Annotated in this window: 108 protein-coding genes, 2 pseudogenes and 1 riboswitch (1 of these 111 only partly in view); of the genes and pseudogenes, 10 read left to right on the plus strand and 100 right to left on the minus strand. The window is 47.3% G+C overall.

The annotated features are described in order from the left end of the window. Positions 1–113 precede the first annotated feature (113 nt). From ACYQ2N_RS05610 to ACYQ2N_RS05635, 6 genes are all read right to left on the minus strand, one after another. Positions 114–1,400: a YecA family protein gene (locus ACYQ2N_RS05610; protein ID WP_459998059.1), complete on the minus strand. Its 1,287-nt coding sequence runs from the start codon at positions 1,398–1,400 to the stop codon at positions 114–116. Between the two features lie 145 nt (positions 1,401–1,545). Continuing rightward, positions 1,546–2,463, minus strand: coding sequence for an EamA family transporter (locus tag ACYQ2N_RS05615; protein WP_459998060.1), 918 nt, complete (start codon positions 2,461–2,463; stop codon positions 1,546–1,548). Positions 2,464–2,521: 58 nt separating this feature from the next. Then, positions 2,522–3,403 (minus strand): UPF0280 family protein, encoded by an 882-nt coding sequence (locus ACYQ2N_RS05620; protein WP_459998061.1) that lies wholly within the window; start codon positions 3,401–3,403, stop codon positions 2,522–2,524. Then, positions 3,387–3,908, minus strand: coding sequence for a 3-isopropylmalate dehydratase small subunit (locus ACYQ2N_RS05625; protein WP_459998062.1), 522 nt, complete (start codon positions 3,906–3,908; stop codon positions 3,387–3,389). Before ACYQ2N_RS05625 ends, ACYQ2N_RS05620 begins: the two co-directional genes overlap by 17 nt. A gap of 17 nt (positions 3,909–3,925) precedes the next feature. Continuing rightward, positions 3,926–5,194 carry a 3-isopropylmalate dehydratase large subunit gene (locus ACYQ2N_RS05630; protein ID WP_459998063.1) on the minus strand — a complete coding sequence of 423 codons (1,269 nt, stop codon included), beginning with the start codon at positions 5,192–5,194 and terminating at the stop codon, positions 3,926–3,928. Between the two features lie 334 nt (positions 5,195–5,528). Further along, positions 5,529–7,250, minus strand: a complete 1,722-nt coding sequence (locus tag ACYQ2N_RS05635) for a sigma-54 interaction domain-containing protein (protein WP_459998064.1) — start codon at positions 7,248–7,250, stop codon at positions 5,529–5,531. Positions 7,251–7,490: 240 nt separating this feature from the next. Here ACYQ2N_RS05635 and ACYQ2N_RS05640 point away from each other — a divergent pair. Beyond that, positions 7,491–8,931 (plus strand): annotated as a pseudogene (locus tag ACYQ2N_RS05640) (IS4 family transposase). Positions 8,932–9,139: 208 nt separating this feature from the next. Here the strand turns inward: ACYQ2N_RS05640 and ACYQ2N_RS05645 are convergent. From ACYQ2N_RS05645 to iorA (ACYQ2N_RS05725), 17 genes are all read right to left on the minus strand, one after another. Further along, positions 9,140–9,916 carry a carbon-nitrogen family hydrolase gene (locus ACYQ2N_RS05645; protein ID WP_459998065.1) on the minus strand — a complete coding sequence of 259 codons (777 nt, stop codon included), beginning with the start codon at positions 9,914–9,916 and terminating at the stop codon, positions 9,140–9,142. 213 nt (positions 9,917–10,129) lie between these two features. Continuing rightward, complete coding sequence (locus ACYQ2N_RS05650) at positions 10,130–10,807, minus strand: isochorismatase family protein (RefSeq protein ID WP_459998066.1); 678 nt, start codon at positions 10,805–10,807, stop codon at positions 10,130–10,132. Beyond that, positions 10,767–13,496 carry a molybdopterin-dependent oxidoreductase gene (locus ACYQ2N_RS05655; RefSeq protein WP_459998067.1) on the minus strand — a complete coding sequence of 910 codons (2,730 nt, stop codon included), beginning with the start codon at positions 13,494–13,496 and terminating at the stop codon, positions 10,767–10,769. The genes ACYQ2N_RS05650 and ACYQ2N_RS05655 overlap by 41 nt, the downstream gene beginning before the upstream one ends. Positions 13,497–13,551: 55 nt before the next feature. Next, positions 13,552–14,271: an ABC transporter ATP-binding protein gene (locus tag ACYQ2N_RS05660; RefSeq protein WP_459998068.1), complete on the minus strand. Its 720-nt coding sequence runs from the start codon at positions 14,269–14,271 to the stop codon at positions 13,552–13,554. Positions 14,272–14,300: 29 nt separating this feature from the next. Next, the gene (locus ACYQ2N_RS05665; protein WP_459998069.1) at positions 14,301–15,074 is read right to left on the minus strand and encodes an ABC transporter ATP-binding protein; all 774 of its coding nucleotides are present in this window, start codon (positions 15,072–15,074) and stop codon (positions 14,301–14,303) included. A gap of 52 nt (positions 15,075–15,126) precedes the next feature. Further along, the gene (locus ACYQ2N_RS05670) at positions 15,127–16,098 is read right to left on the minus strand and encodes a branched-chain amino acid ABC transporter permease (RefSeq protein WP_459998071.1); all 972 of its coding nucleotides are present in this window, start codon (positions 16,096–16,098) and stop codon (positions 15,127–15,129) included. Then, a complete protein-coding gene (locus ACYQ2N_RS05675; protein WP_459998072.1) occupies positions 16,095–16,958 on the minus strand; it encodes a branched-chain amino acid ABC transporter permease in 864 nt (287 codons plus the stop codon). The genes ACYQ2N_RS05670 and ACYQ2N_RS05675 overlap by 4 nt, the downstream gene beginning before the upstream one ends. A gap of 73 nt (positions 16,959–17,031) precedes the next feature. Next, a complete protein-coding gene (locus tag ACYQ2N_RS05680; protein WP_459998074.1) occupies positions 17,032–18,270 on the minus strand; it encodes an amino acid ABC transporter substrate-binding protein in 1,239 nt (412 codons plus the stop codon). 323 nt (positions 18,271–18,593) lie between these two features. Next, positions 18,594–20,114, minus strand: a complete 1,521-nt coding sequence (locus tag ACYQ2N_RS05685) for an ATP-binding protein (protein WP_459998076.1) — start codon at positions 20,112–20,114, stop codon at positions 18,594–18,596. Positions 20,115–20,140: 26 nt separating this feature from the next. Beyond that, positions 20,141–20,863, minus strand: a complete 723-nt coding sequence (locus tag ACYQ2N_RS05690) for an HpcH/HpaI aldolase/citrate lyase family protein (RefSeq protein WP_459998077.1) — start codon at positions 20,861–20,863, stop codon at positions 20,141–20,143. Between the two features lie 636 nt (positions 20,864–21,499). Next, positions 21,500–22,894 (minus strand): LeuA family protein, encoded by a 1,395-nt coding sequence (locus tag ACYQ2N_RS05695; RefSeq protein ID WP_459998078.1) that lies wholly within the window; start codon positions 22,892–22,894, stop codon positions 21,500–21,502. A 323-nt stretch (positions 22,895–23,217) separates the two neighbouring features. After that, a complete protein-coding gene (locus ACYQ2N_RS05700) occupies positions 23,218–24,285 on the minus strand; it encodes a 3-isopropylmalate dehydrogenase (protein ID WP_459998079.1) in 1,068 nt (355 codons plus the stop codon). Next, positions 24,282–24,782 (minus strand): 3-isopropylmalate dehydratase small subunit, encoded by a 501-nt coding sequence (locus tag ACYQ2N_RS05705; RefSeq protein WP_459998080.1) that lies wholly within the window; start codon positions 24,780–24,782, stop codon positions 24,282–24,284. The genes ACYQ2N_RS05700 and ACYQ2N_RS05705 overlap by 4 nt, the downstream gene beginning before the upstream one ends. 16 nt (positions 24,783–24,798) lie before the next feature. After that, entirely contained in the window at positions 24,799–26,061 is a 1,263-nt protein-coding gene (gene leuC / locus ACYQ2N_RS05710; protein ID WP_459998081.1) for a 3-isopropylmalate dehydratase large subunit, read from the minus strand. Between the two features lie 14 nt (positions 26,062–26,075). Continuing rightward, entirely contained in the window at positions 26,076–27,422 is a 1,347-nt protein-coding gene (locus ACYQ2N_RS05715; protein WP_459998083.1) for a phenylacetate--CoA ligase family protein, read from the minus strand. 25 nt (positions 27,423–27,447) lie between these two features. Beyond that, positions 27,448–28,056 carry an indolepyruvate oxidoreductase subunit beta gene (locus tag ACYQ2N_RS05720; RefSeq protein WP_459998085.1) on the minus strand — a complete coding sequence of 203 codons (609 nt, stop codon included), beginning with the start codon at positions 28,054–28,056 and terminating at the stop codon, positions 27,448–27,450. Then, positions 28,056–29,810 (minus strand): indolepyruvate ferredoxin oxidoreductase subunit alpha, encoded by a 1,755-nt coding sequence (iorA, locus tag ACYQ2N_RS05725; RefSeq protein ID WP_459998087.1) that lies wholly within the window; start codon positions 29,808–29,810, stop codon positions 28,056–28,058. The genes ACYQ2N_RS05720 and iorA (ACYQ2N_RS05725) overlap by 1 nt, the downstream gene beginning before the upstream one ends. Before the next feature lie 537 nt (positions 29,811–30,347). Between iorA (ACYQ2N_RS05725) and iorA (ACYQ2N_RS05730) the strand changes: the two genes are divergently transcribed. Both iorA (ACYQ2N_RS05730) and ACYQ2N_RS05735 read left to right on the plus strand, forming a co-directional pair. Then, positions 30,348–32,075: an indolepyruvate ferredoxin oxidoreductase subunit alpha gene (iorA, locus tag ACYQ2N_RS05730; RefSeq protein ID WP_459998088.1), complete on the plus strand. Its 1,728-nt coding sequence runs from the start codon at positions 30,348–30,350 to the stop codon at positions 32,073–32,075. After that, positions 32,075–32,689, plus strand: coding sequence for an indolepyruvate oxidoreductase subunit beta (locus tag ACYQ2N_RS05735; RefSeq protein WP_459998089.1), 615 nt, complete (start codon positions 32,075–32,077; stop codon positions 32,687–32,689). The genes iorA (ACYQ2N_RS05730) and ACYQ2N_RS05735 overlap by 1 nt, the downstream gene beginning before the upstream one ends. A gap of 178 nt (positions 32,690–32,867) precedes the next feature. On the opposite strand, the gene ACYQ2N_RS05740 is transcribed toward ACYQ2N_RS05735, so the two are convergent. The 7 genes and pseudogenes from ACYQ2N_RS05740 to ACYQ2N_RS05770 all read right to left on the minus strand — a co-directional run bounded on the left by ACYQ2N_RS05740 (position 32,868) and on the right by ACYQ2N_RS05770 (position 37,892). Then, positions 32,868–33,173 carry a nucleotidyltransferase family protein gene (locus ACYQ2N_RS05740; protein ID WP_459998091.1) on the minus strand — a complete coding sequence of 102 codons (306 nt, stop codon included), beginning with the start codon at positions 33,171–33,173 and terminating at the stop codon, positions 32,868–32,870. After that, on the minus strand, positions 33,170–33,571 hold the full coding sequence (locus tag ACYQ2N_RS05745) for a nucleotidyltransferase substrate binding protein (protein ID WP_459998092.1): 402 nt from the start codon (positions 33,569–33,571) through the stop codon (positions 33,170–33,172). Before ACYQ2N_RS05745 ends, ACYQ2N_RS05740 begins: the two co-directional genes overlap by 4 nt. A gap of 183 nt (positions 33,572–33,754) precedes the next feature. Beyond that, positions 33,755–34,628, minus strand: a pseudogene (locus ACYQ2N_RS05750) (5-oxoprolinase subunit C family protein). A gap of 137 nt (positions 34,629–34,765) precedes the next feature. Beyond that, on the minus strand, positions 34,766–35,539 hold the full coding sequence (locus tag ACYQ2N_RS05755) for a LamB/YcsF family protein (protein ID WP_459998093.1): 774 nt from the start codon (positions 35,537–35,539) through the stop codon (positions 34,766–34,768). Continuing rightward, positions 35,536–36,258, minus strand: a complete 723-nt coding sequence (gene pxpB / locus ACYQ2N_RS05760) for a 5-oxoprolinase subunit PxpB (protein WP_459998095.1) — start codon at positions 36,256–36,258, stop codon at positions 35,536–35,538. Before pxpB ends, ACYQ2N_RS05755 begins: the two co-directional genes overlap by 4 nt. A 19-nt stretch (positions 36,259–36,277) precedes the next feature. Continuing rightward, positions 36,278–37,081, minus strand: coding sequence for a carbon-nitrogen family hydrolase (locus tag ACYQ2N_RS05765; RefSeq protein WP_459998097.1), 804 nt, complete (start codon positions 37,079–37,081; stop codon positions 36,278–36,280). 154 nt (positions 37,082–37,235) lie between these two features. Then, positions 37,236–37,892 carry a type II toxin-antitoxin system RelE family toxin gene (locus tag ACYQ2N_RS05770; protein WP_459998099.1) on the minus strand — a complete coding sequence of 219 codons (657 nt, stop codon included), beginning with the start codon at positions 37,890–37,892 and terminating at the stop codon, positions 37,236–37,238. Positions 37,893–38,179: 287 nt separating this feature from the next. On the opposite strand from ACYQ2N_RS05770, the gene tsaA reads away from it, so the two are divergent. Further along, positions 38,180–38,809 (plus strand): tRNA (N6-threonylcarbamoyladenosine(37)-N6)-methyltransferase TrmO, encoded by a 630-nt coding sequence (gene tsaA / locus ACYQ2N_RS05775; protein WP_459998101.1) that lies wholly within the window; start codon positions 38,180–38,182, stop codon positions 38,807–38,809. 160 nt (positions 38,810–38,969) lie between these two features. Here tsaA and ACYQ2N_RS05780 read toward each other — a convergent pair whose 3' ends face one another. Together ACYQ2N_RS05780 and ACYQ2N_RS05785 are read right to left on the minus strand one after the other, a co-directional pair. Further along, complete coding sequence (locus ACYQ2N_RS05780) at positions 38,970–39,482, minus strand: DoxX family protein (protein WP_459998103.1); 513 nt, start codon at positions 39,480–39,482, stop codon at positions 38,970–38,972. A gap of 17 nt (positions 39,483–39,499) precedes the next feature. Next, positions 39,500–40,300 (minus strand): manganese catalase family protein, encoded by an 801-nt coding sequence (locus tag ACYQ2N_RS05785; RefSeq protein WP_459998105.1) that lies wholly within the window; start codon positions 40,298–40,300, stop codon positions 39,500–39,502. A gap of 212 nt (positions 40,301–40,512) precedes the next feature. After that, positions 40,513–40,606: riboswitch (cyclic di-GMP riboswitch) on the plus strand. 156 nt (positions 40,607–40,762) lie between these two features. On the opposite strand from ACYQ2N_RS05785, the gene ACYQ2N_RS05790 reads away from it, so the two are divergent. Further along, the gene (locus ACYQ2N_RS05790; protein ID WP_459998107.1) at positions 40,763–42,037 is read left to right on the plus strand and encodes an ArsB/NhaD family transporter; all 1,275 of its coding nucleotides are present in this window, start codon (positions 40,763–40,765) and stop codon (positions 42,035–42,037) included. Here ACYQ2N_RS05790 and amrS read toward each other — a convergent pair. Beyond that, positions 42,034–42,972, minus strand: coding sequence for an AmmeMemoRadiSam system radical SAM enzyme (amrS, locus tag ACYQ2N_RS05795; protein WP_460000478.1), 939 nt, complete (start codon positions 42,970–42,972; stop codon positions 42,034–42,036). The genes ACYQ2N_RS05790 and amrS overlap by 4 nt on opposite strands. 83 nt (positions 42,973–43,055) lie before the next feature. After that, entirely contained in the window at positions 43,056–44,315 is a 1,260-nt protein-coding gene (gene amrA / locus ACYQ2N_RS05800; RefSeq protein WP_459998108.1) for an AmmeMemoRadiSam system protein A, read from the minus strand. A gap of 213 nt (positions 44,316–44,528) precedes the next feature. Between amrA and ACYQ2N_RS05805 the strand changes: the two genes are divergently transcribed. From ACYQ2N_RS05805 to ACYQ2N_RS05815, 3 genes are all read left to right on the plus strand, one after another. Then, on the plus strand, positions 44,529–44,858 hold the full coding sequence (locus tag ACYQ2N_RS05805) for a PadR family transcriptional regulator (protein WP_459998109.1): 330 nt from the start codon (positions 44,529–44,531) through the stop codon (positions 44,856–44,858). Positions 44,859–44,945: 87 nt separating this feature from the next. Further along, entirely contained in the window at positions 44,946–46,127 is a 1,182-nt protein-coding gene (locus tag ACYQ2N_RS05810) for an MFS transporter (RefSeq protein WP_459998110.1), read from the plus strand. A gap of 115 nt (positions 46,128–46,242) precedes the next feature. Then, complete coding sequence (locus ACYQ2N_RS05815) at positions 46,243–46,842, plus strand: Uma2 family endonuclease (RefSeq protein ID WP_459998111.1); 600 nt, start codon at positions 46,243–46,245, stop codon at positions 46,840–46,842. Between the two features lie 3 nt (positions 46,843–46,845). Here the strand turns inward: ACYQ2N_RS05815 and ACYQ2N_RS05820 are convergent, their stop codons facing one another. Both ACYQ2N_RS05820 and ACYQ2N_RS05825 read right to left on the minus strand, forming a co-directional pair. After that, positions 46,846–48,780: a sigma-54-dependent Fis family transcriptional regulator gene (locus ACYQ2N_RS05820; RefSeq protein ID WP_459998112.1), complete on the minus strand. Its 1,935-nt coding sequence runs from the start codon at positions 48,778–48,780 to the stop codon at positions 46,846–46,848. A 179-nt stretch (positions 48,781–48,959) separates the two neighbouring features. Next, on the minus strand, positions 48,960–49,880 hold the full coding sequence (locus ACYQ2N_RS05825; RefSeq protein WP_459998114.1) for an MBL fold metallo-hydrolase: 921 nt from the start codon (positions 49,878–49,880) through the stop codon (positions 48,960–48,962). A gap of 623 nt (positions 49,881–50,503) precedes the next feature. Here ACYQ2N_RS05825 and ACYQ2N_RS05830 point away from each other — a divergent pair. Beyond that, positions 50,504–50,848 (plus strand): hypothetical protein, encoded by a 345-nt coding sequence (locus ACYQ2N_RS05830; RefSeq protein WP_459998115.1) that lies wholly within the window; start codon positions 50,504–50,506, stop codon positions 50,846–50,848. Positions 50,849–50,935: 87 nt separating this feature from the next. Here the strand turns inward: ACYQ2N_RS05830 and ACYQ2N_RS05835 are convergent, their stop codons facing one another. The 7 genes from ACYQ2N_RS05835 to ACYQ2N_RS05865 all read right to left on the minus strand — a co-directional run bounded on the left by ACYQ2N_RS05835 (position 50,936) and on the right by ACYQ2N_RS05865 (position 57,234). Then, positions 50,936–51,655: an ABC transporter ATP-binding protein gene (locus ACYQ2N_RS05835; RefSeq protein ID WP_459998117.1), complete on the minus strand. Its 720-nt coding sequence runs from the start codon at positions 51,653–51,655 to the stop codon at positions 50,936–50,938. After that, on the minus strand, positions 51,639–52,430 hold the full coding sequence (locus ACYQ2N_RS05840; protein ID WP_459998118.1) for an ABC transporter ATP-binding protein: 792 nt from the start codon (positions 52,428–52,430) through the stop codon (positions 51,639–51,641). The genes ACYQ2N_RS05835 and ACYQ2N_RS05840 overlap by 17 nt, the downstream gene beginning before the upstream one ends. Continuing rightward, positions 52,423–53,415 (minus strand): branched-chain amino acid ABC transporter permease, encoded by a 993-nt coding sequence (locus tag ACYQ2N_RS05845; RefSeq protein ID WP_459998119.1) that lies wholly within the window; start codon positions 53,413–53,415, stop codon positions 52,423–52,425. Before ACYQ2N_RS05845 ends, ACYQ2N_RS05840 begins: the two co-directional genes overlap by 8 nt. After that, positions 53,352–54,224 (minus strand): branched-chain amino acid ABC transporter permease, encoded by an 873-nt coding sequence (locus tag ACYQ2N_RS05850; RefSeq protein WP_459998121.1) that lies wholly within the window; start codon positions 54,222–54,224, stop codon positions 53,352–53,354. Before ACYQ2N_RS05850 ends, ACYQ2N_RS05845 begins: the two co-directional genes overlap by 64 nt. 67 nt (positions 54,225–54,291) lie before the next feature. Further along, positions 54,292–55,476, minus strand: coding sequence for an ABC transporter substrate-binding protein (locus ACYQ2N_RS05855; protein ID WP_459998122.1), 1,185 nt, complete (start codon positions 55,474–55,476; stop codon positions 54,292–54,294). A 70-nt stretch (positions 55,477–55,546) separates the two neighbouring features. Then, positions 55,547–56,977 carry a phenylacetate--CoA ligase family protein gene (locus ACYQ2N_RS05860; RefSeq protein ID WP_459998123.1) on the minus strand — a complete coding sequence of 477 codons (1,431 nt, stop codon included), beginning with the start codon at positions 56,975–56,977 and terminating at the stop codon, positions 55,547–55,549. A gap of 47 nt (positions 56,978–57,024) precedes the next feature. Beyond that, positions 57,025–57,234: a hypothetical protein gene (locus tag ACYQ2N_RS05865; RefSeq protein ID WP_459998124.1), complete on the minus strand. Its 210-nt coding sequence runs from the start codon at positions 57,232–57,234 to the stop codon at positions 57,025–57,027. A 430-nt stretch (positions 57,235–57,664) separates the two neighbouring features. On the opposite strand from ACYQ2N_RS05865, the gene ACYQ2N_RS05870 reads away from it, so the two are divergent. After that, complete coding sequence (locus ACYQ2N_RS05870; protein WP_459998125.1) at positions 57,665–58,957, plus strand: transposase; 1,293 nt, start codon at positions 57,665–57,667, stop codon at positions 58,955–58,957. On the opposite strand, the gene ACYQ2N_RS05875 is transcribed toward ACYQ2N_RS05870, so the two are convergent. From ACYQ2N_RS05875 to ACYQ2N_RS06155, 57 genes are all read right to left on the minus strand, one after another. Continuing rightward, positions 58,933–60,147: a thiolase family protein gene (locus ACYQ2N_RS05875; RefSeq protein ID WP_459998126.1), complete on the minus strand. Its 1,215-nt coding sequence runs from the start codon at positions 60,145–60,147 to the stop codon at positions 58,933–58,935. The genes ACYQ2N_RS05870 and ACYQ2N_RS05875 overlap by 25 nt on opposite strands. 51 nt (positions 60,148–60,198) lie before the next feature. Continuing rightward, entirely contained in the window at positions 60,199–60,624 is a 426-nt protein-coding gene (locus tag ACYQ2N_RS05880; RefSeq protein WP_459998127.1) for a MaoC family dehydratase, read from the minus strand. Between the two features lie 45 nt (positions 60,625–60,669). After that, entirely contained in the window at positions 60,670–61,083 is a 414-nt protein-coding gene (locus ACYQ2N_RS05885) for a VOC family protein (protein ID WP_459998128.1), read from the minus strand. Positions 61,084–61,133: 50 nt separating this feature from the next. After that, on the minus strand, positions 61,134–61,910 hold the full coding sequence (locus ACYQ2N_RS05890) for an enoyl-CoA hydratase/isomerase family protein (RefSeq protein WP_459998130.1): 777 nt from the start codon (positions 61,908–61,910) through the stop codon (positions 61,134–61,136). Positions 61,911–61,976: 66 nt separating this feature from the next. Then, the gene (locus ACYQ2N_RS05895; protein WP_459998132.1) at positions 61,977–62,819 is read right to left on the minus strand and encodes a 3-hydroxyacyl-CoA dehydrogenase family protein; all 843 of its coding nucleotides are present in this window, start codon (positions 62,817–62,819) and stop codon (positions 61,977–61,979) included. Positions 62,820–62,891: 72 nt separating this feature from the next. After that, positions 62,892–64,031, minus strand: coding sequence for an acyl-CoA dehydrogenase family protein (locus ACYQ2N_RS05900; RefSeq protein WP_459998133.1), 1,140 nt, complete (start codon positions 64,029–64,031; stop codon positions 62,892–62,894). Positions 64,032–64,043: 12 nt separating this feature from the next. After that, positions 64,044–65,252, minus strand: coding sequence for a thiolase family protein (locus ACYQ2N_RS05905; RefSeq protein WP_459998134.1), 1,209 nt, complete (start codon positions 65,250–65,252; stop codon positions 64,044–64,046). A gap of 25 nt (positions 65,253–65,277) precedes the next feature. Then, entirely contained in the window at positions 65,278–66,054 is a 777-nt protein-coding gene (locus ACYQ2N_RS05910) for a glucose 1-dehydrogenase (RefSeq protein WP_459998135.1), read from the minus strand. Positions 66,055–66,098: 44 nt separating this feature from the next. Then, positions 66,099–66,881 (minus strand): enoyl-CoA hydratase/isomerase family protein, encoded by a 783-nt coding sequence (locus ACYQ2N_RS05915; protein WP_459998136.1) that lies wholly within the window; start codon positions 66,879–66,881, stop codon positions 66,099–66,101. A gap of 338 nt (positions 66,882–67,219) precedes the next feature. Then, positions 67,220–68,146, minus strand: coding sequence for a DUF4037 domain-containing protein (locus ACYQ2N_RS05920; RefSeq protein WP_459998137.1), 927 nt, complete (start codon positions 68,144–68,146; stop codon positions 67,220–67,222). Between the two features lie 17 nt (positions 68,147–68,163). Continuing rightward, positions 68,164–69,147: a tetratricopeptide repeat protein gene (locus ACYQ2N_RS05925; RefSeq protein ID WP_459998138.1), complete on the minus strand. Its 984-nt coding sequence runs from the start codon at positions 69,145–69,147 to the stop codon at positions 68,164–68,166. Positions 69,148–69,211: 64 nt separating this feature from the next. Next, positions 69,212–69,841: a DUF4125 family protein gene (locus ACYQ2N_RS05930; protein ID WP_459998139.1), complete on the minus strand. Its 630-nt coding sequence runs from the start codon at positions 69,839–69,841 to the stop codon at positions 69,212–69,214. 23 nt (positions 69,842–69,864) lie between these two features. Next, positions 69,865–70,854, minus strand: coding sequence for a glycyl-radical enzyme activating protein (locus ACYQ2N_RS05935; RefSeq protein WP_459998140.1), 990 nt, complete (start codon positions 70,852–70,854; stop codon positions 69,865–69,867). A gap of 43 nt (positions 70,855–70,897) precedes the next feature. Beyond that, positions 70,898–71,107 (minus strand): hypothetical protein, encoded by a 210-nt coding sequence (locus ACYQ2N_RS05940; protein WP_459998142.1) that lies wholly within the window; start codon positions 71,105–71,107, stop codon positions 70,898–70,900. A gap of 9 nt (positions 71,108–71,116) precedes the next feature. Then, on the minus strand, positions 71,117–72,031 hold the full coding sequence (locus tag ACYQ2N_RS05945) for a glycyl-radical enzyme activating protein (protein ID WP_459998144.1): 915 nt from the start codon (positions 72,029–72,031) through the stop codon (positions 71,117–71,119). 13 nt (positions 72,032–72,044) lie between these two features. After that, the gene (locus ACYQ2N_RS05950) at positions 72,045–72,263 is read right to left on the minus strand and encodes a hypothetical protein (protein WP_459998146.1); all 219 of its coding nucleotides are present in this window, start codon (positions 72,261–72,263) and stop codon (positions 72,045–72,047) included. A gap of 82 nt (positions 72,264–72,345) precedes the next feature. After that, entirely contained in the window at positions 72,346–74,910 is a 2,565-nt protein-coding gene (locus ACYQ2N_RS05955) for a pyruvate formate lyase family protein (protein WP_459998148.1), read from the minus strand. A gap of 31 nt (positions 74,911–74,941) precedes the next feature. Beyond that, positions 74,942–75,118 (minus strand): benzylsuccinate synthase gamma subunit family protein, encoded by a 177-nt coding sequence (locus tag ACYQ2N_RS05960; protein WP_460000479.1) that lies wholly within the window; start codon positions 75,116–75,118, stop codon positions 74,942–74,944. 436 nt (positions 75,119–75,554) lie between these two features. Continuing rightward, positions 75,555–76,391, minus strand: a complete 837-nt coding sequence (locus tag ACYQ2N_RS05965) for a HesA/MoeB/ThiF family protein (RefSeq protein WP_459998150.1) — start codon at positions 76,389–76,391, stop codon at positions 75,555–75,557. After that, positions 76,388–77,044 carry an acetate--CoA ligase family protein gene (locus ACYQ2N_RS05970; RefSeq protein WP_459998151.1) on the minus strand — a complete coding sequence of 219 codons (657 nt, stop codon included), beginning with the start codon at positions 77,042–77,044 and terminating at the stop codon, positions 76,388–76,390. The genes ACYQ2N_RS05965 and ACYQ2N_RS05970 overlap by 4 nt, the downstream gene beginning before the upstream one ends. A 3-nt stretch (positions 77,045–77,047) precedes the next feature. Beyond that, entirely contained in the window at positions 77,048–78,433 is a 1,386-nt protein-coding gene (locus ACYQ2N_RS05975) for an acetate--CoA ligase family protein (protein WP_459998153.1), read from the minus strand. Between the two features lie 150 nt (positions 78,434–78,583). After that, entirely contained in the window at positions 78,584–78,862 is a 279-nt protein-coding gene (locus tag ACYQ2N_RS05980) for a MoaD/ThiS family protein (RefSeq protein ID WP_459998155.1), read from the minus strand. Between the two features lie 45 nt (positions 78,863–78,907). Next, positions 78,908–79,894: an NAD(P)H-dependent flavin oxidoreductase gene (locus ACYQ2N_RS05985; RefSeq protein ID WP_459998156.1), complete on the minus strand. Its 987-nt coding sequence runs from the start codon at positions 79,892–79,894 to the stop codon at positions 78,908–78,910. A gap of 81 nt (positions 79,895–79,975) precedes the next feature. Continuing rightward, a complete protein-coding gene (locus ACYQ2N_RS05990) occupies positions 79,976–80,509 on the minus strand; it encodes a hypothetical protein (protein WP_459998157.1) in 534 nt (177 codons plus the stop codon). 20 nt (positions 80,510–80,529) lie between these two features. After that, positions 80,530–81,837: a TRAP transporter large permease gene (locus tag ACYQ2N_RS05995; RefSeq protein ID WP_459998159.1), complete on the minus strand. Its 1,308-nt coding sequence runs from the start codon at positions 81,835–81,837 to the stop codon at positions 80,530–80,532. A 104-nt stretch (positions 81,838–81,941) separates the two neighbouring features. Further along, the gene (locus ACYQ2N_RS06000) at positions 81,942–82,412 is read right to left on the minus strand and encodes a TRAP transporter small permease (RefSeq protein WP_459998160.1); all 471 of its coding nucleotides are present in this window, start codon (positions 82,410–82,412) and stop codon (positions 81,942–81,944) included. Between the two features lie 75 nt (positions 82,413–82,487). Continuing rightward, positions 82,488–83,546 (minus strand): TRAP transporter substrate-binding protein, encoded by a 1,059-nt coding sequence (locus ACYQ2N_RS06005; RefSeq protein ID WP_459998161.1) that lies wholly within the window; start codon positions 83,544–83,546, stop codon positions 82,488–82,490. Between the two features lie 24 nt (positions 83,547–83,570). Further along, positions 83,571–84,791, minus strand: coding sequence for a CaiB/BaiF CoA transferase family protein (locus ACYQ2N_RS06010; protein WP_459998162.1), 1,221 nt, complete (start codon positions 84,789–84,791; stop codon positions 83,571–83,573). Continuing rightward, entirely contained in the window at positions 84,781–86,016 is a 1,236-nt protein-coding gene (locus tag ACYQ2N_RS06015; protein WP_459998163.1) for a CaiB/BaiF CoA transferase family protein, read from the minus strand. The genes ACYQ2N_RS06010 and ACYQ2N_RS06015 overlap by 11 nt, the downstream gene beginning before the upstream one ends. Positions 86,017–86,052: 36 nt before the next feature. Then, entirely contained in the window at positions 86,053–86,805 is a 753-nt protein-coding gene (locus ACYQ2N_RS06020) for an SDR family NAD(P)-dependent oxidoreductase (RefSeq protein ID WP_459998164.1), read from the minus strand. A 37-nt stretch (positions 86,806–86,842) separates the two neighbouring features. Beyond that, positions 86,843–87,598, minus strand: a complete 756-nt coding sequence (locus tag ACYQ2N_RS06025) for an SDR family NAD(P)-dependent oxidoreductase (protein WP_459998166.1) — start codon at positions 87,596–87,598, stop codon at positions 86,843–86,845. 157 nt (positions 87,599–87,755) lie between these two features. Beyond that, on the minus strand, positions 87,756–88,910 hold the full coding sequence (locus ACYQ2N_RS06030; RefSeq protein WP_459998168.1) for a thiolase family protein: 1,155 nt from the start codon (positions 88,908–88,910) through the stop codon (positions 87,756–87,758). A 2-nt stretch (positions 88,911–88,912) separates the two neighbouring features. After that, positions 88,913–89,368 (minus strand): Zn-ribbon domain-containing OB-fold protein, encoded by a 456-nt coding sequence (locus ACYQ2N_RS06035; protein ID WP_459998170.1) that lies wholly within the window; start codon positions 89,366–89,368, stop codon positions 88,913–88,915. Positions 89,369–89,568: 200 nt separating this feature from the next. After that, positions 89,569–90,315 (minus strand): succinate dehydrogenase iron-sulfur subunit, encoded by a 747-nt coding sequence (gene sdhB, locus ACYQ2N_RS06040; protein ID WP_459998172.1) that lies wholly within the window; start codon positions 90,313–90,315, stop codon positions 89,569–89,571. A 26-nt stretch (positions 90,316–90,341) separates the two neighbouring features. Beyond that, on the minus strand, positions 90,342–92,093 hold the full coding sequence (gene sdhA / locus ACYQ2N_RS06045; RefSeq protein ID WP_459998173.1) for a succinate dehydrogenase flavoprotein subunit: 1,752 nt from the start codon (positions 92,091–92,093) through the stop codon (positions 90,342–90,344). 13 nt (positions 92,094–92,106) lie between these two features. After that, on the minus strand, positions 92,107–92,715 hold the full coding sequence (locus ACYQ2N_RS06050) for a succinate dehydrogenase cytochrome b558 subunit (RefSeq protein WP_459998174.1): 609 nt from the start codon (positions 92,713–92,715) through the stop codon (positions 92,107–92,109). A gap of 93 nt (positions 92,716–92,808) precedes the next feature. Then, positions 92,809–93,795 (minus strand): electron transfer flavoprotein subunit alpha/FixB family protein, encoded by a 987-nt coding sequence (locus ACYQ2N_RS06055; protein WP_459998176.1) that lies wholly within the window; start codon positions 93,793–93,795, stop codon positions 92,809–92,811. 91 nt (positions 93,796–93,886) lie between these two features. Beyond that, the gene (locus tag ACYQ2N_RS06060; protein ID WP_459998177.1) at positions 93,887–94,678 is read right to left on the minus strand and encodes an electron transfer flavoprotein subunit beta/FixA family protein; all 792 of its coding nucleotides are present in this window, start codon (positions 94,676–94,678) and stop codon (positions 93,887–93,889) included. 54 nt (positions 94,679–94,732) lie between these two features. Continuing rightward, positions 94,733–95,500, minus strand: coding sequence for an enoyl-CoA hydratase/isomerase family protein (locus ACYQ2N_RS06065; protein ID WP_459998179.1), 768 nt, complete (start codon positions 95,498–95,500; stop codon positions 94,733–94,735). 57 nt (positions 95,501–95,557) lie between these two features. After that, positions 95,558–96,760: an acyl-CoA dehydrogenase family protein gene (locus ACYQ2N_RS06070; protein ID WP_459998180.1), complete on the minus strand. Its 1,203-nt coding sequence runs from the start codon at positions 96,758–96,760 to the stop codon at positions 95,558–95,560. Between the two features lie 324 nt (positions 96,761–97,084). Next, on the minus strand, positions 97,085–97,663 hold the full coding sequence (locus ACYQ2N_RS06075) for a 2-oxoacid:acceptor oxidoreductase family protein (RefSeq protein WP_459998182.1): 579 nt from the start codon (positions 97,661–97,663) through the stop codon (positions 97,085–97,087). Positions 97,664–97,665: 2 nt separating this feature from the next. After that, on the minus strand, positions 97,666–98,472 hold the full coding sequence (locus ACYQ2N_RS06080; protein ID WP_459998183.1) for a thiamine pyrophosphate-dependent enzyme: 807 nt from the start codon (positions 98,470–98,472) through the stop codon (positions 97,666–97,668). 1 nt (position 98,473) lies between these two features. Next, entirely contained in the window at positions 98,474–99,616 is a 1,143-nt protein-coding gene (locus ACYQ2N_RS06085) for a 2-oxoacid:acceptor oxidoreductase subunit alpha (RefSeq protein ID WP_459998184.1), read from the minus strand. Then, a complete protein-coding gene (locus tag ACYQ2N_RS06090; protein WP_459998186.1) occupies positions 99,606–99,809 on the minus strand; it encodes a 4Fe-4S dicluster domain-containing protein in 204 nt (67 codons plus the stop codon). Before ACYQ2N_RS06090 ends, ACYQ2N_RS06085 begins: the two co-directional genes overlap by 11 nt. Positions 99,810–100,221: 412 nt before the next feature. After that, entirely contained in the window at positions 100,222–101,214 is a 993-nt protein-coding gene (locus ACYQ2N_RS06095; protein WP_459998188.1) for a glycyl-radical enzyme activating protein, read from the minus strand. A gap of 301 nt (positions 101,215–101,515) precedes the next feature. Next, on the minus strand, positions 101,516–101,911 hold the full coding sequence (locus ACYQ2N_RS06100; protein ID WP_459998189.1) for a pyridoxamine 5'-phosphate oxidase family protein: 396 nt from the start codon (positions 101,909–101,911) through the stop codon (positions 101,516–101,518). A 25-nt stretch (positions 101,912–101,936) separates the two neighbouring features. Next, complete coding sequence (locus tag ACYQ2N_RS06105; protein WP_459998191.1) at positions 101,937–102,320, minus strand: pyridoxamine 5'-phosphate oxidase family protein; 384 nt, start codon at positions 102,318–102,320, stop codon at positions 101,937–101,939. Between the two features lie 31 nt (positions 102,321–102,351). Then, complete coding sequence (locus tag ACYQ2N_RS06110) at positions 102,352–104,052, minus strand: vWA domain-containing protein (protein WP_460000480.1); 1,701 nt, start codon at positions 104,050–104,052, stop codon at positions 102,352–102,354. A 67-nt stretch (positions 104,053–104,119) separates the two neighbouring features. Further along, positions 104,120–104,977, minus strand: coding sequence for an AAA family ATPase (locus ACYQ2N_RS06115; RefSeq protein WP_459998192.1), 858 nt, complete (start codon positions 104,975–104,977; stop codon positions 104,120–104,122). 104 nt (positions 104,978–105,081) lie between these two features. Beyond that, positions 105,082–105,318: a benzylsuccinate synthase beta subunit family protein gene (locus ACYQ2N_RS06120; RefSeq protein ID WP_459998194.1), complete on the minus strand. Its 237-nt coding sequence runs from the start codon at positions 105,316–105,318 to the stop codon at positions 105,082–105,084. A 173-nt stretch (positions 105,319–105,491) separates the two neighbouring features. Further along, positions 105,492–108,080 carry a glycyl radical protein gene (locus ACYQ2N_RS06125; protein ID WP_459998195.1) on the minus strand — a complete coding sequence of 863 codons (2,589 nt, stop codon included), beginning with the start codon at positions 108,078–108,080 and terminating at the stop codon, positions 105,492–105,494. A 31-nt stretch (positions 108,081–108,111) separates the two neighbouring features. Further along, entirely contained in the window at positions 108,112–108,300 is a 189-nt protein-coding gene (locus tag ACYQ2N_RS06130) for a benzylsuccinate synthase gamma subunit family protein (protein WP_459998196.1), read from the minus strand. A 354-nt stretch (positions 108,301–108,654) separates the two neighbouring features. Next, positions 108,655–110,712, minus strand: a complete 2,058-nt coding sequence (locus ACYQ2N_RS06135) for a sigma 54-interacting transcriptional regulator (protein ID WP_459998198.1) — start codon at positions 110,710–110,712, stop codon at positions 108,655–108,657. Between the two features lie 349 nt (positions 110,713–111,061). Beyond that, positions 111,062–111,619: a Fe-S-containing hydro-lyase gene (locus ACYQ2N_RS06140; protein ID WP_459998200.1), complete on the minus strand. Its 558-nt coding sequence runs from the start codon at positions 111,617–111,619 to the stop codon at positions 111,062–111,064. Continuing rightward, positions 111,619–112,476, minus strand: a complete 858-nt coding sequence (locus tag ACYQ2N_RS06145) for a fumarate hydratase (protein ID WP_459998201.1) — start codon at positions 112,474–112,476, stop codon at positions 111,619–111,621. The genes ACYQ2N_RS06140 and ACYQ2N_RS06145 overlap by 1 nt, the downstream gene beginning before the upstream one ends. 364 nt (positions 112,477–112,840) lie before the next feature. Continuing rightward, entirely contained in the window at positions 112,841–113,041 is a 201-nt protein-coding gene (locus ACYQ2N_RS06150; protein WP_459998202.1) for a CopZ family metallochaperone, read from the minus strand. 94 nt (positions 113,042–113,135) lie between these two features. After that, positions 113,136–115,343: the 3' portion of a heavy metal translocating P-type ATPase gene (locus ACYQ2N_RS06155; RefSeq protein WP_459998204.1), read on the minus strand. The gene runs 255 nt beyond the window's last position; the window shows 2,208 of its 2,463 coding nt (coding positions 256–2,463); its start codon lies beyond the right edge, outside the window; the stop codon is at positions 113,136–113,138.

Consider the following 115,343-nt stretch of genomic DNA (forward strand, 5'->3'; position numbering starts at 1 on the left):
CTTCGGCCTTCACCGGAGGAGCTTGACTCCAATTCTAACAATGGCAACACGCGCCAGAAGTTCACATCTCTCACTCCGTCAACCACTCCCGAACTTCCTGCCTTTGTCTTTGTTCATATCTTTCCACAGCACCGCTTAAATTTCTTGCCGCTGCCACAAGGACAAGGATCATTGCGGCCAACCTTTGTCCGGGTGCGGAAATCAATCACATCTCCCGCCCCTTGGGCAAACTGAGGAATAAACGATTTCTGAGGAAGCGGCCGCAGAAATTTCTCCTCTTCCCGACGGATTTCTGACGGCGCATGCCCTTTGAGAATCCATTGCCGCGTCGAGTTCATGAACTCCATCAGGGCATTTATCATCTGTTGAAGGACATCGAAGGACGGAGATTCGAACTGAGAGGCAAAATACTCCACGACCTCAGTAGGCCTTTCAACGAAATTTACCATGGTGGCGCAATCCGCTATGATTCGATCAACTTCTTGCCGGGAAACGTCAAAGTTAGCCAAAATGGAATCAGCTAACCGCTGATAGGCGGAGGTCCGCTCAACATAGTCCGGCGAGCTGATTTTTAACAGTTGCTTTTTCGTAAACGGGTAATAATCGATGGATGGACGCGCATTCTGCTCCCGAACAACCCTCTCAGGATCAAAGACTCGAAAATCTGCAAATCCTAAGTACTCATGATAGCGGATACGGTCATAGTAGCGCGAAGCCTCGGTGAGAAGCAGAAGAAGTTCCCCGTGGTCCGGCTTTGAGCCGCACAGATTCTTGATCATCCCTGTCAATTGGTCGACGGAAAGAACTCCGTAGTAAAACAACAACCCATGGCTGATGTTGATCCATTCTGTGTTGCGTTCAACAATTCGCCTGAGTTCCGGACCGTCAACCGCCTGAAAAACCACCGACACCTCCTCCGGCATGGTGAGAATTCGCTGTCCCTGGTACAAACCGGAAAAGATCAGACCTCGTTTTCTCCAGTAGTTCACTTTATCGGAATCTAAATCGTCGGTCGCGATCAAGCCACCCTTGGCCGAGATATCCTGCATCAAGTCATAGCGTTCACGATCCAGCAATGGAAAAAACGACTCCAAGTCTTGCGACATGCGCCGTAGTAACTCATAGAGCAAGTCCTGTTTTTTCAAGGCACTGAGGCCGGAAAATTGCCAAGTTTGGCGAAGATCATCCAGTTCCGTTTTAGTCAGTCCCAGCAAAGCCTTTTCCATGGTCAGGGGAACTTCAATGTCTTGCCAGAGCCTGGCTTCTTCCTTCTCCCTCAACTCCAGCGAATATTGCTTCGCTGCGGATAATGCATCCTTCATTAGAGCCTCATTGTCAATGTCATGCTTGTCTCCCACCGTCATCACTCCGACTGATAACTCGTTCATCAAGGTTTTCACACATTAAATCCCCATACAGATTATTCCTCTTCATTATATCACCCTTGGCAACTCCTCGCCACATGGCGCGTGGAATACGCCGGGCGACTCCCCACAATGGCAGGTTTGGGATTGCGCCGTCGTCCGGGTACTAAAATCGCAGCTGCTACTTAATTATGATAATTAATGTCCCGGTTAAAATTAATAATGTACTAGCAGCAACTGTCCTGCTTACTTTACCTTCCCTCCCTAACAGCAACGGCCCTAAAATAATCGGAATCCACACCCTTATATTATAAAGAGAATTGACGATTACAACCGGAGCGTAACTTAAAGCTGAATTCAGGGAGAAAACTGCAAGCCCGCCAATGGTTCCACTGGCTGCCAGTTGCCCTAACGTTGTTCTCTTTAGGGTTTTAATTTCACCCCAGCCTTGGCGTGAGCTAACGATGATTATTTGTAAAAAGAGGGCTGCCAAACCGCCCAAGGCTGAAGTCAAAACCGCCGAAGGTAAGATCAAGACACTCATTTTGCGTGTTAAATCAGCCCCACTGTATGCCAAACCTGCAAACAAAGCGAATACTACCCCTAAGGACATGCGCTTATTGCCCGCAATATTACCAGAGGGGGAAAGATTACTCATGCTTTCCCTTTTTACTTGCTCAACAGACAACCAATAAACGCCGCCAACCATGAGACCCATGCCGAAAACAGACCAAAAATCCAGACTTTCCCTGAGAATTAAGACACTAAAGAAAAAGGAAAAGAGTGTTTGAACCAGGGAAAACGAGATTGCCCGCGCTGAGCCAATACGACGGACCGCCTGATAATTAAGGGTGCGGCCGATAATATTGCCGAACACTCCTCCGATAACAGCAAATAGTACCCCTAAGGGAGCGATCGGCGGCAACCCTGTTTTTCCGAATATCACTAAAATAAAGAGACCGTACACTATATTATTAAAGAATAACCCTATGGTTACCCCGGCGGAGGCACTTGCTTCTCTCATCCCGCGTTGGGCGATCATAATGCTGAGAGAGAAGCAAACTCCGGATATGATCGCTAATAATTCACCTAGCAACATATAATATTCGCTAATTCCTTTTGCATCGGTACACCTCCACTCTAACTTAAAGAAATCATTACCGTGAGACAGCAATCCCTTCTGGAAACATCATCATTTTGTCTTGGACAACTACAATTACCCCATGCAGAAGTCCAAGTTCAATAAATTCTCTCCCCTTGGCAATTCCCTGTCTTAAAGCCTTGTCGACTGATTCTGGTTTAAGTTGACCCACATAGGTTGTAACTCTTTGCCCACGAATATCAGTCAGCGGGTCAATCTTTTCCGCCAGTTCCTGTTCCACTTCCGGATCATTGATCAGAGTGGCATTCCCGATCAAAGTAGCACAGGCATCGGCAATACTCGCTGAAGGCCCGATCGCGACTGCTGCTGTTGCCACCCCTTTGGTGAAACTGCGTCCCCCTAAACCGCTGGTACAAATCCCGGCAATCCCTGATTCTCTTGAGACCGGAATAAAATGAGTGACTTTTTTCGTGATTATGTCAAGGGCAACACCCACTCGTAATAAACGATGATCTTCAACCTTCACTGCAATATCTCCGCCGTTATTAATAATTACTGTGGTTGCACCGGTGCGTTCGATCATGCTTTCCGCAACGACCTCAGCAATTGTTCCCGCGACCGCAATCATCGGCGTTACTGTTGGTTCCCTTGTCGCTCGAGCCGCCATGATTAAGCGGTTGAGAACAGGAGGGTAATCCTGGGAAGCCTGCACAGATTGGATTAACTGTGCGGCCAAGTGTTTATATACAGCCAAATTATCAAGAACATTTACAGCTTCCTGTGCCCCTTCCAAGGCTGCGGCTGTAAAGGGTTGCCCATGCATTTCGGCCTGAAGGTGCATACTGATTGGTCCGTATTCGAGTGAGACTTTTCCCGGTGCTTCGACTTCATAGGTAGCCGCTGCAATCGTTCCAATAATACTATCTAATCCCGGCATTGTGGGTACCGCTTTGAAATTGTTTCTTCAAATGCGGCACAAGCCCCCCTTCACTTAAAATTTCTAGTAAAAATTCCGGGAATTTATCGGCTTGCCAATTTTGTCCACTATTCACCTGCATTACATTCCCGGCAGCAAGGTCCACTATCAACTGTTCCCCATTTTGAACCGCTGCAGCCAGGCCCGGGCACGTAAGGACCGACAAACCAATACTCATGGCATTGCGATAAAAAATACGCGAGAATGATTCCGCAATGATTACACTGACGCCTGCATATTTTAAGGCCACCGGTGCTTGTTCCCGGCTGGAGCCACACCCAAAATTGCGTCCGGCGACAATCATATCACCGGCCTTCACGTTGTCAGCAAAACTAATATTTAAGCCTTCTAAAGCATGCGCTGCGAGATCATACGGATTAAGCAGCGGCAAATAAGGGCCTGGTAAAATAACATCTGTATCAATATTGTCCCCAAGCAACCATAATCTCCCACTAAGCTTTTGCATTTTGTTCCCCTCTTCCCTTATATAACCTTGACTAAAAGCTCTCTGGGATCTGTTATCTCTCCGGTTAAGGCACTGGCCGCAACCACAGCCGGTGATGCCAGGTATACTTTGCCATCCTTGCCCATACGCCCAACGAAATTGCGGTTAGAGGTAGAAATGCACACTTCACCGGGAGCAATTAATCCTTCATGACCGCCGCAACAAGGACCACAACCAGGATTAACGATTATCGCCCCCGCTTGAATGAATACATCTAGGGTTCCGTCCAACATAGCTGCCCTATAAACTTCCCAGGAAGCAGGAACAACTAACAGTCGCACTCCGGAATTAATTCTTTTACCACGCATTAGGGCAGCCGCTTCATGTAAATCCGACAACCGTCCATTGGTACAGGTACCAAGTAGCGCCTGATTTATTTTAATTTTTTCCTCATGGTTAATAGGATGAACATAATCCACACTAAATGGATGTGCAATAACCGGTCGCAACTCGACAGCCTCTATCTTAAGAACGGATTCGTAATTCGCATCTTCATCGGGAATTAATGTACTAACCAGGGTAATTCCTCGTTCAGCCAAATAGTTTAAGGTAACCGAATCAGCTGCAACCATACCCGCTTTTCCACCCATTTCGATGACCATGTTACAGAGCGTCATACGCTCCCCGATGCTTAGCTTGGAAATAGTTGATCCCGTGAACTCAACAGCTTTGTAGTTTGCCCCTTCAACTCCCAAACGTCCAATGATTTCCAGGATTAAGTCTTTCGCGCTAACTATCGGGGGCAACTCTCCTGTTACTTCTACCTTAATGGTTGCCGGTACGCGAAACCACAGTTTCCCGGTCGCCAGTACAGCCGCCATTTCTGTGGAACCAATACCCATTGCAAAAGCTCCCATGGCCCCTGCCGTACACGTATGAGAATCTGTCCCGACTATGATTTGCCCTGGCTGAACGTGCCCTTTTTCTACCAGTACCTGATGACAGACGCCGGCATTAATGTCATAGTAATTAGAAATTTGTTCACGCTTAGCAAAATCCCGCATGGTTCTCTGCAATTGGGCAGCATTGCTGTGTGGTGCCGGTACTAAGTGATCCAGTATCACAATTACTTTAGTTCTATCCCAGACACCTGGAGCTCCAATCTCCGTTAAAGCGGCTACAGCCTGCGGGCCTGTGGTATCGTGCATCATCGCTAAATCAATATCGGCTTGAACGATTTCTCCGGGACTCACGGCTTGCTTTCCAGATGCTTTAGCCAAGATCTTTTCGGCCAAGGTTGACCCCATACTCCATTATCCCTCCTCTATCTCCATACGAGAATTTATAGCAAAAAACGTGCCAAAATCGTAAACAAATGCTATAAATTATGCACATGCTAAAGAAAACTTGGCTTGCTCCCTTTAGCCGTGAAGGGCTAACGCACTTGTTAGCTTTAAGGCGCAGGCGGAAGGCTTAATTGCACTTATGCGTCCAGAAATTTGTACTTTCTGATTAGCTGAAAAACAGCCTGGAAATCGCCTCAGCAGTTCCTTCTTCAAACACTTCGAACAATAATAACTAAATGCTAAAAATCTATTTGTCGCTTTTTTGCGATTAGTTAGACTAAAAAGAAGCCCGGCATCATTTAGCCGGGTCAACTGATAATTCCTGTTGCTTGATTTTTTTAAGTTTGCGGAAGACAGTCGCACGATTGATACCTAAGATTTCGGCAACTTTCTCCGGACTTTTGTAGCGAGCCATTGCTTCATTAATCAACTGGCGCTCAGCCTCATCCAGAACCACTTGCAAAGGTAGAATTCCTTTAACTTTGATGTACGGTCCATTAGATTTCTTACCTGTAAATTTAGGTGGAATATTCTGTTCTGTAATTAAGTCACTGGTCGTGGTGACCATTAACCGTTCAACAATATTCTCAAGCTCTCTTATATTGCCTGGCCAGGGGTAATCGAGGAAAACTTCATTAACATCTGAGGCAAATTCTTTTTTTAAACGGTATTTGTGATTGAAGAAATCTCGAAAATAATGCAATAAAGGCATTATATCCTCTGTCCGTTCCCGCAATGTGGGCACATGAATGGGAACGACATTCAGCCTAAAGAATAAGTCCTCACGGAAAATCCCTTCCTTAACCATTTGCTCCAGGTCACGATTTGTTGCAGCTAGTATACGAACATTCAAGCGCCTCGATCGCACACCACCCACCCGCATGATTTCCTTTTCCTGCAAAACTCGCAGCAGCTTAACCTGCAATGGCAAAGAAAGATCACCGATTTCATCCAGGAAAATTGTGCCTTTATCTGCAAGCTCAAATAAACCAGGCTTACCACCCTTAACCGCTCCGGTAAAGGCTCCGGGCTCATATCCAAATAACTCTGATTCCATAAGAGTCTCGGGGATTGCTCCACAATTTACTTTGATAAAAGGTTCTTTGTGGCGGTCGCTTTGGTTATGAATAACTTTAGCAACAATTTCTTTACCCACCCCTGATTCTCCCGTAATCAGAACCGTGGAATCCACCTTAGCTACTTGCCACGAAACTTCCCATACCTTCTGCATGGCCTGAGAATTTCCAACAATTCCGTCTGTGCGTAAATTCTGAGCTCGCAATTCATCTAACTCACTACGGTAACGACTCGTTTGTTCTTTTGCCGTTTCAAGCTGAAATCTAAGTTTGGTCAGTTCACTCATATCCCTGACATTAATTACAATCCTGGCTACATTCTTATGCTCATCAAAAATAGGGCTAGCTGTAAAAAGCAAATGATTTTGAATCGGAGACAGAATCGTACTTACGGTATTTTTCTCTCTGATCACTTCATCAACAATTGAGAAAGTATATAGGCCCTCCTGAATTAACTCATTAAAGCTTTTACCTACAACCTGTTCCTGATTAAGGCCCCTTATCCTCTCATATGCTTTGTTTACCTGCAGAATCCTTCCATCTCCGTCAGTTATTAAAAAACCATCATACGAAGAATCCATGATCGCTTGCAGTTCCCGATACATGCCGCGGAAATAGTCGCGCTCTTGCGACGCATCTCCCTGAAAGGCCTGGAAAATTGCAACTCCCCCTCGGCCATTGTTTTTAGACCATGGTATATAATCAGCTATAATGTAATTTGTCCCTACGACAGTCTTCTTTCCGTACTCAGGTTCACCGGTGCGTACCACTTCAAGCAACTCAGGCCATGAGATTATTGCTTCAATATCTTGTCCTATAACTGCGGCTTCGTCATCACACCCAAGAATTTGTTGGGCATATTTATTCACTAATTTTACCTTGTATTGAGAATCTATTTCTATAAAGCCACATACCGAGCTTTCCGACAAGTATTGCCACATGATTCCACCTTCTTTGCTAGATACAAAATAATTATAAATTTTTTTCAATTATGAAGCAAGAAAAAATTAATTTTTATAAATATCCTTAAACCTTTGAATGTACCTTTGAAGTTTCGCACCCAATAAACAGCTGAAGTCTTGGTCCAAAATAGGCCAATAAAACAAAGAAAATCCGCATGAACACTGGGTTTTTGGTATAATTAAGTGTCAACCCAAATCAACCAAAAACGAGGTGTTATCATGCGGAAACCTGTCAAAGAAATTGAAAACGTCCTCCAAAATCATGGCTATTCGATTGACACTATTATATTTGATGTCATGAAAACCTTCAAGCTCAAAACACTATGCCGCCAAGTTGGCTTTCAAAAGCAGGAGGGCTATACTGCTTCTGAAATTATTATGCTCATGCTAATGCTCCCCCTGATGCTCCTGAAAAGTATCAACTCCTTCTATAAAAGCGAGTTCCAAAAGGTCACCGCTATGAAAAAAGATGCATTCTATCGCTTGAAAAATAATGAGAAAATGCCGTGGAGAGCGTTGCTGCTGGTTATGGCCAAACAGTTTCAATACTTGGTGAATCCTACGAAAGAAATCGCAGACAAATCCGCCTTTATTCTGGACGATACAAGTCAAGCTAAGACAGGCCGAAGAATTGAACAGATCTCTATGGTACATGACCATGTCGCAGGAAAAAAAGGTAACAAGTTGGGTTTTAAGAACCTGACCCTCGGTTTGTTCGACGGCAAAAGCTTTAATCCCCTGGATTTCAGTCTACATACGGAAAAGCCACTAAAAAAGGCAAGGCACCGCAAAGACCAGTATAAAAAAGAGCGGCATCCCCAATCCTCCGGGGCGAAACGTATCCGGGAATGCCGGGTCAGCAAAATTACGAACGGTCTCAACATGCTGAAACGGGCCGTCAAACAGGGATTTCGGGCCAATTACGTGCTTGTTGACAGTTGGTTTAGTAGCCACGAGTTTATTCAAACGGTTCGAGGATTAGGTAAAAAACCGATGCATGTGATCTGCGGAATTCGTCAGGATAAGCGAAAGTATACCTACAAAGGAGATTCCTTAGCTGCCCATAAATTGCTCGCGGTCTTAAAAACGGAGGGGGAGGAAAAACGTTGCCGTAAGCGGAATACTCGTTACTTCGAAGTTGTCGTCGATTATGAAGGGATAGGGAAAGTCAAACTGTTTTTTTGCCGGTTTCCTTACCAGAAGAAATGGAGGTTGTTTCTTTCAACGGATATATCCCTTGGGTTCTTGAGCATGATGGAGCTTTACTCCGTCCGTTGGACCATTGAAGTGTTTTTCAAGGAAGCCAAACAGCACCTAAAGTTGGGGGGGTGTCAATCGAGAGATTTTGATGCCCAGATTGCCCATATCACAACCTGTTATCTTCTCTATATTCTTCTGGCTTATTTTCGCCGAGTAAACGCTTATGAATCCATTGATGGTCTGTTTGCCGCGATCAAAGACGAACTTATCGAGAAAAACCTGGCTGAACGGCTCTGGGAATTATTTGAGGAATTGCTGCAGGTGGATCACAGGTATCGCTAAGTCGGGTTTTGTGGATATTTTGGAATTTAAGAATTCTGTTGAATATCAGTACTTAAAAGAGCTTTTCGAGAACTCTTTCTTAAATAATCAGCTCCAAAACATTGAAAAAGTGAGCTAAACGGCAACGAAACTTCATTTATGAGGAGAGTAGGCTAACAGAAAGTGCGTAAAAAACAACAACTCATGGGGTGCGAAACTTTAGGTACCTCTTTCAGACATTAGTGATAGCAACTAAGAAAATAGTTAAAGGGATTGCCCAAGGCATCCCTTTAACTATTTGAGATTTTGCAATAGCTTTTGCTACTAGGAAAACTTTCGTCTAGGTTTCAGTCAAATATTACTCTGTCTTTAACCGGTGGAAATATTTCACGTACTTGCTTTACTATTTTAGAGTCAATGTCTGCCGAGATAATACTTTCATGATCACCTGCAGCCGCCATGGGGGTCCCCCATGGATCTACGATCATGCTGTGTCCCAAAAACTGTTTGCCGTTCGTAACCCCTGCACAGTTAGAAGAGATAAGATAACATTCATTTTCAAGCGCCCGTACGTGATTGAGTTCCCGCCAATGATCGAGCCGGGGATAAGGCCACGCGGCAGAGACAAGAATAAACTCAACCCCTTGATCCAGCATTTTGCGGAACACTTCCGGAAACCTCAAATCATAGCACGTGGCCAGCCCCAAAATTCCAAATTCCGTGGGTACGGTAACCACTTGATTTCCTCTGGTTAAGATCTTGGTCTCATCTGAACCGAAGCCAAACAAGTGAATTTTACGATAAGTAGCAATTAACTCACCTTTGGGGTTATACAAAAAACTCGTATTGTATAATTTGCCATTATCCTTTTCTACCCAGCTGCCAGCCATTAAATAGGCATTTAATTCTTTGGCCTTTTCCGAGAGGAAAGTGGAAGTTTCCCCGACTTTTGTCTCACTCTCCTCCAAATAACGGCCAAAATTAAAATAGCCGGTATTCCAAATCTCAGGAAGAACAATCAGATTGGCGCCACGACAAGCATCAATCAATTCTCCCATTCTTTTTAAGCGATCATGCTTAGTTTCGGTATCCTTAATTTCGAACTGAATCGAGGAAACTTTCATGATATCCCCCCACTTACATCATTGTTAAACAGGTATTTCTTTTTCAACTCTCGCTTTATAAGGCTGAGATAGCGCCGCTGCAATTATTTTTCCGTAGGGAATACCCGTTACTTCTACCATTAGAAAAGCCGAAGAATCCATGCCTAGGGGCATACCATCCGTGTAATGTCTAAGCTACGTCTATTGGAGACCCCCAAATACCATTAATTTAGTTTATTTCACTGACTTACGCAGGTAGTCAACCACTTCCTGCTTTGCACAGATATTAGCATACTTTTGATCCATGTCAAAAAGCGCCACCTCGTGGGAGACTCGACCTCTGTCAGCCACGCACTCAATAGGGACCAACACTTTGAAATTATAGGAAAAGGCATCTACCACGGTGGCCCGAACACAACCGGAAGTAACCATCCCGGTTACAATCAGCGTATCAATCTTTTTATACACTAGCATGCTGATGAGCTGGGTACCGAAAAAAGCACTGGGCTTGGCTTTAGTAATTACCACCTCTCCCGGGACAGGTGTGAGCACGGACACAATAGTGTGAGCCTCCTCTGTTATCATTGGATCTAGTGTCCCGGGCTTAAGGGAAACCCTTTTATCTTCCCAGGCCCCATCTTCCAGTAGGCCACCTCCGGGGAAACCACGGGTGAAAAAAACTGGTACATGCAAGGGGCGTGCGACGTCCAGGACCTCGCGGATAGCTATCGCCGCCGGTAAGCCGGTGGAACTACAACCCATGGGAAATTCATCTTCCACGAAGCCCCTAGTCATATCCACCACCAGTATAGCTGGCGCGCTAGCGGGCATAACACGCCCGCCCATGCGTCCCTTTCTGAACATGGCAAGGTCATTTTCCGGTATTATTTCGGGCAGATATGGTTTCTGCACCTGTGTTCGCTCCCCTCGCTAAAAAATCACGCAAGTCCTTCCGGGATACTGGTAGCTCAGTGGGGCGGTAGCCACAGGCATCGAATATAGCGTTGGTGATAGCCGGAGCTAGAGCCACTGAGGCACATTCTCCGAGACCCTTGGCCCCAAAAGGCCCATTCGGTTCTGACCCGGTTACAAATAGGCTGATAATTTCCGGGGTTTCGCTGATGGACGGAATATGGTAATTACGGAAGTTCTCCGTAAGACCGGGAAGGAAGTTCTCCGTAAGGGCAAACCCTATTCCCATTGCCACCCCTCCTTCAACCTGACCTTCGGCAGCATCACGATTTATAGTGAAACCGCAATCATGCGCAGCTACGACCCTTTCCACAGTTACCTTGCCTGTTTCGATGTCCACGGCCACCTCAACCATCTCTGTGCCGTAAGTATATATCTCATAGGGAACGGTTGCATCAGAGGACTCACTGCGGCGGGTCGCGGTCGATTCGTAGCGATTGCGCCTGCGGATTTCTCCACCCTGGACCAGTGTTTTGAACTCCACTCTGATGTTTCTATCCGCCCTAGCCTCAACAGCGCCTTCCACCAGCACTAGTTCATCCGTTGGCATCCCCAGCTCCTTGCCCGCACTTTTCAGCAACTTCGTCTCTATTTCTCGCGCTACCGCAACCACAGCCTGGCCTGACATGTAAGTCTGCCTGCTGGCGCTAGTTGTGTCAGCATCAGGTGTGAGCAAAGAATCCCCAGTAGTCACCGTCACCCTTTTTAAGTCCTGGTTCAGAGCCCTAGCGGCGATTTGGCCCATTACCGTGGTACATCCCTGGCCCATCTCTGTAGCGCCTACAAAAACCATAATTTGCCCTTCTGCAGTAAGGGCGATTTCGGCCTCGCAGACATTGGGCGAGTTGGTGCGTCCTATGCCAAACCACATGGAGGCCACCCCGCGCCCTCGCAGGATACGCGGCGTATCTTCCCGAAACTGCGTCTTGCCTCGCCAGCCCTCCACAGCATCAAGGGTTTCCTTAAAACCTACATCTGCGCCCAAAACCTGGCTGCTTGCCGTCACGTCTCCACCCTTATATCCATTGCGTCGGCGGAAATCAATGGGATCAATGTTCAAGCGGCGTGCCATGATATCTATTTGGGACTCTAAGGCAAAGGCAACCTGCGGACCACCATAGCCCCGCATAGCGCCAGCCACAGGATTATTGGTGTATACCGAACGGCCATACACACGCACGTGAGGAATACGGTAAGGTCCAGTCGCGGTCAGCACTGCCCTGCTCAGAACACCCGGGCCGGCAGAGGCGTATGCCCCGGTATCGACCAGGACATCCATTTCCAACGCCATTAAAAGTCCATCACTGCTACATCCAGTCCTACAGGTAATTGTAAAAGGATGCCGTTTGGTTGTGGCCAGGAAGGACTCCTCCCTAGTATATACCATCCTGGCCGGTCTGCGGAGCCGATGAGTGGCTAGAGCGACGAAGCACTGTACGGACATATCTATCTTTCCACCAAAACCTCCTCCGATTACACTCTGACTCATACGCACTTTTTCTATAGGAAGACCTAGCACCTTAGCAATTTCCCGTTGGTCGTGGTGAGCCGCCTGGGTGGGGCCGTAAACCACAATGCAGCCCTCGCCATCCAAGTAGGAAATGCCTGCCTCGGGCTCTAAGTAAGCGTGCTCGTTAAACGAGGTACTGTAGGTTTCCTCAATCACCAGATCTGCCATCGCCAAGCCCTCTTGAACATCGCCCCGTTCCAGGCGTTGCGTGGCCATTACATTACCCCCCGGATGATGAATCGGCGCATCTTCGGCCAATGCCGCCAGCGGATCTAGCAACGGATTCAGAACCTCATAATCAACTTTAACTACCCGGGCCACCTCATTAGCAACAGCCTCTGTTTCAGCCACCACCACCGCCACTGGCTCTCCCCGAAATCGTACTATTTCCTCCGCCAGAACCGGCTGATCATCCCGCTGCCGCTTATAGCGGTTGACACCTGGAATATCAGCGGCAGTATATATTGCCAGTGCACCGGGTACTTCCAAGGCAACCGAGGAGTCAACTCTGACTATCCTAGCATAAGAATAAGGACTGCGTACTGCTTTGAGATGAACTGTGCCCGAAAATACTAGGTCTGCCCCGTAAATTGCGGTACCCGTAACCTTTGCTAATGCATCAGGGCGAATTGCGCATCCCGGCCGATGTTCTCTATTATTCACACGAACAGGATCGTCACTAATGTATTCAGACGCCAGTAAGACTGCATCAATAATTTTTACATATCCTGTACACCTACAGAGTTGCCCTTGTAGTCCGCGTAGGATTTCTGCCTTAGAAGGGTGGGGATTAACATCCAGCAACGCCTTCGCTGCCATAATCATCCCGGGAGTGCAAAATCCACACTGCACAGCGCCCGATTCGATAAAAGCCCGTTGGATAGAATGAGGGTTTTCCGGAGTACCGAGCCCTTCGATGGTTAAAACATGCCTACCCACAGTTTCGCCAACAGTAACCTTACAGGCCCGGCGCAACCTACCGTCGATAATTATTGTGCAAGTACCACAATGTCCTTTCCCGCAACCTTCCTTGGTACCGGTAATCCCCAGGTCGTTACGCAAAAAATCAATCAACCTTTTTTGGGGGTCTTCTCCCGCAGGCCTTAGTATTCCGTTCACAGTTATAAAAATATTTATCAGCCACCTTTCCGTTGTATGGAGGCAGATTAAAATTTTAAATCCCTAAAAATGCATCTTTTATGTTTTCATTTTTCAGAAGGTCATCTGCTATGCCTTCCATAGTAATTCGTCCTGTCTCCAACACATAAGCGCGATCGGAAATTTCTAGTCCCAGATGGACGTCCTGCTCAACCAGTAAAACCCCAATGTCGGTTTCATTTTTGATTCGCCTAATTATTTCTACTAGGCGATCTACCATAACAGGTGCTAGTCCCAAGGAAAACTCATCAATAAGCAGTAGTTTAGGTTTGCCCATCAGCGCACGACCGATAGCTACCATTTGCTGTTCGCCACCGCTTAAAGTTCCAGCAAGTTGATTACGTCGTTGCTCTATTCCTGAAAACAATTCATAAACCCATTTCATGTCCTGTTCTATCGATTCCGAGTCACGTCTTAGGAAGGCACCCATTTCAAAGTTCTCGTGAACAGTCATTCCCGGAAACAATTTCCTGCCCTCCGGTACCTGCAATATGCCCTTGCGTACCCGCTCACTAGGGGACATGTTAGTGACCGTTTCACCCTGGAAAGAGATACTGCCTGACTTGACCCGACCTAGCCCCGAGATGGCATTTAACAGGGTAGTCTTACCTGCCCCGTTAGCACCTACCATGACCACAGTTTCGCCTTCCCCCACTTCTAGGTCAATATCCCACATCACCATGAGATCACTGTATCCGGCAACCAACCCTTCTATTTTTAACAACGGTTTTGCCATCGTCTTCCCCCCCAAGTAAACTACTGAATTCAATTCCCGCTAGCTGATTTTTTCCCCGATATGTTAGCTACCCACCTTTCTCCTAAATATGCCTTGATTACTTCCTCATCCGTGACCACCTCCGCAGGAACGCCAACAGCAATCCTACGACCGTTCCGCAGTACTAAAATGCGGTGGCAAATACCCATGATTGCCTTCATTACATGCTCGATCATCAGTACCGTGACGCCTCTGGCGTTAATTTCCCTGACCATGTCCATCATTAATTCTACTTCCTTAGGGTTTAGACCGGCCATAACCTCGTCTAGCAGCAGTAAACTTGGGCGCATTGCTAGTGCCCTGGCCACCTCCAACCGCTTGCGGTCAGCAATCGTAAGCTGGCTTACATTGTAATATCTCTTACTAGACATCCCTAAACTTTCCAATGTGTTGTCGGCAATTTCCAGTGCCTGACTCAAATTCCCCTGGGCTTCCCGTTTCCGGCCAAAAAGCGCCCCAATAGCAACGTTCTCTCGTACAGTTAGACCGGAAAAGGGTTTAACAATTTGGAAGGTCCTGCCGATACCAAGGCGTGCTATAGCATTGGGCTTCAAACCGGAAATGCGTATCTTCTCAAAAAGCACCTCTCCCGCAGATAGAAGACACGTTCCACTGATACAATTCAGAATTGTGGTTTTTCCAGCTCCATTAGGCCCTATCAGACCGAAAACTTCTCCCCTGGGGACTTCAAAATCCAGGTTCTTGATAGCATCCAAGCCACCAAATTGAACATTTAAACCCTTTGCTTCAAGGATGTTAGGCAATATTCTCCGACCCCTTTACTTTGACCTCCTGTCCATGCCCCTGCTAGCATTTTTAGTCATCCTCAGGTGACTGCACAGCTGGTCTCCTTTTTATTCCTATAAATTTGCTCGGCATCTTAAATTGCGGCTTCAGGTTGGCAAGCCCCTGGGGTATGAACACGACTACTGCGATAATCACGAGACCCAGGATAAGGTAGTGCAGGTCATTATATTTCTCCCAGATTAATTCCGATAAAAGGTCAATAGAAAATGCCCCGATGATTGGGCCAAACAACGTTCCAGCCCCGCCGAAAATATACATTAAGAACATCTTTATGGACATGGATATAGAAAACACCGAGGGCGCCTCAATGAATGTCATCCAGTTAGCAAATACAGCCCCGGCCAAGCCAGTATAAAAAGCACTGATCGCCCAGGCCGCAATCTTATACCTTACTGTGGGCACACCCATTACCGCCGCTGCTTCTTCGTCAAATTTTATTGCCCTAAGACCGAATCCAAACCGGCTACGCCCCACTATCCAAAGGGTTACCACAGATAGTACAAGTACTCCCAACATTAGATAGTAGAAAAGGGCATAAACAAAATCAGGGGTGCCCGAGAATACCGGTAAATTTATGCCCATGCCACCGCCCGTGATCCGGAGCCTGGTAACAATCTCCCGGGTAAGCTCCAACAAAGCGATTGTAGCCATCAGAAAGTATCGACCATTCAGTCGCAAGATCGGGATTCCGATTATTACGGCGTATGCGGCACATCCTAGTCCCGCTAAAAATAATGCCACTGGCATTGATAACCCCACCTTGGCCATCAGAACGGCAGCAAGATAAGCTCCAGTGCCAAAAAAAACGACATTCCCCAGTGCTAAATAACCGGCATAGCCGGCAATGATGTTTACACTTTCAGCCAAGATAGCGTACATAAACATATTTGTCAGCACTCGCAGCCAGTAACCCTGTACAATTAAAGGCAGTAGTATCAGCATCATAAGGAAAATAAGACTGATAATAATTGGCCGTTTCACGTAAAATACCGCCTTCCCATCAAGCCTTGAGGCATTACAATGAGTACTACCAGGAGCAACACGTAGCCCACAATCTGCTGGTATTCCGGTCCCAGCAGAGCGGCACCTAGTGCCTCCGCCACCCCGAGGATAAGCCCACCGTAAACAGCTCCCGTGACATTTCCTAGCCCTCCCAATACAGCTATTGCAAAGGCCTTACCTAGAAAAGGGGCACCCATGAATGGGGTAATGCTGAACACTGTGCTGAACATGGCCCCGGCAGCCCCAGCAAGGGCGGCGCTCAAAGCAAAGGTTATGGAGTAGATACGCGAGATCTCAACTCCAGCCAACTGCGCCGCTTCTTTGTGCAAGGATGTTGCCCTGACAGCCTTTCCGTAGCGAGTGCGGTTTAGAAACAGGTAAGTAGCGATGGTAAGCACCACCGATATACCGAAAATAGCCAGGCCAATGTAAGGGATGGTAATATTTCCAATCTGTAGGCTCATGCCGGAATATGATGGCGACACCAGTCGGTATTCCGGTGACCATATAAGCAGCACTATGTTGATTAATACTAAGTCTAAACCAAATGTAAGGACCACAATCATGGTCAGACCATACTTAATAACCCGGTTAAGCACAAAGTACTGTAGGCCATATCCCAGTACAAACATAATCATCATGCTTGGAATAATAGCCAAGAAAGGGTCTATATGAAACTTTTCAAACAGGGTAAGTGCTATATAAGACCCGATCATTATGAAAGACCCATGAGCTAGGTTAATAATGGACATTACTCCGTAGACCAGTGAAAAACCAACACCGATCACCGAGTATATCCCGCCCAGTAGCAACCCGTTAATTAAAGACTGCAATAACAATAATGCCAATCCTCCCTTTCTAGGTGCAGTTTGGTAACTGGCGGGGAAATTAATCCCCCGCCACCCTTATCGCCTAGCGTTTATCCCAGGGTTGGAATGGGAAAACAGGGTCAGCATTCTTGAGTTTTTCCGGGTAGAGCACTACCTGTTTGCCATTTTGAATCTGTAAGACAACCGGTAAGCCTTTGACGTTAATTTGTGTCAGCCCATCCTCTGTGGTTCCGAATTGAGTCGGCATAAGCAGTGTTTCAAAGGTAGTATTCAGTAAAGCCTGCCTTACTTTCTCCGTGTCCAGAGATTGGGCCTTTTCAATAGCAAGTTGAAGTATTTCCGCTCCTGCGGCAGCGGCTGCTGGTCGGTAAGCAACCGTGGTCATGTTGTATTTTTCTTTGTACAGCCGAGCAAACTCCTGCGCGGACCCGAATAAGGGATCCTGGTATGGCACGTTTTCCCACCACCAGGCCGTACCCAGTAGCTGTTCAGCATCTTTTCCCAGGTTAGGTACAAAGTCGGGCATTCCCGGAGGATCCTGGAACCCCATTAGTTTGGGACTCACCTTCTGTTCCTTCATTTGGCGGATAAATTGGATTACTTCCTGGTAATCAGATGTCTGGAAAACTGCATCAGCGTTAATCCCTTTTACTTGGGAAACCACCGTTGACATATCCGTGCTGCCTTTGGGATATTTTATCACTGTAGCCTTGATGCCGTCTTTTTCTGCTTCCTTTTTAATACCCTCCGTGGTAGCCAGGGGAAAGAGGTCGTCAGGAGTAACAATTGCGACGGACTTGATGTCTAATTTATAATCCTTGGCCATACGTAGTATGGTGCTCATATTATCGCCCGCCCTGGGTAATTGTCCGAAGATATACTTGTACCCTTTCTTATATAGAGCTTCGGCATTTGCAATAGGTGCCACCATAATAGTCTTATACCGCTCAGCTATACTACTGGTGGCCTGTACCAGGCCACTAGTGGCAGTAGCCAGAAGGAAATTCACCTTATCTTCGGTTATCAGTTTTTCGGTCAGCTTTGTGGCCGTCTCGGGATCACTTTTGTCATCATACAGAAACAGCTTTACCTGGTAGGTGTCGCCGCCAACCTTAATGCCGCCTTTCTTATTGACGGTTTCGGACCATAGCTCATACCCTTGTTTATAAAGCGCACCTTCCGCAGCCAACCGTCCGGTTAATGGCACCGATGTCCCAATTTTGATTATCTTTTCAGTCGTGCCGGCCTGCTTCGAGGAAGAACACCCGGCGGCGCCCAGAAGGACCAGTGCTAGTAGGATAGCTAATAACTTCTTACCCATTTAGCGGATACCTCCTAATAAATTTATAGACTCTCGGCATTCGCCGAGTCTGATGGCACAAGGCTTTGCTTGAACCATCGATATTGAATTCCTCCTACTTTTCGGTAGGGGGATTTCATGGAAATTGATAGTGATATTAAGATTTCGCCCGATGGCATCCCGATTTGTCCCTGCGGAAAAAGAGCCTTGCGCCTCCTTTACTTAAGATAAGCTCCGCCGATATATCAGGGGCTTGCGTTTTGAAAAATACGGCTTAGAACTCCGTCCGGCCTCGGAGGAGTCTTCTACCCGGTACCTCATGGTAATAAAATACTTAATTTAGTCTATTCTCGCTTATACCACTGAAAACGTCCTTCCTGAATCACTTCCTTTAAAGGACGGATCGCCCTGATATGGCCGCCAATTTCTTCATATTTGTTACGCAATATCGTATACTCGATCGGGGCCACAATAGCCGGTGAGGTAGTGTAAGTAAAAGGTTGTGGCACCATTTGTTCGACATCTGCCAGAAATGTTATTCCTCCGCCAGGCATCACATAAGCAGGAGCTCCGGCAATACTCAGGACTGCATCCCCACGGTGGACTGCCTGAGTGAGTTTGATGGGATTTACCGTGACCCCTGCCCTGGCACTGCCACCAACTCCTGCATAATACATTGCCGATACTCTGCTGTCCTCGCAATTGTTCTCCAACATTTCCCGTAAACTCTCCATTTCGGGAGTAACTGAGATTCGAGATAACTCGCCATTATCATTGACCTCGAAGACAGCGATTTGGCGCCAAGTGGTTTCAGCGACTAGGACTTTCATGCCGGGCCGGGCAAATTCCAAATTTACGTCTTTAATGGCCTGGCGCGGATCTTCAATATTGGTTCCGCCCCAACCCGTGCCATGCTCAAAGAAATAGCGCCCTGTCGTAGCCAAACGGCCGACCGGAACAATCCCGCTATAGGGCAGAAGCTCGGCACCAGCCGGATGTTTAGTTAACAGACCGGTGATATGGTGATCCAAAATAACTGCCTCATCGACCACTTTGGCCAAGTGCTGGGCAAATAAGCCACAACATGCACCACCACACCCAACTCGCATTTTGGAATCTTCAACCCCGTTAATAATCGGCTTCTTACCTACTTCCAAATCAAGCGTGGCCCCATTTTCAATCTTAAGGCGAACCGGTTCTTTATTTCCTATTTCTTTAAGTGTTTTTACAACCGTGAGTCCGTTTGGCCCTTTAACTTTGTTAACTCCGCCTATGATCAATACGTGGGAACCATATTGCTCCGTCGTAACCATCCCAACGACTCTGCCATCTCGCCTGATAAGAGCACCTTCGTCGCCGATATGCTGGTTTGTATCGATCTTCACCATCATTGAACTATAGGAGACTGGGGCTTCCGTCACAACCGTGACAACATCGAGATCTTCTACCCTATCTTCTACAATATAAGGAGCCGGCTTATAATCAGGATAACTCGCACCTGCCCCTACCGCTGTAATTAATGGCTTGGACGTAGCGATCCTTTCATTGTTGATGTCCTCTCTCACCGGAATCTGCAAGGGACGGTTGCGCACCAGTTGCCCGTTTTCATTGCTAAACCGCTTGCATGCCCCCACAGCGCCGGACGGAACCTGGCAGCGCACCCCGCAGTTCGTACACAGAACGCTGTCAGCTTCGGGTTCGCCAAATGCTACAGCCTGTTTATTACAAACTTGCAGGCATACTCCGCAATGGGAACATGTATTCGCGACAACTGCTACTTTGTTTACCACTTTAATAGCACCTAGCGGACAGTTAAGCTCACATAGTTTGCAACCTATACATTTTTCTCCATCTACCTTGATCATTTCCGGTCTCCTTTTATCGGTCAAAACTACTTATTATCTTTCATTTTAGCATAAATTTCGTGAATAATCGGAATTTGTTCGGCACGAATCACGCCTTTTCCGTCAAATCCAAGGGTAAAACTTTCCTCTGTTTCTCTGACTAAACCTTCAACATCCTCACGGGGGTAAACCGTATCCAATGCTTGTACTCCAGCGGCCCTCGCTGCCAAAACTAAGTGGGATTTAGCATAGAATGTCTCGATCCCGGTTTTAGATTTAACTCCCCTAATATCTTTAATAAAATCTGAGGCCCCAATAGATATTGCCGTCACCCGGGAGCAAGAAGATGCAATCTCATAGGCTTTAAGTAAGCCGAGAGCACTTTCAATTGCCGGATGAATCCCAATAGTCCCTATTTCCAACCCTAAGAGCGCTTCACACTTACTAATGTCTTCATCCAGTTTTTTTATCTCTTCCGAACTTTCCGCTTTGGGAAAGAGAACTGTGGTTACCCGTTTAGTCAATAGTTCCAAATCAAGCGCAGTAAATGGTGTTGAATAATTATTAACCCGGATCATCATTTCTATCGTTTCAAAATTCGGGTTAGCCATCGTTTCTTTTGTCAGTCGTCGAGCTGTTTCCTTTTTATCAACAGGCACAAGATCCTCTAAATCAAAAATAATTGCATCCGTTCCAGAATTAAGAGCCTCCAATATCTTTTCTCTTTGGTGAGCAGCTACATAGAATCTACTCCTCCTTAAACCATTCAAGTTCCTTTCATCTCCTTGTTCATACATTTTCCATTCTAATACAACGAGGATTGCCGCTATCCAGACAACTCAGGACATTTATCGTCCGATCGTAATCTTTAATCCATCCAGCACATCCTTTCCTGTTAAAATCTTCTGACTCTTTTCTTCATCAATCTAATGCAACTAGCATGCCAACAGCTTGCTCAAGGCCTTTGAGTACAATAAATCGCTTTTCGCGCGCTTCGTTCTAATAAAGAAAACTCGGCTTGCGCTAAGCCTCTGGCGCAGGCGGAAGCCTTAGTTGCACTTATGCGCCCTCAAACTTATACTTTCTGACTAGCCAAGAAAGTCGCAATGACGAGACATTTACAATGAGTTAACCTTGACCATACGATTTTTGACACATTATCATCACATTAGCCCTTTTCCTTCGTCATTGGTTCTTGGTCGCACTATTGCAACAACTGTCGCAACTCAGTAACTATGAGCTGTTCTTAGGAGTAAAAAGCAAAAAAGGCCAGGAGTTGCCTAACTTTAGGTCTTACATTCCTAGCCTTTTAATCCATTCGTTTAGCGTAGTTACTCCTACTGGTTATTCTTTGGACTTCGAACCTAACTTGAATCGAACATCGAATATCAAATATCGAACCTCGATTATGCTCCCTGATTCAACTCTTTACTGATACGCACTGCTGTCTCAAACAGATCCTTGTCCGTCAGTCCGATTGAGTCCAGGGTTTTATGGTAAATATGAATAAGCTTTTGCAAAAGGTCTGTCGAGGCCTTCGCTTCGCGCAGGCGTTTCATTTCGACCGTTGCTTTGTCTATCAGTTCAGGGGTAACTTTAACTCCGGCATCATTGAGTTCTTTCTCCATCCGCTTTAAGGCAAACTCGATAATCTGGCCGCCGGAGTGTTTGCCGTAAACAAAACGCTGTTGCTGCCCGACTAGTTCAGACGGAATCGCCTCATAAATGCGGCGGTCGATCAAAACCCCTGCCGTATGGATCCCACTTTCATGCGTAAAGACCTGAGGTCCGATGATCGGGGCATGGGCCTGTACCGGAATACCGGAATAGCTTTCAACCAAACGGTACAGATCCTTAAGCAAATGATACTTGAATCCCGGAATCTCAATGCCATACAGGACTTTTAGAGTTACCACCACTTCATGCAAGGGGGCGTTGCCGGCCCGTTCCCCATAGCCGGCAACCGTAGTGCAAAAAGCCTTGGCCCCATTCTTGATTGCCGTAATGGTGTTAGAACTGCCGAGCCCAAAATCATTGTGGAAATGGACTAAGAGCGGGGCTTCCGGAACTGCCTTCACTAGGCGGGATGTATAGAATTCGCTGGCTTCGGGCGAGAGTGTACCCACCGTGTCCGGGAAGGATGGGCGGGTGCCACCTGCCGCCAGGCCGCGCTTGTGCAGTTCGATGATGTAGTCGATATCAGCGCGCGAGCCGTCTTCCCCGCCAAATTCAATGTATTTTACTCCTTTGGAGCGGGCATAGCTGATCGCATCTTCCATCATGCGGATATTCGCTTCACGATACCACTCAAGCGGTCGCTCCAGCCACTCATCCTCCGAGATGCCCTCGCGGTGAAGCAAGGTTTTCCCAATTTTATACTTGTTGTGGAGATCAGAGGCTGTGGTAAAGATAAAGAATGTGACTTCTTCCGCTGCAATGTTGATCTCCTGCAGCACCTCCAGGGTCGCATCAATATCCCGGTGATTGGAGCGGCACATCACCACGATCTCCAAGTCCGGCCGCAATTCTCCGCGACGTTTAGCTTCCATAATCAGGCGCAGAGCCTTTTGCTCAGAGGCAGACACTCCCGGGAAACCGATATCGATAATATGAACGCCGATCTCACTCAACATTTTAGTGATTTCCAGCTTTTGCTCCGGGGTGTAAGCCACCCCCGGCATCTGCTCCCCATCTCTTAAGGTTGAATCATAGATGCGCAAATCTTTCGGATCGGGAAACTGAATGTCCTTGGTAAATTCAAGCGGACCGTGGAGCAGTTGCTCAATGGGTTCACGCAGCATAATATAACCTCCTTTAGTTATCTCTCTCTTAAATAAACCTCCTCCAGCTGCTACCATAATTCGCTGCAACCTCATACCCCGGCATCGCCTGCCGGGATTTCTCCTACCGTTCTGCTGGCTGTATATCCTATTACTTCCGGAGTACTTCTGTTTGTTTCAGAATTCAGTACTCAGAATTCAGTAGGAGATTTCTTTGTACCCAAAAACTATTCTGACTCCTGCTCCGTTCGGCCGGGAGAATTTCTCTTGAGGTTGGCCGAACGGCGTTAGTCTCCACTGGAGACTAACGTTCCTGACTCCTGTCTCCTGACTTCTTATTTTTATTACCCTAACGCTTCTCTCACCATTTCTCCCACCCGGATAGTCGAGAGACCGGAGTCCGCTCCCAAAGACGGCACCTTGCCGGAGGATAAGAGTCCGCGCAAGGCCTGGTCAATTTTTCCTGCGGCTTCCGTTTCCCCGACATAATCAAGCATCATCCCGATGGCCGCGATTGACGCCATCGGATTCGCCACATTCTTACCGGCATACTTGGGCGCAGAACCGTGTATCGGCTCAAACATGGAGACCTTACCCGGGTGGATATTGCCGGAAGCGGCGATGCCCAACCCCCCCTGGATCATGGCCCCGATATCCGTGAGGATATCCCCGAACAAATTGCTCGTGACCACGACATCAAACCACTCCGGATTTTTCACCATCCACATGCAGGCAGCATCAATATAGGCATGTTCCCTCTCAATGTCCGGGTACTCTTCCCCCACTTCTTCAAAAGCGCGAGTCCAGAGATCCATGGCCCGGATAGCATTCGCTTTGTCTACAAGAGTTACTTTTTTCTGTTTATTGCGCTTGCGAGCCAGTTCAAAGGCATAACGGATAGCCCGTTCCGCTCCTTTACGGGTAAAGATCATATCGGCAATTGCCACTTCATCCGGTGTCCCTTTTTTGAAGATTCCACCGATCCCGGTATAAGCATCCTCGGTATTTTCGCGCACGACTACCATATCCACGTCTTCCGGTTTCTTGCCTTTGAGCGGGCAGAACTCTTCCGCATAGAGCTTGATCGGGCGCAAATTAATATAGAGATCGAGCCCAAAACGCAGCCCCATAATCACGGGCCTTTCAATAAAGCCGGGTTCAAGGCGCGGATCCCCAAGGGCACCGAGGTAGATAGCATCCATGCCTTTATACTCCTCGAGCACGGATTCCGGCATGGTTACACCGGTGTCAAGATAGTGCTGGGCTGACCAGGGATAATCCGTGATTTCGTACGTAAACCCAGATTGACGGGAAACATGCTCCAGCACCTTCAGCCCTTCGGCCACTACTTCCGGACCGACTCCGTCACCGCCGATGACTCCAATCCTGTAATTGCGCGGGGACTTATTCATGATTTACCCCCTCCTAAACGCTCGCTGGCATAATTCACAAGCCCCCCGGCTGCCATTATCTTCTCCATGAATTCCGGGAAGGGGGCAGCCGTGAACGACTGGGATGTGGACAGATTAGTCACCACACCGGTGGCTGGATCAATCCTGACTTTTTGGCCCTGTTCAAAGAACTTGACAATGTCAGGAATTTCAAAAATCGGGAGCCCGATGTTAATGGAATTGCGATAAAAGATGCGGGCAAATGAGGGGGCCACCACTGCCGACACCCCGGCGGCTTTCAGACACAAAGGCGCGACTTCCCTTGAAGAGCCGCATCCGAAATTCGAGTCAGCCACGATCACATCGTCGGGGACAAACCGGGAGGCGAAAGTGGGATCGAGGTCTTCAAACACGTATTTCGCGAGTTCTTTGGGGTCAGGAATATTGCAGTAGCGACCGGCGATAATGACATCCGTATCAATGTCCCGGCCGAACTTCCAGACAGCTCCTTCAATCATTCCTCTTTCTCCCTCCTTACTTGATCTCACCCGGATTCATGACTTTGCCGGCGAGGGCGGTTGCAGCTGCGACCGCCGGGCTTGCCAGGTAAATCTCGCTGGTTACATGCCCCATGCGCCCAACAAAGTTACGGTTGGTCGTGGAGACACAGCGCTCATTCTCGGCCATAATTCCCATATGCCCGCCGACACAAGGACCGCAAGTCGGGGTAGATACCACGCAATCAGCCTGGACAAATGTTTCCAAAAGTCCTTCTTTCATGGCCTGCATGTACACTTTCTGCGTACCGGGAATGATGATGCAGCGTACGTGCGGATGGATTTTCTTACCTTTTAAGAGCGCAGCCGCCACCCGCAAATCCTCAATACGACCGTTGGTGCAGGAGCCGATCACAACCTGGTCCACGGGAACATCCCCAACCTGAGAGATAGGCCTGGTGTTAGACGGCAGGTGAGGGAAAGCCACCTGAGGCTCAATCTCAGCCATATCGAAAACAATCGTTTGCGCGTACTCAGCGTCCGGATCGCTCCGATAAACGGTGTACGGTTTGTCAGTGGCGTTGTGTACATATTCCTCGGTTTTGGCGTCGACGGCAAAGATACCGTTTTTCGCGCCGGCCTCAATGGCCATGTTAGCCATGGTCAGCCTCTCTGCCACTGAGAGTTCGCTGATGGCTTCCCCTGTAAACTCAAGCGCGCTGTAGATGCCGCCATCCACGCCCAGACGTCCAATGGCATAGAGAATCATATCTTTGCCGGATACCCATGGCTGTTTTTTACCCCGGAATTCGATGCGAATAGTCGGTGGCACTTTGAGCCATACTTCGCCCAAAGCCCAAGCTACGGCTACGTCAGTCGAACCAACGCCGGTGGCGAAGGCTCCGATCCCACCGTACGTGCAGGTATGGGAGTCCCCGCCGATCACCAACATGCCGGGCCTTACCAATCCCTGCTCGGGCAAGAGCACATGTTCAATCCCCATGCGTCCTACTTCGTAGTACAGGGTCTCGTGCTTGCGGGCAAATTCGCGCACGGCCTTGGCAACTTTAGCGGACTGAATATCTTTGTTTGGCGTAAAGTGGTCCGGCACGATCACGATTTTACTGGGATCAAATACTTTCTCCGCTCCCCGGATTTTACCGAACTCTTCAATAGCCACGATAGCAGAGAGTTCATTGGCCAAAACCAAGTCCACCTTGGCATTGACGATTTGACCGGGACGCACTTCAGACAAGCCGGCGTGAGCGGCCAGGATTTTTTCCGTAATTGTCATGCCCATCTTCTCACCCCCGCTTAATTAATCTCGCGCAGGTCCACCACCCGTTTGGCCTTGCCCTCACTGCGCTGCAGAGTCTTCGGCCCCACAACCTTGATGCGGGCATTTAAGCCCAGAACCTGATGCAGTTCACGGCTTAAATGTTCCTGGGCCTCTTTCATGGCCTCAGAACCCCGATTGTATAAATCTTCTGAACACTCAACCAATACTTCTAGGTCATCCATATGGGAACTGCCCCGGTCAACCACGATCACATACTGTGGTTCAAGGTGCGGCACAGATAGGATCACACTCTCAATCTGGGAGGGGAACACATTGACCCCGCGGATGATCAGCATGTCGTCCGTACGCCCAGTCACTCTCATCATGCGAGCAGTGGTGCGGCCACAGTCACAGGTCTCCTGGTTAATAATCGTGCGATCCCTGGTGCGGAAACGCAAGACCGGGAATGCTTCCTTCGTGAGAGAGGTAATTACCATCTCCCCCGGGATCCCTGGTGGCAAGACTTCACCGGTCTCGGGATCAATCGTCTCGATCAGGAAATGGTCTTCACTGATGTGCAAGCCGTCATGGTACGGGCATTCTGAAGATACTCCAGGTCCGATTAACTCAGTTAAACCATAAATGTCAAAGGCCTCAATATTGAGTTTGTCTTCGATCTCTTTCTTCATCTCGAGAGTCCACGGTTCAGCACCGAAGAATCCTACTCTCAGTTTGAGGTCACGTGCTGGGTCGATCCCCATTTCTATAGCCTGTTCTGCCAATACGAGGGAATAGGAAGGGGTTGAACAGAGGGCATTGGCCCCGAAATCCTGCCACAGCATGACTTGCCTTTTCGTCAATCCTCCTGACACCGGGACAATCGTAGCCCCGACCTTCTCTGCGCCGTAATGGAAACCCATACCCCCGGTAAAGAGTCCGTACCCATAAGCGTTATGCACGATATCCGCGTTCGTTACCCCACCGGCAGTGAAAACGCGGGCAATCAGTTCAGCCCAAGTGTCAAGATCCTTGGCCGTATATCCGGCAACAACCGGCTTGCCGGTAGTGCCACTTGAGGCATGAAGGCGTACAACGCGCTCCATCGGTTCAGCGAACATCTTAAACGGATAGTTTTCTCTGAGATCATATTTGGTCGTAAATGGAAGCCTGCTCACATCTTTGAGTGTTTTAATATCTTCAGGCTTTACGCCCATCTCGTCCATTTTCTCCCGGTAAAAGGGTACGCGCTGGTAACAGCGTTCAACCGTGCGCTGCAGGCGCTCAAGTTGCAATTTTTCGAGTTTGGGCCGAGGCATCGTCTCATGCTCCCTGTCCCAAATTAGGCATTGCTTGGTCCCGGTAACTGGTTTTTTTACCCTCATCTCTCTTTGCCCCTCCTTTTTTTCATTAGGCACCGGCCGCTGCGGCCTGGGCCATACTCTTGCCGATCTCTACCCCCGCTTGGAATGCCTTAAGGTTAACGTCCAATAGTTTCGCCGGAATTCTTCTTTTAATCACGGCTTCCCAGGCTTTAGCCGACAAATCCAAGTGTGCCGACAACGCGCCTAGGATGATCAGACTGCTCACGCGGGGATTTCCTAATTCTTTGGCTTTGGCGGTAGCCGGGATTGATTGGAGGGCGAAGCCCTTATTCCCCAAAAATTCTATAATGCCGCTGGGATAGGGCTTATAATCTCCGATTTGCCCTGGCATTACTTCAACATCGTTGATCAGCATTAAACCGCCAGGTTTGACATAATGCCCGTAACGTACAGCTTCCAATCTTTCAAAGGCGACTAAGATATCCCCGGTGCCGGTACGTACGGTCGGGGAATAAACTTTGTCCCCAAAACGCAGGTGACTTACGACACTACCGCCCCGCTGGGCGACCCCGTGCACTTCCGTTTGCTTGACTTCCGCCTTTTCCTCGGCAGCAACCAAGGCTAAAACCTCGCTGGCCAGGAGCACTCCCTGACCCCCGACCCCGCAGAGGAGAATATTAGTTACTTGCGACATTACGCATCCCCCTTTAGCCCAATCGCATCGAATTTACAAGCCTGGGCGCACAGTGAACACCCGGTGCAGGCGACCTCGTCAATACACGGCTGCTCCCCGGGCAGGACGCCGGGGCAGCCGATGCGCTGGCAGGCACCACACTGCGTGCACTTATCCTCATTAATCACATACGGGGTCTTCGGCCTGGTTTTCTCACCGCGGGCGAAGATACAGGGTCTGTTGGTGATGATTACAGACGGGCCGTTATGATCAAGAGCTTCTTTAACTGATGCATACATTTCTTTTTGGTTAAACGGATCTGCCACTTGCACATGCTCAACCCCGATGGCTTTAACTAAACCTACGAGGTCAAGGCGCGGGGCCTCTTGGCCCTTTAGTGTCAAGCCAGTTGCCGGATGTTCCTGATGCCCGGTCATGCCCGTCGTTCTGTTGTCCAGGATTAAAGTAGTGGTGTTGCCCCCGTTATAAACGACGTCAATGAGGGGAGGGATCCCGCCGTGAATAAAGGTCGAGTCCCCTATTACCGCTGCCACTTTCTCCGTGCCCCCGATTTCAAAGCCGAAAGCGTTCCCAATCGAAGCGCCCATACAGAAGGATGTGTGCATAGCACCAAGCGGCGGCAGCGCTCCCAGGGTATAACAGCCAATATCCCCAGTAACCAGAACTCCGGCCTTTTTCAAGGCCAGGTAAGCCCCACGGTGGGGACAACCTGGGCACAACTGGGGTGGACGGGCAATAATGTCAAACTCTCCGGCAAAATCTGTCACCGGTTCCTCTTCGAAGAAAGCCTTAGCCAAGACGTCCGCACTGAATTCTCCCGTCCGGGGCAGGCGGTCTTTGCCTACGATATTGCCCACACCCCAGGCGCGGATCTGCTCTTCCATGAACGGTTCTAATTCCTCAATGACATATACTTGTTCGTGCCGGGCGCAAAAGTCGAGGATCTTCTGCTTGGGCAGGGGATAAGTAAGGGCGAGCTTAAAGACCGGGGCGTCAGGGAAGATTTCCTTGGCGTAGGTGTAAGAGGCACCACTGGTAATGATCCCGATCTTACCGCTCCCGTCTTCAATCCGATTGTACGGATAGGATTCAACGAACTCCGTAATTCTTGCTATTTTAGCGTCCAGTTTGGCACGCAGAGACTTGGCGAAGATAGGCACGACCCAATTCGGGACGTCTTTAACAAATTTTTTGTCACTTACGGACTCGGTGCGCTCACCCACGGTCACCATACCTTTGCTGTGGGAGACACGCATGGACGTCCGATAGAGCACCGGCGTGGAAAATTGTTCACTTAGCTCAAAAGCCAATTTCAGATAGTCCTTGGCCTCTTGCGGATCGCTCGGTTCGATCATGGGCACCTGGGCCAGGCGAGCGAAATAACGGTTGTCCTGTTCATTTTGGGAACTGTACATTCCTGGGTCATCCGCGGAAATCACCACAAACCCGCCGACGGTTCCGGCAAAAGGAAATACCATGAAGGAATCGGCAGCCACGTTAAGCCCGACATACTTCATGGAGCATAAGGCCCGTTTGCCGGACATTGCTACACCCATCGCTTCATCAAAAGCTACTTTTTCGTTCGCACCCCACTGCGCACGGATATCTGAATATTGTGAAATTATTTCCAATACTTCCGTGCTTGGAGTTCCAGGGTAACCCGAAGCAAAATACACTCCAGCTTCGTAAGCACCCTGGGCAATGGCGTTGTTTCCAGCCATCAGTATACGTTGGCCTGGACTTGGCAATGTCATTCTCTTTGCCCCTCCTCTGAGTCTTATCATTTGTGAGCACCCGCTGCAGCTACACCACTCGGCGCTCCTTTCCAGGGATTTGGGTATTGTTCCGTTCTGCGCGGCCCCCGCCGGCTATTCTTCCTCATCATCCCTGTTTAATGCTCTCCGACTCTGAACCGCACCTCCCCTTGTCCAGTTTCTTACAGTTCTGCTGTGTTGAGCTAATGATATCAAAAGATTCAGACATTTAGGGCGAGAATTCTCTCAAACGTCATTATTTTAACTTGGATGGGTGAAAAATATGGATAAACGGTTTTCACTCTCCTTTGTTCAACATTTTTTTCGACCCGAAAATTTACCCTCGAAAATTTTACCTTATCCTCTTTACTTCTTGATTTTTTTTGATACAATATGACCACATTGGTCCAAAAATTCAGAAAATGGCCCCCGCCATTATCCTTTCCTTTAAGTTTCAAAAGCCAAACTGTCTGATGATTCGCATTGTACAATATGTCTGCAGTTTCTGCTGTCTTAACAGGGAGGAGAGAAAGGGAAATGAAAACCTTAATGACAGGCAACGAGGCCATCGCCCGCGGTGCCTATGAGTATGGCGTGCGCGTTGCTGCCGCCTACCCAGGGACCCCGAGCACGGAAATCCTCGAAAACCTCGCCAAATACCCGGAAATCTACAGCCAGTGGTCCCCTAATGAAAAGGTGGCCATGGAAGTGGGTGTCGGTGCCGCCATCGGCGGAGCCCGCACCTTAGTCACCATGAAAATGGTCGGGGTCAATGTCGCGGCTGACCCGCTCTTTACCGTCGCTTACACCGGAGTTCGCTCCGGACTGATCTTAGTCTCTGCTGACGACCCGGGCATGCACTCCTCGCAAAACGAGCAGGACAACCGCTATTATGCCGCTTTTGCCAAAATCCCCATGCTCGAACCGTCAGATTCTCAGGAAGCCAAAGAAATGATCGGACTCGCCCTGGATATCTCGGAAGGGTTCGACACGCCGGTCATGGTCCGTACCACCACCCGCATTGCCCACTCCCAAAGTTTAGTCGAGCTAAACGATCCCGGGGAGCGGCCCTTAAAAGCGTATGAGAAAGACGCCAAGAAATACGTTATGATCCCGGCCTATGGGCGCGCCCGCCGGCTCGTGGTCGAAGAGCGCATGCACAAACTCGCCGAGTATGCCGAAACGGCCAAAGTCAACCGCCTGGAAATGAATGACCCCAAAATCGGGATCATCACTTCCGGCATCTCGTACCAATATATCAAAGAAGGATTACCTACCGCTTCTGTCTTAAAGCTAGGGCTCACTAACCCCTTGCCTGCCAAACTTATCCAAGAGTTTGCCTCTAAAGTAGAGAAACTCTATGTCATCGAAGAACTCGAACCCTACCTGGAAAAAGAAATCCGCGCCTTAGGCCTCGAAGTCACCGGCAAAGCACTCTTCCCTCCCTACGGGGAACTCTCCGCCAAAATGGTACGGGAAAAAATCCTGGGAGAAAAGAACGCTCAAATCCTGCCCTTCGAAGCCCCAGTGCGCCCGCCGGTCATGTGCCCGGGCTGCCCGCACCGTGGTCTCTTCTACACCTTAAAACAGCTTAAACTCACCGTCGCCGGGGACATCGGCTGCTACACCTTAGGCACCATGGCACCCTTAGAAGCCATGGACACCTGTATCTGCATGGGTGCCTCCATCTCCGGTGCCCTGGGCCTGGAAAAAGCGCACCCGGAAATGGCGGAAAAACTCGTCTCCGTCATCGGGGACTCCACCTTCCTCCACTCCGGTGTCACTGGACTGATGGATGTCGTGTATAACGGCGGCAATTCCACCGTCATCATCCTGGACAACTCCATCACCGCCATGACCGGGCACCAGGAAAACCCCGCCACCGGGAAAACCTTAATGGGCACGCCCGCACCTCAAGTAGACTTTATCGCGCTCGCCAAAGCCCTGGGGATCAAACGGGTAACCGAAGTTGACCCCTTCGACTTAGACCATGTCAAAGAAGTCGTAAAAACAGAAGTTGCGGCTAAAGAGCCCTCCGTCATCATCACCCGCAGACCCTGCGCCCTCATCGTTAAAACCAGCGAACCGCCGGTCGAAGTCCATGACTGCACAGCCTGCAAAATGTGTATGAAACTCGGCTGCCCGGCCCTTTCCTTTGATGAAGCAAACAAAACCGCGGTCGTTGATCCCTCCCTGTGCAACGGCTGCGGGCTCTGCGTCAACGTTTGTAAATTCAATGCCTTAAGCAAAGGGGGTGCCAACTAATGGCAAACTTAAACATCCTCTTAGTCGGAGTCGGAGGACAAGGAACCATCCTCGCTTCCAAAATCTTAACCCACGCTGCCCTCGCCCAAGGGTACACCGTTAAAATGTCTGAGATTCACGGCATGGCCCAACGGGGCGGCTCCGTCGTAACCCAGGTGCGCTTAGGGGAAGAAGTATACTCTCCGGTGATCGATGAAGGGGAAGCGGACATCATCATCGCCTTCGAACAGCTCGAAGCTTACCGCTGGGCTCACTTTTTACGCGAAGGCGGCGTCCTCATCGCCAATACTCAGAAAATCTCCCCGCTCCCGGTCTTAATCGGGGCGGCCACATACCCGGACACCATCCTCGCCAACTTAAAAGACAAAGTAAAACGTTTCGTAGAAATAGACGGGCTTAAGCTCGCAGCCGAAGCCGGAAATGCGAAAGCCACCAATGTTGTGCTCATGGGAGTCTTGGCCCGCTTTATGGATTTCCCACAAGAAGTGTGGCAGGATGCCTTAAAGGCGCGCATTCCGGAAAAGCTCTTAAGCCTTAATAAGAAAGCTTTTGTCCTGGGGTATGATTACCCTGGTGTCACTGCTTTGCTTGAGGCGGCGGTAGGAAGAGAATAAAAGCTAACAGTATTACACACCCCCCAAAAAAAGGGGGGTCCTTTGGGGAAATTCCTTACACTCTTGATGGCAAGAAAGTGGAATCGGCGGTGTAAAAAGCGATTAACGAGAAACTAATTCTTAACCAGGACGCCCTTCCTAATCCTGAAGTGCTTAAATTCTATAGAAACCTTGTGGCTCAGACTTCATAGAAAAAAACTCCCACTCTATCAATATGGTTTTTCAGTTCCTCATGAGTTAAATGCAAATAATCGACGATATCAAAGAAATAAGGCATAGGGCTTTCTTCTTCTAACATGGCTCGCAACCGCGATAATGTTGAAAAGGTAATATCCTTACCCCAAATGGCAATATCCACATCTGAACCAGGTTTATTTGTCCCTTTTGCCCGGGAACCAAAGATGGCTGCCTTTTCAATCTCGTCAAATCGGCGCATGGCATTAACCATAAACGTCAAATCTTCTTCTCGCAGATCGAAATTCATCCAAGTCCCTCCAAATAATCATAAAACTCTTGGAGCATAGTATAGTAGCTTGTGCGAATCAGCTGTTCCGCTTCATCTGTTAACCGTTCATCATACGTATGGGCCATAAGATTTCTTTTTTCCAGTGCATCAATCCAAATATGACCATTTTGTACTAATTGTACCTGGAATCCGGTTTGTATAGCCATGCGTGGGCTCATGACGTTTAAGCCTTGTTCCTCCAAATAGTCTTTCATGGTTTTCCATGCAAGCTCAAAAGTGTATTCGAAGCATTGAATCAAACCCTGTTTTTCAAATTTGTTTAGCTCTGGCTTCTCGATAAACTCTTTTAGTTGCTGTATTGCTTTTTGAAAGTTTGAAAACCTTTGTCGCCAACGCACATCCTCACCGTCTCCCATCACTACGCCCCCCTTTTCAATATTAATCACATATTAAACGCGTAATCTCCCATATCAAGAATGAATGTATTACCATATTATAACACCTTCATTCTGACCCCGCCAAGGGTTTCATAAGATGTCCTCAAGCAAATTGTCCTTTACCTTTTTTTTGAATAACATTGACCAAAACCGGCACGGATTCTATTTGACTTCGTTAGCGCTTGCCAAAACTCTGAGAAAGTTTTCCATGTTTATCCGCAAGCTTTCCGCTTGGGCGTAGGAAATCTCCTCGAAACGCACCCTTTGCTTGACGTTTGATTGTGCGACCAACGGATAATCTACACTGGCTACCACCGCAATGATCGGATACCCTCCTATAGTCTGTTCTGCTCCCAGGATAATCGGCTGTCCGTTTGGCGGCACTTGAATTCCCCCACGCACAACTGTATCTGAGACTCGGTTTCCTTTAAGTCCGGTATTTAAAACAGGTCCCTCGAGACGGCAGCCCATGCGGTCGCTTTGCCCGCTTACTGTATAAGTGGAAGAGTAAAAAGTATCGAGAGCCACTGATGCGAACATTTCGGCATCAATTCCTCTAACTACGCGCAAAGTGCACTCGCCGGAATAATCAGGGATATATCTCCAGGAAAGAGCCCGGGGAGTAAAATCACCTTCCCACAGAGGTTTCTCACTGGAATATTCCTCCCACACACACCCCTCAAGTATATCCCCCTTGACTAAGGCTCGTCCCTCCAGTCCTCCTAGTGCAGCCGGAATATAGGTAGAACAGCTTCCCAGAACTTGCGGGACCCTGATCCCCCCGGCAATTGCCAGAAGCGCGGCAGCCTTCCCGTATTATCCCAATATCTAACATATCACCCGGTTTAACCTGAATGCTCTTCCAATTCTCTATCAGCTGGCCATTTAAAGTGTTTAGTCCCTGACCCCCGGTTACAGCCACAATGTTACTGGTCAAAAACCGGATTCTAGCTCCGCGCATCGTCATTTCCAAGCCGGTAGTATTGCGCGGGTTTCCGACCAAGATATTCCCTACTTGCAGCGACCATGAATCCATCGCTCCCGCAACGGGAACGCCATATTGAGCATAGCCGACACGGCCAAGATCCTGCACAGTTGTTAAAGAACCGGAGCGCAGTATCTCGAGTATTTTCACTGTTCTTATCCTTTCAACCACAGTCTTTTCAAGGGACACTACTTAGAAATAATCTGATTCAGGGGCTTAATCCTAATTCCTTCGTCCTCCAGAACCTGCTTAATGCTCTTAACAAAAGTTACAACCTCAGGATTATCCCCGTGCAGACAAATTGTATCGGCCTCAAGCGGAATAACCGTTCCGTCTACGGCCTCAACTTTTCCCTCTTGTACCATCTTGACCACACGCCTGGCTGCTACAGAAGGGTCTTGTATAAATGCGCCCTGAGTTCCGCGCGCCACTAGGGACCCGTCAGGATTATATCCCCTGTCAGCGAACACCTCATTGGCTACACGCAAGCCAACTTTTCTGCCAGCTTCCGCAAATTCGGAACTCGCCAAAGCTACCAATATTAAGTTGTCATCAACCCGGGCAACTGCACGCGCAATGGCTTGCGCCAGCTGTTGGTCTTTAACCGCCATATTATAAAGCATGCCGTGTGGCTTCACATGTTGAAGTGTTGCGCCATAGGAGTGGGCGACACCCATTAAAGCGCCAATTTGATAAATAACATAAGCTTCCACTTCTCCCGGGCTTAATTTCATTTCCCGGCGGCCGAAGCCCATAAGATCGGGATAGCCGGGATGCGCCCCGATTCCTACTCCTCTTTCCAGAGCCAGACTCACTGTTTTCTGCATAACCATTGGGTCACCGGCATGAAAACCGCAGGCTATATTGGCCGAGGAAATTAAACTTATTACCTCCTCGTCAGTGGGGATCTTATAAGCACCGAAGCTCTCGCCCATATCACAGTTGATATCGATCGCGTTCATAGGAGCCCTCCCCTCACTAGCAGCCGTTGATATTCTTCATTATTAATGGGCACAAATCGTACCCTGTCTCCACTGCGCACGAGCGCAGGAGGATTTTGCTCCGCATTAAACATATCCAGCGGAGTGCGTCCGATTAACTGCCAGCCCCCAGGCGAATCCAAAGGATAAATCCCGGTTTGCTCCCCAGCAATCCCCACTGAACCTTTGGGTACACGTGTACGCGGCTTGCTCAGACGGGGCGTGGCCAATAAAGGGTCTAACCCTCCCATAAAGGGAAACCCTGGCATAAAGCCAAGCATGTAAACAAGATATTCGTTTTTAGTGTGAAGCGTAACAACCTCTTCAGGGCGTAGGCCTTGATACCGGGCCATAAATTCCAAATCCGGCCCGTACTCCCCGCCATAACAAACGGGAATTTCAATCAGCCTGCCGTGAAATCCGAATTCCGATTCTCCATTTTCTTCGTCCAAGTTAAGCCTGTGCACCCATTCAGACATTTCCGCATAAGTGGTACCCGGACCATAAAACAAAGTAACGGAGTGATATCCCGGTACAAACTCAATGATGCGCGCATCCTGGGCCAGCCGCACCCGCTCGCACAATGTCCATACCCGCTTAAACACCTCATCGCTAATTCCATGCCCGAACTGGACATGAATCGCTCCATCCCCGTACGGGAGCACATTGAATATGGTTGAAGATTTTTTGTCCTCCGCCATAGATCAGCTCCATTCCAACTTACTCGATCTCTACCCTGTCACTCACAGCCGGGAAAGTGTCCCGCGCTTTTTTAACTGTAGCGATATCTATGTCAGCGGTTAGCACTGTTTCCTCATCTCCGGCAGCCGCAATTACAACTCCCCATGGATCGACAATCGCACTGTGTCCCACAAACTGTTTCCCTTGGCTCGTGCCCGCAGAATTGGCTGAGATCAGATAACACTGGTTCTCTAAAGCCCGCACCTGATTAAACAGACGCCAAGCCTCAAGGCGGGGATAGGGCCAAGCCGATGAAATCAGGAGTATCTCCACACCTTGATCGAGCATTTTGCGGAACTGCTCAGGGAATCTTAAGTCATAACAGGTGGCCAGACCCAGAACCCCGATGTCCGTGGGTACTGTCACAACCTGGCATCCTGGGGTTAGAATTTTCCTTTCCTCAGACCCAAAACCGAAAAGGTGGATTTTTCTGTATGTGGCTCTAACGTCTCCCTGGGGACCGAGCAATACACTGGTATTATAAAGTGTAGGTCTGCCATCTTGGCCAGACTCATGATCCGAATCGTTTTCAACAAAGCTGCCGGCCATTATGTACGAATTCAGGCCGCGAGCCTTAGCAGCAATTAAAGACATGGTCTCCCCTGTAATCGTTTCGCTTTCCTCCGCATAGCGGTCAAAAGAAAAATACCCAGTATTCCAAATCTCGGGTAAAACTATAAGTTCCGACCCCTGGCACGCATTCAGCATCCGCGCCATGCGCTCTAGCCTCTGGCCCTTACTCTCACTGTCGCGAATCTCAAATTGAATGGAAGAGACTTTCAAGAATATACCCCCCTGTAAATGGTTAGTTCAATTATGCCAGAAAACCATACTTTATCATATAGGTATAACCACTCACCCAAACACTTTAGAAAAAAAAACCCTAAGGCCTAAACCCAGGGTTCCTAGAAATAAACCACTTCTTATCAAAGAAGTTTCACCCCATCCCTTTCATTCTTTCGTATATACTCTTACGTTCACCGATGAACAGAACCGTAACTAAGCTTTCACTTTCAAATACAGTATAAATTACGCGGTAAGACTGTCTGTGGAAAGACACCCGGTAAGTTTCATAGTAAGGGCCCTTCAGGCGTTTGAAACCCAAGGGATCTTCTTCGAGATTTTCCAGAACTTGAGGGATCTCTTTGAGAACCCCCTCTGACAATTTATAAAAGTCTCTTTCCGTACGCGGGGTCAGCATAACATGATATTTTCCTTTTTCTGCCTTGCCTATGCCCAGGTCAGAGAAAGCGGGGTTTTCACGCCATGTGTGAGTCTGCCCATGCTTGTGCGCGCGGCGGGCTTCCTCAGACATCCGGTCAAGTACCGTACTAAGCTGAAACTTCTTCTCCAACAATCTCTCTTTCAGGATATCGCCTGAACATCCATCGCAACGCAAATCGCCCAAAATAAGGTCTTCGAAAAAGTCAGACAGAGGTCCGGCTGAACGCTCAGCAGTCTGTACTAGAAAACGTCCTTCAGCATCAACATTCAGTTCCACCGTGTCCCCTGCCACTAATCCTAAGAGCTCGCGCAACTCAGGCGGCAATAAAATTGCCCCGTTTTCATTAACTTTTACCCGGTAGGTCTTCATTGTGAACCCCCCCTTTCCTCTTGCTTCCATTATATTGTGGATATAGAGGGGAGAGCAATGCTTTTCAAACCCTCTAACCTACTATTTAGGCTCGATTTGAGTCTTTCCGTATTTACAAATGAAAATGGTGTTAAAATACTCCAATATCGCGCGATTTCCTAAAGCCCAAACCTCTTGCGTAAAACCCTAAATACAATTATCCTTAGAAGAAAACAACTGGAACCTAAACGTGATAAGGTTTCGGTATTCGACCAATATAGATGTTAAAATTCTGAGGGAGGTTTACCATGGAGATCAAGTTAGAGCCTATCGGGACGATTTACACTCCGTACTTTAATGAAAACACGCCACATCAGCCTGTTCCAGATGCACCCGGTGAATTCTGGATTGAAGTTAATTCTGACTATGCGGATGGGTTAAAGGATTTGGAGAAATACCGCTATATCTACATTCTTTTTTATTTTGACAAAGCTGAGGGAAATGTGAAAATGACTGTCTCCCCCCCGTGGGCTTCAGGTGCAGAGGTCGGGCTTTTTGCCAGCCGCTCTCCTAACCGTCCTAATCCTATTGGCTTAAGTATTGTAGAAATCAAAGAGATAAGCGGAAATGAAATAAGCATCAGCGGGATTGATGTCTATAACGGAACCCCTCTTTTGGACATCAAACCCTATATCCATAGTATTGATGCCAAGACTGATGCCAATAACGGCTGGCTGGACGAGCTTGAAGACAAAGGACACCTTCTGGCTCACATGCTCGGACGTCCGCACGAACACGAGGAGAGTCACTCACATGCTCAGGAACATGGACATCATGAGCAAGATGGGCGTGAACACCCTCACGAGCATAAGCATCATGCACATTATCAACACGGGCACCACGTATCTAGAAACCATGTTCATAAGCAAGAAGATTAGTAATTTTTACGGTCACAAATACACGGGGCTATCCAAAAGAGTTATTACTTTTGGACAGCCCCAATACTTATGCGTTAAATCAATTACTATCTAAATCAAGCTACTCACATCTAGCTGCTCTAATCAAGCTACTGCATCTAGCTACTCTTATCCAGCCAGCTTACCCTTCGCCACGACCAAGTCGCCATCGCTTCCAACGCGGCAAGAACACGCGGTCAACTCCCCAGAAATAAGCCGCGGCCCCTGCCCATAATAAAACTGCCTGCCAGAAGAGCAGGATGGGGTTGGTGCTGATAGCTCCCGACAAAAGGTAACTCATATTCATAATAATCCCCGCTAAGAGCGCAATCGTAGTAAGGAAACCCAAAATAAGCGCAGCCCCGACCAGTAGTTCACCCCATGCTACCATATACCCAAATAGGGTTGCATTTGGCATCGCTACGTTCTGGATAAACCAGCCATACCACGGCTGCACATCCGGGTGCTGGCCGCCGGTCTTAGCTAAGGCTCCTTTGAGGAAACCGGCTACTGCCCCTCCTGCTTTTGGTCCCACCCAAGCAGCCGAACCAGGACCAAACACTTTGCCAAAGCCGGCGGTTAACCATTCCCAGCCGACATAGACCCGGATAACCGTCCAGAGAACTTGAGCCCAACTTGATTCTCTCCAAGCCATTTTTTAACTCCCCTTTCTTAGTGGGTTTGTTGTGGAGGCTGATTATAATTAGGATTGTTGCGGGTTTTGTCATTATAACCAGGAGCAACTTCCCTGTTACCGATAGGATTCGGGTCTTTACCGTATTGGGCCGGACCACCATACTTCTGATTAGGATCCGTTTCATACGAAATTTCATTTCCCAGATTCCATGGTCCGCGGCTATCCCCCTGACCGGTGGACATATTCATGTATTTCTTGGAGAAGTCCGAATCCCTGAAATCCTTATTTACCCCTATGCCTTTGAGGGTTTCAATGGCCTGCATGAAGGAGAAATTATGTGATTCCTCGCGGCTAAGAAGGAAACGGATCATATCCTTAACACCGGCGTCATCTGTCTGCTGCAGTAGACGCTCGTAAATTAACTTGGCTCTTAACTCAGCCCCGGCATTGGAAGACAGATCGGTGTAAATATCACCGTTGGAATTAATGTAATTAGCGGTCCAGGGCGCTCCTCCTGAATTGATTAATAAAGGTCCCCCGCCCAAGAGGGCTGAATGGCTGGCAGGGAAATCCTGTGGGGGTGTATCCACCGGCCCGATCAACATTGCCAGGGATTCCCCGACCATCTCGAGGTGACTTAACTCCTCCGCCGCAATGTCCTGGAGCAAGTCCCGGATTTTCGGGTCATTACAGCCAAGGCTCTGGGAAAAATATTGCATCGCTGCTTTTAATTCCCCATTACCGCCGCCGAACTGCTCCAAAAGCAAGACCGCAAACCTGGGATCCGGCTTGTCGACATGTACCGTATATTCCATATCCTTAATATGCTTGAACAAGATTAAAACCTCCTCGCGCGAATTCTTCCTGTTTAGTATCATGTAAAATAAATATTTTTATGCAAAAAAGCTTACTATCTAAGCTAATGCAAGACAATCAAAATATCTTAACAACAATTTGTACATAGCAATAATATGCAGACACTTGACTTGACTAAACTGAACAGTCAGTATAAAATGCCTTTTGTAGGTGCCAACTTAATAATGTTTTCATTGTGTTGGGGCAAACTTCGCGAAAGTGGAGGACGCTAAAGTCATGGGTCTAAAGCTTAATATGATTTAAGCTATGATTGCCAGACTACAAGGACTTGGAACTTCTCAGGGGAGAGTAGTTCGTTTTGAGCTGCTCTCTTTTTTGTTGTCCTAATGAAAATGACGCCCTTTTAATAATTATCTCCCTTTCAACTCACACTAGGAAAGATGGTCTAATTTTTCTTAAATCGACCAGGAGGTGCATAAAAAGTGATAACAATCTTAACCGGAATCGTGTTCTTGGCAACTTATGCTTTGATCGTAACCGAAAAAATCCCGCGGGCCGTTGCGGCCGCAGCGGGAGCTTCTGTGCTGGTTCTTTTTGGAGTGCTTTCACAGGAAACAGCGATTCACCACATTGATTGGAACACCTTGGGCCTGCTTACAGGTATGATGATTATCGTGGATCTCACCAAACGCTCGGGCGTTTTCGGATTTCTGGCTATCTGGGTAGCGAAGAAGGTTAAAGCGGACCCAGTGAAGCTCATGCTTGCCCTTTCCCTGCTGACCGCAGTTTTATCAGCCTTTTTGGACAATGTTACGACGGTGCTGCTGGTTGTTCCTGTAACCTTAGCGATTGCCGATACCCTTAAACTTAACCCAATCCCCTTACTGCTTACTCAAATTATGGCGAGCAATATCGGCGGTACGGCGACCTTAATTGGAGATCCTCCGAATATCATGATTGCTGGCCCAGCAGGCCTATCTTTTGGAGATTTTATTATTAACTTAGCACCCCCTGCCATCATCATACTTTTCGTTACACTTTATCTGTTTTATCTAATTTACCGTAAACAGTTACACACTACCGAAGAAGCCAAAGCGAATTTAATGCAGCAAAACGAATGGGAAGAAATTAAGGATTGGAAACTCCTGAAAAAGAGCCTTTTCGTCTTAGCCCTAACTATTCTGGGTTTTGCCCTGCACTCCATCATCCATGTTGAAACAGCAGCAATTGCTTTAAGTGGAGCTATGCTCCTGATGATTCTGGCCCATGAAGAACCTGAAGAGGTGTTCTTAGCGATCGAATGGCCCACAATCTTCTTCTTTGCCGGGCTGTTCGTACTCGTAGGCGGTTTGGTTGAAGTTGGAATTCTGGACCGTTTGGCCCAGATAAGCCTTGATCTGACAGGCGGGGATCTTATGACCATGGCCTTGTTGATACTCTGGCTGTCGGCGATTTTCTCCTCCTTTGTGGACAACATTCCGTTTGTGGCAACGATGATTCCGTTAATTCAGAAAGTTGCAGCCATGGGCGGTCTCAGTCCGGAAGCGGTAGAACCCCTGTGGTGGGCCCTCGCCTTGGGAGCTTGCCTGGGCGGAAATGGCACTATAGTCGGTGCTTCAGCTAACGTTATCGTAGCCGGAATTGCGGAGAAAAACGGTTACCGCATTTCTTATATGCAGTATTTGAAGAATGGTTTTCCGTTAATGATTCTTTCGATCATAATCTCGACGGGGTATATACTCCTGCGCTATTATTAAAGCCCCACTCCAAATATAACCTGTCCGCATTCCGGACACTTGCCATCGTGAAGAAAGTTTTCTACGTTATATGCGCGCACGATAACTCCTCGACCGCACTGCGGACAAAAAGTGGTGCTTCCCCCTGTGACATTGCCCAAATATACATATGGAAGGTATTCACGCCCGATTTGCCATAGTCTTTCCAAACTTTTAACTTCCGTAGGGGGAACACTCAAGCGATATGCGGGAAAATAGCGGCTCAAATGCCAAGGTACCGGGGATCCGAGATCCCTTAGCCATCGGGCAAGCTCCCGGATCTCCTCCGGCTCATCATTACCTCCTGGGATTACGAGAGTAGTGACTTCAACGTGCACTCTCCCGACAAGCCTCTCCACCGTGCTTAAAACCCAAGAAAGCTTACCCCCGCAATATTTCACGTAAAACTCTTCATTAAAAGCTTTAATGTCAATGTTTACCGCGTCCACCCAAGGAATAAGTTCTTCCAGGAAGCGTCCTTCGATCATCCCATTGCTGACTAAGACCACTTTTCCACCACATTTTTTCACAAGTGGCGCGGTATCCCGGATCATCTCAAACCATACCGAAGGCTCGGAATAAGTAAAACATAAACCCAAAGAATCCTTAGCCATGTGTGCAAGTTCTGTAGGGGTAACTTTCCTCCCAACTTCGCGTGTCTGTGAAATCTCATAATTTTGGCAAAAACTACAGCTCAAATTACAGCCATAACCCCCCACGGAAAAGATCATGCTCCCAGGAAAAAAATGATAGAGCGGTTTTTTCTCAATTGGATCCAGATGCCAAGCGGCTACTTCCCCGTATGTATGTGAAACAATTTCCCCTTCCCGGTTTCCCCGGGTATGGCAGCGCCCGCTTTGGCCAGGCTTGAGTTGGCAGTGCTGGGGGCACAAAAGACATGTCGCCGTTTTCTCCATCACCATCGCTTTTAGCTCCCTATTCTCTCACTTATCACTTATCACTTTGCAAACATCACTTTTAAGTTCTGACTCCTGACTCCTCACTCGTAATGCCTTTCCACCTCAAAGCGCCACATCTCTACCGGCTCGCCCGGGGCTAACCCAGCCTTTTGTTTGGCTATTCCTATCTGCTCCTCGACTGTGTTAACCCCTTCCAGATGCGGCAGGAGCAGGCCGCTGCGCCCGCGCGCCTTGACTACCACACCATAACGCCAAGGATCGAGCTCTTCTGTCTCTCTCACCCTTTCCAGTTCCCCGAGTACATCTACGGAAAACGTGATCTCCTGCAACTCCCCTTTTTCCACCGGCCAAAAACGCGGATCTTCCGTCCCCGCTGCACATGCGTTATGTTTAATTTCTAAGGCCAGGTTGTCCTGCCAACCCTGAGTTGTACCGATACACCCCCGCAGTTCCCCATTTTTCTTAAGGGTAACAAAACAGCCGCGGCGCACCTTAAACTCCGTTTCCGGCGGTAGTTCAAGGTCTTTTACATTTCTTCCTTCAAGATAATGGATAAGGCAGCTCCTCGCCCACTTGGCCAGCATCGACGAGCGGTAAAGTTCAGCCACCAAATACCCGACCCCGAACGGTCCCTCATAGGAAAGAACTTTCACTGCTCCCTCCTGGGCTGCCAGGGCAAAGCGTAAACTGCGAAAACCGCATTCTCCCGCTCTTTCCGCTAATTCGGGAGAGATAGCCTTCACTTGGGCGGCATCCCGGCGCAAAGCCGTGACGATGGCCCGGTCAAATTCCGGCCCGGCCGGATCAAACCCGTAAGGTCCATCCTCCCGCAGACGGTGAGAGAGATCTCCGCTTGCCACTAAAGCACAGGCTTTCGGATAGGCGCGCAAGATATTCCCCACTTTGATGCCAAAATCCTCTGCCTGCTCAAGGGGCATCCCCAGCACCACCACCGGTCCCCTCCAGCCGGCTTCGTGGAGAAAATACAGCGGCACCAAAGCACCGTGATCAAGTCTGCCGACACTTGGACGCACACCGGGCAAGACAGCAATTTTCTTAATTAACTCGGGTTCGTTCGGGAAAGATAATTCCAGTGCCGGAATCCCGAACGGCAGAAAATCCCCCACCAGAGAATCAGGGTTCAGAAAGGTAAAACCCTGCTCCAGCAGTTGAGCATGGGGGGAAACAATGACCACGCATTCGGCCCCGCTCGTTAAGATAATTTGAGCAAGATCACGGTAAGCGGCCAATGTCCTGGCACAGATTTGTTCCTGACCGCGCCCGATCTCCGGTAACAGAATCGGCGGGTGCGGCACAAACGCTGAATACACTAAGCTCATGCCCGTTCACCTCTTTCGAAACCTAAGTGTGCGCAAAAAAGCCTAAACAAAGCAAAATCCTTTCTTACCAACCTACAATCTCCGCTATCGATTCAAACAGCCGCAAAATGCCCTTGACGTTTATACTCTCCCGTACTACTGTATTTAACATCATACTGTTTATTGCAGCATGGTGCCAGGTTACCTTACTTACATTTAAAGGGAGGGTCTAGCTTGATCCAGAAACAGGCTCGGCACACGGCAGCCTTTCTGCTCCTGTTTTTAGCTGAAGCTCCTGCTTACGGCCACCAACTCCTGGGGAAGATGCAAACCGAACTTCCTTACTTTCTCGGCGATAGCTCCGGGGTCTACCGCAGTCTGCAGGAAATTGAAGAAAAGGGCTGGGCGCAGACACGTTGGGATACCGAGGGCTCAGGCCAGCCGCGCAAATGGTATTACCTCACGGCTGAGGGCATTGCCGCACTTGCAGATTGTGCCGAAGATATTACGAAAAGGCAGGCCAACCTTGAATTCTTTCTTAAGAGATTTCAGGAATCCCTTTGAAATAGCCTGGCATACCCATGCGAGTGAGTAATCCCTACCGACTGGACGCACTATTTGATACGATTAATACGAAAGGAAGTCCTTAAAATGCTCCAATCTAATAATAAAATTCAATTTTCAACCATCGGGGTGCTCTCCATTGCCCACCTCTTGAATGACCTTTACAGCAACTACTGGCCTGCCTTCCTCTTGGTGGCCACAGGGCTTTCCGCAACCCGGGCGGCCCTCCTTGTTTCAGCTTTCACCATCAGCTCTTCTTTTATCCAGCCCTTTTTCGGGTATTACTTAGACAGGCAGGGTAAACGCTGGCTCGTCCACGTCGGTACTCTCTGGATGGCTGTCATGCTCAGCCTGACCGGACTTGTGCAAAGCTACTCTGTTTTGGTTATCCTGGCTACTCTGGCAGGATTGGGCACTGCCGCTTTTCACCCTCAGGCCTCAACGATGGTCACCGTGGTTAGTGGCAACCGTAAAGCGGTTTTACTTTCAGGTTTCATCGCCTTTGGCAACGTCGGCTTCGCCTTAAGCCCTCTTTTGCTCACCCCCCTCTTTGAGAAATTTGGTCTGCAGGCGAGTATTTATACGGTTATTCCCGGAATCTTAGTCGCTATTCTCCTGCTCTTGTATGCCCCCCACAACGATGTCCTGGGGAATGCGAACGCCCCTAACTTTGGCAATGCCTTGCGCTCCCTGCGTTCCGCCGCCAGGGAACTGGTCGCAATCACGGGGGTGATCGCCCTCCGCGCTCTTGCTTATACCGGAATGCTCGCTATTCTTCCGCTCTACTTTAAATCGGAAAACATCTCTTCGATTGCCGGTAGTCAACTCCTCTTTATCATGCTCTTTGTCGGCGCTATCGGCGGCGTTCTCGGCGGCTTTATCTCGGATATGTACGGGCGCAAACCGCTCATTGTTGGCTCCCTTCTGCTAGCAACTCCATTCTTCTTTGCTTTTCTCTACACCCAAGGCATCTGGAGCACCATCTTCCTGGCTCTTGGCGGCGCTTCCCTCATGTCGAGCTTTTCTGTGACTGTTGTCGCTGCCCAGGAAGCCATTCCTAACAACAAATCCCTGGCTGCCGGTCTCACCATGGGCTTAGCAGGGGGTATCGGCTCCCTCTTTGTAATCCTGATCGGCCGGATCGGAGATATCTACGGCCTCACGACCGCCATTACTGTCTTATTCATCCTTCCTGTAATCGCTGCCTTGGTGGGGCTAATGATGAAAAGCCGTCCTGCTGCCCGCACCCAACGGGTGGCCGCACGGTAAGGTAAAGAAACAGGTTCAGCCTTAGCAGTCCGTGTCCGTATCTTGAAATATACATCCCTTCATGCTATCATAATAACAAATAATGGATTTGTATAGTCTCCAGGGGGTGATTCATTTGGGAAAACCTTTTGCACAATCTGGCCGGATCTATACTTACGAAGATTACTTACAATGGCCGGAAGATGAACGTTGGGAAATCATTGACGGTGTCGCTTTTGATATGACGCCCGCCCCAATGAGCAACCATCAAAGGGTATCTGGTGAACTATTTGTTTCATTCAACCAATATCTCAAAAATAAACCTTGTGAGGTTTTTGCTGCGCCCTTTGATGTCCGCCTGCCGCGAGCAGCAGAAAGTGACAAAAAAGCCACCACCGTGGTCCAGCCGGATCTCACTGTCATCTGTGACAAAAGCAAAATTGACCGGCGCGGCTGTCTCGGGAGCCCCGACCTTGTCGTTGAGATTTCCTCACCCTCAACTTTCCACAAGGACATTAAGACTAAGTTCAAACGCTATGAAGAAGCTCGGGTAAAAGAATACTGGATTGTTCACGCCGAAGGAAAAACAATTGTTGTCTATCGCTTGCAAGATAATGGAAATTATGCACAACCCGAGATTTTTGGGGTTGAGGATGAACTCCCTGTAGGGATTTTCCCTGACTTAGTTATTTCGCTTAAAGATTTATTTAGCGTTGTGGACGATGATCTGATCTGATTATCACAGCAAACGGAACTCCTCCAACTTCCGGTAGAGGGTACTCCGGGCAATTCCCAATTCCATGGCAGCTCGTTTTCGGTTGCCGCCGTGCTTCTGCAAAGTATGGATAATCGCATTTATTTCCGCCTCTTTGATGGATGTCCCTGCAACAGGCGGTTCATTCCTGCCCGTCCCGGCCATACCGGCCGGCAGATGTTCCAGTTTAATAATTGTCCCCGTCAGCAGGTTTAAAGCGCGTTCAATCGTATTTTGCAACTCGCGCACATTCCCCGGCCATGCATAGCTTTTCAACGCTTCCAAAGCCGGCTGATCAATGCTAACCTCGGCCTTTCCCAGAGATTTTCCCAGCCTCCCGGCAAAATATAGCGCTAAAATAGCGATATCGCTTTTCCGTTCCCGCAGAGGCGGCAAACTCAAATTAATAACATTTAAGCGATAGAACAAATCTACCCGGAAATTCCCTTTTTCTGCTTCATCCTTTAAGTTTCGATTAGTAGCGGTTATAATGCGCACATCCACAGGAATAACCTCTTGACCACCCAGTCTGGTAATCTTCTTTTCCTCGATAACACGCAGTAAATGAGCCTGCAATTCTAAAGGCATTTCTCCGATTTCATCGAGAAAAAGAGTACCTCCGTCAGCCAATTCAAATTTTCCCGGGTTTCCGCCCCTGCGTGCTCCCGTAAAGGCACCTTCAACATAGCCAAACAATTCACTGCCTATCAATTCGCGGGGAATGGCCGCGCAGTTAAGAGCAACAAAAGGAAAGCGCGCCCGGTAACTTTCGTTATGAATGGCTTGGGCGAACACCTCTTTTCCGGTGCCACTCTCCCCTGTTAACAAAATATGGCTAGAGGAAAGCGCAACTTTTCTGGCTGTGTTAATCACTTTCGTGATACTCGGATGAGAACCCACTATATCCTTAAAAGTTAATTGCGCCTTAGCGCCGCCAATCTGTTTAACCAGCCTGTTGACCCGTCCGGTTTCCGAAAAAGCGAGTACGATCCCTCTTTGTCCGCCTTTTAAAGCCCGTAAAGTCCGTATCGTTAAAGTACATTTAACCCAGGTTTGGTTAACCTTGAATTGGATCAATTCATCATTAACGGGTTCATATCTTTGGATTAAGTACATGATTCTCTCGAACCCAGGAATCATTTTTTTTAATTTTTCCAAAGTGATTAAATTCCAATCTACTCCGTCCAACCCCAAAAGCTTGGCAGCTGCCTGATTCATGTGTGTTACCTTTTCAGCCTCATTAAGAACCACCACACCTTCTGACAACGACTCCATGATCGCTTCTTTAAAATTGCTTTCTTGCTGCAAACGGAACTGATTTTCAATCGCATTGGCCGCCGCAACCACCATCCCCAAGGTATGCGGATGAGCTTTCCGGTAATCGCCGGTCATATTTAAACAGCCGATAACCCGCCCGAGATCATCGCGAATAGGAGCTCCGGAACAAGTTGCATTATGAGCGGACAGGCTCCAGTGCTGAGGACCTATAATCTGAACCGGCTGACCTGTCACCAACGGAGTCCCCACACCGTTTGTCCCCAGCAACTCTTCGGCCCAACATGCTTCCACCGTAAAATTGGAAAGTTTGCCAAATTCAAAAGCAGAAGCATCCCCTTGGGCTTCCAAAATGTAACCGTCCTTGTCGGCAAAAACCACCATAAAATCAGAACCCTTAACAAGATAGGCAAGTTTCTCCATAACTTGGTTGGTAATTGCCAGTAATTCTTCTTGTCTCTCTCTTCGTTCCCTTAACTCTTGGGCCGAAGCCAAGTAAGGATTGGTCTTCAGAAAAGGATTTACATTCCGCTCCCGACAGCGAATCCACGATTCCTTGATCATGAGAGGCAGATCGTTCGCCAGGGTACCTGTCGTAACTGCCTGTTTCCATTGCCGGCGCAACTCCAGCCATTGCTCATCCATTATACCACTCCCTCAACGCCTGGAACTCGTACCGTAGTTTTCCCTGTCATAAAGCCATTATCAAAAAATATCTGTTTCAAAACATTTACTTCCATAAGCTAAGCATACCAAATCCGCAAGTAAAGGGGTACCCCTTGGCACCACAAAACTTATGGATAATCTGCTTCGCCCTTTTTTGTCTAACCGGTTTGTTTCAGAATAAAGACCATCTTTTGGTCGATGAGATCCTTACGTATTTTCCCTTTTCCTTCAAGATAGAGCAAGTGGGCTAATGCCTCACCAAAGGTGAACAACTTTTGCGCTACAGGAAACAAATCCCAAGATTTATAACTCATCTCCCAGGTCATCTGTGCCGCTACCTCAAAAGCGTTTTTACTGCCTTTTTCCAAGATAGATACAGTTTCTTCCAACCTTGTCTGATGGTGAAGTCTCAGCTGCTGAATTCTTTTTTTACAATCGGTAATTACTGCCCTATGTCCAGGCAAGACAAGCTTAATCTCTAGTCCATAAACCTTATCCAAACTATTGAAGTATTCTGCCAAGGGATCTTCCTCATAGGACCAGGCTGAAATATTGGGTGTTATCTCACCTAAAATATGGTCTCCGGAGACCAATATATTTTTCTCGGCCTCATAAAGGCACATATGACCTTTTGTATGACCAGGAGTTTCGACACAACGGAATAGGTAGTCACCATAGTTTAAGGTATCTCCTTCTTGCAGAAACCTAAAGTCTAGATGACTCTTGGCGATCGGGAACAACTCCACCGCTTTCCGGATGTCGTTTTCGGGAATTCCACTGCCCCGAGTAAAGTCCCGCATTTGTTTCCATGGGTCTCGTGTATTGAAAATTTCTCCATCCACCTTGGTACAGTATATTACTGACGTATTGGTGGCGAGAGTTGAAACCAGACCCGAGTGATCAGCATGTAAATGGGTAAGAAGAAAGTCGGTTCCCCTTAAATCTACGCCAATTTCTTTTAACCCAGAATGCATCGCACTCATGCATTCTTCACGATTAAATCCCGTGTCCACGATTAGGTTGCGTTTTCCCGCCTTGACCACATATGAATTGAGAGATTTCAATGGATTTTCGGGCAAGGGAATTTCAATCCGGTACAGATTGGGTAAAACTTCGTCAATAATTTTTTACATCCCCTTACAATGATTTTATTAGATAGCATTGCAAGAATCCAGGCCATCGAAATCAGTTGGTGCACGACAAAATAATGAAACTGATGTTGAAAGGATTACTTTTCCCTTTTAATCTGAAAGCATAAATACTTTAAGAACTCTGGTTAGAAACGAAGCGGAACAATTGCGCCACATCAAGAAACCAACGCCTGTCCGCACTCAAATCACTATTTCAGTACATACAGTCTGAATCTGTTATCTACACCGTCCTATGCCGCGACATTATGTCCATACCCGAAAAGAAAACGCCGACTGCTCCGCCTAAATACTTGACTGCAGAGGAGATGGAAGTGGAATTGTCAAATTTGGTTGAGTCCTTAAACTCGTAATTTTTGGTTAAAATATAACTGGCTCTTGCCGGTATGGGAGGATAAGGCTCTGCTGGAGAGCAACCTGAGCGCCCAACCGGTTTCTGCCGGAGGAAGGAAACAGATGGTTTTCTTCCTCTCCTTCCTTACGGGCAGAACCAAAGCGATATTATCTAAAGCTTTAGATAATATCGCATTAGTTTTCCAGAAAGAGTGATGTTTATGTTGCTTTTACGAAAAAGAGCGACACCCACCGGCATCACTCTCTCCGCTAAAACCTCATATGCCGCTCAGGTCACTCCTCAGTGTTACCCTATCCTGCTTATGAGTAAAAGCAGCTTGAGTATACCATGTGCTCCTTTGGCTATCAATGTACAACCTGTGCGGAAAGGGTGTTCAATCTCGACGGTTCAACTGTTCAACTTCGGCGGTTTAGGTGTTTTTTCTCGGCGGAATATCCAAGCACCGAACCATATGCTGGCATTTTCCCCGATGGTTACATCTCCAATTAGTGCAGCGTTAGGTGCAATAAAAGCCGAAGCTGCTATGTTTGGTTTTTTCCGTTAAATTCAAAAAGCATTTGTTCTCACTCAGGTCATATTTAATGTCTAGGCTTGGAATTAGAAACACGTTTTTATTCGACTATCGTTTTCATCAAGAGCCAAGGTAGGCTTTCTCTAACAATTCGGAATCAACATTTTTAAGTACTTCTGATCTTTCCAAGTATACAATTTTACCATTACTAAGTACGTATGCACGGTTGACAAGTTCAAGTGCACTCTCTATTTTTTGTTCAACTAAAATTACGGTCATTCCACTATCCACCAGATAGCGTAGAGATTCGATAATGCTATCTACCACCAAAGGTGCCAGACCTAGGGATGGCTCGTCGAGCAAGAGGATTTTGGGTTGTGACATTAGGGCCCGGCCGATTGCCAGCATCTGCTGTTGCCCACCGCTTAAAGTGCCAGCACATTGCTTCCAACGCTTACCCAACTCAGGAAATAAATCAAGTACCCATTGAATCCTTTGATCCCATTCAGTCTTACTGGTCCTTCCTTTTACCACCAGATAACCCAATTCCAAATTTTCCGCCACCGTGAGGGGATAAAAAATCCCACGTCCTTCGGGTACCAATACTACTCCTTTTTGTACCATCAAGTTTGCAGTCATCCCTGTTACCGGGGCATTATTTAGCAATATTTCACCTTTCAAGGGTTTTAATAGTCCCATGATTGATTTAAGGAGAGTAGTTTTACCTGCTCCGTTTGCGCCAAGTACACCAATAGCCTCTCCTTGTTCTATGTTCATCGAAATGCCGTGGAGGACTTCAATACTGCTATATCCTGTAACTAAATCATTGATTTTCAGCATTTTGCTTTCCCCCTGAGCGTCCAAGATAGGCCTTGATAACAGCAGAATCCTGCCTGACCGTTGCCGTGGGTCCTTGAGCAATAATAGTTCCGAAGTTTAGTACACTTAGGCTGTCACAAGTGGACATTACAAATTTCATATTATGTTCAATTACAAAGATTGTGGTTCCGCGTTGTTGTATCTGGCGCAAAGTCTGTTGAAGACGGTTCACATCAGAATCAGCAAGTCCTGCCGCAGGCTCATCAAGAATGAGAATTGTGGGATTTGTAGCCAGCGCACGAACTATCTCAACAAGTCGCTGCTCGCCAAAAGATAGAGTATTGGCTTGAACTTCCGCCAGATGGGTAAGACGAAATAACTCAAGCAGTTCCAGCACATGGCTGTGTGCTGATGACTCCGATGCCCGAAAACCCTTTGTTCGCAAAATCGAGCTAAATAGACCATGATTAGAGTGCATATGCCTTCCAACTAAAACATTATCTAATACGGTCATCTCACCAAATATATGCAATTGTTGAAAAATACGTGTTATTCCTAACTCACATATATAATGAGGCTTCTTACCTATGAGATTGATCTGACCAAATAGCACTTGTCCTTTGTCGGGTTTCAAAAATCCGGATATTATATTGACAATGGTGCTTTTTCCTGCCCCGTTTGGCCCAATCAGCCCCTTGATTTCACCTTTGGCAACCGTCATATTTACATTTTCCAACGCCTGGACCCCACCGAAACTCTTAGTCACCTCTCTTATCCTCAGTATTTCCTCAGCCATGAACAATTCCCCCTAAGTATCCCTTTACCCGCTTTATGATTGATTCAAGACCCCCAGGTACAAAAAGGATTACTAGAGTGACTATGATACCGTATACTAGCAATTGGTATTCGCCTATAGCTGAAAGTAATTCAGGAATTAACGATAATACAAATGCCCCTAGGATTGCCCCTCGTGTAGACCCAAGCCCCCCGATGACGACCATAAATAATAATGTAAAGACTACGCTAATCGAAAAGGCTCCGGGGTTGATAAAATGAAAATCCAGGATATACATGATACCTGCAACCGCAGATATAATCCCAGAAATAATGAACGCTAGAACCTTATAATAGACTGTATCTATTCCTAAAGAAGCGGCAGCCGCTTCACCTTCACGAATTGCCAGAAAGGCCCTTCCCACTGGAGAATGCATTAACACTTGCAGCAAGATAAAAATTACAGCCGTTATCGCCATCGTAAGCGTAGTTAAAACCATACTGCTGATATTACTGCCAATTTCCAGGGCGATTCCCGATGCTCCCCCAGTGACCGTTCCCCACTGCAGGAGAATTACTTCTGAAAGCATGGAAAGTGCCAGGGTTGCCACTGCGAAATAAAAACCTTCCAGTCTCAGGGTGGGGACCCCCGTGATTACGGCTATTAGGATACTTAAGGCAAGAGAAATAAGAATTGCTCCCCAGTAGGGTAAACCAAATTTTGTGACAAGGACTGCAGATCCATATGCCCCTAGAGCATAAAAGGCGCTGGAGGCTAACGATAATTTTCCGGTTATACCAAATACCAAATTAAACCCCATTGAGAGAATAGCCATGATACTCATTGTAGTCAAAGTATGCTGATAATACTGTTTATCACTTAGAACCGGGGCAAAAAGAACACCCAACCATAGCAAATTTAAATATTTTTTCATGCTTGCCCTCAGCCTCCTTTTTTGCCTAACAGTCCTTGCGGGCGTATCAAAAGCATCAATAATAGTAAACAAAGGGTAATACCGGAGGCAAATATTGAAGAAACATATTCTGCCGACAGCACTTGGACAATCCCGAGAACTAGACCGCCTACCAACGCCCCTTCTGCACGGTCAACCCCGCCCAAAACCAAAGCGACAAAACCGTAAATAGTCATGTTCTGGCCAATAAGAAAATGGGCTCCGCTAATTGGAGCCAACAGTACTCCGCCAAGTGCTCCAATTGCTCCACCAATTAAAAATGCTGTAGTATCCACAAACTTAATATTAATACCCACAACCTTAGCTATTTCACGGTCGATCCCCACCGCTCTAAATAATTTGCCGATTCTAGTAAAACGGTAGAAGAGATAAATAACCACAAAAACTATGGTAGTAATAATCCAGATATAGATTGTGTGAGGCAACACAAAGAGCGAATTCCCCCCAAAAACAATTGGTTGACCTGATAAGGGGGATGACACAGGTTTAATTTCCGCCCCGAATACCAACTTAGCGAGCTGTTGTATAACCGTCATCATCGCAATCATTACCATAACCATTAGCAAAACATCATTACCGCGGCGGTTTAGGGGCCGGACACTTGAAATTTGGATAATTACCGCAAGCAACCCCACTACAACCATGCTAGATATTAGAGCTATGGGATATGACCATTTCCACGAGGCAAATGTGACAGCTGAGATCAGGGCGCCTAATGTCACAAATTCACCTTGAGCGAAATTTATTACTCCGGTGGATTTATTGATTACGTACAGCCCCAGAGCCACTAATGCGTAGAGACTTCCAGTCTGAAGGCCCGAGACAGCCAATTGTACTAGCACTGGCATGCCTCCTTTCCATAAAATCCGGTTTAAGGGGGACCACAAGACGTCGTCCCCCTTAAGCAACTTATTTATACATCGTATACTTGCCGCCCTTGATTACCCGCAAGGTTATTTCGGAGGGGTTAACCCCTTGGCGGTTCGTCAGGTCAAACTTGATTTTGGCATTAGCATTTGTACCTAAAATACTGGTAAATTCTATTTTTTCCAGGGCTTCGCGTACTTTTTCTCGGTCAGTACCGCTTTGCTTCAGAGCCTCAGATAGCAGCATGACACTGGTATAGCCACAAGCATTAAATGCACTCACCGTATAGTCGTTACCTAGTTTTTTACGCATTGTATCCTGCAGTTTTTTGATAGCCGGGGATTCATCGTTAATTGCGTCAACTGCAATTAGCCCTTCCATAGAATCACCACCCATTTTAGGGAAACTGGGAACTGTCAACGCCCATGTACCGTAAACCGGTACGCTCCATCCTACGCTTTTCATTCCCCGCATAAACAGGGCAATCTCGGGCACGCTGGAGCCACCCACCAAAATACCGTCAACTCCGGCGTTTCGCATACGCAGAACTGAGGGAGTCGCATCTGTAGCACCAACATTTATTTGTTCAACTGCCGCTGGCGTTACTCCCAGTGCTTCAAGTTTTTTGACCCAAGAATCCCTCACAGAAATACCGGTTTGGGTGTTGTCCACAACAATTCCCAGCTTCTTATGCTTTTGACTTGTGATTTTAAAAAGTGTGTTTACCCATTCTGAATCTTTCGGCATCATTTCAAAGAAGTATTTAAGTGTTTTTCCTTCGGTCAGAGGATTGTTAACATTGGTTGGGGACAGGTTAACTATTTTCATTTGTTCTGTTACAGTTTGGTTCTGTAAAGTTCCACCAGAACCTGTCGCAGAAATTATGGCTACGGTTTGAGTGTCATCGGCCAGTTTCTTTGCCTTAGCAGCTGATGTCGTCGGATCTCCATTGTCATTTTCAATAACTAGTTTAAGAGGTCTGCCGTTAATTCCACCATTGGCATTAACTTCATCCACAGCTACATTAATACCATCAACTGTTAGTTTTGAATAGTAGGAAGCGGTACCGGTTTGATCAGCGATTACACCAACTTGTATCGGGGATTTATCTCCGCCACTAGAAGAGGATCCTGTGGTAGCAGTTTCCTTCGTGCTTGAGCAGCCAGTAGCCACAAGGGCAAAGGACATTACAACTATTAGCAAAACAGTCCAAATTTTCTTACTCATAATTATTTTCGCCTCACTTTCAAATCTAACTCCGTTACCCTTCTCTCTTTGCCAGCAAACTTTTAACAGTTTATCTCTGGTTTTCACTTCTTTTGTCCAACAGTCTTTTAGTTTTGGTGGTTGTTGACCTTTGGGTGTATGGCTCAAGCTCGTCTTTGCCGAACACTTGGACATTCATTTTTACCTCAAGGCTAGCTTTCAAAGCAACCTCCAGGTCATTTTTCAAAACTTCCCGGTCGACAGAATCATCAATGGACTCTACCAAAACAGTCATCTCGTCCCTTACGTTTAATCCTTCTCCTTTCCTCTCAACAACACAGAAATACTCCTTAGTTGTACGCTTATCTTCGGCGACGATTGAACCAATGGCATCAGGAAAAACATTTACCCCCCTTAGTTTAATCATATTGTCGGCCCGCCCATAAAGCTTGTCCAGAAGCGGTGTTTTCCCTCCACATGAACATTCATGTGTTAGAATCTGCGAGACATCATTCGTATCGTACCTAATGAGCGGTGTTACATATTTAAAGAGGTCTGTTACCACGATGTTACCCTTTTGTCCCGGTTCTAGGACTTTCTTCGTAGAAGGATCCATAATTTCCACAATATAAGCATCATCCATAATATGCCGACCGTTTTTACACCCACATTCACCGGCAGGAGTGCCTACCATTTCGTGGGTGCCATAGTTGTCATAAACGTTTGCGCCAAATGCCTCTTCGATATCGCTGCGGTCCTGGTTTCCAAGATAGGTATGGATAACCCTTATGTTTAAGTCTTTCCTCGGGTCAATACCCATCTCTTTGGCTACCGAGGCTAGATACCTAATATAGTCAGGGAAACCACACATAGCTCTGGAACCCCAAGTTTTTGCGAGGTCGATTTGTTGTTTAGTCGGGGTAGCCGAACCGGTACCGGTGGTTAGCGGTATGGCCCCTGTATATTTCCACAAACTTTCCCGCATCCAAAAACCTGCGTTTACCGTCGAGAAGGCAAACATTATCTGAACCATGTCTCCCGGTTTTATACCTTGCATATGATGAAACCGCGAAGTAATGATTGAGCTAACTTCTCTGTCCTTAGCAGAGTAAAACATAGGTCTGGGAGTTCCTGTTGTCCCTCCACTGGACTGGATTATTAAGGGCATTCTTGCTGCATCGGCAGGGGTTACTCCCTGGTAATCGCCAAATGGTGGATAATCACGGATGCTGTCTCTCAAATCGTAAACAGTAAAGCTGGGCAGTTTTGGCAGCTCATCTAACCCTTTAATATCTCCATGTTCAATTCCGGCTTTTCCCCACAACCTTTGGTAAAACGGTATTTGCCAGGCACGTGCCACTTGTTGCATAAACCTTTTTTCCTGGAGTTCCCGAACTCTGTCCCTTGGCCACTTCCATATTGAGTTAAAATAATCTACATGAGGCGGGTAATCTTTAACCAATTGTTCATAATCTAATGCAAAAGGATAGTAATAGCCTCGTTTTTCTACTGCGACCTCCATTATTTACTCTGACCTCCTTCATCTAACAACTCACCTATGGCTGAAAATCAAAGCTTCTCGATAATCACGCTCATCCCCATACCTCCGCCTGAGCATAGGGAGGCTAAACCTATCTTTAGGTTTCGTTTCTGCATTTCGTAAATTAAAGAAACTACCAGGCGGATTCCGGTGGAGCCAACCGGATGACCCAGTGCAATGCCGCTGCCGTTGACATTTGTAATGTTACGGTCAAGCCCCAGTTCCTTTTCTACCGCCACGCCAAATATTGAGCTGCGAAGGCCTCGTTGACTTCTCCTAACTGAATGTTGGACATGACCTATGCAGTTTGAGTAAAAATGCGGGAATAAAAATTTTAATCCAAAAAGTGATGTATTCGACAAATTTCACCTTGACATTTTAGAAATCGTCCCATAATCGCGATGGATACCTTGATTACTTAAGGTATATCTTCTTGATTAAGGGTGATCATCCCATGAACACTTTAGCTAAACCCCAATTTTCCGACCTCCCCATGGTGAATCGGCTGGAGCCCCTATTCTCCTTAAACTATGGGACCGTTTTGACTTTTCGTTTCTCTTAGCTCAGTCTGGGATCATTAAGTCTAGCGGTGTCCCCACATGGATGCTCTCTTTCCTTTACGTTATAGGTCTTGTAGCCCGTTGTGCTTCCGTATCTAAAATGGCAGGAGTGGCAGCTCAAGACACCCTGCTCCAGATGATGTTTCAAGGAAAGAAAATGACTCAATATACCTTAAGTCGGTTCTTAACGAGTGCCTATAACTGGTCTCTTTTCGGTCGTAAACGAATTCAGCGCCTTCAAGAGGACCCGGATACAAAACTCCAGGAAGGAGATGTCCTGGCGCTCGATGATTCCCTCGTTACTCACCCTTATGGAAAGCAATTACCGTTTCTCTGCTGGCTCTTTGACCACAGCTCAAAGATCAATGTCTGGGGCATGAATCTTGTTGCTCTTCATTCTATCCTCCGCAATGGCCTAGAATATCCCTTGTGTTACCGTATTTGGCGCAAACCTGAAACGAAAGGCGAAGGCCTTACAAAGTTTGATCTTGCTTGCGAAATGCTGACCCAACTCCGCGAGTCGGTTCAATGTCGTTCGTGGATTGCTATGGATCGTTGGTATATGAAAAAGGAGTTCTTTAATTTCCTAACAGCCCATTCCTTTGATTGGGTAACAAAGGCTAAACGAAATACGGCCCTTTATCGCAAAGAGATTGAATCATGGAGTGGGCGTGAACGTTACGTGCCCCTGAATGCTCGAATGTTGATCAAAGAAGTGTTCCCCCGTCTTAAGGTTCAGGGGTCCGGCTTAGTTTCTGTTTCTATCCCGAACATTTATATTAAGCTACCCTACGAAACAACCGGAAAACGGGGAAAGACCGTAAAGAAATACCGCTACACTCCTATTGCAGCTGTTGCTGCTATGCGTCTTAAAGAAGATATAGAAACAGATGAGAAAGAAGTTTTTTTGGAAGGAGAGAGTAAAGAAGATCAAGCCGCTACGTATCGGGGGGCGTATTTGATCATTAGCAATCGCTTTGACGCACCGCACGAAGCCCTCAAGGTATATATGAAACGCTGGCGCATAGAAGTCTTTTTCCGCAATGCTAAACAAGAGCTGGGACTAAATGATTGCCACTCCACGACTGAAGTTCACCATCACTCTCATATTGAGCTCCTTTTCGTTGCAGAAACCTTGCTGAACTATGCTCAGTGGTACGAGAACAAAGAAAAAACGAGTGAAGAAGAAGGCATTACCCACGGCAAAATGGTCAACCGCCTTTTCCACACTCGTTGTGAGATCAAGCTAAAAACCCGGAGAGGTTCTCAGCAAGTCTATGTCTATATTGACACAGAAGTGCGGAATTTTGCAAGGCTTTTTGATGCGTTTTTGCCGGAGGAGATACGAATGTTTTTAGGAAAAGGTTTTTCTAAGTCTCAGATATTTCCACTAAGTGCATAGGTCATGTCTAAATCTCTTTCCACAATGACCGCCATACCCATTCCACCTCCGGAGCAAAGCGTAGCCAACCCTGTTCGCAAATTTCTTTTGGCCATTTCGTAGAGCAAAGTCACCACTATTCTGATTCCAGTGCTCCCTACCGGATGGCCCAGCGCAATTCCGCTCCCGTTAACATTTGTGATGTTGCGATCCAGCCCCAGTTCCTTTTCCACTGCCAGATACTGAGCGGCAAAAGCTTCGTTAACTTCCCACAAATCGATATCTCCCAAGCTCAGACCGGCTTTTTGCAAAGCCTTGCGGGTTGCCGGCACGGGACCTATCCCCATGTAATCCGGATCAACCCCGGCTACCGCATAGGAAACCACCTTGGCCAACGGCCTGATTCCTAAGCTTTGCGCTTTGCTCCTGGACATTATCAGCACTCCGGCCGAACCGTCGTTTATTCCGGAAGAATTCCCAGCGGTCACCGTGCCGTCTTTTTGAAAAGCAGGCGACGCTTTGGCCAATTTCTCCAAGGTTACGTCTGCACGCGGATGTTCATCCGTATCCACAACTACCCCAGCACTTTTACGCTTTGGTACCGTAACAGCTACTATTTCGTCCTTAAAACGGCCGTCCTTGATAGCGCTAACGGCACGTCTCTGGCTTAACAGGGCCAATTCGTCCTGCGCCTCCCGACTTATGTTGTATCTCTTGGCCACATTCTCGGCCGTTATACCCATTCCGACACCGGTTCCCAGTTGAGTAAGCCCGTCCCACATCGCATCACGCAATTCAATATGTTTCATTTGGGCACCCCAGCGCACCTCATCGACTGTGAAAGGAACAGTGCTCATACTTTCTGTGCCACCGGCCATAATAACGTCAGCATCGCCACTTCTAATAGCCTGTGTTCCAAAGGCCAAGCTCGTCATAGCAGAAGTACAAGTCCGGTGGATTGTTACAGCCGGCACCTCGACCGGAATGCCTGCCTGGAGGGCTGCTACCCTGGCCAAATTCGTCTCATCTTTCGTTCGTTGATAACAACAGCCCCAGATCACATCATCTATGATCCCGGGATCAATCGCTGTCCGGCGAACTAATTCCTGCATGACCGGCACGGTTAAAGACGGTGCCCTCATCTCTTTAAAAACCCCTCCGTAACTCCCGATCGGTGTACGCACGGCAGCTACAATCACTACATCATCCATGTCCGTTCCTCCCCCAATACATTAAAATAGTCTCTCGGCTTTCACACCAACTTAATTCTCTTCCATTTGCACCACTGCTTCCCCTTCCAAGACAACCCTGCCCCCTTGGTTAAAGCAAACGGTCTTAAGCCTCAGACGCTTGGCAGCCGGCATTTTTTCCACAACCTCAACCTCGGCCACAACAGTATCCCCTAAAAAAACCGGAGACTTAAAATGAATGGTCTGGGAGAGGTAAATCGTTCCCGGACCGGGCAATTCATTACCCAAGACAGCAGATAATATACCTGCTACCAACATGCCGTGAGCTATCCGCTGCTTGAAACAAGTAGAACCGGCATACTCTACATCAAGGTGTAACGGATTAAAATCTCCACTGATTTGAGCAAATTGACGAACGTCCTGCTCCATAACAGTCTTCCTGCCCGTTGCCTTGTCGCCCACCCGGATATTGGCAAAACTTCTGTTTTTCTCGTTCATTCTCCCAGCCTCGTTTTCAACAAATATTATCTAAATTCAGAACATTTACCGTATCTCCGGATCGTAAACCTCAATTTGCACACCGTACGCAGACTTAGGATGAATAAAATTCGCCGTACCAAACTTTCCTGCAGCCGGTTGGTCCAACACAAAGACGGCACCTGCCTCCGTCATGCGTTCCATATCTTCCTCAACATTATCCGACCTCAAAGAAACCAAGAATACGCCTTCTCCTTTGGAATTTAAGAATTTAGCGATTGCAGTATTATCCGTTAGCGAAGCAATTAAATGAATCAGGACGCCGCCAACATCAAAGACCACTCCTTTTAACCCAGGAAAGGCAAAATCTTCCTCGCTCAAAATTTTGACAGGCTTAATCCCGAGCATCCGCTCGTATTTAAGAGCAGCGGCATCAAGATCTTTGACAGCAATGTTCAAACCATAAACACTTTTAATCATCAGAATACCTCCTCGTATACTGTATTAATCCCTCTCTTAAGAGCTGTGACCTAACGATCTTCAAACAACGGTGCCCGCTTCTCCAGAAACGCTCTGGTTCCTTCATGAAAATCCGCGGATGTGGTTAATGCCGAAAAAACCCGTGCTTCAAATTCCAAGGCCGGATCCAAATCCAGGGATATGCCCTTATTTACCAATTGCTTCATCGCTTCAAGAGCCATACGAGGCTTTGTACTGATCTCTTGGGCAAGGTTCTGTGCTGCCGCGTAATAGTCGCTAACCGGATACACCTCATCAACAAACCCTACTCGAAGTGCCTCGGCAGCTTTTAATGGACGCCCCGTAAAGAGAAGTTGTTTAGCTTTGCCGGTTCCAATCAAACGTGGCAGTTTTTGTGTTCCTCCGCCTGCTGGAAAAGCACCGATATTTATTTCCGGTACGCCTAGCTGGACAGTTTCTGACGCGATGCGAATATCACAGGCCAAGGCCAGCTCGCACCCACCTCCCAAGGCGTATCCGCTGATGGCAGCGATAACTGGGATCCCCAAACTCTCTACACGTCTGAAAAGCAACTGGTACTTGCGACTGAAAGCATACCCGGAAGGGGCATCATAAGCTTTAGATGCTTCCGAAATATCCGCTCCGGCACAAAATACCTTGTCCGTACCATGCACGAGAAGTACCTTCGTTCCTTTATCCCGTTCTAATTCATCCAATACCTGATATAATTCGTCAACCATTTCCTGGTTTAGCGCATTCAGGCTGCGCTCACGGTTCAGACCGAGGGCTAGAACCGCCCCCTGCTTTTCCACAATTAGGTTTGCCATTAATTTACCCCCCCATCTTCGCAACGAATTATGGCTCCCCTCCTTCAGAGCCCCGCTCTGATCGTGCTAATACTTATAAAAGCCTTGCCCGGTCTTGCGCCCCAGCTGACCGGCACGAACCATTTGTTTCAGCAGCGGAGCAGGCTTGAATTTAGGCCCAAATTCCTCCTCCACAATCCCCAGAACATAAACTATGACGTCAATACCCACCAAATCCATAAGAGCACAGGGACCCTGTGGCATATTGGTGCAATAAACCATGGCATCATCAACATCCTTGGGCGTATTGCCGTCCATGACCGTGTAAGCTGCCTCATTGAGATAGGCATTGAGAATGCGGCTGGTAATAAAACCGGCATAATCCTGGGCCACCACCGACACCTTATTGATACTCTTGCAAAACTCCACCGCCGTATTAACCGTTTCTTCCGTAGTAAGCCTTCCCTTGATTAATTCGACCCCTTTCATCACCGGAACCGGATTCATAAAGTGCATCCCCAGCACGTTATGAGGCCGCCGCGTGGCCGCTGCAATGGCCGTAATAGGCAGGGAAGAAGTATTGCTAGCTAAAATAGCATGTTGGGGAGCCAGCCGGTCTAAATCCCGGAAGATTTGCACTTTCACGTCAAGTTGTTCCACCGCCGCCTCGATGACCAAGTCAGCCTCAGCGACCGCATCCAACGAACCGCCTGGAGTAATGCGAGCGAGAATATTTGTTTTCTCTTCGGCACTGAGTTTGCTTTTCTCCTCCAATCTAAGCAGATTTTTCTCTATAATCTGACGACCGCGGGTAAGCGCAGATTCACTGACATCCAACATGCTCACCCTATACCCGGCTTGGGCTACAACCTGCACAATTCCCGAACCCATCGTACCGGCGCCCACCACGGCAACCCTTGCTATTTTCATAAAATACCCCCCTTTTTTGTTCGCATCCTCATTGGAACCTTCTATCATCGCAAAATTCAGAAACCTTGGTGCCTAATCCTGTTTCAGCAACGCGTTGGCTACAATTTGTCTCTGGATTTGGTTCGTGCCTTCATAAATCTGAGTAATTTTCGCATCGCGCACCAGCTTTTCCATCGGGTAATCTTTCATATAGCCATAGCCGCCAAAGATCTGAAGCGCATCGACCGTAACCTTCATCGCTGTATCACTGGCCATGCATTTGCAGGTTGCACTCAACATACTATCAACAGTACCCGCATCAATTTTCCCCGCCGCCTGGCGGACAAGTGCCCTTGACGCCATGATAGGCATAACCATATCGGCCAGCATGAATTGAATGGCCTGGTGCTCGGCAATCGGTTTGCCAAACTGAATCCTCTGCTTGGCATATTTTACGGCCTCATCCAATGCCCGCTGGGCAACACCGACAGCAGCGGCGGCAATTGTCGGCCGGGTGATATCCAGGGTACGCATCGCAATTTTGAAACCGTCTCCTTCATTACCCAAACGATTTTCGACAGGAACCCGCACCTCTTCAAACAGTACTTCCGCAATGTGAGAAGCCCGGTCCCCCATCTTGTCTTCCTTTTTGCCCATGGACAGCCCGGGAGTATCCCCTGGCACCAGAAAAGCTGTCAGACCTTTGATACCTCGGGTTCTGTCCGTGCTGGCAATGACTGTATAAAGATCGGCTATACCGCCATGCGTGATAAAACACTTCGTCCCGCTCAAGACGTAGCCCTTATCTACTTTGCGGGCTTGGGTCGCAATCGCGCTTGCGTCTGAGCCGGCGTTAGGCTCCGTTAAAGCGAAAGCCGCCAAACGGGCTGTTTTCGTAAAAGAAGGCAGAAACCTTTGCTTCTGTTCTTCGCTGCCGCTTATCAGGATGGGCGTCAGCGCCAGACTCGTTCCGCCAAAAGCTCCAAACACCCCCAAACAGCCGTAGGCCAACTCCTCATACACCAAAATCTCAGTCAGATGATCCAGACCCTGACCACCGTACTCTTCCGGTATGTTCAAGTTCCAAAGACCAACTCCAAAGGCCTTTCTTACCACCGCCCACGGAAACTCGGCCTTCTCGTCATATTCCGCAGCAACAGGAATAATCTCGTTCTTAGCAAAATCCCGGGCCAGCTTTTGAATTTCTTTTTGTTCCTCACTAAGTTCAAACAACTCTTCACCCCCCTAATCAACTCGCACAATAATTGCATCTCCTTGAGCCAACCCGCCACAAATGGCCACCGCGCCATATCCACCTCCCCTCCGTCTAAGTTCGTGAACCATAGTCATGACCAGCCGGGCACCGCTGGCTGTATTCGCGTGCCCTATGGCAATAGCCCCGCCGTTGACATTCAACCTGTCCCGAAGTTCCCGGAGTTTTCCCCGGTCACCGTCAGCCAACATCTTGCTGCTGACGAGAGTCACGGCCGCAAAAGCCTCGTTAATCTCCAGCAGCTTCATCTCCCCAAGCTTGAGATTCGATTTAACTAAAGCGGACCGGATCGCTGCCGCAGGTGCCTCTGCCAGAAGGTGAGGTTCTAACGCTATGCTTACTCCAGTCACCACCGTGGCTAAAACAGGCAAACCCAAACTCCGAGCTTTGCTCTTACTCATCAGGAGCACCGCTGTCGCGCCGTCATTGAGGCCGGGTGCATTGCCCGCCGTACAAGTGGGACTGCCATAGATCGTGCTGAGCTTGGCCAGCTTCTCCAAGGATACATCCGGTCTGTATTGCTCATCGACCTCTAAAGAAACGTCATCCCCCCCCTGCTTGCGTGGCACTCTCACAGGCATCATTTCCTCCTGGAACTTTCCGGCATGGTAAGCCTGCTCATACAGATGGTGACTGCGCACCGCCCATTCGTCCTGTTCCTGACGGCTCACCCCGTGCAACAAAGCCACTTCTCCGGCATCGACCGCTACCGGCGCAAAATCCTTATAGCCCAGTTCAAAAAGGGGATCTTCCATAACAACCGGCCCCATACGGTGGCCCGTAAATCTAAGATTCCTAACGATCAGCGGCATCTGGCTGAACGTCGTTACCCCACCGGCAATCACCACCTCTGCTTCGCCCGCCAAAATACCCTGACAACCCAGCCGAATAGCCGTTGTCGCCGAAACACAGGCCTTATCTAATGACAAAGATGACGTTTCCGGTGCCAAGCCGGCCTTTAAGAGCGTTTGCCGGGCAATCACCGGAGTATAGACATCTTGAAACGACGCCGTATCCCCCACACCCCAAAAAACATCATCCACCGAGCCGGTGTAGTTCACCCGGCGCAGCACTTCCTGCATGACTATCGCTCCGAGATCGACCGGGCTATAGTCTTTTAAACTACCGCCGTATTTGCCGAAAGGAGTTCTCACCGCACTCACAATGACTGCTTCTCTCATCCTTATCCCTCGCCTTTCTTATTCATCAATGGATGCTCCATCCTCCATCGATGTTCAGCACCTGACCGTACACGTAATCGGAAGCACCAGACGCCAAATAAACCACCGCCCCTTTCAGATCATCCTCATTCCCAAAACGTCCGGCAGGAATATAGTTCAAAAACAAATCGCGGCGCATCTCAATTACTTTTTCTGCCATGTGAGTCGGGAACCAACCTGGCGCAACCGCATTAACATTGATGCCGAAAGGTGCCCACTTAACCGCCAAATCTCTGGTCAAACTGATAATTGCCCCTTTGCTTGCATTGTAAGCTACCGCATCCATGACTTCTGCCTTGGCACCCATGATGCCCATGATGGAGGCCAGATTAATGATTTTCCCCCTACCCTGGCTTTTCATCACCTTAAAAGCTTCCCTGGCGGCGATAAAACTTCCAGTAAGATTGACATCAAGGACCTGCCTCCATTTATCAGTGGGGTAGTCGGCAGCTGCTGCTCCCCAGGTAACTCCCGCATTATTTACAAGTATGTCAAGGCGACCGAAAATCTCCCGGGTCCGGTTTACCAAGGCCACAATATCTTCCTCCCGCGCAACGTCACAAGCTAAGGGAACAGCTTTTACACCATACATCTCCCTTACTTCTGCTGCTACCTGTTCACACCGTTCAAGCTTGCGCGCCGCTAAAACCACATTGGCTCCGAACTGCGCCAGAGCCGTGGCCATTTGTTTGCCCAGTCCCTGAGAACCTCCGGTAACGATAGCCGTCTTGCCCGCAAGGCTAAATAAATCTTGTGCCTGCACTGTCCTCACTCCTCTTCTCTCTGACAAAAGGATTGCATTTCCTTTCACCTGCCGGTAAATTGCGGTGGTCTCTTGTCAAGGAACGCTTGCATTCCCTCTTTTTGGTCCAAGGTAGAGAAGCAATGAGCAAAACAATTGGCCTCAAACTCCAGTCCCCCGCTGCTGTCCGGACCCACTGCCCGCCGGATTGAACGCTTCGCCATGGCTAGAGCCACCGGTGCCTGCCGCGCAAGCCTTTGCGCCAGTTCCATAGCCGCAACCATCAACTGTTCTTCTTCCACCACTTTGTTGAGCAGGCCCAGGGCCAGTGCTTCCTCAGCGGTGAGGATTTCTGCCAGCAGAATCATCTCCTTGGCTTTACTCACTCCCACCAGTCCCGCCAGGCGCTGAGTACCACCGCTGCCAGGAATTATTCCCAGCTTAGTCTCCGGCAGGCCAAACTTGGCACTCCGCACGGCCAACCGGAAATCGCAGGCCAGAGCCAATTCAAAACCTCCACCCAAAGCAATCCCATTGACAGCGGCAATTACCGGTTTTGACATCGTCTCAATCAGCATGAGAGCTTCTTGAGCAATTGTCGCGAACTGCAGAGCCTGGTCGGCGGTCATGGACCTCATGGCTGTAATGTCCGCCCCGGCCACAAACGCTTTATTCCCTGCGCCAGTAATGATTACGGCTTTAACTGTAGAATCAGCCGTCAAGGCCAGCAGACTTGAGTTAAGCTCATGATACACAGCAGGGCTTAAAACATTAAGAATTTCCGGTCGGTTAATCGTGACAATCCCTATCCCATCTCTGATATCTGTCACTAAGTAAGCAAAATCCATCGTTTATAACATCTCACCTTCATGGTTAATGGTTATCCCCCACCGTTCATCTCTGACTCCATACATTATTGCAAGTTCCATGCCAAATTCTCATCCAGCCCCGTACACAAGGATTGTTAAAGAGTGTACGAAAAAAGGACAGTTACTCAAAAGAGCAACTGTCCCAATATAAAACATTTTATAAAACGTTTGGCTCCAAACAATGTGTCTCGTTGTCTCGTCTCTGTACAACTGTCCTGATATAAAACACTTTCCGTGGGCCAGGTATTTTTAATGCTCACATGCGAAAATTGTCATGGTGCTCATGCGTCACCAAAATGTACCTAAGTTCGTCAGTTTCACCCCAGCAATACGTGTCGTGCGCGCAAACTGGGATCCTTGATCTTTTGCTGAATAATCGGGCCGTGATCCTGGAGAAAATCGCTGGTTGAGTCACTCAAACCTTGGCGCTGAAATTCTCCTCTGATCGCGGTGCAGATTTTTTCAATTAAGGAATACTTTTCATCATAGTCAACGCTTGTGACAATGTCATTAACTGCCGTATAAACAAATTCCCCCAAGATGGGCAGGCAACGCAGCGCTCGGTGCATCCATTTAAAAAACGGCTTGTATTCCGAATTCAGCAAAAATACCACTGAGATAACATCCGAGCAGAACTTAGCTTCGGCATAACTGGCAGCCACATATTCCTTTCTTTTAACACAACGCCTGAAATTATACTGGCCGAACTGGGCGATGGTCATACAGCGGGAGGCAATCTTCTTCAACCGAACGTCTTCAGGATAAAATTCCTTAAGTTCATTTCTGAACCCAGTGAACTCGCCCAGAGGATCATAAAACACCTTGCCGTTTGTACAAACTGCCAGAACGTCTTCCGGGATGCGGAGCCACTCATCCAAGCTCGCCGGAAGCCGGTCGAGTCCGATAAAGCGTTGATAAAAACTCCCTATTTCAAATACTCCGACCCGGTTATCGCCAAACGCGCTCACCTGCCGCGGGCCGTACCCTGCAAAATCCCGGGGAAGTTCATTGATCTTCGCCCGAAGTGCATTTCCGATGGTTTGATAATCTTTTTGAGTGAGCCAGAGGCAAAACGATGGTCCCCAGTCGTGATCCCTGGAAATATCATCATCGAATCCAAAACAGTCTGAACCATCACCGACCAATCCTGCTGCAATCTTGTCTTCGTACTTGGAAAATTTTTCAAGGATCATGGGCATACCATAGTGATTAAAATATTTTTCTGCCAGTTCCAGACCCTGCACAGCCCATACTTCCTCCCTTATCTTACGTTTCCAAGCAGATTATCAATGTTCTTTCTAGTCATTTCAGCGCGGGAAGCTACTCCCAACTTTAGATATAGTTTTTCCGCCTGCATGAAATAGTTCAGGGCAGAGTTAAATTCACCTTTTACATACAAAATATAACCGATGTTGCCGAGCTCATTCGCTACGCCCAACTCGTGACCGATTTCCTTGAAAACAGCCAGGGATTCACGGTAGTGTTTCAAAGCCAGGTCGTTTTCAGAGGTGTCCCTAAAAACCGAACCAAGATTGCCCAGTTGTTCGGCTTCATCTTCCCGGGAACCGAGTTCTCTGAAAATGTTCCGTGCTTCTCTGAAATGAGTTAAGGCCTGATCATAGTCTTTCTGAGCCACAAATGTCAGCCCAAGGTTGTTCAGGCACCTGCCTGCTCCGATATTTCGCCCGGTTTCTCTGAAAAGTGCCAGTGCCTGTTGGAGACATTCTATGGCAGGTTCCAGTTCTTTCTTCTGATTGTAAATACCCTCCATTTTCAGGAGAATACCCAAAAGTATGTCAGCGATGTCCTCTCTCTCACCTGTCTCTTTAAGGGCTGGCAGAGCCTGGGTGAAATACTTTAAGGACTCATCCGGGTTTCCTTCAGCATAGTAGAGATGGCCGGTGTTGCTTAAAAAAGCACCCTCAAACCACCTGTTTTTATTCTTTTCGGCTAGGGCCAACCCCTTGGAGTAATGTTGAAGGGCTTCAGCAATCCTGCCGGAAATAAAAAACAGGTTCCCCCAGTTCAGGTAGACGGACATGGTGAGAAGAATGCCTGCCGCTTTTTTATAGGCTTCGTCTGCCTCGGTATACTGGTTAGAAGCGGATGATTTTTCTGCCAGGAGAAAATAATCCACTGCTTGGCGTACTGCTGCGCCTTGTTTGCTCAATTCATCTTCCAAGACCTGCAGCGTGGCTTTGATTAAAAAGGTGCCGTCTGACATAACTTGATATTCTTTTGCCATATTCACAGGCCTCTCTTGCATTTTAGAATAATTATCGCAAAATAATCCGGCTTCAGCGTTTGTTTTAAGAGTTTATCTTGGTTTTAATTTTTTCATTGGCCTCTTCCAAAGAATTAAAACCATATTGTTTCACCATAGAGTTAAGCGTAATTTCTGAACTATTTATATTTTCGGACTTTTGCTTTAAAACATTTTTGTAGTACAGTTCTAACGTCGTAAGCGAATAAGTGGCAAGTTCTCCCCGTAAATACGTTTCGATAGACGTTACAAACTGGCTGTCTTCTGTACTATGTATGGGTCTGCCCCTTTCGACAAGGTTAGGGTACTTGGCTGATAGTTCTTCCTCCCATTCCAGAACGATTTTAACAATATTGTCAATCAACTGAAGAGTTTCAGGTTCCAAAGCAGGGAGCTGATGCTCAATTCGATCATAATACTCCCATGGAGAAGTTGATTTCATCATGCGGGCATATTTTTCTGTTAGCAGGTTTCTTTTGTTTTCCTGGGCCTCAGAAAGGTCAGTCAGATAGCTTTCAAGAGCATCCTCTGCCCAACTAATAGCCTGGCTATATCTCATAATCTTAAAAGTTTCCGGATTTTCCTGACAAGACGCTTTGCCACCGATATTGGACACCTTATGAAACATGTTCCACTCAAGGTCAATGATCTTGGCAATTAAGGCTTCTTTCCTCACATTATTGCCTCCTCACCATCTGCTTATCCTCCCAGCCGATTCGGCTTCAAGCCGTTAGCTCTGAAAATCTCTTCAATTCTCTCCTGTTTCTCATCGGGATACCACTCGCCCACAGGGAAAGGATAATCCAAGCCGAGCAATCTGTAGCTCTGCCCGGCCCAGGGATGAAATGGCAGAATGTCAACTCCTTTTAAGCCCAACGCGCTGATAAACTCGGCAGTTTTTTTCATATTCTCAGCGGAATCATTTATTTCCGGAATGACTGGAACGCGCACCCTCATTTCCACTCCGCCCCTCGCAATTATCCGCCTGGCATTCTCCTGAATCAGCTCGTTTGATACTCCGGTAAACTCCTTATGCGCCTCAGGATCCATATTTTTAATATCCAAAAGCACAACATCGGTGTAATCCAACATCTCATCCAAAATATCCCATCTAACAAAGCCGCACGTATCTAAAGCGGTGTTAATCCCTTTTTCTTTAGCCGCCTTAAGCAGTGTCAGGCAAAATTCGGGCTGCGCCGTTGGCTCCCCTCCGGACAATGTTAGGCCACCGCCATCGGAATTTTCATACATAAGCCGCTCTTCCGCCACTTTCTCAATCACCTCATCGACGGTCATTATTTCTCCGGAAATAACGAACGCAGCTCGAGGACATGCTTCAACACATTGTCGGCAGCCAAGGCAACGTCCTTTATCTATCCTTATCTTCCTGACCATTTTATCTTCGATCTTCACAGGTATGTTTCCGGGATCATCTCCTGTCACGACACCTCCCTCATACCCCATATGCTCCACCACTTGCAGGGCACCGGTAGGACAGATGTCATCACACTGGCCACAGTCATTGCAATTAGACCACAGATGAAAAACCTCCGGATAATGTCTCACCCCTTCCGGGTTGTGACACCAGCGGCAATTGAGCCGACAGCCCTTGAGAAAAACAGTGGTTCTTACGCCTGGTCCATCGAACATCGTAAAATATTGGATATTCGTCACCACTCCTGTAATCATATCGTTCTCCCTCTCCTGTGCCGGGTGCTTTCCTCTACAAAAATTAGTTTCCAGGGAAGTGGAAATTCACTTCAGTTTTTTGATTTTCTTCAAAAAGCACCCGGTCGACATCGACAGCCAGTCTCTTGCCGCATTCCGGGCACTCCCGCACGGAAAGAACCGGACCGCAACACCTTCCTCCGCCGGCATACTCCATGCCAGCAATTTTAAACTCGGCTAACCTTCTTTCATATCCACATTGCGAGCATTTCATCTTTTCCGTCTACCCCCCAATGGTAACCTCAAAACCAGAGTTTTTAAGTATTTTCTCGAATTCTGCCACATCCTCTGGAAACAAGGCTTCTACTTTGGCAAAAGCATAAGCTCTGTCCAGTTGTTTGTATTTGCCTTCAGCCCAGCTATGGAAAGGCATAAGGTCAAGTCCTTCCACTGCAGACCCCAATTCTTTGGCAAACCGTCCTACTTCTTCAATAAAACTCATCTTATCATTGACGCCGGGGATTATCGGCAGCCGTAACCTCATCTTCTTCTTTGCGGCCGCAATTTTTTGGGCGTTACGTAGAATGATTTCATTCGGCACGCCGGTTACCTCCTGATGTTTCCGCGAATCCATGCACTTGATATCCAACAGAACCAGATCGGTATAACGAAGCGCCTGCTCCAAATCCTCCCAAGGAGCGAAGCCGCTGGTGTCCAAACAAGTATGAATCCCAGCGTCTTGCGCCCGTTTTAACAGTTCGGCTGTGAATTCCGGATGGTAAAGACACTCACCGCCTGATACAGTTAACCCTCCCCCAGAATTATCATAGAAAGCCCTGTCAGATTCAATCTCCTTCATTAATGCGTCAATACCCCAAACTTTCCCAACAATTTCCAATGCACCATAGGGACATTCATTCACACAAATCATACACCGAGTACATTTTTCCCGATCTCGTTTGGGAAACTCCCCATCCTGATAATAAACGGCTCCTTCAGGACAGACGTTAGCGCAATGCCCACATTTCAAACATTTCATTTCCATGTGATAAAATTCCTGATAGGAATTAATACATTCAGGATTATGACACCAGGTACAGTGTAAAGGGCAACCTTTCTCGAAGACGGTCGTTCTGATCCCCGGACCATCATTGGTGGAAAATCTCTGCACATTGGTAATCAGCAAATTTTTATCCATCCCTATCATCCTTTTAATTGCTTTCCTTTATGAACTCCCTATGGGACGGTTTTTTCTCGTAATGCTCGCAGGCCTCATCGCGCAGGTTGATCATCCTGCCCGGTACCATCATCGCGGCCGAACTGGTTGTTGACTCCTTTTCATCGGCCTCCCTGATCCCATAAATACAATACCCTTCCATGGGTTGGGCAAGACCCATCCGCCCATAGCGGCACTCTTTACACTTTGCCATTTCCTTCTCTCCGTTTCTTTAAAAATTATTTGATGGATGGGATGAAGAATCAATTCCCCATCCCATCTTTTTCTTCTCGGGCTTATCCCAGTTCCTGCACGTTACGACCGATAATCGCATCCTGACCCATCTGGGACAAAGAGATAAACCGAGCACTGTAGCCGGCAATTCTTACGATCAAATGTTCCCATTTTTCCGGCTCCTTCTGGGCAGCACGCATGTCCTCAGTTCGTACGACATTGAATTGCACATGGTCAATACCCAAATCATGCCAAGTCTTCATATAGGCACTCCAGGCATCAAATCCTTTTTCGGACTCCCTCATCAGCGACACCGGCAAACGTTGATTGAGCTGATCGCCTTTGATCCTGCTGTTGGGAAGTTTGCTGACACTCTTCAAGACTGCTGTCGGGCCTTTTTTGTCAAGCCCCATGTAGGGCGAGCATCCGCCATCATGCAAGGACTCTCCATGCCGACGGCCAAACGGTTCCGCCCCGATGATGGAACCCAGGGTAACGAATGAGGACACCGATTGCGGCACCAGTTGGGCCCCTTTTTCCCCCCCGACCATTTTGACATCCTGAAATACATCACAGGACATATTCATAAACCAACTGGCTATTTCATCAACATAATCATCATCATTGCCCCATTTGGGTGCAGCCAGAAACTCCTGCCTCATGTCCTCGTATCCCTGCCAGTTGGCTTGAAGTGCCTCAAGCAGCTGCGCCATCGTATATTTCTTTTGGTCAAAAACCCAATACTTAATCGCCGCCAGATCATCAACAACCCCCATAGGTCCGGGATAATAATCGGCCCAAGTGTTCGAGTAGGGCTTGTGCCGTGCATAAGCTCCCACTCCCTCTTCAACATTCCAGTCATCCATCACAGCCAGGAACGGGCTTTCCAACCTCTTGCCTTCGGCATAGCTGGTTATTTCCTTATTCATAAACATGAGATGGGAATTGTGTTTGAGCTGTGTCTCCACTGCTTTCAACAAGTCTTCCCACGTAAACTTGCTGGCATCGCCTGTATGCGCCCCCACCTGCTTGTGGCTAAACCAGGAATCAAACCCATCGCTTAAGGCCATCGTCCCCACGGCAGGACCGACTATCCCTGAACCGCCCTCATTTCTTGAATGCTGGGTCGATCTCCGGCCTGTTACTCCGGGAGCCATGCACAGAACCAAGGCCCACCGCGCCGCCACCTCAGGCGGCCATCCGTGATACTCGATGCTGTGCCTTGTGTTTTTCTCATGATGTTTAATCGATGGGAAGCCATAACCCTGGGAGATGCACTCAAAGACCAGTCGTCTCGTTTTTTCATTAATCTTCGGCGAATACTTGAACGCGACCGAGGGCTCATTGGTATGAATATTCAAAGTTGCCTCAAGTATGGCGTCTGTAAGATCATTGCACATGTCCTTGCCGTTCTCATCCAAACCGCCAAGGGTCATAATATGAAGGTCGTTAATTCCGGCATGGATAATCCGCATCCATCTTCCTTTTGTTACTCCGCGCTCACTTACTTTGAGCCGCTCACTTTCAAGCAGTTCGATCGCCTCATCGCGCGTCATCGGCTGCGCTGTTTTATCGATAACACTTGCCTTGTAGTAAGGCCACATCAGATCATCTTCCAGATGAGAGTAGCCGGAACCATAACGCTCGATATTTTGGGCGACCTCAAAGCTGAACCATTTGGACTGCATAGCGTCCTTAAAACCCCGAGCCGGTTTTGCGGGAACATTGTAGCAAATTTCAGCGGTTTCCAGCAGTTCTTTCTTTCTTTGCTGCGCTCCGACCACACTATCACTCAAGTCAAACTCTTCAGCAATGGTCTTCGCCAGCCGGCTGTATCTTCTCGCCCAGCCGATCACCGCCTTGGCAGCAACAACCATAGCCGTCCAGTTGTCAATCTTTTCGAAAAGGGGGATGTTCTCCTCACCCCTCCAAGGGTATTCCTTTAATTTATCCCTGGCGTTTCTGATATTTTGCTCGCACCACTCAATCCTTTTCTCCAGCCCGTCTTCAAGGACGCTCTGGTAGGGCGGACAGGCGCTCGTATAAAAATGATTCCACACTGGCGGCTCCCCGATCACCCCCGTGTTAAGCTTCTCAATATCTTCAGGTTCCATGTACCTCTCACACATGGCTGAAAGCGACCATTGTTTCCAATACTCGACCATTTCCACTCCCTCATCATAGAGTTCCGGGGGAGTAACCGTATCATCCTCCAGATAATCAAACATATTCGCGGCCCCACCCTCCGGATAAAGTTCCATCTTATCCGGACGCTCATTGTGGTTCCCAACGATGATTTCCTCATCCTGGATATAGATACTGCAGTTTTTCAGATAATGCTCAAGGGATTTTGCTCTGATCATTACCGGCACTTCACCGGCGTTTACTTTATGCGCCTCGGTATATAAACGGGCGCGTTCCAAAGAAATCTTGATTTCTTCCCTCGTATACTCTCCCCCGGCAGTATGCGCCCACCGGCAGCGCTTGTAAAGATGCTTTGTTTTGGGTGTGCTTCCCGGCCCTTCCTTAAGCTTTTTGTCCCATAAGGCCTTCCCTAAGGGCTGACCCTTTTTGGCTTCCAGTTTCAGTTCCCGCGTTATTTCCGCCTGCACTGTAGCACTCGCCATCGCTTATTTCCCCCTCTGATTTTTATTGTTTTCACTGCCTATTTTGTTTCGGTTTAAATTCGGCACAATTTGAATCTTCCTTCACTTTCGCAGTATGCCAGTATTTACCTTTATTATCTCGCATTGTCTTGACACAGTCCCCAGTTCCTCGTTCGTGATCCCACTCCGTGTCTGGGATAGGATGAAAACGTTCACATTCTTTACACATCGCCACTTTTTAATGCCCCCTCTTCAACATACTACTGATTCACTTTGTTTATACTTTTCGCTTCCCCTCAGTTGCCTAAATTTTCATTACTATTCACCTCCTCGTATTATCAAACAACCATTGCCACAATACTGTCTGCTTGAAGCGGTTTAATACTAATAATTCTAATAATTCTAATAATTATGAAATTTTTTTACAAACTTTATTTAGAAGCTAATACAATTTCAAAGAGGTATTCTGCACCGTTTATCCATGACTCCACCTTATTGCAAGTTCTATGCCAATTTTATCTTGTAGCCCATATTCAGGGATTGCCAGAAAGTGTACGAAAAACGGACAATTATTTCAAAGAACAACTGCCCGAATATAAAACACTTTACTCTGAACAATGTATCTTGTGCCTTATTCACAAGAAATGTCCCATAATGAGACATAATCAAGGCGTTGGCTCACACCATGATGTATCCACCACACTACAGACTGGGCACAGGGGGCTTCTTTTCACGTCCACGTTAAGAAGGTCAAGCTTGAGCGCGTTATAGAGCACTAGCTTCCCAACCAGCAAGTCCCCATGACCAAGAATGTACTTAAGTACTTGGGTAGCCTGAATCATACCAATTACACCCGGTACTACCCCAACAACTGGGATAGGTTTATCAGGTGGGGTTGGCATATTAGGGGAGAGGCAATTGTAACACGGAGTTAATCCTGGAATTATAGTCATCATTTGCCCTTCAAAACCAGATACCGCGCCGTAAAAGAAAGGTTTACCAGAGTGTACACACACCTGGTTCATCAGGAAACGGGCCGGGAAATTATCGCTACAATCGACGACCATATCGTAATCCCTTACTGTCTGTTCGGCGTTCTGTTGAGTTAATCTCATCGGATAAGCAAGCACTTCTATGTCCGGGTTCAAATTCTTGAGGGCTAGCCGGGCAGATTCTGCCTTAGCCCGCCCGATATCTCCGTTCCTATGTAGAACCTGACGGTTCAGGTTGCCCAGATCTATTGCATCACTGTCCACAATTCCGATTTTACCAATACCGGCAGCCGCTAGATAGAAACCTACAGCGGAACCCAATCCTCCAGCCCCTACAAGAAGAACCTTGGCAGCCTTAATTTTTTGTTGTCCTTTTATCCCAACTTCAGGTAAAATTATCTGTCTTTGATATCTTTCGAGTTCTTCCTCGCTTAGTTCTACCCCCGTTTTAACCATAACTACCTCCGATTTGTACTTTCTCCCCGCCCATTGCACCAAGGCTTGGTTCATGTACAATCTTCTACCGTTACTCGCACATCAATTAAGATCAAACCGTTGGGGCCGACAATAACCGGGTTAAGATCAATTTCTTGGATTTCCACGTGCTCGTTAATCAAATTACCCAGGTTAACAAAGAGGGCAGCTAGTTCTTGGCGGTTGACGGCCGGCCATCCCCTGTACCCATCCAAAAGCCGGCGGCGCGGCCAGCGTTCTAGCATAGCCAGTGCGGCCTGAACGTCTAAGGGTGCCATAGCAAACACAACTTCATTCAACACTTCGACCAATGTACCTCCTAAGCCAAACATTAAGACAGCCCCAAAAGTCTGGTCCCGACGGGCTCCCAGTACTAATTCGATTCCAAGAGGAGCCGTAGGCTGTAAAACAATCTCGTTTTGGCCCGGCCACCCTTTCATCAGAGCATCTAACTCCGCGTAAACTCCGGTAAGTTCTTCCGCATTGTTTAAGCCCAAGCGGACAAGCCCTTGTTCCTTTTTATGAGAATTAAAGGTGGAATATCCTTTTAATACGAGAGGGAAACCATATTTTTCGGCTCCTTTGGTCAAATCAGCTTTTACAATTGTCTCACCGCTCATGACAATACCATATAATGCCAGTAGCTTCTGAGCCTCAGACCAACTTAATAACGTCGTATTTTCCGTCATCCTCTATTCCCTCCCGCCATAGAATTTGAGAGCCACTAACCCTTTAGCAGCGGCCGCTATCGAGTGGTATAATGGGATTCCCGCTTCATGCAGGCGGAGACGTTCCTTTGCCACAGCCTGGCTTTCCCCGATATAACACGCAACTACCGGTTTCCGGCATTCTGCTTGAACCTTGATCAATTCCGATGTCGGAAAAGACCAGTTACTATGGTGGCAGTAAATAGCTAGCAAGGCATCCACTTCGGGATCTGCAGCCAAAGCCACCGCACATTGGCCATAAATAGGTGCCGCAAAGCCTGATCCTGCCAGATCAAGGGGATTGCGCAGAATTACCGGCGGGTTAGGCCCGATCGCCTCCTCAACCCTTCGCAGTGTGGCCGCTGTCAATTCCGGCAGCTTGCACCCGGCCGTTTCCAAAATATCGGTCACTACAATCGCCGGCCCTGCAGTATGGGTAATAAGGCCAACTCCTTTTATTGCCCCGGTTGAGTCCCCCCCTGCCCCCTGCACCACTACGGATAGGGTCTTTAGCATTTCGACCAGTTCCTCAATGCTGTCGACTGTCAGCAAACGGTGTTGAGCAAAAATGTCTTGGTAGAGGCGGTAGGATCCTGCCAGAGCACCGGTATGAGTACGAGCCGCCTGTGCGGCAGCCTCGCCCCGCCCAGCTTTGAAGATAACCACCGGTTTACGGCAGGCAACAGCCGCCGCTGCTTCTATAAATTCCCTGCCCTTATCCGTCCCTTCGATAAAAATACCAATAACTTTAGTTTCCGGGTCTTCCGCGAAATAATTCAAATAGTCAGCATATTCTAAAACTCCCCGGTTGCCAACACCACACCATTTGCCCACCCCAACCCCTTCATCCTGCATAGTAGCCAGAAGGGATAAGCCAATTCCGCCACTTTGGCTAATCACGGATACAGATCCCCTGTTTAAGGACATCGGATAAAAGGTAGCATAAAGGGAGGCCGCTGTATTTATTAAACCTAACGTGTTGGGGCCAACCAGGGCAATCCCTGCATCCTCTGCCATGGTGATTAAACGTTTTTCTAAAAGTTGGCCCTCCGGTCCCATCTCTTTAAAACCACCGGCCGAGCAAATAACGCCTTTAACTCCTAAGCGGGCACATAGTTCGACCAGTTCAACCGTCACATATTGATTGACCGCCAGGACTACCAACTCCGGCACAACGGGCAGCTCTGCTAACCCGGAATAACAAGGCAATCCCATGATTTGCTCGTATTTACTGTTGATCGGATACACCTGGCCCTGAAAGCCCCCCTCGACGATACTTTGCAATATGTTGTAGCCAATCCTCCCCGCATCAGGACTGGCACCGACAACAGCTACGCTGGCCGGATTAAATACCACGTCTATATTTTTCACTTGCTTGACCTGAATTCCCCTTGTACCGAAATCGGTTAATGATTTCCTTCTACCGGGAACCAGGATTCCCCCCCTCCTGCTATTTTAATAGACTCTCGGCATTCGCCGAGCCCGTTGGGATAGTGAGGCATAGGACTCAATGGTTTAGAATTAACCACCTGCTGCCGCCGGTATAATAGTCAGTTCATCACCATCTTGTAAGGCAGTCTTCATTCCCTGCAAATAGGCTATGTTTTCGCCGTTAAGAAAAACAAAGAAAAGATCTGATACATTACCATCCAAATCACACAATAAATCTTTGAGTCCCGTAAACCTTACGTCTAAGTCCTGTATACATTCGGCAATACTATGAGCCGCACATTCGACCACTTTGTTATCGCCGGTAAGGTGTGCGATTGAGGCTGGCAGTCGCACGGTGATATTGTTCACTTTTCATCTCCCCTTTTTCCAACTCATTCCCTGCACCAAATATTTTTATGATGGCATCAATAGACCCATGGCGATCAATCTTTCGCCAATTTCCCGTGCCCCTTTAATAAAGGAATCTACAACTGTACTTACGGAAGGAATATCATTGATCAAACCTACGGCCTGACCACAATAAGCCATTCCCTCTTGTAACCGTCCCTCAATAATACACCTGCGGTACTTCTCGCCGCTAATCCATGGCCTTAATTCTTCAAGCCCGGCTCCCCTCTCCTCCATTTCTAACACGTGACGAACAGCATCATTTATCAACGTCCGGTGGGTATTACGAATAGATCGTTGTACTAGGACTGTTTGATTTTCTTGGGAATCTAACAGCCATTGCTTGAACTTGAAATGAACTGGTGATTCTAAGGTGGCCATGAACCGCGTCCCCACAACCACCCCCTCTGCACCAAGCGCCAGTGCCGCCAGGAAACCACGGGCATCGGCGATCCCCCCCCCGGCAATTATCGGAATCTTTAACACATCTTTAGCCCTTGGAACTAACACCATTGTCGAAACATCATCCATACCGACATTGCCGCCATTGGCGAATCCTACCATTTCCACCGCATCTGCCCCGCATTGTTCTGCTTTAATTGCATGTTTAATAGAGGCCACTTTATGAATCACCTTTATCCCGGCTGCATGCAGCGGATAGATAACCTCTTCAGGGCTCCTCACTCCAGAGGTCTCCACCACCGGAATGCGCTCCTCTATCACGGCTTGGATAAATTCAGTGTTTGGTGCCAAGGCTGTAGCCCTGTTAAGGCTGATATTTACCCCCAAGGGCTTATCGGTTAGTTGCTTGGCCTTTCGAATTTCTTCCCGCAGCTCATCACCATCTTTAAACCGAGCAGAGGAAATAATACCAAGACCGCCTGCATTAGATACAGCAGAGGACAACTTGGCATCAGTAATCCAGTGCATACTACCTAGAATAATTGGATATTTGATGCCCAAAAGCCGTGTAATTCCGGTTCTAAACACCATACTTCCCACTCCCTTCCAATATTTTTTTCTAAATTGCAATCGCGCAATCTTAATTAACCAACTCCGCCCGCAACACGAGGGCTATTGGATGACTCCCGTAAAAATAGCATCTTCATCTTCAAAGGTTTGGGCAAAGTAAAGGCGTGCGTCCTCCCTGACCCGCTCTGCATCAGCACCCGTTAGCCCTCTCGCAGCAATCCAGCGCTCAAGCAAACGACCACCGGGGAGCCATGCCTCCATCGTCTTTTGTTCGTATTGCCATGCTTTGCTTTTAACGCCTTCTTGCGCGAGGATTTCCCAAACGTCCTCTCGCTCCCGATCATCACAGTAAATGCACATCACGCATTCTTTTAGAAGCATTTCCTCGAACTCATTCTGCACCGCCCGGTCAAACTTGATGCAAGGAATCTGCTCCCGCTCAACATAAGAATCAAGCCTTTTAGCGAGTTCCTCCAATTCTTTCCTTGTCCCTAGGACTATCCATTTGCCCCAATGCTGCAAATATTCTTTATTTGTCAATGGTTTGTGTTTATACTTGATATAGTTCAAGCCTCCGTATACGTATTTCTTTGAGAACACGAATATATAATGGGAGCTTGGCTGATCAACAATCACGGTGTACACCTCCAGTTACCTTATTTCATCATATGTGACGGCAACCAAAGTGCCAGAGACGGCACAAAGGCCACAACAATCAGGACAAGAAGGTAAAGCGCCATAAACGGCCAACTTCCACGGATTACCGCACCAAGTGTGCTGGGAAATCCTAAACCTTTGGCAACACTATCAACCGCGTAAAGATTGAGTCCTACAGGAGGACTTAAGAGGGCTACCTCGATATTAATTACCATCAAGACTGCATACCAAATGAGATCCATGTTGTAGCCTATCAAAGTAGGTAAAAGTATGGGGATCATGATCATCATAATCGAGGCGCCTTCCAGAAACATTCCCATTATCAACATAATAACCATAGTGATAACAAGAAAAATCACCGGAGGAAAACCATTACTTACAAAAAAGCTGCTTATAGCTCCTGCTAAGCCAAATTGAGTTACAGCATTGCCAAAAAGAATTGCACCACAAATTATGAACATAACCATGACTGAATTATTTATTGCCTCCCTCAAGATAGGGATAATATCTTTAATCTTTATTGTGCGATAAATGAAGATACCAATTAAAAAAGACCATAGAACGCCTAATGCCGCTATTTCCGTGACGGTCGCCAACCCTGTATACATAGGTACAATAACCCCGATTGGGATAATTAAAGCCCAGATACCTTCTTTAAATGCAACCCATCTTTCACTCCAAGTAGCTGCAACAACTTTTTGTTTGTCTGGTGAACGAACATATTCCCAAGCCACATAAATTGAGAAAAGAATAACAGCCAGAATGCCTGGAACCACGCCAGCCATGAATAACCTACCCGTAGATTCCTGGGTGAAAGCGCCATACACTATCATAGGTACACTGGGCGGAATAAGAATGCCCAAGGCTCCCCCGGCCACAGTTATACCCAATGACAAATGAAAACTGTAACCATATTTCATCAGATTAGAAATTGCGAAGGAGCTGACCATGGCCGCAATAGCCACGCTCGTTCCAATCATAGCCGCCAAAACAGCACAGGTCAAAATCGTGGCAATGCCTACGCCGCCGGGAATTTGACGTAGAAAAACGTCAAACAGGCGATAAAGCTTTTCTCCTATCTTTCCCTTGCCCAAGATAGTCCCCATTAAGATAAACAAGGGTATAGCAAGAAGAATAAAGTCGTTTACGGTATCAAACATTACCTTGGCTGCGACTACAAACGCTCCCTGCCCGCTAAGAGCATAGAGGCCAATTAAGCCTGCGAAACCTAAGGCCACAGGCACGGGCGTCCCTATAAATAACAGCACAATCAGGAGAATAACCGCTAGAAGTATAAGACTGGTCATGGAGCATTCTCCTTTCCAACATGATTTCTACAAGTAAGTAGTACGATAATGTGATAAACCCTTGAGGAATCTATGGCAAAAAGTTACTTCATTCGCCACTCACCCTACATTTTCAACCTTTGTCTAGATCTAACCGCATCCATCAACGCTTCAAGGCCGAAAAAAATCATACCCACCGGTAAAACAATTTGCAACAGGTATATTGGTATTTCCAAGAAAGGGGTATGCCGTCCCGAGATGTAGGAGGACCAAATCAAATAAAACCCTTTCCATGTAATCAAAGCGCTGAAAACCACGCAAACCAGATCACCCAAGAAACGCATCAGCTCTTGTCCTCTCGGGGATAGTTTTCTAGTTAAAATATCAACACGTACGTGTCTCTCCTCCCTAAGGGCAAAACCTATCCCCAGATAAGTCGCCCAAACCGCCCCATAACCGCTCAACTCTTCAACCCATATCATGGAAACTCCGAGTTTCCGCGCAGTAATATTGGCTACCATCGATAGGAACATCACTCCAAGAATTATTCCAGCTAAGGTGTGTGCTGCTACCGACAACTTTCTTATAAGTTCCATAAACAAACCCCCAATTTCAAAGCGTTTGTAAGTTGCCCCTCCCTTATACAGGTGGGGCAACTTCTATTCCAACTATTACTGTTTCAATTGGGATTTAATTTCTTGAATTTCTTTTATATCAGCTAAGATCTGCGGGTAATCTTTATAAAGTGACTGCCAAAGCTTATCTCTGTCTCCGGCAAATTGCTTAAGTTCTTCGGGAGTTGGGGTATAAATTTTAATGCCTTTTTCGGCACCGGCCTTTAATACAGCCTCTAAATTGGTCTTGGCGGCTGCCACAGTCTGGTCTTCGACTTCTTTAGCAGCCTCACTAATAGCCTTCTGAAGTTCCGGTTGCAACTTATCGTAAAATTGTTTATTAATTATAATCATTGATACCCGTGCGCTATAGGGCAAAAGCGTGAAGTTAGGAGCAACCTCATAGAGTTTCCGTTCGACCGAAGTTGTCACCGTTCCTTCGGAGCCTTGGATTACTCCGCGCTGTAAACCCGTGTACAATTCAGAACCGTTGAGATAAGATACATTACTTCCCCACTGTTTGTAAATCGCTGCGGTATCAGGACCTGTAGCCCGTAAGGTTAGCCCTTTGGCATCGGCCGGAGTCTTAACCTGTTTGCTTACGATCAACCCGCCTTCTTCCATTGACCAAGGAATAAACAAAATTCCTTTCATTCCCTGTTTTTCCATCTCAGTCTCTAAACGACTGCGGATTGGACTGGTTAAAACTTTTTGAGTTATCTCGGTCACTTTTCCTTCAAAAAGAAATGGCGCTGCAAAAACCCTCGCTTCTGGAACCGATTTAGCCAGATTAAAATCATAGGCATGCCCGGCCTCAATCGCACCCGTTTGTACCGCTTCTAAGACATCGGCGTCTTTATACAGTTGCCCAGTTGGATAGACCTGAACTTCCACCCGACCCTTGGATTTCTCCATCACCAGCTCCGCCCAAGCCCGCATTTGTGCAGAAATATAGTGCTTCTCCGGTAACGCATGACTTAAACGAATCACTATTTTTTGATCCTTAGTCCGGTCATTCTCTGAAGTATTTGCTCCTTGCCCACCGCAACCTGCTAGACTTAGGACCATTAAAAATGTCAAGACTGTAATTAACCATTTATTGTATTTTTTTAACATGAAATTCCTCCTCGTCGTGAGTTCTTAGTCAAAAACACCTTCTTTTTTCATTTCCTCGAACGTAGCCTCATCCAAATTGAGCAAATCTTTCATGACCTGTTTGGTGTGTTCACCAAGCAGCGGAGCGGCTTGATCCACCACGGCCGGTGTCTTGGACATGTGAACCGGAGAATAATTGTAAACATGATAACCCAGTTCAGAATGATCGAGGTAAACAAAGTGTCGCCGGTAATTGAGTTGGGGATCTTGCAGAACGTCCCGGGCATCTTTAACCAAGCCAGCTCTCACTTTGGCCTTGGTCAATAAACGCAATAACTCATTACCGTCATAATTAGCCGTCCAACGCGCAATCAGCTTGTTTAACTCAGCTTGGTTGGCTATCCGCTCTGCATTCGTTGTAAACGCATCCTGTTCAGCCCATTCAGGCATGCCCATCGCAGCTTTCAAGGATTGCCATTCATCCTCACTTTGTACCGATAATGTGATCCAGCGGTTTTTACCTTGAACCGGATAGATGCCGTGAGGTGCAAAATCTAAATGCTGGTTGCCCTGCCGATTTTGAACCCGTCCGTTCATCATGTAGTCCATGATCGGAGTTGGCAGCACACACAGGGGAGCTTCTATTTGGGATAACTCAATGTACTGGCCTTCCCCTGTTTTCTTTTTATGCCGCAGAGCGGCAAGGATAGCGAACGCAGTGTGCACTGGGTTGGGTACATGATCGGGATAGTTGGTTCCCATTCCATAAGGTTCTTTTTCCGGGAAACCGGTGAGATGAAGAATTCCAATTAAAGAGCTGACTTGAACACCAAAGCCCCGGTAATTGGCATGGGGGCCGTCGGTTCCCATCAGGGGCATGCCTGCGTAGATAATATCCGGCTTGATCTTTCGAACCTCCTCGTACCCCAGTCCCCATTTTTCCATCGCATGCGCCGTAAAATTCTCACAGATTATATCACTCTTTTTTATTAATTCTTTAATAATCTCCAAGGCACGGGGATGCTTTAAGTTCAAAGTTATGCCCTTTTTATTGGGATTTCTATTACTGAAATACCCGCTTCTTTCCACACCCGCCCTGCCATCCTTATAAGGGGGCAAGAGCCTCAAGTAATCTAGGCGTGTTCCTGATTCTATTTTGATAACCTCAGCCCCATATTCCGCTAAAACACGGGTGGTGAGAGGACCCGCACCGACCCAAGTAAAGTCAAGAACCCTGATGCCATTAAGAGGAAGCTTATGCGACAAAGCATACACCCCCTTGTTTAAAATCTTGGATCTGTTTCGCATCATACCCAATCTCTTGTAAGATTTCCGCAGTATGTTGTCCAAATTTAGGGGGCTCGGTACCAAGCTTCCAGGGCGTTTGTGACAACCGATAAGGAGCCCCGGGCATGAAAACCTGCCCACCAAGACTCTCGCTGAAATAATCGGCCATGAACTTCCTGTACTTGATATGGGGATCTTCACAAATGTCTTTCGGGTTATTCACGGGATGAATCGTCACCCGCCGATTCTGACCATTCTCAAAAAGATATAACTTATTATGCTTCATTGTAAACGGAACAAAGATATCACTAAAACGTTGCTTAGCCTCAGCTGTCCGCCGAAATTTCGGCGTTTTCCATTCATCATGGGCTAAGCTCTCTGCCCCTTCCACTTTTTCTTCAATAAGCCAGTCAACGAAAGCGTTCCAAAGATTGACATTATCCCCCATCCCAGCTACAAGGTAAACATAACCATCTTGGCACGGATAAATTCCCATCCCGGCCTCAACATGCCCTATACCGCGCCGGATGTTTCCTTCCAGGTCATAAAACTGTAAGGCATTTTCAAGAGCGGTAGCAACACATTCCTGGAGAGACACATCCAGATACTGCCCTCTGCCGCTGTCTTCGGCCTCAATCAAGGCCATCATGCTCCCCGTTGCCGCATACATCGCCCCCATCGTGTACGCCTGATTGTCGGGAACACGGGCCGGTAAATCGTCACCCTGAGCAGCTAGGTAAAGCAGCCCTCCCATGGCTAAGGTTGTAATATCCGACCAAGGATAATCCCGGTACGGACCATTTTGCCCATACCCTGTCACGGAGGTATAGACGAGTCTGGGATTGATCGCACTCAGTTGGTCATAACCCAAGTTCAACTTATTCAAATACCCTGGTTGAAAGCTTTCAAGAAGCAAATCCGCTGTCTTTGCCAGGTTAAGGAAAATTTCTTTTCCCTGCTCCTTTTCAATATCGAGCACGATGCCCTTCTTACCTGTATTTTGATAGATGAATTGCAGACTCCCTTCCTTGTCAGGGATATCCTTATAAAAAGGACCAGCTCTTCTCACCGGACTGCCTTCAATTGGCTCAATCTGAATCACTTCCGCGCCGAGGTTGGCAAATAATTTTCCGGTATAACTGCCAATTTCGCCTGCAAATTCCAAGACCCGAATACCACTCAAAGCACCTTGACTTTTGTTCATTACTCCATCCCTTACCTTTGTATAGTTATTTCAAAACTATCCAATATTGGCAAAAAGGCTCTTCCCTCCGCATACATACAGGGTTTGCCCATTAATATATCCAGCCTCATCGCTCGCAAAAAACATCACGGCCCGGGCAATATCACGAGGCGATCCTATCCTTCCCATGGGCTGAGCTTTCACCAGCCGTTCTTTTCCTTCCTCCGGCAAAGAGTGCCACATCGGAGTCTCGATCAGCCCCGGCGGTATGCAGTTTACAGTGATCCCCCGTTTCCCCAGCTCCAGCGCCAATGTTCGGGTTAGTGCCACCACCCCGGCTTTCGCCGCCGAGTAATTTGCCTGCCCGGGCCCTCCCAGCCAAGCCCGCGATGATATGTTGACGATCCGGCCATAGGCCTGTTCGCGCATATATTTAACCGCTTCCTGGCTACACAAGAATACGCCTTTGAGGTCAACCTCCAGCACCTTGTCCCAGTCCTCTTCCGTCATTTTCAAAAACGCCTTGTCCCGAAAAATTCCAGCATTATTTACCAATATATCAATCCTGCCATAAGTGTCCACAACTTGTTTGAACATCGCTTCCACTTCAGCTTTTTTGGTAATATCCGCAACCACTCCTATGGCTTCCCCGCCGGCTTCCTTGATTCCCTTGACCACCTCATCCACCATACTCTGATTAACGTCATTGATCACTATTTTTACCCCATGTTGGGCCATTATCTCAGCCGTGCCCCTGCCCATCCCGCTGGCAGATCCGGTTATCAAGGCTACTCTTCCCTTAATCTGCATGATTCGCTTACCTCCCTGAATTTTTCCTTTTCTTCCTCTATACCGACAAGGAACTCAGCACACTCTTACCGCCGCAGATAAAGATAGTCTGCCCCGTGACGTAGTCAGCTTCATCATCAGCGAAAAACAGCACTCCATACCCAATATCTTCCGGTTTGCCAATTGTTCTCGTCGGCTGCGATTTCATAAGGTTCTCTTTAATGTCATCTGGCAAAGCATCGTACAAGGGCGTCTGGATCAAGCCCGGGGCTATACAGTTAACTGTGATCTGGTGCTTCGCTAATTCCAAGGCCAACGTCCTGCTGAAACTCACCAGTCCCCCTTTCGATGACGCATAATTGGCTTGCGTCGGCCACCCAAGATAAGCCCTTGATGAAATATTAACGATTCGTCCAAATTTCCGTTCCTTCATGTAAGGAACTACTGCCTGGCTCAACAGAAAAGGCCCTTTTAAATTTACATTAAGCACAATGTCCCAATCTTCTTCCGTGATTTTCAGCAAGCCCTTATCCCGGGCTATGCCTGCGTTATTAACCAGAATGTCTACCGTCCCAAACCGTTTCACAATCTGTTGCACCAGGTCTTGTACCTGATCTTTCTTCGAAATATCAGCTGCCACTCCCAGTGCTTCCCCACCGGCAGATTTGACCTTTTCCACCACTTTGTCCACTTTCGCCTGCTCAATATCATTAACTACCACCTTAGCACCGTTCTGGGCCAACATCATCACTGTTGTCTCACCTAGCCCGCTCCCTGATCCGGTTACCAGTGCCACCCTGTTTTGTACACCCATTTTATCCGGCTCCTTTCCCTTGGCTCTATACTCAAGACAATGCCAAAAAGAACGACTTCTAGATACTCCGAACATAGTGTTCCCGCGCTTTCACAGCTCTTTGTTCGACATCTACCTGCCGTTCTCCCGGCCTAGTCCAAAACCACTTTCTTCATCCTTACCTGCTTAAGATATGAATCGTGCACACAGCGTTATCCAAACCGTAGATCCCGCCGCCCGTGACATGGGTCATTGCCACTTTACAGTCCGGCACCTGCATGGCTCCAGCTTCATTGCGCAACTGCCAAGTCGCTTCCACGATCTGCGCAGCCCCACTGCATCCCGTCGGGTGCCCACACGACAATAAGCCTCCTCGTGGACTGAACACCACTTTACCACCATAGTCGTTGCCGCCACTCCGGATAAATTCCACTCCTTCGCCATGCCCACAGAACCCCATGGCTTCCGTATACAAAAACTCATTAATCGCGAAGGCATCATGGCACTCAACCATATCGATATCCTCCGGACCAACCCCTGCAATCTCATAGGCTTCTTTAGCGCCCCTGACCGTTATCTCCATCGAAGTCATGTCCCTGAACCCATTGGTGAAAATTCCTGAAGTGACCTCACTCGCTAAAATCCGTACCAGCGTGCCACCCAGCTGTAGAGCCTTCTCTTTCGTGGCAATAATCACGGCCGCCCCTCCGTCTGTATTGGGACAACTCATCAACAATGTCAGTGGATCACTGATTGAGCGCGCGTTCACGACTTGCTCCACCGTAATAGGGTCATGGAATTGCGAACGCGGGTTAGCCATCGCATGACGCCTGTTTTTTACCGCCACCAGCGCGAGATCCTCGGGTGTAGCCCCGAAATCTTCCATATAGCGTTTGGCTCTCATGGCATAGATTCCCGGCATGGTTATCCCCTGCACCCCTTCCGGATCATTGGCATCCGGGGAAAAAGCCGTTCCGCTCGTTCTGGTCGCGGAAATATTCTGAACTCCCACCGCCATCGAAATATCCGTAACTCCGTTTGCCACGTCTTTAACTGCCAGGTTTACCGCTAAAGCCCCGCTCGAACAGGCACTCTCCACGTTCATCATCGGTACTCCGCCCATCCCCATCGTCGCAGCCACCCGTTGTCCAAAACAGATGCTGCCTGATAGTCCTGACATCTCCCCTACATAGATGCTCTGAACCTGTTTGGGACTGATCCCGGCATCTCTCACCGCATTGAAGACTGCCTGCCGCCCGAGATCAGCCGCAGGCAGCGGCGATTTCTTATAATAGTTTGTCATCCCTACTCCAATAACATAGACATCTCTCATTTTTATTTACCTCCTTTGCTTGCTGTCACCGGCCTAAATACATAGCTTATCGTCTTTTTGCCGTTTTTATCTTCCCTGATTACACCAGCCTCTACCTGCAAATCCATGCCAATCCGAAGATTCTTCATTTGCTCCGGCAGAACATCAATCTGTGCCCCTACCCTGATCCCATTGGAAAAATCCACGTACCCTATTGCCAAAGGAGCCCTGACTCCCGGCTGCGGAACATTCATGATCGTGTACGAATACAGCTTGCCCACCCGTTCCATCGGTGCGTCATCAAATGCGTCTGACCAACACGCCGGGCATGTTGGCAGCTTTGGAAACCATAACTGTCCACAGCTGCGGCACTTCGACGCGACCAAATACGGCTTGCTCCCATCCTCCGGAATTTTAAAGAAATCAGGGTGAAAAATGACTTGCTCTTGTTCATCTACCTTTGTAGTTTTCTCAGTCATACTAAATACCTCCAAATCCTATATATTTTATAATCCAACCAATTTTAATATCCCTTAACAAATACGCATTGTGAATTTTCATTCTTCTTTCCGTGCCTCACCACCCTTTATGGCAACAAATTCTAAATTTCCATTCTTCCTTCCGTTTCCCACCACCTTTCATAGCTGCGATACATTCTTCGGGACAGGATTCATGATTTTTATTTTCTAGTCCAGCGGGAAAAGCTAAAACGTACGGTTTCACGATTCAGATCGGCAATCGAAGTGGTAAGCGGAATGTCCTTCGGACAAACCTTGACACAATTTTGGGCATTGCCACAATCAGTGATACCCCCATCTCCCATCAGCGTTTCCAAACGCTCGTGCTTGTTCATGGCCCCCGTTGGATGGGCATTAAACAGCCGAACCTGGGAGAGCGCGGCAGGCCCAATAAATTTAGATTTCTGATTTATATTGGGACAAGCTTCCATGCAGCAACCACATGTCATACAACGGCTCAAGGGATAAGCCCACTCCTGAACTTGCGGAGCAAGGCGCAGTCCGGGACCTAAATCATAAGTTCCATCAATCGGAATCCAGGCTTTTACTTTTTTAAGATTTTCAAACATAACACTGCGGTCAACGACTAAATCCCTGAGCACGGGAAATTTACTTAAAGGTTTCAGGACAATGGGCTGCTTCAGTTTTTCGATCAAAGCGCTGCAGGCCTGACGAGGTTTGCCATTAATAATCATCGTACACGCCCCGCACACTTCTTCCAAACAATTGCAGTCCCAGACAACTGGAGAAGTTCTCACTCCCTGAACGTTAACCGGATTCTTTTGAATTTCCATGAGCGCAGAAATAACATTCATATTCGGTCTAAAAGGTATTATAAATTCTTCCCAACGCGAAGAATGTTCTGGGCTATCCTGTCGCCTCACTTTTAAGTGAACCTTTTGGAGCATGTTTTTCCCTCCTTAGATTTTGAGATCTAAGCCTCAGTTTTTTCCACATCATAGCGCCGCGCTCTTGGCTGGATGAGCGAGGTATCCACCGCTTCATAATCAAATTCGGGGCCATCTTTGCTATATTTCGCTATTGTGGTTTTCAGCCAATTAGCATCATCTCTTTCGGGAAATTCCGGCTTATAATGAGCGCCCCTGCTTTCATTCCGCCTCAAGGCACCCAAAGTAATTACTCTGGCCAACTGCAACATACCCCATAAACGGCGGGTAAACAAAACATCATTATTACACCATCTAGAGTTATCATTAACACCAATGTACTGATAACGTTCCATTAACTCCTGAAGTTTTATATCTGTCTCTTGCAGTTTTTTGTTATAGCGCACAATGGTAACATTCTCCTGCATAGTGCTGGCCATCTCTTCATGAAGCAAATACGGATTCTCATGTCCTTTCATACTATAAATTTTTGTCATTATTTCTTCCTGTTGTTTTTGTTCCCGCTCAAATATCTGCTGCGACACATCTTTAGTGCTCCTTAACATCCCGTTAACATAATCAACAACCTTGGAACCGGCTACCATCCCGCCATAGATCGCCGATAGAAGTGAGTTCGCTCCTAAGCGATTCGCTCCATGATACTGAAATTCACATTCACCCGCTGCAAAAAGTCCGGGAATATTAGTCATCTGGTCATAATCAACCCATAGTCCGCCCATTGAATAATGAACGGCAGGAAAAACTTTCATTGGAATTTTTCTGGGATCATCCCCGACAAACTTCTCATAAATCTCCAATATTCCTCCGAGCTTACGGTCAAGCTCTGCGGAATCAAGATGCGACAGGTCTAAGTAAACCATATTCTCGCCCTTGATTCCCAGTTTTAATTCGTAACAAACCTTGTAAATGGCCCGGGATGCGATATCACGGGGTACAAGGTTTCCATAGGCAGGATACCATTCCTCCAAGAAGTACCAAGGTTTTCCGTCTTTATAAGTCCAAATTCTGCCCCCCTCCCCGCGGGCCGATTCGGACATTAGACGCAGCTTATCTTCACCAGGGATTGCGGTCGGATGAATTTGAATCATTTCGCCATTGGCAAAATTTGCTCCCTGCTGATATACAGCGGCTGCCGCAAAGCCGTTATTGATTATTGAATTGGTACTTTTCCCAAAAACCATCCCCAAACCGCCCGTAGCGAGGATAACGGCGTCAGCAGGAAAGGTTCTGATCTCCATCCCTGTTAAATCCTGGGCCACAATTCCCCGGCAAACACCGGAATCATCCAAAACCGCAGACATAAAGTCCCAGGATTCATATTTTTCTACTTTCCCTTCCGTCTCCCAACGGCGTACCTGCTCGTCCAACGCATATAACAACTGCTGCCCGGTAGTGGCTCCGGCAAAAGCAGTCCGGTGATGCTTTGTGCCGCCAAAACGCCGAAAATCCAATAAACCTTCAGCTGTGCGGTTAAACATCACACCCAATCGATCCATAAGGTGAATTATTTGAGGCGCAGCATAACACATATCCTTCACCGGAGGCTGGTTGGCCAAGAAATCGCCGCCATAAATAGTATCATCAAAGTGAATCCAAGGAGAATCTCCTTCCCCCTTGGTATTAACAGCTCCATTAATCCCGCCCTGGGCACAAACCGAATGGGAGCGCTTTACGGGTACCAAGGAAAACAACTTGACGGTTGCTCCCAGTTCGGCAGCTTTAATCGTTGCCATCAAACCGGCCAACCCACCGCCAACAATGATAATCTCTTTTGCCATACCTTCAGCCTCCTTACCTGACGAATGCAAATAACGAATTTAATCCGACTAGACCGATGATGATAAAAGCAATTCCGGCGAAATAAAAGCTTACTTTTTGCGATTTTTCGCCAATAGTCAGCCCCCATGAAATCAAAAAGGCCCAGATACCGTTGCTAAAATGGAAAACTGCCGCCAGCAGTCCGATTACATACAAAGCCAAAATAAAATTATTACTTAAAAGTGCGTCCATCGTTGCAAAACTGACCTTCGTTCCGGTAAAAATGCCTGAAAGACGCAGAACCCAGATGTGCCATGTCAAAAATACAAGTATTATTACGGCCGTAGCCCGCTGAAGATAAAAAAACCAGTTATGAACGTATCTATAGCTAAAACCATTATTGTGGCTCAGGTATGTGACCCAAATTCCGTACACGGCATGAAATAGAATAGGCAGTAAGATAAATACAATTTCGAAAACGGGCAAATACGGTATGCTTTGCAAAGTGTTCACTGCCTTGTTAAAAGCCTCGGGACCTTGTAACGCAAATGAATTAGTAAACATATGCTCCAATAAAAATAAGCCGATAGGAATGATGCCAAGCAATGAGTGCAGTTTGCGCACAAAAAAATGATTCCTCACTTAAAATCAACTCCTTTTTCAGAACAGCTTGCCCGTTTTGCTAAGCGAATTGCCTAATAATTCTGCTATATCACCCTCTTCTTCGCCACAGCTTCAAGCATCGGCTAACAGTTCCCTTACCTGCTCAGTTAAAATAGGCACTACTTTGAAAAGGTCATCCACGATGCCGTAGTCAGCGACTTTAAAAATTTCGGCTTCGGGGTCTTTATTAATGGCGACGATGCACTTGGAAGAGCCCATGCCGGCCAGATGTTGAATCGCACCGGAAATACCGCAGGCAATGTATAAAGAAGGACTGACAACTTTGCCGGTTTGACCGACTTGGTACTGGTGATCAATCCAGCCTTCATCAACAGCCGCCCGTGAAGCCCCAACCGCAGCCCCCAATAGGTCGGCGAGTTCTTCAAGCATTTTGAAATTATCAGTACCCTTCATGCCGCGCCCACCCGAGATGATGATATCCGCCTCAGTCAGCTCCACCCTTGTAGATTTTTTGCGAATAACTTCTCTTACTTTTTGCCGGATATCCTTGGCTTCAAGATTTATTTCCACTGGAATAACCTCAGCCTGACGACCGCTCTGGGGCTCAGGTGCCTGAAAGACCTTGGAACGCAAGCCAACCAACATCGGCCCCCCGCCCGTAAACACCGTTCTGGCAAAAGCCTTGCCCGCGTAAATGGGACGCCGGAATCCAAGCGGATTCTCATAAATTATTTCTATCACATCAGTGACCAAGCCCGCTCCAATCTTTTGTGCCACAACGGGCGCCACTTCCAGCCCAATGGCTGAGTTGGCAAACAAAACAACTGAAGGCTTCCGGGCGCGAATTAAGTCAGCAGTAACTTTGGCGTACCCGTCAACGCTGTACTGAGCTAGATGTTCACTATCGGCCACGATAATTTCTTCCGCGCCATAAGAAGCTAGAACATCTGTCAAATCACCGACATTATGCCCCAATAAAACGGCACCTAATTTTTCCCCCAGATGATCGGCGATTTTCCGCCCTTCACCCAGCATTTCAAATATGACTTTACGGTATTTCCGATCGTGTTGTTCTGCGAATATCCAAATTCCCGGCATAAACTATCCTCCCGATTTTGATTAAATATTCACAATCCGGTTGAAACTCCGTCTATAACGAACCGTCACCATGCTCCGGTGTAAAAATGCCTCAGATTACTTTGGCCTCGCTCCTCAGCAGTTGTAAGAGTTCTGCGACGGCATCCGGCACTTCACCTTGAATAATTTTTCCGCCTTGGCGCGGAGCCGGCAGTTCATAACCCACGTTGGTCACTTTTGAACCAGTACTCCCTAACTTGTCAGGCGCTAATCCCAAATCCGCAAGGGTCCATGTTTGAAGCGGTTTCTTTTTAGCATTCATGATTCCCTTCATGGTAGGATAACGCGGCTCGGCAAGTCCCTGCTGGGCAGTGAAAACCGCAGGCAGAGACACCTCAATTATTTCAAACCCATCATCGATTTCCCGTTTCGCAACAGCAGTTTTATTGCCTTCTTCAAAATCAATTTTAGTGACCACGCTGACAACCGGTATTCCCTGCAATTCAGCCACTCTCTGACAGACTTGGGCTCCAGCCTTATCCACTGTTTTGTACCCACCCAAAATTAAATCATAGGGAACCTTTTCCAAAGCTTTAGATAAAATTTCCGCCGTTACAGATTGATCACCGTTAGTAATCGCCGGATCGGCAATCAGATAGCCTTCATCAGCACCCATGGAAAAGCAGTGGCGAACAGCCGTTGCCGCGCTCTCGCCACCAACGCAGACAATTATGACCTTGCCTGCGCCCAGCCTTTCCTTAATTCTGAGAGCTTCTTCCACAGCAAATTCACTATAGGGATCCACCACCAGGTTGACACCTTTGCTTTCAATTTGGCCTTCAGCGTTAAGGGTAATTTTGGCTTCAGTATCAAATGTTTGCTTTACTAAGACCACAATTTGCACGGTACACCCCTCCGATCACAACTGCTGATTTCTCTTGTCAGAAACGAACCGGTGTTATTTCCCTTTATATTTCGGTTGTCTTTTTTCCGCAAAAGCCACGCGTCCTTCAATCCTGTCTTCTGTATCCCGCAAGATTCCCCACAACAGGTATTCGTACATGGAAGCTTGTTTCACCGGAAGGTCAGACCCTATAACCACAGCTTGTTTAGCAGCCTTAATCGATAAAGGAGCGTTATTGGCAATCTTTTCGGCGATTTCTTTAGCCTTATCCATCAAGTTCTCCGGGGCTACCACATCGCTCACTAACCCATACTGGTAAGCCTGCTGAGCATCCATCCGGTCACCTGTTAACAGCATTTTCATCGCCACAGCCTTGGGAAGGGTCCTAACCAAACGTTGAGTTCCACCTAAACCGGGCAGACTGCCCACTTTAACTTCCGACAAGCCTAAAGAGGCAGTGCTTGCGGCGATGCGTATATCACACGCCAGAGCCATCTCCAGACCGCCTCCGATAGCAAAGCCGTTAATCGCACAAATAATAGGTTTCCACATCTCCATCGGAGCCAATAAATTTTCCGTTTCAAAATAAGTGGAAGCAAAGCTTTCTTTAGGCGGCATAGTTTTCTTCAAATCCGAACCGGTGCAAAAAGCACGCTCTCCTGCACCCGTCAAAATAGAAACTCTGATCTCCGGATCAGCTTTAATTTCCCGCCAAGTCTGATGCAACTCGGCCCAAGATTCCGGATCCAGCGCATTCATGGCTTCCGGCCGGTTAAGTTTTACATAAGCAATATGCTTTTCTTTTCTAAATAAAACTCCCATAATTCATTCCCCTTTCTCTGTTTAGAAAATGTTCCTAAAATAGCTGTCCACGCCTAATCAAAAGACCTCAAACGTATCATAAGGTTTGCCGTCCTTTAACACTTCTCTGGCCAGCAGCCAGCGGTGAATCTCAGAAGGACCTTCAACTATACGGAAGATCCGAACCAAGCGGTAAATAAATTCAATCGGCATTTCTTTGGTGAGACCCATGCCGCCGTGAACTTGGATAGCCCTGTCCGCGACCTTGGTCAGCATTTCCGTGGCATAGACCTTTAACATAGCCGCCTCTTTACGCATATCGGTCACACCCTGATCCATTTTCCAGGCTGCATGATACAACATGAGACGGCAGGCATGAAGTTCAGTAATAGAATCAGAGATCCACCATTGGACAGCCTGCCTTTCAGCCAGGAGTTTACCAAACGTTTTTCGCAGATTCGCCTGTTCAATCATCAACTGTATAAGGCGATCAGCGTAGCCACAACACCACGCAGCGATCTCCAGCCGCCGTACCCCGAACCTGTTCTGAAGAGGAATAAACGCCTGCCCGATCTCACCCAAAACCTGAGTGGGATCTAATTCTACATCTTCGAAAACCATCTCATAGGTAAGCATCTCGCCAATGGAGTTAACATTACGCACAATTTGCATACCAGGAGTACCCTTGTCCACTAAGAATGCCGTAAAGCCACCTTTTTTGCCTTTCTCCTTATCATTTACCGCGATAACAATGAAAAAATCCGCTTTCGGTCCAAAGCTAATGAAGTGTTTAACTCCGTTTAAAATCCACTTGTCATCTTTAAATTCAGCCCGCATCTGAATACCACTCGCATCGGACCCGGCACCAGGTTCCGTCATAGCCAACGCCGAACGCTTTTCCCCTTTAGCATAAGGAATAAGGTATTTCTCATATTGCTCTTCCGTACAGCAAGCCATCATAAAATTCAAGTTTGGAGCATCCGGTGGCAGAAAAAATGGAACGATAGACCTTCGGATTTCTTCCGACACTACAACTTTGGCCAAAGCCCCCAATCCCTGACCCCCGAACTCTTCCGGCACCTCAATTCCCCAAATACCTAATTCCTTGGTCTTTTCCATCAGTTTTTCTTCTTCTTCTGGCGGTAAGGCCGGTAAATCCGTTAAACCACGGCTGGCCTCGCGTTCAATAACAATCTTCTCCAAAGGAAATAGTTCATTTTCAGTAAATTTCCGAACCATCCGTTTTAATTCCATATACTCTTCCGGTAATGCAAAATCCATTAAATTACACGCTCCTTTTTTCTTTTCCATATAATGGGGTATTTATAGTTTTTTTAAAAGTTCTCACCGCCTGACTATAACAATTTACCTGGTAGCGAACTGCCTCTGAAAAAATTATTTACAACTCAAAATAGAAGGATGATTCATCTTCAGAACGCTTCAATTTATTTTGTTCGTCCCTCATTTCTTCCGCCAAAGGCTCACAAGGCGATAATTCGTGACACCTCGGACATTCCCGCATTTGAGTGATACTACAACAACTCGAGATATTTTTGACCCACTTAAACTCAATCATTGGTGCTTCGTAACCGCATTGTTTACACTTCAACTTGACCCCACCTCCAATATTGCCTTGTCGTCTCTGGTCTTTACTGCCTGATACCCGTAATAAAAACAGCTTATGTTTGCACTTCTGTCCCTTGCGGGAAAACATTCCCCGATTGCTTCCTCCACCGCCTTGGGGGCAATGATTCCGGTCAAGCCAATCAGTATCCCCAGAGCGATCAAATTAGACGTTTTTCCACTTCCGCACGCACTGCGGGACATTTCCTCAATTGGATAATAGTATGATTTAATCCCTATACTGAAAGCCTTAGGATTTTTGCTCGCAAAATCTGCTCCGCCGATATAGATTCCTCCGGGCTTTATTTCGCTGAAGTAGTTTGTCTGCAATGGAGGAGAAAGCATCAGCAGAATATGCGGACTCAAGACCTTGAAATAGGTAATCTCTTCTTCAGAAATAATAACTTCAGAAACAACCTGACCCATTCTAGGGGCAGGACCGTATGTTTGAGTCTGGGTAGAGTTCATCCCATCGTAAATTGCTGCTAACGCGAGGATTTTTCCTGCTACAACAACCCCCTGTCCGGCACCACCTACGATTTTAATCCCGCATGTCTTCATCTCTACTTTCCACCTGCCCTCCCGACCAATGCCAAATATTCGCTGACATACTCCGGTTCAGCGCGTTCATGCAGGAGCCCGACTACGATCTTATTTTTTAGTTCCTCGGGTGGCATTGAAGCCGCTTTCGCAACATTCACTGCCTGTTCTTTCTGACGGAGCATCATCTCACTCGGTCTTTCAATGTGGTTATACCGCCCATAATAAACCGGGCAGTGTGAAACGGCTTCGACAAAAGAAAACCCTTTATTCTCTATGGCCCCAACAATTAAGTCACTCAGCATTCCGGTGTGATAGGCGGTTCCCCTGGCCACATAAGTGGCTCCGGCAGCTTTTACCAATCCGCAAAGATCAAAATTTCTTTCACTGGTCTGAACAGGCGTTGTCGCTGTTAAGGCACCGGGAGGTGTCATCGGAGAATGCTGCCCTCCCGTCATCGCGTAGACATTGTTATTGAAACAAATCGTCGTAAGATCAATGTTTCTCCGCGCCGCATGGATTAAATGGCTGGCTCCGATAGCGGCTAGATCGCCATCCCCTCCGAGCACGATAACTTTCATTTCCGGACGGATAAGCTTGATTCCTGTGGCAAACGCCAAGGCTCTGCCATGGGTTGCATGCAGTGTGTCAAATTTAAGGTAAGAAGCTGCCCGTGATGAACACCCTATTCCGGATACTACACATATTTGTTGGGGATCCAGACCCAACTTATGGATTGCTCGCAGCAGGCTTCCTAGGACAATTCCGTTTCCGCACCCAGGACACCAAAGATGAGGCATTTTGTCTTCGCGCAAATAACGCTTTACCATATTAGTTCAAACCTCTCGTTTTCAAACCTTTTATCGCATCCAGAATCTCATCAGGATTAAAAATTCTTCCGCTAACCAAAGGAAAAGAGATCACCTTGACCTTCGAACCGATGACTCTCTCAGCCTCATGGCATAACTGTCCCATATTCAGCTCCGGAACCAGCAGATACTTGACGCTGGCTGGCAACTCCAGCAAACTTTGTTCTGGGAAAGGCCATAAGGTTACCGGCCTCAAATAACCTGCCTTAAACCCTTGCCTGCGGGCGGTTCTGACTGCAGCCAAAGCAGCTCTGGCCGTACAACCATAGGAAAAGACCACCGTTTCAGCGTCTTCCAGCATTTCCTGCTGGACTTGTTGGAGTTTCAGCCGCCTATTTTCAATTTTCCCGCAAAGCCTTTGAATCAAGCTTCCCACCTTCACCGGATCTGTGGTAGGAAATCCCATATGGTCATGATACAAACCCGTTACATGTAATTGATAGCCTTCGCCAAACCTGCCCATGGGCGGTATCTCACGATTGGCCACCGCGTCATAATAACCTTCCTTGGAGACATCCGGCAACGCTCTTAACAAAGGAACACCTTCCACATCATCCGGCAGTATTACTGTTTCTTTCAGATGCGCTATTGCTTCATCCATCAGGAGAATAACGGGAATACGCAACTCCTCGGCAATCTCAAAGGCTTCCATCGTTAGTTCGTATACCTCGCCCACCCCTGATGGTGATAACACCACCACCGGATGATCCCCATGCGTTCCCCATCTTGCCTGCATTACATCGCCCTGGGATGGATACGTAGCTATCCCTGTGCTAGGGCCCACACGCTGAGCATTCACAATTACGCAAGGCACCTCGGCCATAGCCGCAAAGCCAATACTCTCCTGCATCAGCGAAAATCCGGGGCCGCTGGTGCAAGTCATAGACTTGGCCCCCGCTAAGGAAGCTCCAATTACCGCTGCCAGGCTGCCAATTTCATCTTCCATTTGAACAGCAATTCCCCCTTCTTGAGGGAGCCTCACGGCCAGAATTTCCAAAATCTCCGAGGACGGAGTGATTGGATATCCGGCGAAAAAACGCATTCCTGCATGAATTGCCCCTAAAGCACAGGCCTCATTTCCCTGAACAAGCATTTTAGAACTCATAGCTCACACCGTTCTTCACTATCTCAATTGCAAAATCTGGACAGTACATCTCACAAACCAGGCATTTACTGCACTTTTCCGGTTTGACCATTTGGGGAAATCCGTTAGTTTGAAAACCCAAGGCATTTTGAGGGCAAAAATGGACACAAAGACCACATTTTTTACACCATTTTTCATTTAGATTCATCGCCATCCCCCTTAACCCCAAGTTCGAAAAATCATTCACTCTACCGGAAAGGGATTACTAGAGAGAGTTGATAATTTAATATAGCAATAACCATGCCATTCAGAGCTTTATCTATTTGCCTGATTTTAATGAAATTTTTGATATTTCTTAATTCTATTCTGATGAAACATTTCATCATTTGTTACTTAAACGTATTAGATATGCATTGTTTATAGGTTTCTTTGCTAATAGCCTCTTGCGATGATGATTGTCATATACAATGACAATCATCATCGTTTTTATTTTTGTTGTCTTCTTTTTTCTCTCAACAAAAAAAGAGGTGCCTTCCCTCAAGTTTCGGTAACCAATTTTGCAGGAAAATAGCGTGTAAACTTCTTCGACCACATGGTGCCTGTCTTTGAGTGCCTGAAGCAAATCCCTAAGTTTTGACTCCTATTAATCCTCCCACAGTAAGACTCACCCCAGGAAGGAAGCCGGCTTCTGTCAGCATGTCAACCAGAACTTTAATTGGTTTATAAGTCATGTTAGGAACACTGCGATATTGATAGTCTTCATATCTTCCTAAAAATTGATACTTTTTCTCTCCGTAACTATGGAAGGGTAGAATGTCCACGCTTGCTATTTTACCGCGCAGCTGACCAAGGTAGTTTACCAAGTCCTCATAGTCGCTCAAACTATCGTTAAACCCGGAAATAATCGGCAGCCGCACCCTGACTGACGCCTTTTTTTCAAGTAAATTCTCCAGGTTTTTCAGAATAACACCCAACTCACCCTTAATATGTTTTTTATATTTCGCGGCATCCATGGTTTTAATGTCAATCAAAAAAAGATCGATATATTCTACCAACTGCTCAAGATACGTCCACTGGCAGAAGGCTGCGGTTTCTACAGCTAAATGGACATGTTCATTTTTTAGTCTTTGAGCTAATTCAATCGTGAAATGCGGAAAATAAAGCGGATCGCCGCCGCTGATGGTAATCCCACCCCCGGAATTGAGAAAAAAGAGACGGTCAGCCGTTGCTTCCTTGACAATTTCATCAATAGTTAAACTCTGCCCGATTAGTTCTCGCGCTCCTGTCAGGCAATCGTTGACACACTCGCCACAACCCGTGCATTTCTCACGGTCAAATCTAAGAAAGGAATCCATTCCATCCCTTTCAATATAAGTTGCACCGGTTGGGCAATGTTCCGCACACTTGGCGCAACCTATACACTTTTCTGCATTATAATAAACTTCCGGTGACGTTCGTTGTGCTTCGGGATTATGACACCAGGGACACCTCAACGAGCAGCCTTTGAGAAAAACAGTTGTTCTTATCCCGGGTCCATCCTGCAAAGAATAGCGCTGGATATTGGTTATTAGGGGTCTTATTATTTTATTTTTAGTATCATATCCAGGAACTGTTTTCACATTTTCACCCCCTTCGCTTCGTTTTGTTTTATATTGTTTTGTTTTGTCACGGTAGTCACTCAGCGATGTTACTCCAGTCTCTTCCCCCGTAAATCCAAAATCTCGTTTACTTTAACTTGGACAACACCAAGAACACCTTAAAGGACAACCTTAAGAAAGATCGTGGTTCTGATCCCCTGCCCGCCCTACAAAGAATAACGTTGAATGTTGGTTATTAGCGGAACATGGTCTTTTTTTCGATAGTTTGGATGACCGCTATTGCTATTCACCTCGATTTGGGTTCCTGTTCAAGGCGGTAGGTTCAGCTAACTTTTACACCAGGATTTCTTACCGATAAATCAAAAATCTCGGTTACTTTGATCTCAATAACAACATTTGGTTTGGGCATTCCCAATCCGGTAAATATCGCCGCCACCCGGTCATACAAAGGCCCCTCGCCATGCATAATTGCCTGACCGTTGAAGCGGTAGCCCACCAAGCTGGAACGGTCAGCAACCGCTACCGCTACCTGAGGATTATCTTTAAGATTTTGATAGGTTAACTTGCCAACCATTTCGCCAAAAGCCAGCGTTTCATCATCGGCGACGATAACCGACCCTTTGGGAGCAATGTTGGGCTCACCATTCCGATCAGCCGTTGCCACAAAACATTGTTGCTTTTCAATCAATTCTTTCATTGTAGAGGTAAGTTTCGCCATTTTAGTTACTCCTTTCTTTACTTTTTTATTCTAACTTGTTACCCCGGAGGTCAAAAATCTCCTCAACTTTAACCTTGACAACCGCTAAGGGAGCTGATTTCCCCATCTGTATAAACAGGACTGCAAACTTGTCAAACAAGGACCCTTCCGTGATCAACTCCCCCTTCCCTAAAAAGCGATATCCCGTCCTGTTTTTGAGATTGACAGCGCTCACCAGTACCCGCGGATTTTCCATGATGTTATGGTATGTCTTTCCACCTCCTAATTCACCAAACGCCAGGGTCTCTTCATCTATAACCATTGTTGAGCCTTTTACTGCGAGATTAGGCCATCCTTCCCGGTCAGCCGTCGCCACCAAACATTGTTCTTTCCCAACGAGTTCACTCATTTCCGAAGTTATCTTAGCCATGATCCAAGTGTCCTCCTTTCAATATTCCCTTCTACATATAAGTGGTGTGAGACAACAATTTTACCAGTTTTTGGGGTAATTCCTGCAGAGTATCGACAAATTCAACTTGCTTGCCATACTCCTTCCTTAGGGCTGTCTTGTTATCCTTTTCACATCCAAAACCTAAGGTCATTAAGTTTATTTTCTTTTTCTTGCAAAAATCAATGGCATATTTGACCGGACTGCCCCAATTAGAAGCTCCATCCGTGAGATGAATGATAAAAGGATTCCTCATTCTTCGCTTGAGCATCAGGGCTGTGGCAATGATCGCTTCACCCGAAGCCGTTTTTCCCTGTGGCAATACCGTATATATCCCTTCTTTGTTGGAAGTAAGCTCCGTTAAATAACATATACCTCTACTCTCGTTATAGGCAAAAACTCGGGCATTTTTATTGAAACTCCTTACAACGTTAAAGAGGGCACTGAAGATTTTTTGCATTATTTTCCATTTCGGCCCCCCCATTGAGCCGGAAGCATCCACCAGCAGGATAATATCGTTTTCCATTTCGTATTTGCTTTTCTTATAGCAGAATATTTCACCGGTCATCGGAGCCCGGTACAGGCGCCGGGCATCAATCTTTCCACTTTTCATCCCCCGGCTGATGATATTCCTTTTCTTAGAATGGCTTTGCAGGGCAAGCCGCAATTTCTGAACCAGATCCCTGTCCATAGGTTCCTGCAGGGGAAGGACAATGTCCCCAATCTCAATGGGAACCAGTTCACTGTCATCGTTAGCAATCAGGCGAACCTCTTCAGTTAAGTCCCGATTCTGCTGCAGAAGGGCTTCGATTTCTTTGGCTATCACCGCCTGAATGGGCTTCAGGGCTTCCCCAAGCTCCCCGTCAAGAATATCACCCACATCCAGCGCCTTGGGCATATACGTGGAGTCCCCTATATCGGTTATCCAGAACTTGGTCGCCTTCAGGAATTCGTCCCAAATTCTTAAATAGAGACCGGCACGATACTCGCACCGATCGACTATACTCCGGATTTTCGGGCATTCTTCCATTAATTCCCCGACAATTGCGTTTAACAAACGAAGAGGTTCCTTATAATAGCTCTCGAGATTATACCCGTAAAACCCATACATAGCGTCAGTGAATTCTTCCCTATATTTACAACCGCTCCGGTCAGCAGCCATCAGCCACCAAATATGGAGCAGTTCATCAACGGTAGGGGGCTGGACGAAATTTTTCCTGGCCTCATTGAACTTTACCTGCCGGTATTTTTCAGCGTAGAAACCCAACACTGACCGGTTGGCAATTATATCTATGTAGATCTGTTCCGCCATCTCCAGAAACTTTTTCAATCTATAGGTGTGATCGGAAGACATTTTGGTTAATCTCCGACCAACCAGGTTTATCGTCCGCTCACTCCACTCGATTTGCTTGTACGCTTCCTTAATCACCACTCCGATCGCATAATCTGTTTTGCCGCCGGGAACAGGATAACTGCCCATAACCAGAGACGGGTTCAGGGTAATGTCACCGGCTTCATTAAGCGACTTCATCCCGGACCAGATAATACCCCCGACATTGGGCCCGATAAACACGGCAATCTTACGGATTGCTTGCAACAAATTGGCCAGTTCCCTGGATTCAACGGGTGATTTGTTGCGGCGCCAGAATTCAGAAATCCCTTCCCCGCCCATAATATGAAATCTATTGATCACATCCCGGTTTTCACTTATCACATTCAACCCGCTCCCTCCCACCTGCAGAAACTTATCGTCGGGACATGCTTAGATCCACGCACCCGTGTTAATCCTGAAGCTTGTCAAACAGGACATATTCGTTGGCATTCTGAACTTCCGCAACCCCTTTTTCCAGGTGAAGGGTCAAAAGAATCGATTCGAGGTGTTCCCGGTTGATTTGCAAACTATAGATAATCGCTTCCCGGACACTGGCCCCAACAGCTACCATTTCAGCAATCATCAAACTCGTCCGGGTGGAGACATCTATGGGCGAATCAGAATGGTCACGAAGTCTATTAATAATCCCGACTATTTCCCGGGCAGTTTCTCTGCTGATACCCGTTTTTTGCGCCAAAACCTCAGCCTCGACGTCCACGGGTATATAATCCATCAACACGGTGTAAAATCTATCCCTTAAAGCCGGATCCATGGTTTCCGTGCCGATATATTCCTCCCCTTCATTCATCGTCGCAAAAAAGACCACTCCTTCTGCCACTTTAAGCAGGCCCAGTTCATCCATCCAAACCTGCCTATCTTCCGCCAACAGGGAAAAAAGCATATTGAGGGCTTTGGGATGTTCCGGCCGGTTGATTTCCTCCAGATGCACGACACAATTTGGGGTTTGGATAGCCTCCGGAAACAGATAGGGGCGGTATCTGGTCTCCCCGTTTTCTAAAACATGCTCCCCGTAAAGCTGACCCGGCTCAGACAATATTCCTATTTGGAAAGTAGCTAACGGCCGGTTAAAAACTGCGGCATATTGCCGGACAATCGAAGATTTGCCGCATCCCTGCCTGCCGCTGATTAAAACATTGACAGGATGTTTCTTTGTAATTTTTTCCACTCTCTGAAGTATTCCCAAGGTGTCGCTTTCCACATAAAAGAAAGGATCTCGGTCCGGAATCACAATTTTTTTATCTGTCATGTCTTTTCCCCCGTTCGTACCCATACTCAATTGGGCATTAACTTCCGATCAGTTAAGGTTGAAGAACATGCACCCTGTATTCACAGGGTGCATGTCATCTTCATTTAAACGTGATCCCTGAAGTCAACTTCCCCTTCAGTGAATTTATCACACGTCGTATTGTAATAATCTTTAATCATTCTTTTCCATACTCCACCGCCCGCTGTCTTGGAGCCGATGCACTGGCCCTTGGACGGGTCAGTAGGATCCTCAATCCCCCATTTGCATTTCAAACAGGGTTTTGTGGTTCCCGGTTCACGTCTAAGGTCATAAGCTCTCGTCTTCGCTTGTACTTCAGCCATGCTCAACGTCACCTCTTAAATAATATTAATGTTTTATGCTTCCAAGCGTCCGCTTCAGTTTCGGTTCATCGATACCCTTGCGCAACCGCTAAGCGTTCGAGACCGCAGCTTGTATGCCACAAAGCCAACGGAAAGGTTTTATTGGCAATTGCTGCAATTTTGATATACCAAATTTACAGGTCAACCCTCAGGAATTCCAAATCCTCAGCTCCAAACGACTGTTCCGTCCTGGCAATAATACTTTCCTGCCCATACCTGGAGATATCCACAAACCGGGCGCTGAATCCCGATACCCGGACAATCAAGTCCTGATGCTTTTCCGGTTCCTGTTGCGCTGCCCGCATTTCTTCCGTGCTGACCACGTTGAACTGGACATGGTCAATATTCAAGTCATACCAGGTATTCATGTATGCCAACCAAATATTGAACCCATGCTTGCTCCGCATAATTGGAACCGAGAGCCGCTGGTTAAGCAGGTTGGCTTTCTGCGTGTTGGCGTCAACCTTGGACACAGACCTGAGGACAGCCGTAGGCCCTTTCTTGTCGGTTCCCATATACGGCGAAATCCCACCGTCATCAGCCACTTCCCCGCCGTACCTGCCATCAGGGGTTGGACCGGTCCGGGAGCCGACTTCCAAGTACAGACCTACAGCCTGGCCAACCGGCATGACCGGGCCGCCGGAATAGTTGGTGATTTTTCTCATTTCCCCACTGATAATATCTTCATACAAACGTTTAATAATCTCATCAGCATATTCGTCATCATTCCCCCACTTGGGAGCATTATAGAAGTCGCGCCGCATGGTTTCGTAACCTTCCCAATTGTTATGAAGGGCTTCCACCAACTGATCTAAGGTATACTTTTTCTCGTCATAGATCAGTTTTTTAATCGCTACCAGGGAGTTGCCTGCAACTACGGTGGTGATAGGATTATGCCAGCCATTGGGCTGCTCGGACAATTCCATGGCATCCATCCCCAGCTCCATGCACCCATCGTCAATACTAGACACGAAAGGCATTTGGAGATGTCTGAGCTCAAAGTAACGCGAAATATCTTTGGCCCTGATTACCATACTCATGGTATACTGGTACTGTGTTCGGTAGGCCTCCCATAAATCTTCAAAAGTTTTGAAATCATGAATACCCCCGGTCTTCGGACCTAACTGCATGTCGGAATAACTCCAGTCATACCCGTTATTGAGGGTAATTTCCAAAATTTTGCCCGGGAAAACGGAACCGCCGCCTTCTGACCTGGTTTTCTGGGTTTTTCTCCGCCCCACAAGTCCAGGAGACATACAGAGAACATTGGCCCAGTCGTGGGCTTCCTCCGGTGTAGCTCCGTTATTATTCTTGCTGAAACGGCCATAATACATCATTTGGGCTGTTCCGATCCCGTCATGCTTGATTGAAGGATAACCCAAGCCGTCCCGAATACATTCAAAGACTAAATTCTTGGTTTTGAGCCGTCCCTTGGGATGCCACCGAAAGAGAATAGAAGGCTCGGTAGTCCTGATATTCCTGGCTGCTTCCAAAATGGCATCAGTCATATCATTGCACCCGTCCGTACCATCCCGATTCAACCCACCAACGGTCAAGATAAACAGGTCATTTGATCCGGGGAATATTTCCCTATAGCCCCGTGACTTGCCGGCACCATGTTCGGAAACCTTCAATCTTTCGCACTCAACCAGTTCCACCGCATCCAGGTGGGACATGGGCTGAAAACTTTTTTCGATAACACTGGCTTGGTAGTAAGGCCAGTACAATTTGTCCTCCTTTTGAGCATAGCCGCTGGCATAACGGTCAATTGCGTGGCAAATCAGGAAAGTGAACCACTTGGCCTGCATCGCGTCCCGCAAACCCTTGGCCGGCTCGGCCGGTACCCGGTGGCAAATATCAGCGATCATTAGTAATTCTTCTTTGCGCTTGGGATCGGTTTCAAAATGTTCTGCCACAATTTTGCACAACCGAGCGTGACGTCTGGCCCAAGCAATGACAGCCTTGTCCGCAACAATCATGGCTTCCCAGTTATCGATTTTAACGATGTACTGAAGCCGTTCATCGGCATTCCAATACGGCGCAGCCATCTTTTCCCTTGCTTCCCGGATATGCTGCTCAGCCAGTTCGATTCTCTTCAACAAGCCATCTTCCAGCACCGTCTCGTACGGAGGCACAATACTGTTATAACCGGTGGCAAAAGACGGTGCCTCCATGGTGCTTACCTGATACATCTGTGATAGTTCTTCCTGGGTAAAATACGGCTGGCTGTGAGACTGCAGGGAGTGCTTGACCCAATACTCATTGATTTCCTTAGCCTCTTCAACCGGCTGAGGAGCGTATTTGCTTTGAATATAATCCTGCACCGCCATATACGAGAGTTCGGGGTAAAGCGGCACCCAGTTGGGATGCTCGGCATGATAGCCAACGATAAGTTCGTCTTCTTGCAAGACAATCGTGCCTTTGAGGATATTGGCCAGTCCCAGCGCTCTTCTGATAACTTCGGGTTTACCATCTGACTGCTTATGAGCCTCGGTTATCAGGCGCATCCGTTCGATTCCGGCCTTTACGCTATCCTCAACGAATTCTCCTGCCGCAGCATGCTTCCAGCGGCACCGCGCTTTAAGCCTTTTCGTCCTCTCCGTGCTGGGGCGCGAAAGATGCTCGTGCAGTTCCTCATCAGGAATGTTTTCCTCCACCGGGTTTGCGAATGGAAATTCAATAACCTTACCCTTATACTTTACAGTCTCAGCTCTTTTAGCCATTAAACAACAACCCCCTTACACAAAAGTAGTCTTAAGATAACTTTTTGGGTTTGAAATTTTTGCATTGTCCTGTGACACTGTTACCCATTGTCGACTTGGAAAGCCAAAACTTCCCCTTTTCGTCTTTTTCTTCAGTCACGCAGTCCCCTTTGCCCGACTCATAATCATCGGCATTATCCGGTACAGGAAAAAATGATTTGCATTCAGCACAAATAGCCACCAGTAATCCTCCCTTTCTTAACTTACTTGCAGACAGAATCATGAACCTTTGGGTTTGAAATTGCCACCTTCGATTAACCACCTCCCTTAGCGAAGTGAATTTTTCTCGCGCTCAATGCGGACAAGGGGTATATACCGGGTACAAGCAATAAACATTTAGTGTAGGTAGCCCAATATATCATTTAGTTTATTGCAAAAGACATGCCAGCAATGAATCGTTCAAGAATATTGTTAATTTTAAGAATTATTAGATAATATATGATGAAAAGTTTCATCATATATTATCTAATTAATTACTTAGACAGCTAGTATTCGGGTTTAAGGCGATAGATTAAATTTGTCATCATTGATGAAGCTAATCATCAATGAGTGGTTTATATTTTTTAAGTTTTTTTACAATAGTCGATTGATCGATTCCCAATATTTTGGCTGCTTTACGGGTACTTTTACAGTCATTGTATACTTGCGTTATAAGTCTTTTTTCGGTTTCATTCATAACTTCCCAGTAATTTAAAGTGACCCATTTTTCAATTTTATTTTGATCTGAGTCAAACCATAAGGAATCAAGATCAATAGTGTTGCCAGTACTTAAAACTAACATCCTTTCGATAGTATTTTCAAGTTCCCGAACGTTACCGGGCCAATTATACTCAACCATTCTAGCAATAACCGAAGCTGTTATCGTCTTATTGGTATTATGTTTTTGGTTAAAATTTTGCAAAAAATGATAAATAAGAGCAGTTATATCTTCTCTCCTTTTTCTTAAAGGGGGAATTTGAATGGATACGACATTAAGGCGCCAATATAAATCTTCTCTAAACCGCCCTTTTTTCACCATCTCTTCTAAATTCCGGTTTGTAGCCGCAATGATCCGGATATCCAGCTTGATCTGCTTTCGACCGCCAACACGGAGAATTTCCCGTTCCTGCAACACACGGAGTAACTTTACTTGCATATCCAAAGGCATTTCCCCTATCTCATCCAAAAAGGCTGTACCGTTGTTAGCCAGTTCCAGGAGCCCGAGGCGGCCTTCTTTACTGCCCCCGGTAAAAGTACCTCCTTCGTAGCCAAAAAGTTCGGATTCAAAAAGGTTATAGGGGATAGTTGCACAGTTAATCTTAACGAAGGGTCCTTTACTGCGCTTACTGGAACTGTAAATTATTTTAGCCAACACTTCTTTACCTACACCTGATTCTCCTAATAACATCACCGTGGAATCAAACTTAGCAACCTTGATTGCCTTTTCTACATTTCTTACCATTTCACTGCTGCGGTAAATAATGTTGTCAGATAAATTCTCCATTCTGTATTGTTCCAGTTCCAACATAGCTTTGTTTAACTCGAAGCTTAATCTATTTAGTTCAGTCAGGTCTCGTAAATTGGAAATTACACGATAGATATTTCCATTTTCGTCAAAGATAGGAGTCCCGGTACTTAGAACTTCTTTTCCATTATTTAATTTTTTGGCCAGACTTGCCTGTTTTTTACTTTTTAAAACTTTCATGATAACCGATTCGGTATTATATCCCTTTTCTACCAGCCAGTTCACATGCTTGCCAATGATATTGCTGTCTGGGATACCCAGAATATTGCAACTGGCCCGGTTGGCTTTTATAATGTTGCCATCTTCGTCCGCAACAATAAAACCATCTGCTGAATACTCGATTACTGTATTTAGTTCTTCATTAATTCTTTTAACGGTTTTAAACTCGGAAGCCAAATTTTCCAGTTCGGAGATCTCCTGATAAACACCTACAGCACCAATAATCATTCCGTTCTTAATGATCGGGGTTCTATTCGCCAAAATAACTTTATCACGAATGCAAACTTTAGGGTCAAGTTGAAATGAACTGCCTTGGATCACTTCGTTCAATCCCGAATTAGCGATAATACTATCTATGTCCTTTCCCAAAACCTCAGACACAGCGATCCCCGTCATTTTTTCGGCAGCTTTATTCATCAAAACAATTCGACCGTTCCGGTCAACAGCAATAATGCTGTTATGGGTGGAATTGATAATACCTATAAATTCCTCCAAAGCATACTCCAGCTTCCGCTGAAAAGCCGTGACCAAGTCTGTTCTGGTGATTATCCCCACCATTTGACCGGCGCTATTTACCACAACCAATCTCCCCACCGGGATTTGCCAGGCCTCTTCGGGCGAAGCTTCATCGCTGATAGTGATCACACTTCTTTGCATAATTTCCGCAACCGGTATTTTAGTATCCAGCCCTAACGCCTTAAGGGCATGGGTTTTGGTGAAAATACCCACTAATGTTTCCTGATCATCCACTACCGGCAAACCGTCAATACGATGTTTGAGCATTAAGAAAACAGCCTCTTGAACAGTTACCTGCTGCTTAACCACAATGGGGTTAACCGTCATGATGTCCTTAACTTTTAATTTTTCCAAGTTCCCTCACCATCCTGATGATAGATTTCTTCATGATGATGATATATTTCTTCATTAACCTTGGGAAATCCTCTAAAATTTCATAATATTTTTATTTTTATTCAGAAACGAATTATACTTTGGAGTCCGGCTGATGTTTTAATTGCAGATAAACGACTACCACAGACAGAAAACCCTTGCTAAACAGACGAAGGTTTGCAATATTAGTTTCCCCAACATCGCAAACCTTCTATACTAGCGCAAAAGTGCCCATATTCCTGTTAACTGCAGATATCCATAGCCTGCCCCGAAAAGAACAGCAATTGCCGATGATAGTGCTACATGCGCAGCGCGGACTCATTCCCTGACACTATGCCCTGCGGTATTGGGCTCTGCCCATTTCGTAAAGATTGTACCCCTGGCTGTCTATAATCACCATAGCCGGGAAATCCTTGACTCTAAGACAACAGACGGCTTCTGTCCCAAGTTCAGGGTAGGCGATAACTTCGGACGAAATAATGTGTCTGGACATTAATGCTCCTGCACCGCCAACGGCTCCAAGGTAGACCGCTCCGTACTCTTTCATCGCTGCGATGGTTTCCGGCGAGCACTGCCCTTTGCCGATTATTCCGGTCAAACCTTTGGCAATTAAAGCAGGGGTATCGGCATCCATTCTGCCGCAGGTTGCTGGCCCGGCAGAACCGATAACTTGTCCCGGTTTGGGAGGAGTCGGCTCCACAAAATAAATGATCTGGTCTTTAACATTGAAAGGAAGTTCTTCTCCGCAGGCTAAAGCTTCCACCATTTTTTTATGGGCGGCGTCCTGTCCGGTATAAAAAACACCGCAGATGAGGACACTGTCTCCCACTTTAAGTTGCATAAGTTTTTCTTTGGTCAGCGGAGTTTCGATCCGAATAGCATCTGCCATCATTCATTTCTCCCTTCTAATCTTGCTTCCTTATGCCGGGTTGCATGGCAGCTGATGTTCACAGCTACGGGCATGCTGGAAATCTGGGTAGGGTAGACTTCAAGGTTAACCGCCAAAGCCGTGGTAGTTCCTCCGAATCCTTTTGGCCCAATCCCGAGCCGGTTGATGCGCTCTAACAGTTCCTCTTCAATCTTGGCCAGATGCTCATCCGAATTACGCTGACCAACAGGACGAAGCAGGGCCTTCTTAGCCAAGAAGGCGGCCTTATCCATTGTACCTCCAGCACCTATGCCTACAATCATGGGCGGGCAAGAGTTCCCACCAGCATTGTCCACGGTATCGACCACAAACTGCATCGCTTCTTCCAGCCCTTCAGAATATTTGCACATTTTGAGAGCGCTCATGTTTTCACTGCCAAAACCTTTTGGAGCCACGGTTATATGAATATTATTTCCAGGTACGATATTATAATGGATGACAGCCGGGGTATTGTCTCTGGTGTTAACCCTCTCAAACGGGTCTTTAACTACGGATTTACGCAAATAACCCTTTACATAGCCGCGACGCACCCCTTCATTCAAAGCTTCGCTCAGCAGTCCGCCCACGACATGCACATCCTGACCTACTTCTGCAAAAATAACGGTCATGCCAGTATCCTGGCACATAGGAACCTGCTCGTCATGAGCAATCTGGGCATTCTCGATCAAGAAACTTAAAACTTTCCGTCCAAGCGGTGATTCTTCTTCAATGCGAGCCTTTTTAAAACCGGCCATAATGTCTTCACCCAAGTCATAGTTAGCCTCGATGCAGAGTTTCTCTACCGTTTGAATAATTTCATCTACATGGATTTTTTTCACCTTCCATCCCCCCATTCTTTTAACTTTTCTATTAGTTTAATCCCGTGCGGACGCTGGATATTGCGTCTACCCCTTAAACCAGTTCCAATACTTAAATATCTTGCAATTCTTGTGCCTGCGGCAGAATTTTTCCTGGGGTATCAGAAAAATAACTTGGTTGTCCTTCTGGAATCCGAAGAAGAGATTCAACTTAAACTGTGTTCAATCCGCAAGTAAGGGATACCCCCCCAAAGTGAAGAGGTACCCAAAGAACTCATACTTTCTGTTATATTAACAAAAACAAGAAACGGACCATTCATTAAGGATGATCCGTTTCTTGTTGTGGAACTCATATTTATGACCCAAGTCAAAATACTTCGATCCTTTACGCCACTACTTTATACCCGGCGTCTGCCACTGCCTTAGCCATGGCATCTTTGTCCGCAGCCCCTACGACCACAGCTTCCTTTTTGCCCAGATCAACTTCAGCCTTTTCCACTCCGGCCACTCCTTTGAGAGCTTTCTCCACGGCCATTTTGCAGTGCATGCAAGTCATGCCCTCAATCTTAAGCACAGTTTGACTCATCTTTTTCACCTCCGCTTTAAAGCACATTTCCTTTATATTCTTCTCTCCCAAAGCCTAAGATGGCGGAGAGAAAACCTAACATCATTGAGCATCCTCAAGCTGCCAGCTTCTTCGCATACCCGCGGAGCAGCAGTGAACTGGTTACGACCGAGACAGAGGAAAAAGCCATTGCCAGGCCCGCCCACTCCGGTGGGAGCAGTTCCCCTGTCAGCGGATAAAGCACCCCTGCGGCAATCGGAATTCCGATCATGTTGTAAATCAAGGCCCAAAATAGGTTCTGCTTAATCTTGGCTAAGGTTTTGCGACCTAGCCTGATCGCGCGCTCCACATCTAATAGGTCATTGCGCACCAAAACCACATCTCCGGTCTCTTTGGCCACATCTGTCCCAGAACCGATGGCAACCCCGATATCCGCCTGGGCCAAAGCCGGAGCATCGTTGATCCCGTCCCCGACCATCGCCACTTTCAAACCCTGGTCCTGATATTTCCGCACAATATCGATCTTATCCTGGGGCAGAACCTCGGCAATAATTTCATCAATTCCTACTTCCTTACCAACGACGGAAGCAACTTTTTTGTTGTCTCCGGTGATCATGAAAGTTTTAAGCCCCAGCTTGTGCAGACGGGCAATCGCTTCTTTCGTGCTTTCTTTCAGTACATCGGCGAGCGCGATGAGACCAATCACTCTGTTATCGTACGCCACAAAGCTCGTAGTTTTACCGGCTTCAGCCAAGTCTTGGAAGTCTTGTTCCGCTTCCTTAACTCCGATATTGTATTTTTGCATGAGTTTAAGATTCCCGATTAAAAGCTGCTGTCCCTGATAAGAACAGGCAACTCCGTACCCGCCCTGCTCTGAATAATCTTTGACTTCTTCGATGGAGACGTTTTCCTTTTTCGCCTGGACTACCACTGCCTGCGCCAAAGGATGGATTGAAGGATTTTCCCCGGCGGCTGCAATTTTTAGAACCTCTTGCTTGGAATAAGGTGCATAAGCCAAGACGTCCGTCACTTCCGGGCTCCCTTTGGTAAGGGTTCCGGTCTTATCAAACCCAATCGCCTCCAAGTGGGCAATCCCTTCCAAAACGGCGGCTGACTTAAAAAGAATCCCTCGATTGAGGCCAACCCCGCTTCCGACCATGATCGCTGTCGGGGTAGCCAAACCAAGCGCACACGGACAGGCTATGACTAAAACTGCGATTCCGGCGGTCAGAGCAAACACAAAAGAACTCTTTAAGGCCAAGAACCAGATGAGGAAAGTTATGACCGCAATCGCCACGACTGTCGGCACGAAATAATTCGAGATCGTATCAGCCAGGCGTTGAATCGGGGGCTTTACTCCCTGCGCTTCCTCGACCATCTTAATGATCCCAGAAAGCACTGTTTCTTTCCCGGTTTTGGTCGTTTTGATTTTAATACTACCGGAACGGTTGATCGTGGCCCCAACCACCGGATCTCCGGGGCCTTTCTCCACCGGAATGGACTCACCTGTGATCATGGACTCGTCAATACTTGCTTGTCCCTCAAGGATTTCTCCGTCAACCGGTATCTTCTCTCCGGGTTTAACTAAGACAACATCCCCAGTTTTAACACCTGATGCAGCCACTTCCTTCTCTTCTCCGTCCACGAGCAGGCGCGCTTTATCTGCCTGTAGTTCCAATAGGCGTTTTAAGGCCTGGCCCGCCCGCCCTTTGGCATGGGCCTCCAAATACTTGCCAAAACGCACAAAAGCGATCAGGAGAACGGAAGTATCATAGAAGGTCGGACCGTGAAAGAAAATTTCCGGAAATGTGGTCATGACGCTGTAGCCATAGGCAGCAGTGATGCCCATAGCCACCAGCACATCCATATTGGCGGAGCGGTTCTTCAAAGCATGATAAGCGCCGCGATAGAAGATCCACCCTGCCGAGAACTGCACGATTGTTGCAAGAACAAACCCGACATACATCACTGTCCTGCTCATTGGGAGCCACATCATAAAAATAAACGGTATGGACATGAGCGCACTGAAAATCAGCCAGTTGCGCTGTTTAATGACAGTCCGGTCTTCACTGTCCCGCTCGTCTCCTTCTTCACTTTGCGCTCCATAGCCGAGATCCTTAATCTTGGCAATAATATCTTCTTCCTTAACCACATCCGGGTCGAACTCAACATTTAACTTTTCCGAGGCAAAATTGACATTAGCAACCTTGACCCCCGCCATTTTCCCGATGCCCTTCTCGATGGTAAGGGCACAGTTGGCACAGGTCATCCCGCTTACCTTAAGCTGTTTTTTTTCTTCCCCTGTTACACTTTCCGGAAGCAC

The sequence above is a fragment of the Paradesulfitobacterium aromaticivorans genome, assembly GCF_054657415.1.

What these genes read in the sequence shown, in the direction of transcription:
- ACYQ2N_RS05830 (WP_459998115.1), top strand. Translation starts at nt 50,504, where the DNA reads ATGTTGCTTTTACGAAAAAGAGCGACACCCACCGGCATCACTCTCTCC.
- ACYQ2N_RS06080 (WP_459998183.1), bottom strand. Translation starts at nt 98,472, where the DNA reads ATGGTAAAGCGTTATTTGCGCGAAGACAAAATGCCTCATCTTTGGTGT.
- ACYQ2N_RS06070 (WP_459998180.1), bottom strand. Translation starts at nt 96,760, where the DNA reads ATGGATTTTGCATTACCGGAAGAGTATATGGAATTAAAACGGATGGTT.
- ACYQ2N_RS06075 (WP_459998182.1), bottom strand. Translation starts at nt 97,663, where the DNA reads ATGAAGACATGCGGGATTAAAATCGTAGGTGGTGCCGGACAGGGGGTT.
- ACYQ2N_RS05695 (WP_459998078.1), bottom strand. Translation starts at nt 22,894, where the DNA reads ATGCTGCGTGAACCCATTGAGCAACTGCTCCACGGTCCGCTTGAATTT.
- ACYQ2N_RS05770 (WP_459998099.1), bottom strand. Translation starts at nt 37,892, where the DNA reads ATGAAGACCTACCGGGTAAAAGTTAATGAAAACGGGGCAATTTTATTG.
- ACYQ2N_RS05780 (WP_459998103.1), bottom strand. Translation starts at nt 39,482, where the DNA reads ATGGCTTGGAGAGAATCAAGTTGGGCTCAAGTTCTCTGGACGGTTATC.
- ACYQ2N_RS05925 (WP_459998138.1), bottom strand. Translation starts at nt 69,147, where the DNA reads ATGGCAAAAGAATATCAAGTTATGTCAGACGGCACCTTTTTAATCAAA.
- ACYQ2N_RS05840 (WP_459998118.1), bottom strand. Translation starts at nt 52,430, where the DNA reads ATGGCTGAGGAAATACTGAGGATAAGAGAGGTGACTAAGAGTTTCGGT.
- ACYQ2N_RS05645 (WP_459998065.1), bottom strand. Translation starts at nt 9,916, where the DNA reads ATGAAAGTTTCCTCGATTCAGTTCGAAATTAAGGATACCGAAACTAAG.
- ACYQ2N_RS05700 (WP_459998079.1), bottom strand. Translation starts at nt 24,285, where the DNA reads ATGAATAAGTCCCCGCGCAATTACAGGATTGGAGTCATCGGCGGTGAC.
- ACYQ2N_RS05955 (WP_459998148.1), bottom strand. Translation starts at nt 74,910, where the DNA reads ATGGCGAGTGCTACAGTGCAGGCGGAAATAACGCGGGAACTGAAACTG.
- ACYQ2N_RS05660 (WP_459998068.1), bottom strand. Translation starts at nt 14,271, where the DNA reads ATGGCAAAACCGTTGTTAAAAATAGAAGGGTTGGTTGCCGGATACAGT.
- ACYQ2N_RS05745 (WP_459998092.1), bottom strand. Translation starts at nt 33,571, where the DNA reads ATGGGAGACGGTGAGGATGTGCGTTGGCGACAAAGGTTTTCAAACTTT.
- ACYQ2N_RS05835 (WP_459998117.1), bottom strand. Translation starts at nt 51,655, where the DNA reads ATGCTGAAAATCAATGATTTAGTTACAGGATATAGCAGTATTGAAGTC.
- ACYQ2N_RS06140 (WP_459998200.1), bottom strand. Translation starts at nt 111,619, where the DNA reads ATGGCAGATGCTATTCGGATCGAAACTCCGCTGACCAAAGAAAAACTT.
- ACYQ2N_RS05615 (WP_459998060.1), bottom strand. Translation starts at nt 2,463, where the DNA reads ATGTTGCTAGGTGAATTATTAGCGATCATATCCGGAGTTTGCTTCTCT.
- ACYQ2N_RS05875 (WP_459998126.1), bottom strand. Translation starts at nt 60,147, where the DNA reads ATGGATGATGTAGTGATTGTAGCTGCCGTGCGTACACCGATCGGGAGT.
- ACYQ2N_RS06120 (WP_459998194.1), bottom strand. Translation starts at nt 105,318, where the DNA reads ATGGCTGAAGTACAAGCGAAGACGAGAGCTTATGACCTTAGACGTGAA.
- ACYQ2N_RS05715 (WP_459998083.1), bottom strand. Translation starts at nt 27,422, where the DNA reads ATGAGGGTAAAAAAACCAGTTACCGGGACCAAGCAATGCCTAATTTGG.
- ACYQ2N_RS05880 (WP_459998127.1), bottom strand. Translation starts at nt 60,624, where the DNA reads ATGAACGAGAAAAACAGAAGTTTTGCCAATATCCGGGTGGGCGACAAG.
- ACYQ2N_RS05940 (WP_459998142.1), bottom strand. Translation starts at nt 71,107, where the DNA reads ATGAAATGCTCGCAATGTGGATATGAAAGAAGGTTAGCCGAGTTTAAA.
- ACYQ2N_RS06025 (WP_459998166.1), bottom strand. Translation starts at nt 87,598, where the DNA reads ATGGGTGTACAAAACAGGGTGGCACTGGTAACCGGATCAGGGAGCGGG.
- ACYQ2N_RS06055 (WP_459998176.1), bottom strand. Translation starts at nt 93,795, where the DNA reads ATGCCGGGAATTTGGATATTCGCAGAACAACACGATCGGAAATACCGT.
- ACYQ2N_RS05970 (WP_459998151.1), bottom strand. Translation starts at nt 77,044, where the DNA reads ATGACGGAAAATACGACGTTATTAAGTTGGTCTGAGGCTCAGAAGCTA.
- ACYQ2N_RS05635 (WP_459998064.1), bottom strand. Translation starts at nt 7,250, where the DNA reads ATGTGGCAATACTTGTCGGAAAGCTCGGTATGTGGCTTTATAGAAATA.
- ACYQ2N_RS05950 (WP_459998146.1), bottom strand. Translation starts at nt 72,263, where the DNA reads ATGGCAAAGTGTAAAGAGTGCCGCTATGGGCGGATGGGTCTTGCCCAA.
- ACYQ2N_RS05935 (WP_459998140.1), bottom strand. Translation starts at nt 70,854, where the DNA reads ATGATTACAGGAGTGGTGACGAATATCCAATATTTTACGATGTTCGAT.
- iorA (WP_459998088.1), top strand. Translation starts at nt 30,348, where the DNA reads ATGAAAACCTTAATGACAGGCAACGAGGCCATCGCCCGCGGTGCCTAT.
- ACYQ2N_RS05945 (WP_459998144.1), bottom strand. Translation starts at nt 72,031, where the DNA reads ATGGATAAAAATTTGCTGATTACCAATGTGCAGAGATTTTCCACCAAT.
- ACYQ2N_RS06100 (WP_459998189.1), bottom strand. Translation starts at nt 101,911, where the DNA reads ATGGCGAAACTTACCTCTACAATGAAAGAATTGATTGAAAAGCAACAA.
- ACYQ2N_RS05620 (WP_459998061.1), bottom strand. Translation starts at nt 3,403, where the DNA reads ATGCCGGGATTAGATAGTATTATTGGAACGATTGCAGCGGCTACCTAT.
- ACYQ2N_RS05905 (WP_459998134.1), bottom strand. Translation starts at nt 65,252, where the DNA reads ATGAGAGAAGCAGTCATTGTGAGTGCGGTGAGAACTCCTTTCGGCAAA.
- ACYQ2N_RS06035 (WP_459998170.1), bottom strand. Translation starts at nt 89,368, where the DNA reads ATGACTGAGAAAACTACAAAGGTAGATGAACAAGAGCAAGTCATTTTT.
- ACYQ2N_RS06005 (WP_459998161.1), bottom strand. Translation starts at nt 83,546, where the DNA reads ATGTTAAAAAAATACAATAAATGGTTAATTACAGTCTTGACATTTTTA.
- leuC (WP_459998081.1), bottom strand. Translation starts at nt 26,061, where the DNA reads ATGGGCATGACAATTACGGAAAAAATCCTGGCCGCTCACGCCGGCTTG.
- amrS (WP_460000478.1), bottom strand. Translation starts at nt 42,972, where the DNA reads ATGGAGAAAACGGCGACATGTCTTTTGTGCCCCCAGCACTGCCAACTC.
- ACYQ2N_RS06015 (WP_459998163.1), bottom strand. Translation starts at nt 86,016, where the DNA reads ATGAACAAAAGTCAAGGTGCTTTGAGTGGTATTCGGGTCTTGGAATTT.
- ACYQ2N_RS06115 (WP_459998192.1), bottom strand. Translation starts at nt 104,977, where the DNA reads ATGACAGATAAAAAAATTGTGATTCCGGACCGAGATCCTTTCTTTTAT.
- ACYQ2N_RS05860 (WP_459998123.1), bottom strand. Translation starts at nt 56,977, where the DNA reads ATGGAGGTCGCAGTAGAAAAACGAGGCTATTACTATCCTTTTGCATTA.
- ACYQ2N_RS05960 (WP_460000479.1), bottom strand. Translation starts at nt 75,118, where the DNA reads ATGTGTAAAGAATGTGAACGTTTTCATCCTATCCCAGACACGGAGTGG.
- ACYQ2N_RS06105 (WP_459998191.1), bottom strand. Translation starts at nt 102,320, where the DNA reads ATGGCTAAGATAACTTCGGAAATGAGTGAACTCGTTGGGAAAGAACAA.
- pxpB (WP_459998095.1), bottom strand. Translation starts at nt 36,258, where the DNA reads ATGGCGGAGGACAAAAAATCTTCAACCATATTCAATGTGCTCCCGTAC.
- ACYQ2N_RS05810 (WP_459998110.1), top strand. Translation starts at nt 44,946, where the DNA reads ATGCTCCAATCTAATAATAAAATTCAATTTTCAACCATCGGGGTGCTC.
- ACYQ2N_RS05720 (WP_459998085.1), bottom strand. Translation starts at nt 28,056, where the DNA reads ATGTCGCAAGTAACTAATATTCTCCTCTGCGGGGTCGGGGGTCAGGGA.
- ACYQ2N_RS05625 (WP_459998062.1), bottom strand. Translation starts at nt 3,908, where the DNA reads ATGCAAAAGCTTAGTGGGAGATTATGGTTGCTTGGGGACAATATTGAT.
- ACYQ2N_RS05895 (WP_459998132.1), bottom strand. Translation starts at nt 62,819, where the DNA reads ATGAAAATAGCAAGGGTTGCCGTGGTGGGCGCCGGTACGATGGGTTCG.
- ACYQ2N_RS06125 (WP_459998195.1), bottom strand. Translation starts at nt 108,080, where the DNA reads ATGGCTAAAAGAGCTGAGACTGTAAAGTATAAGGGTAAGGTTATTGAA.
- ACYQ2N_RS05915 (WP_459998136.1), bottom strand. Translation starts at nt 66,881, where the DNA reads ATGGATTTTGCTTACTTAGTGACAGATATCAGAGATGGGATAGGGATT.
- ACYQ2N_RS06150 (WP_459998202.1), bottom strand. Translation starts at nt 113,041, where the DNA reads ATGAGTCAAACTGTGCTTAAGATTGAGGGCATGACTTGCATGCACTGC.
- ACYQ2N_RS05995 (WP_459998159.1), bottom strand. Translation starts at nt 81,837, where the DNA reads ATGACCAGTCTTATACTTCTAGCGGTTATTCTCCTGATTGTGCTGTTA.
- ACYQ2N_RS05705 (WP_459998080.1), bottom strand. Translation starts at nt 24,782, where the DNA reads ATGATTGAAGGAGCTGTCTGGAAGTTCGGCCGGGACATTGATACGGAT.
- amrA (WP_459998108.1), bottom strand. Translation starts at nt 44,315, where the DNA reads ATGAGCTTAGTGTATTCAGCGTTTGTGCCGCACCCGCCGATTCTGTTA.
- ACYQ2N_RS05985 (WP_459998156.1), bottom strand. Translation starts at nt 79,894, where the DNA reads ATGGTGTTTAGAACCGGAATTACACGGCTTTTGGGCATCAAATATCCA.
- ACYQ2N_RS05735 (WP_459998089.1), top strand. Translation starts at nt 32,075, where the DNA reads ATGGCAAACTTAAACATCCTCTTAGTCGGAGTCGGAGGACAAGGAACC.
- ACYQ2N_RS05685 (WP_459998076.1), bottom strand. Translation starts at nt 20,114, where the DNA reads ATGATCAAGGTAGATGGAGAAAAATGTATAGGTTGCAAACTATGTGAG.
- ACYQ2N_RS05965 (WP_459998150.1), bottom strand. Translation starts at nt 76,391, where the DNA reads ATGAACCAAGCCTTGGTGCAATGGGCGGGGAGAAAGTACAAATCGGAG.
- ACYQ2N_RS06090 (WP_459998186.1), bottom strand. Translation starts at nt 99,809, where the DNA reads ATGGCGATGAATCTAAATGAAAAATGGTGTAAAAAATGTGGTCTTTGT.
- ACYQ2N_RS06030 (WP_459998168.1), bottom strand. Translation starts at nt 88,910, where the DNA reads ATGAGAGATGTCTATGTTATTGGAGTAGGGATGACAAACTATTATAAG.
- ACYQ2N_RS05680 (WP_459998074.1), bottom strand. Translation starts at nt 18,270, where the DNA reads ATGGGTAAGAAGTTATTAGCTATCCTACTAGCACTGGTCCTTCTGGGC.
- ACYQ2N_RS06085 (WP_459998184.1), bottom strand. Translation starts at nt 99,616, where the DNA reads ATGAGTTCTAAAATGCTTGTTCAGGGAAATGAGGCCTGTGCTTTAGGG.
- ACYQ2N_RS05755 (WP_459998093.1), bottom strand. Translation starts at nt 35,539, where the DNA reads ATGAACGCGATCGATATCAACTGTGATATGGGCGAGAGCTTCGGTGCT.
- ACYQ2N_RS05885 (WP_459998128.1), bottom strand. Translation starts at nt 61,083, where the DNA reads ATGATTAAAAGTGTTTATGGTTTGAACATTGCTGTCAAAGATCTTGAT.
- ACYQ2N_RS05630 (WP_459998063.1), bottom strand. Translation starts at nt 5,194, where the DNA reads ATGGGGTCAACCTTGGCCGAAAAGATCTTGGCTAAAGCATCTGGAAAG.
- sdhA (WP_459998173.1), bottom strand. Translation starts at nt 92,093, where the DNA reads ATGGCAAAAGAGATTATCATTGTTGGCGGTGGGTTGGCCGGTTTGATG.
- ACYQ2N_RS06065 (WP_459998179.1), bottom strand. Translation starts at nt 95,500, where the DNA reads ATGGGAGTTTTATTTAGAAAAGAAAAGCATATTGCTTATGTAAAACTT.
- sdhB (WP_459998172.1), bottom strand. Translation starts at nt 90,315, where the DNA reads ATGCTCCAAAAGGTTCACTTAAAAGTGAGGCGACAGGATAGCCCAGAA.
- iorA (WP_459998087.1), bottom strand. Translation starts at nt 29,810, where the DNA reads ATGACATTGCCAAGTCCAGGCCAACGTATACTGATGGCTGGAAACAAC.
- ACYQ2N_RS05890 (WP_459998130.1), bottom strand. Translation starts at nt 61,910, where the DNA reads ATGGCAAACCTAATTGTGGAAAAGCAGGGGGCGGTTCTAGCCCTCGGT.
- ACYQ2N_RS05740 (WP_459998091.1), bottom strand. Translation starts at nt 33,173, where the DNA reads ATGAATTTCGATCTGCGAGAAGAAGATTTGACGTTTATGGTTAATGCC.
- ACYQ2N_RS06000 (WP_459998160.1), bottom strand. Translation starts at nt 82,412, where the DNA reads ATGGAACTTATAAGAAAGTTGTCGGTAGCAGCACACACCTTAGCTGGA.
- ACYQ2N_RS05820 (WP_459998112.1), bottom strand. Translation starts at nt 48,780, where the DNA reads ATGGATGAGCAATGGCTGGAGTTGCGCCGGCAATGGAAACAGGCAGTT.
- ACYQ2N_RS05855 (WP_459998122.1), bottom strand. Translation starts at nt 55,476, where the DNA reads ATGAGTAAGAAAATTTGGACTGTTTTGCTAATAGTTGTAATGTCCTTT.
- ACYQ2N_RS06020 (WP_459998164.1), bottom strand. Translation starts at nt 86,805, where the DNA reads ATGCAGATTAAGGGAAGAGTAGCCTTGATAACCGGATCTGCCAGCGGG.
- tsaA (WP_459998101.1), top strand. Translation starts at nt 38,180, where the DNA reads ATGGAGATCAAGTTAGAGCCTATCGGGACGATTTACACTCCGTACTTT.